Source organism: Jutongia huaianensis (assembly GCF_014384985.1).
Taxonomy (GTDB): Bacteria; Bacillota; Clostridia; order Lachnospirales; family Lachnospiraceae; genus Jutongia; species Jutongia huaianensis.
The window spans coordinates 1-115,343 of the sequence record NZ_JACRSX010000001.1 but is presented as its reverse complement, the minus strand read 5'-3'; the positions used below and the strand labels follow the sequence as shown (position 1 = coordinate 115,343).

Sequence of the window (115,343 nt, the reverse complement as noted above, 5' to 3'; positions counted from 1 at the left end):
CAATGGCATGAGAAAGGATCATCGGTTTGGATTTGAGGAGATCACATATCTTCTGTTGTTTGGTAATCTGCCGACTAAGAGTGAGTTAAAGGAGTTCAGCGGGATTCTGGCAAAGAACCGCAGACTCCCAACGAACTTTGTCCGTGACGTTATTATGAAGGCGCCAAGCCAGGATATTATGAATTCCCTGACAAAGAGTGTACTGACCCTGTCTTCCTATGATGATAAGGTGTCAGATATCAGTCTGGAGAATGTATTGTCACAGTGCCTGATGCTGATCAGTGTATTCCCGATGCTTTCTGTATACGGTTATCATGCATATAATCATTATGAGAGAGATGAGAGTTTTTATATTCATCGTCCGGATGACAATCTTTCTGCGGCAGAGAATATTTTGAGAATGCTCCGTCCGGATAAAAAATATACGGATCTGGAGGCGAAGGTGCTTGATATGGCACTTGTACTTCACATGGAGCACGGCGGCGGTAATAATTCTACCTTTACAACCCGCGTCGTTACATCGGCAGGTTCCGATACATATTCTGTTATTGCGGCAGCTCTTTCTTCCCTGAAGGGACCAAAGCATGGCGGTGCCAATATCAAGGTGGTTGAGATGATGCGGGATATTAAGGAGCATGTAAAAGATACCACAGATGAGGATGAGGTGAGAGCATATCTCAAGAAGATCCTTCATAAGGAAGCCTTTGATCATCGTGGCCTGATCTATGGTATGGGTCATGCTGTTTATTCCATTTCTGATCCGAGAGCCGTGGCGTTCCGCGGATTTGTGGAGAGACTTGCGACAGAGAAGCATGAAAATAAAGACTATGCATTATATTCTATGATCGAGCGTATTGCGCCGGAGGTGATCGGCGAGGAATGTGCGATCTACAAGGGTGTCAGTGCAAATGTGGATTTTTACAGTGGTTTTGTATATACTATGCTTGGTATTCCGACAGAGCTGTTTACTCCAATCTTTGCGATGGCGCGTATCGTAGGCTGGAGTGCGCACCGTATGGAGGAGCTGATCAATGTGGATAAGATCATTCGTCCGGCGTATCAGAGTATTATGGTGCCGAAGGCTTATGAGAGTCTTGCCGACCGTAGTACACCAAAGCTTGGCAGCAAGGAGAAGGAAACCTTAAAGATTTCCATGAAAGATGAAAGCTGTTAATGAAATTGCGTGCCTGCAGTTTAAGGTCTGCGGGTAGAGAAAGGAAAGTAGATTATTATGTATATAGGAGCTCATATTTCGGCTTCCAAGGGCTTCGAAGCAATGGGAAAGCAGGCGTTATCCCTTGGAGCGAATACCTTTGCGTTTTTTACGAGAAATCCCCGTGGAGGTAAGGCGAAGGAAATTGATCCGGCAGATGTGGATAAGCTGTTAGCGTTGATGGAGGAGCATCATTTTGGAAAGCTGGTAGCTCACGCACCTTATACTATGAATCTTTGTGCAGCGAAGGAAAATGTCCGGAGCTTTTCCATTGAGATGTTTCAGGATGACATGAAGAGAATGGAGTATGTACCGGGAAATTATTATAATTTTCATCCGGGTTCTCATGTGGGACAGGGGGCCGAAAAAGGCATTGACCTCATTGCAGAAGCATTAAATGTCTCTCTTTTTCCGGAGCAGCAGACAACGGTACTGCTGGAAACTATGGCAGGAAAGGGCAGCGAGGTAGGACGTAATTTTCAGGAGCTTCGTGAGATTATTGACCGGGTGGAACTTAGTGATAAGCTGGGAGTTTGTCTGGACACATGCCATATCTGGGATGGCGGCTATAATATTGTGGAGCAGTTGGATGAGGTGCTTCAGGAGTTTGATCAGGTGATCGGTCTGAACCGGTTAAAGGCAGTTCATCTCAATGACAGTATGAACCCTCTGGAGGCGCATAAGGACCGCCATGAGAAGATCGGGGAAGGTCATTTGGGAATTGAGGCGATCACACGGATCATCAATCATCCGGTGCTGAGAGATCTGCCGTTTATTCTGGAGACACCAAATGATGATGACGGCTATCGCAGAGAGATTGCTTTACTGCGTAAGTTGTGGGGCGAGACACCTGTAGAACAATAATCTTAATAAATTTGTAATTTATGATACCCATGGGATATGTTATTCTATATAGAGACAGATCCGATGGGTATTTTAGTAGGAGAAAGGGGATTTTGATGAGCGGGTATATGGCAACAATTCTTGTGGCAGATGATGATCCGGATATTGCAGAGCTGGTGGAGCTTCATCTGGCAGGAGAGGGCTTTCGTGTATTTAAGGCATATGATGGAGCGGAGGCGTTAAATATATTTGGCAGAGAAAAGATTGATCTGGCAATCCTTGATATTATGATGCCGGGGGTGGATGGGATTCAGGTTTGCAAAAGGATCCGGGAGTTCAGTACGATTCCGGTGATCATGCTGAGTGCCAGGGATTCCGAGGAGGATAAGGTAGCCGGGCTGGAAATTGGTGCAGACGATTATGTGACAAAGCCGTTTCAAAAGGGGGAGCTGGCGGCGAGAGTGAAGTCACAGCTGCGCCGCTATCAAAGGTTTGGAGCGCAGGATCCGGCAGAAAAAAGCGATGAGATCCGGCTGGAAAATCTTTATATCGAAAAAAACACCCATTCCGTCAAAGCATTTGGTAATCCGGTCCGTTTGACGCATTTAGAGTTTGAGATTCTTTATCTGCTGGCATCCCATCCGGGTAAGGTATTCAGTACGGATGAAATTTTTGAAACAGTCTGGAAGGAAAAAAGCTTTGATATGAGCAATACAGTGATGGTGCATATCAGGCGTCTGAGAGAGAAGCTGGAAGGAAGGCAGAGAAAGGCTCAGATCATTAAGACGGTCTGGGGAGTAGGTTATAAAATTGAAGCATAATATATGGAAAAGTCTGCGGATGAAGCTGGTGTTATATGGAACAGCCAGCCTTTTGCTTGCGGCAGCCACAGAAGGAATTCTGGCATTACTGCTATATCTGATGTCCACCGTGTTAGGAGTATCCAGGCAGAATTCGTTGTATGATTATTCTAATGTGACATCCGATTATACAGAAGCGTATTTTACAGAGGGTAACTCCGGAATGAAGACATCTTTTTTGCGGACGCTGGGAAATATCGGAGACGATACCTTATATACTATTGCAGTTGTAGGGATGGCCGCGGGACTGCTGCTTTTTATATTTTATTTTCTGCTTCTGACCAGAAAGGTCACAGGAGATCTGTCAGATATTGCGGATGGTATCAGCTCTATGACCAGAGACAGAGAAGCAGGAAGTCTGCCGGTAGACAGGCAGGATGAGATTGGGGAGATTGCCCGGTCTGTCCATCAGATGACGGAGGAATTATCAAGACTGATGGCATCAGAACGAGAGGCACTGCAATCCAATAAAGAGATGATCGCGTGTCTGGCCCATGATCTCAGAACCCCGCTGACCTCTCTCAGTGGTTATCTGAATCTTGCAATGGATACGGACAAGTATGATGTGGAACAGAGACAGCATTTTGCGGAGGTGGCAGCCCGAAAGGCGGACCGGCTGGAAGGCTTGATCCAGGATCTTTTTGATTATACGAAATTAATGAGTGGAGAGATTACGCTGCATCGTCACAGGATTGATTTTGTAAAACTGGTGGAACAGATGATAGAGGAATTTTATCCGTTGTTAGAGGAAAATGAGCTGACATGCAGCTTTCAGACGGAGTGCCGGGAACTGGAGATGGATGTTGATCCGGATCTGATGGCGCGTGCGGTACAAAATCTGTTAAGCAACGCGGTCAAATACGGAAAAGATGGCAAGCAGATCATTATCCGGCTGGAAAAAGGTCGGAATGTAACATTTTCCGTCACCAATTATGGACTGATCATACCGGAGAAAAGTCTGGATATGATCTTTGAAAGATTTTACCGTGTGGAGGGCGCAAGATCGCCGGGGACCGGAGGAACAGGGCTGGGATTAAACATCGCCAAAGAGATTATAACGCTTCATGGTGGAACAATAACGGTGGAGAGCGGTCTGCAGGGGACTGTATTTTCTGTGGAGATTCCACGGAAGGAAGCAACGGAGGATGCGTGAGTGTGAGAAGATATTGGAGATATATCATTAAAAGCATATTCTGGATCTTATTAGTCATCGTTGGACTGACGCTTTTGTACCGCCTGGAAAATGACGGCAGCAAGAAGGAGTCTGCTTCGAAGGATTCAACATATCTGAGCCGGGGGATTTCTTTTACCAGAGGTAATATTCATATGGATGTTGCGGCAGGATATCAGGGAAAAGTCCGTCTGGGGAGATATGTGCAGCTTAAAGCAGACATCCGGAATACCGGTGGTGATTTTTCGGGAGTGTTACAGGTATTACCGGGAAAATCCGGTCAGGAGAAAACATATGAGAGGTCATTTGAGATTCAGGGAGGAGAAAGCCGGACGATCCGGATGTATATTCCTGTGGGAACGGAAAGTGACATTTTGGATGTAACATTGCTGCAGGGAAGACAGCAGGTAATATATACGGGAGAGATCTGGCTGGATCGTGACCGCAATGAGGATGAGATATATACAGGAATCTGCTGTGGAAGTAAGGAAAAACTGGGATATATGGAAGGTGCAGATACGAATGTAACATATCTTTCTAAAAAAGAACTGCCGGTGGATGCCCGGGGACTGGAATGGCTTGATGTTTTTGTGGTAAGTAATGTGGATCTGCAGACTCTGGAAGAACAGCAGGTCAGAGCTTTAATAAACTGGGTGCGCAGTGGTGGAACATTAGTGTTGGCAGATTCCGGAGAGGCAAAAGAGATTTCACCGTTTCGGGGGAAATTATTTGAGTGGAGAAAGACAAAGTCATTAAATATAAATACCAATTTTGGGTTGAATCGGAAAAGCATGAAACGTATCCGTAAAATAATTCTCCGGGAAGCAACCGCTGCAAAGACAGATGAGGTAAAGAATTTTCTAAGAAATAATCTGTCGGATGAGCTTTATGAAAAATGGAAAACAGAGATCAATAAGTTGGATGGATCATCGGAATGCATTCGGCAGGATGGAGAGGTATATCGGTATTTAAGCCGTAATTTCAGCGTAACTATGCTGAGGGATTTTCTGTCTCTTCAGTTGACGGCAGCAGAACGAAAAGCGACGCTGCAGGATATTTCCATTCAGAAAATCCATCGGAGGCTTCAGAAGCTTGACGTGAAAGGGGGGACGTCGTTTTTAGAAACCCGGAAGGGAGACGTTGTTTTTCAGGAAAAAAGCATCGGTTTAGGAAAGCTTATTGTCAGTGGTGTTTCGTTACAGCTTCCGTCCAGATGCTGGGATGTTCACGGAAACTATATTAAAACCCTGCTTTTAGATCATAGTGCAGACCGGAAAACGGTAACGGAGGCGGGACAGAGGCAAAAGACAGAAAACAGTATTATCAGCAGTGGCCTTCAGATCACGGATTGGAATAAATTACCGAATTTGAAGCTGTATATGGTTTTTCTTGGAATATATATTCTGGTGACCGGTATTATGGCAGGTCATTTTTTGAGAAAATCCCGACATCGGATGATAATCTGGGGAATCCTGCCGGTCAGTGCACTGGTGTTCTCTGTGTTGATCTATCTGACAGGGACCAGTACCCGTCTGGAAGGACGGTGTATTAATTACCTGAATCAGATGGAACTGGATCAACAGGGGGTGGGAGTGTTAAAAAGCTCTTTCCGGGTGATTAATGATCAGACCGGGCAGTATGATGTGGCGATGGATGGAGGACCGGTCATGGACTATGGTGATACCATGGAAAATACAGGAAAAAGTGTTTGGCAGGAAATGATTATGCAGCAGGGGGAAGGAAAAAATACGGCGCATATTGGAAAAGTGCCATGCTTTGAAGGAATTGATCTGCAAAGTAAGACTTCCGTCCGGCTTGATGGAGGTGTTGAAGCAAGTATCTCAATCATAGATCTGCAGCTTTTAGGTAATATTAAAAATAATTTTTCATACAAGCTGGAAGATTGTATGGTTTATCACAGAGGGATGTTGTATTATCTGGGAGATATTGAAGGGAAAGATGTTCATACGATAGAGGAAATCAACCGGGTGACAGGAGAATGTATCGAGGAGGAAAGGAACTATGAAAAGTTTGCGGAGAAACTTTTTGGCAGACGTTCAAAACATAAAATGACACGGGAAAGGATAAGGAGGCGCTGGGCTCTTCTGGAGGCGTGTATTAAAAATGTCGATGATGCGGACATTATCTTTTATAGCTTTATTCCAAAGGGGCAGGAAGTGACAGGGTGGTATGAAACGCAGAAGGCGAAGCAGCAGAATATGCTTGGCGGTCTGGAACAGATTTCGGGTATAAAATCAGGGGAAACCGGGATTATGATGCGGCTTCCGGGGAGGGATCGCACGGGAGAGGGTCATCGGATACTTCGTGGAGGTGATTGAGAATGCTTAAAATGCAGAAGGTAGGAAAAATCTATATGCAAAAGATTGTTCTGCAGGATCTGAATCTGGAAGTGGAAAATGGCAGAATATTTGGCCTGATCGGGGCTGTGGGGGAAGGAAAAACGACATTATGCCGTATGATTGCCGGTTTAATTCCTATTGATGAGGGAGAAATCTATATTGATGAAAAACCACTTTCCCGGCATCCGGAGATTGTCAGGAAAAAGCTGGGGTATGTTCCGAGGCAGTTTGGAAGATACCGGGATATGACGTGTGAGGAGTATCTGGAATATTTTGGAAGACTGTATGGGCGAAATGATGATATAACAGAGAAGAAGCTCGAAGAGCTTCTGGAAATGGCAAAGCTTGCATCAAGGAGCCGGGAGCAGGTGGATCAGCAGAGGCCGGAGGTCAAGAAAAAGCTTTCGTTGATCCGGTGTCTTCTGACAGATCCGGATGTATTGGTACTGGATGATTTTCTGGTGGGACTGGATGTAAGGGAGAGAAAAGAATTGAATACACTGCTGCTGCAGATTCGTGATATGGACAAGGCAATTCTCATCAGTTCTCCGGGAACTTCATTTTTGACCGGGGAGGAGGATTGTCTGGGGATCCTGCAGAGAGGAAATATTGTGGTACAGGGAACCCTGGAGGAGATAACAGAGCAGGTGAACCGTTCCAATCCGCTGGAGCTTGTGATAGCAGAGAATTGTGCAAAAGCAGTGGAGGTGTTGAAAGCAGAAAAAACAATCACACGCATCTCGATGGACGGAAATAAAATATTTGCAGGCTTTGAAGGAACACAGGAGGATCAGGTAAGGATCTTAAGATGCCTGATGAAGGAGGGGGTTCCGGTGATTTCATTTCAGAGAGGAAAAAGTGATCTGGAATCTGTTTTTTGGAAGCTGACAGAGTGATGCAGATCAGCGGTTTTTGGAAAAGGAAAGGAATTCATATGAAAATACAATGGAATCCGTTTTTATATCGGGAAATGAAACGTTATGCAGGTTCCCGCAGCTTTTATGTATGGCTGGTGGTATATGAGATATTTCTGGCTCTGGTAACAGGAGTCGGGTATAATGTCGTGCTCCGGACCGGCTGGGCTCATATTATGGATTATTCCGGAGCTGCATATTTATATTTTATTTTGTCGGGCATATTGGGATTGACGGTGCTGGTAATGGTCCCGTCCGTTGCAGCCGGAAGCATTGCATCTGAGTGGGAAAATCAAACCATGGAGCTCTTGCTTACAACGGCTGTTACACCTTCGCAGATCGTGGCAGGAAAGCTGCTGGCATCTATTTGCATGGCAATTCTTTTGGTGATTGCGGGGGTGCCGTTTCTGGCGGTGTCTTTTATTCTGGGCGGGATTCAGCAAAAGCATGTGTTGGAATTTGTTCTTTTGATGATAATTGAGGCTGTTTTTATCGGCAGTATCGGTGTATGTATGTCCGCATTTTCAAGAAAGACGGATGGGGCGGGGGTCAGATCGTATTTGGTTACTCTGGGGGTGTCCATCGGGACCCCGTTGATCGCAGGAGTGGTATATATTATCATCAACGCCTATCGTGGAAGCAGGTATATGGCAGGACAGGGCGGTCTTGGGGAAATCATGCTGATATTGCTGTGTAACCCTGTGGTCACGACGGCATCCTTATTGACAGATCAGATGGGATATGGAAATAAATTTCAGGAGATTCTTTGCGTATTGGGACCGGTGCCGGATTTTTTCCTGGAGCATTGGTGTCTTATCAGTGCTGTGGTTCAGCTTATGATTTCCCTGGTGTTACTGTTCATTTCTGCGCGCAGAATCAAGAAATATTATTTATAGGACGGAATAAACAGAGCGGATTTTCTATTGACGGCAGACAGGGACTAGAGGTAAGATAAACGGGTGTGGAAACGGTGTATCAGGAGAATATCCGTTTTTCAATACCCAGATAGAAGAGGAGAATCATTGTGAGAAAGATAAGTGAGAGAAAAAGAGTCGTAGTAAAGGTAGGAACATCAACATTGACACACCGTACAGGACGGCTGAATATCCGACGTGTAGAAAATCTGGTCAAGACGCTGGCAGATCTGCAGAATGCAGGTCACGAGATCGTGCTGGTCTCCAGTGGTGCGATCGCACTTGGTATGGGTAAGCTGGGAATGACAAAAAGGCCGTCGGATACACCGGGTAAGCAGGCATGTGCGGCAGTAGGACAGTGTGAGCTGATGTACATGTATGATAAATTTTTTGCAGAATACAGTATTGTGGTGGCGCAGGTGCTTCTGACGAAATATGTTCTGCTGGAGGACCGCAGACAGCATGTGGTTAATTCTATGGAGCGGCTGTTGTCCCAGGGCGTGATTCCCATTGTAAATGAAAATGATACGGTGGCGATCGATGAGCTGGAGCTGGAGGTAGGTGAGAATGATTCTCTGGCTGCCAATGTTGCGACCATTGCCAATGCAGATCTGCTGGTGATCATGTCCGATATTGACGGTCTTTATGACAAGGATCCTCATGTCCACGAAAATGCCAATCTCATTCCGGAGGTGGGAGAGATCACAGACGATATCCGTAGTCTCGCAGGCGGTGCCGGTTCTGCGCTTGGTACCGGTGGAATGGCAACGAAGATCAAGGCGGTTGAGATTGCCCATGCGGTTGATATTGATGTAGTTCTTATGAACGGCAAAAATCCCCACAAGCTGTATGATCTTTTTGAAGATAAGCCGGTAGGGACTCTGTTTGCAAAAACATTATGATATTCCTTGATGAAACTTCCCATGTGTCAAATGGACCGGTGGGAAGTTTTATTATTTATTAAGCTGTTCCAGAAGCACGTCCAGCAGAGCATCGTTGTCGGAAGGATTCATGAAGCAGAAACGGATGTATTTATTATCCAGAAATGGGAAAGTAGAGCAGTCGCGGATCATCAGACCTTTCCGGATCGCTGCCTCAAAGAGATCCATGGAGGTGACATCATCCCGCAGGATCCGCACAAGAATGAAGTTTCCGTGAGGCGGATAATATTTTATGGACGGACAGGTGTCCAGAATCCGGCAGATCCGTTCCCGTTCTGACGAAATGAGATTTTTTGTATCTTCGATATATTCTTTATCCTGAAACATGATCTCTCCGGCAACGGCAGCAAGGGAGTTGATCGTCCATGGATTCTTTTTGCTGTCAATCTCCTGCAAAAGCTGATGGTTGCCACAGATGGCATAGCCGAGGCGCAGACCCGGAGCTGCAAAAAACTTTGAGATACCCCGGAGAATGATGATATTATTGTAGTAGTTGGTCAGAGGGATGGATGTGATCTGATCGGCTTTTTCTGAGAATTCTACATATGTCTCATCCACCATAACAAAAATACCCTTTTCCTTACAGGTGTCCAGAATGATGCGCATGCTCTGGCGGTCGATCTGTGAAGAGGTAGGGTTGTTTGGATTGCACAGCACAAGCAGGTCGATATCCCGGTCCAGAGCCTGCTTCAGCTCGTCGATATTTAACTGAAAGTCGTCCGATTCTTTTAAACGGAAATAATGGGAACGACCGCCCTCCAGACTGAGTTCATGTTCATACTCGGAATATGTCGGTCCAACGATCAGAGCCTTCTTTGGATGCTTTAACTGGATCACCAGAGAGATCAGCTCGGTGGAACCGTTCCCTACCAGAATATTGCGGTAATCCGTTCCGGTGTATTCGGCGATGCATTTGCGAAGACTGGTATATTCCCGGTCGGGATATGTGGTGATGGCGTCGATGTGCTCCATCAGGCCCTCCCGGAGCCTGTAGGAAATCCCCAGAGGATTTACATTGGCAGAAAAGCTGGTAATATCCTCTTTCTTAATACCGTAAATGGCTTCTATTTTTTCAAGGTCACTTCCGTGAAAATGTTCTTTATGTTCGATCATATTATGACTGCCTCGTTTCTATAAGTATATTCTGCAGATACTGCATCCACAGTATAGCATTTGTGCTGTGGGTTGTAAATGTTACATTGAGTTTTAACGCATTATCTACTATAATATGATGCAAGGGTCAAAAGCAGACGGAAATGAATGTATAAAGAAAGAGGTAAGAGGAGGTGGTCCGGATGGCAAGAAAAAAGCAATACGAGGAAAAGCAGCAGCATGGGACGGCAGAGCTGCCCGTTGGTCTGCATAAAATGAGCTATCCGGCAGGGACGGATGTTATCTTTTATCTTCATTGGCATCAGGAGTTTGAAATGCTGATGGTCACAGAGGGAGAGATTAATTTTGAGATAGAGGATCGCAGATATCTTCTCCGGGAGGGTGATGGAGTTTTTATCAATTCCAATCTGCTTCATTCTGCCAGAGCGGTGGATGGGAAACCCTGCAGCTTCTTTGCTATAGATTTTCATTATCAGTTTTTACACGAGGACATCCATAGCCGGTTTGGAAGAAAATATCTGAAACCGGTACTGGATGGCAAGATCGTTTTTCCGGAATTTATATCCGTAAGGTGCCCGGATATGCCGTATCGGCCGGAGTTTGAGGATCCGGCAAACCGTCGGCGTATGTCAGTGCAGCCGGAGATGGAAGCCTTATGGGACAACGGCGGTTGGCAGAGCCAGGTGCTTCGTCTTCTCCGGGAGCTGTATGTCTGTCCGGAGCATGACACAGAGCCTTATGAATTGATGCTTCGCAGCCACATTATCGGAATCTGGGATCGCTTAAACCGGCAGAGTATCCGGGTGTCCAGACGGGATGAACCGGGTGAGACCGGGCGGCTGGAGCCGGTTGTCAAATACATGAAAGAAAATTTTGCATATGAGATCACATTATCGGAGCTGGCGGAGATGCTGCCTATGAGTGAGGGACAGTTCTGCCGTATTTTTAAACAGACCATGAAGATGTCTCCGATGCAGTATCTGATGAGATATCGTATTCTGCAAAGCTGCCGTCTGCTTCAGGATACGGACAAAAAGATTGGAGAGATTGCGAATCTGTCAGGCTTTAATAATATCAGTTATTTTAATAAGGTGTTTTTGCAGACGATTGGATGTACGCCGAGAGAATACCGGAGTACAGGAAATTATTAGGAGGAAAGCAGTGATATGAGAGAATACCACAATTTATTGGAGGCAGCACAGAGCTTTGAAACTGCCTGGGGATTTATTTTTGACATGGATGGGCTTATTTTTGACACCGAGCGGCTTTTTATGGAGCAGCTGGCGGTTGTGATGGCACAGAGGGGTTACCGGCTCAGCAGGGAGGTGTATTGCAGAAGTCTCGGATTGACAGGGAAAGCGCTGGAGAAGCTGATGCTGACAGAATATGGGGCGGATTATCCCTTTGCAGAGCTGGGGCGTAAGGCGAGAGAGCATGTGGATGCCATTGCGGCAACGGTAGGACTGGAGTTAAAGCCGGACATCGTCACATTGCTTCAGTGGATACGCCGTCAGGGATTAAAGGCTGCAGTAGCGTCTTCCACCAGATCGGATATCGTAGAGCGTTATCTGGAGGGAGCGGGAATCCGTGACTATTTTTCCGGGATCGTAGGAGGCGAGATGGTAGAGAAGTCAAAGCCGGAACCGGACATCTTTCTGAAGGCGGCGCAGTTGTGTGGCCTGAAGCCGGAGCAGGCGGTTGTACTGGAAGATTCTGAAAATGGAATCCGTGCTGCCGTAGCAGCAGGAATCCCTGTGATCTGTGTTCCGGATTTAAAAATGCCGGAGGACGAAGTGCGTAAGATGGTAAACATAATGGTTACGCCTTCGCTTCCGGACGAACAATAGAAAACGGGAATTGTTTATTTTTGATTTCTGTTTGCTTTCTTTATAAATTCAAATTGTTTTTTCTGCTGTGGTGTCAGCTGTGCCGAAAAAATATCCGTTAAGATCTGATTTTCTTCCGGGGTAAATTGAATATTCTCCTGCTGCATGGTCCTTTTCCAACGGGTCAGCAGTGGGAGGGCTTCTGTAAGCTTTTTTCCATGCAGGGAGGTGGCAAGCTGTTCGATCATATTCTGTTTTTGGGGATCCATAGAACGAAAGGCTTCGTTTTGCTGCCAAGATTCCATAATCAATACCATTCCTTTCTGATATCTGCCGGTTGGTTGTTTCCGGAAGATCATTGTTGTTCTTCGTCGTTTCCCGTCTCGTTTGTGAAACCACGAAGCTGTTCAAAAAGCTGCTGCTGTTCCGGGGAAAGTTGGGTGATCAGAAATTCCATAAGCTGGTTGTTTCCGTTCTGATTTCCCATACCACCAAATCCTCCCAGAAGCTGTAACAGCATTTGAAGGGGATTTGCGGTGGGCATACCAAGTCCGGCTGCCTGAAGATCGCCGGAACCCGCCGGATCGCCATGAGCCGCCATAAATTCCCGGTAATTCTGGAAGAGATGACCGGCTTTTATAAAATTAAGGATCATCTGGACCAGATCGGATTCTCTGGGAGTACAGTATTCCTGCATATGTAGAAGCATCTCCTCCGGCCGGGCGGCTGTTTCACAGGCTTCCAGATCCCCGGACATACCGCCTCTGGCAGTGTTGATCAGGGTGTTTGCCTGCAGCAGCAGATCCAAAGCGTATCGTTGCTGTCCGGATGTGTAAGGCTGGGCGGCGCGGAGCATTGCCATGCGCCGTTCTCTTTCTTCTGTGGTCATACGATTGACTCCTTTCTGACTTTTTTGTGCTGTTATATGAATATGCAAAAGGGATGGAAATATGATTGACAACCATTGCAGAGATTGTATAATTATAATGTTACGCAGGGCAGCTTTCGCTGAAAACAACAGAGAAAAGAGGCATAAATGGCAAAAAAATTAATTGACTTGATTGGAATCTCTAAAAGCTATGGAGATAAAGTAATATTAGATGATTTAAATCTATATTTAAATGAAAACAGATTTTTGACGATTCTGGGTCCCAGTGGATGTGGAAAGACGACAACCCTTCGTATTCTGGGAGGCTTTGAAACGCCGGATAAGGGCAGGGTGATCTTTGAGGGGAAGGATATTACCATGCTTCCGCCCAATGAGAGACAAGTCAATACGGTGTTTCAGAAGTATGCGCTTTTTACTCATATGAATATTGAGGAAAACATTGCATTTGGATTGAAAATTAAAAATAAATCAAAAAGTTATATCAGGGATAAAGTAAAATATGCTTTAAAGCTGGTGAATCTGGATGGCTATGAAAAGAGAATGCCGGATTCTCTCAGTGGAGGGCAGCAGCAGCGTATTGCCATTGCAAGAGCGATTGTCAATGAGCCACGGGTCCTGTTGTTAGATGAGCCTCTTGGGGCATTGGATCTCAAGCTGCGTCAGGATATGCAGTATGAATTGATCCGGTTAAAGAACGAGTTGGGGATCACCTTTGTATATGTAACTCATGACCAGGAGGAGGCATTGACCATGTCGGATACTATCGTGGTAATGAATCAGGGGTATATCCAGCAGATCGGCACGCCGGAGGACATTTATAACGAGCCGCAGAATGCTTTTGTGGCAGATTTTATCGGAGAGAGCAATATTATTGGCTCTACAATGGTAGAAGACCGGCTTGTGGATATTCTTGGTACAAAATTTGTCTGTGTGGATGAGGGCTTTGGCAATAACCAGCCGGTGGATGTGGTGATCCGGCCGGAGGATATTGTACTGACGGAGCCATCCGGGGGAATTATCAAAGGACGGGTTACTTCGGCAATCTTTAAAGGTGTTCACTATGAGATGGAGGTGCAGGCAGCAGGCTTTGAATGGCTGGTTCACAGTACGGTTTTAAAGGAGCCGGGCAGCGAAGTGGGAATCTGGGTAGACCCGTTCAATATCCAGATCATGCACAAACCGGAATCGGAGGATGAGGAGCAGGAGCATTACGAGGACTAGGCAGAGGATAAAGAGATGGAGGGATAGACATGAAGAGATTAGGAAAAAGACTTCTGGCAGGACCCTATCTGATATGGATGCTGCTGTTTACAGTGGTACCGTTAGTTCTGCTGGTTTATAATGCGTTTACGGGAGCGGACGGTTCCTTCACATTGTCCAATGTGGCAGCAATTCTTGATCCGGTCAATGGCAAACCGTTTCTTCGCAGTATCGGGATGTCTTTGCTGGTAACGGGGATCTGTCTGGTGCTTTCCTTTCCGTTGGCATTGATCTTGCGGAAATATTCCAGCAATAAAAACAGTTTTATTGTAATGATCTTTATTCTGCCTATGTGGATGAATTTCATGCTGAGAACATTGGCATGGCGATTGATCTTATTAAACAACGGAATATTAAATCAAATTTTAACAACGCTTGGCTTTGGAAAGGTACATCTGATGAATACGATCTGGGCAGTCATTCTGGGAACCGTATATGATTATCTGCCGTTTATGGTGCTTCCTATCTATAACGCACTGGTCAAGATTGACAATGATGTGATCAGTGCTGCACAGGATCTGGGGGCAGGTCAGTGGACGATACTGCGCCGGATCATTATTCCTCTTAGCATTCCGGGGGTTGTCAGTGGCATTACCATGGTAATGGTGCCATCTATCAGTGAGTTTGTCATCGCCTCCATGCTGGGCGGTGGCAAGGTATATCTGATCGGAAATGTGATCGAACAGGCATTTAATTCCGGCTATGCAGATATCCATGCCGGATCCGGACTTTCTTTAAGTCTCATGGTACTGATCCTGATCAGTATGGTGATCTACCGGTTCTTTGACGGAGAGGAGGGGGAGAGCAGCTTATGGTAAAACAAAAGATGATTGATACAGCTTCCAAAATTTATCTGATTTTTGCGTTGATCCTGCTGTATCTGCCAATTCTTATATTGATTATATCATCATTTAATGCATCGCCACGGAATAAAGCCGTCTGGGGAGGATTTTCTCTGGAAGGTTATGGGAAGCTTTTGCATAATGATGTGATTATGCAGGCACTGGGGACGACGATCTTGCTGGCGGCAGGGGCAGCACTGGTATCAACGATCCTTGGCACCATGGCATGCATTGGCATGCTGGGAATGAAAAAGCGTTCCAGAACCTGGCTGATGGGATTGACCAATATTCCTATGTTAAATGCAGATATTGTAACAGGTGTGGCGTTAATGCTGCTGTTTTCCCGGTTTGTTGATCTGAGCTTCTGGACGATGCTGATTGCTCACATTACATTGATCATTCCCTATGTAGTGCTTTGTGTGCAGCCAAAGGTGATGCATCTGAATACAAGCATGTACGAGGCTGCCTTGGATCTGGGGGCTTCTCCTGTCTATGCATTCTGGAAGGTTGTGCTTCCGGAGCTGGTACCGGGGATTGTAGCAGGCTTTATGCTTTCCTTTACTATGTCTCTGGATGATTTCTCGGTAACGTATTTTACGAAAGCACCGGGGATCCATACCATGTCCACGATGATCAATGCCGAGTACCGCAAGGGCATCCAGACAGAGCTTTATGCATTATCTACTATTGTGTTTGCACTGGTTCTTTTGGTGCTTTTCCTGATGAACCGGAAAGCATGGCAGAGTGTAGGGAGTGTTCGGGGAAGGAAAGGAGGCAGACAGCGTGAAAAAGCATAATAAAATGTGGAAAAAATGCACGGCAGCAGGAATGTCTGTGCTTCTGGCAGCTTCCGGGCTGCTCACGGCGTGCGGGACTTCCGGGCAGAGGGCGGACAAAAGGATTGTGGTATTTAATTACGGGGACTATATTGACCATGATGTGCTAAAGGAGTTTGAGAAGGAAACAGGGATTTCGGTGGCATATGAGGAGTTTCTGACACCGGAAGCCATGTATACCAAGTACAAAAATGGTACGATCCATTATGATCTGATCTGCTGTTCCGACTATATGCTGGATAAGATGATCCGGGAAAAGGACGTAAGGAAAATTGATATGGATCAGCTGGAATATGCCGGCAATATCGGGGAAACCTATTGGAAATTATCGCAGAATTTTGATCCGGACAATTCCTACAGTGTTCCATATTTTTGGGGAACCGTAGGTATATTGTATAATCCGAAGCTTCTGGATTTTACACCGGACAGTTGGAAGGATCTGTGGAGAGAAGATTACAGGGACAATATCATTATGCAGGACAGCGTCCGGGACAGCTTTGTACCGGCACTGCGCCAGCTTGGTTATTCCATTAACACCACGGATAAAAAGCAGTTGAAAGAGGCGCAGAAGCTGTTGATAGAGCAGAAGGAGCTGGTACAGTCCTATTTGGTGGATGAAGTGCGGGACGATATGGCTAATGAGCAGGCAGCGATGGCAGTGATCTACTCCGGAGAGGCCGGACTTGCCAGAGACTACAATGAGGATCTGGAGTTTGTCGTACCAAAGGAAGGCTCCGATGTCTGGATGGACAGCTGGGTGATTCCAAAGGATGGAGAAAATTATGAGGGAGCGATAAAATTCCTTGATTTTTTGTGCAGGAAAGACATTGCTATGAAGAATTTTGAATATGTATATTATTCTACACCAAATACAGCAGTTCTGGACGAGATCGATCCGGAAGAGAAAGCAGATGATCCGGTGATCTTCCAGTCGGAGGATGTTGTGAAAAATTGTGAAATGTTCCGTTATCTCGGAACAGACATGGAGGAGTATTATAACTATATGTGGAAACAGTTGAAGGCGTATTGAAAATGGTATTGAAAAGCCATGTTAAGGCGTGGTAAAATAAGATGTATCACAAGGATCAGGAGGTTGAGTTGGTATGAAACGTGATAAGAAACCTAAAAAAGAAAAGATTGTCAGAAATGACAGGGTTACTTTTTTACACTCTCTCAAATTCCGGATGTCATTGCTGACAGCAGGCGCAGTTATTATTGCTGCGGTGATCATATTGGCATTAGTCATTCCGGAGGCAAAAAGCACACTTCTGGATCAGACGAAAAACTATCTGCATGATGTGACCGTCAGTAATGGTGCAACGCTGGAGATGATGAGAAAGCAGATTAAGCTTAAGGATCCGGAGGCATTAAAGGATTCTTTTCAGAATGTGGGACTGGACGGCATTGATTCCAGTTATGCATATGTTGTGACTGCAGATGGTACGATGCAGTATCATCCGACGGCGGACAAGATCGGAAAGCCCGTGGAAAATGCAGTGATCAAGGACGTTGTTGCCCAGATGGCACAGGGAAAGAGACCGGAGGCAAAGGTGGCATCCTATGATTTTAATGGGGTACAGAAGTATGCCGCATATTACGTGGATGAGGCCCGCTCCTCTGTCTTGGTAGTTTCTGCCGATCAGAGTGAGATTCTGGCACCTTTAAATAAGGTTACATATATCAGTATTGGAGCTTCGGTGGCAGTGATTATCATTATGGTGATCGTATCTTTGATACTGATCACTGCAAGTCTGCGTCCAATCAGCAAGATTTCTGCGATTGTAGGTAAGATGTCACGCATGGATTTTACCCCGACACCGGGCTCTGAAAAGTTAGTCAGCCGTAAGGACGAGACAGGAGTTATGAGCCGTTCTGTGGCAGAGCTTCGCCGGGAACTGGTTGCCATGGTGGAGGAGATCGGGCAGAAGAGCTCGGAACTTTTCGGGGCATCTGATCGTCTGGATAAGGATGCGTCCAGCACAGCCAAGACCGTTTCCCAGGTGGAAAGTGCAGTGGGAGACATTGCATCCGGAGCCACCAGTCAGGCACAGGAGACACAGAGTGCTACGGAGCATGTAATCCGCATGGGAGATATGATCGAGGAGACAAACCAGGAAGCAGAGCTTTTGGAAAACAATTCTAAGAGCATGAAGAATTCCAGTGATCATGCCATGACCATATTAAATGAACTGATGTCTGTCAATGAGCGCACTAAGACATCTATTGAGGAGATTTACGAGCAGACGAATATTACCAATGCATCGGCACAGAAGATTAAAGAAGCAACGACATTGATCGCTTCCATTGCAGAGGAGACCAACCTGTTATCATTGAATGCCTCCATTGAGGCTGCCAGAGCCGGGGAGCAGGGAAGAGGTTTTGCCGTAGTGGCATCCCAGATCCAGAAGCTGGCAGAGCAGTCCAATGAATCCGCAAGCCAGATTGCGGAGATCACATCTGCATTGATCAAGGATTCTACCAGAGCAGTGGAGACGATGCAGCAGGTTCGCGATATTATGGATGAGCAGAGCGATAAGATGACACAGACGGATGAGATGTTCCGGCAGGTGGACAAGGGTGTGTCCAATGCGATGGACAGTGTAGTCAATATCACAGGAAAAATAGAAAATCTGGATGATTCCCGTGGCAAGGTTGTTGATGTGGTACAGAATCTGTCTGCAATTGCAGAGGAAAATGCAGCAAGCAGTCAGGAGACATCTGCTTCCGTTGCGGAGGTAGGCAATATTGTGATCGACATTTCAGAAAATGCGGCACAGTTAAAGGATATTGCACAGGGTCTGGAGCAGAGTGTAAAGAAGATTCGTTTATAGCAGTAAATGTTTCCAGAAGGAAACCAATTAGTAAACAGCGCAGCAGGAATCTGCTTATGTAGAGTTTCTGCTGCGTTTATCTGTTCCGTATGGCAAAACAGATTATTATACAGGATGCAGGGCAGCCGGCGGAATATAATCATAGAAATGAAAGGTACGGTATTATAATGGCAGGATCTACATTTGGAACAATATTTAGAGTAACCACATGGGGAGAGTCCCATGGAAAAGGTGTTGGTGTGATAGTGGATGGCTGTCCGGCAGGGCTGGAGCTGGATGAGCAGAAGATACAGCAGTATCTGAACCGCAGAAAGCCGGGACAGACGAGATATTCCACTCCACGTAAGGAGGAGGATCTGGTGGAGATCCAGTCCGGTGTTTTTGAGGGAAAGACCACAGGAACACCGATTTCTCTGGTGGTATATAATAAGACGCAGCGTTCAAAGGATTATTCCGAGATTGCCGGTTATTACCGTCCGGGTCATGCGGATTATACTTTCGATCAGAAGTATGGTTTCCGGGATTACCGGGGAGGCGGACGTTCCTCCGGCCGGGAAACCATTGGCAGAGTTGCCGCGGGAGCAATTGCAGAGGAGCTGTTAAAGAGCCTTGGGATACAGGTACAGGCATATACGAAAAGTATCGGCGATGTGACGGCTGATATGGACAAGGCAACTCCGGAAAATATCATGAAAAGTCCTCTTTATATGCCGGATCCGGAGGCATCAGAAAAAGCGGAGCTTTTTCTGGAGCGGAAGATGCAGGAGCAGGATTCCGCAGGAGGAGTGATTGAATGTATCGTAAAAGGAATGCCTGCCGGTATCGGAGAGCCGGTTTTCGATAAGCTGGATGCAAATCTGGCAAAGGCAGTCATGTCAATTGGGGCTGTGAAGGGAGTGGAGATCGGTGATGGTTTTGCAGTGGCAGGAGCCTTTGGATCCGATAATAATGATTCCTTTTGCAAAGGACAGGATGGAAAAATAGCAAAGACAACAAATCATGCCGGTGGTATTTTGGGCGGCATGAGTGATGGGAGCGATATTATACTCCGGGCAGCGATCAAACCCACACCGTCCATTGCAAGACAGCAGCAGACGGTCAATCGTGACGGAGAGGACATCGAGATATCCATTAAAGGGCGTCATGATCCGATTATTGTACCGAGGGCAGTAGTGGTTGTGGAAGCTATGACAGCAATCTGTGTGCTGGATATGATTCTGTTGGGAATGACATCCCGGCTTGACCGGATTCAGGAGTTTTGGAAAAAATAATCATAAAAATACTTCCAAGACTGTGGTTTTATAGTCTTAGAAGTATTCCTGTTTCATAAACACGCTTTTTTTAGAATCCGTTTCCGCAACAGCAGCAGAGGATCAGGATCCAGAGAATGGAATTGCAGCCGCAGCCGTCTCCGGTTCCGAAACCGCCAAAGCCGTTGTTACCATTTCCACAACAGCAGCAGAGGAGAAGAAGGATAATGATCCAGCTGCATCCTCCGTTGTCTGTTGAACATCCGCCGCCACAACCGGTTGCTGTTAAATCGCTCATGAAAACCTCCATTCTGTCAGAATCAATTGACAGAGAATTATATTTACAATTTCATACTATGTATCTATGCTTGGACAGTTTCCGGTTTTTTTCAGAGATATGAGACATAACTGCTCCGCCTGCATATTATAATATAAATTTAAGGCATTGACGAAGCAGTATCTATAATCATATAGGAAGCCTTCATTACATAATGATCTGCCGGGTATCATTCCCGGGGATAGATTGGAGGCAATATGAGATACTTTTATTATGGAACAGAAAAAAGAAAAGAATCAACGCCATCAGGACATCAAACAGAATATGGAAACAAAGTTCGGAAAGAGGATGATCTGGTCATCGAGGAGGATACGATTTATGAGATTGACCGGGAGTGCGAGGCATGCCGTCAGAGAATTATGAAAGGACGATGGTGATCGTGCGATGAGAAAGGGCAAAAGGCCACCCTGCAGGGTGGCCTCACAGTTGGGATCCGGACAGGGTAAATCTGTTCGGATCAGATGGATGATGTGCTTTTAGAAGCCGTTTCCACAGCAGCACAGGATAAGTAAGATCCAGATAATGGAACTGCAGCAGCTGTCGCCACATCCATTTCCGAAACCGCAAAAACCGCTGTTGCCATTGCCGCAGCAGCACAGGAGAAGCAGGATAATGATCCAGCTGCATCCTCCTTCATTGCCGTTATTACTGCATCCACATCCACAATCGGTTGCTGCTAAGTCACTCATTGAATACCTCCGTTCTGTCATTTTGTATGACAGGATATATATACATTTTTAACCTATGCGGGTTAGCTTGGACAGTTTCCAAAAAGAATGAAAAGGTCAAAAGATATTTGATCTGACAACATAAAATTATCAAAAGAAAGGCATGGAAAGATTATGATAAGAGTGGAACACGAAAGAAAAGATACCTGGCTTCAGAAAATAAAATATGGTAAGAAATTATGTGCAGCAGGTCTTAGCATCAGCTTGATCGTGTCAACTGTTCTGACAGGCTGTGAGCTACCGGAAAAATCTCACAGAAATAATGTATATGTGCCGCCGGCGTCAACGGATGCTGCCAGTACCGAGGAACCGGATGTGATCGGGATGAGCGATGAGGATGCCACATATGCTTCACTGGAGTATCTGGATCTGATGACGGACGAGGAAAAGGTGGGGCAGTTGTTTACAGTGAATCTGGAGCAGATGGATGATACAAAGGGAGAATATTATGAACATAAAAAAATCACCAAGACTATGAAAGAAAATCTCCAGAAGTATCCTGTAGGGGGAGTTATTTTATTTTCCAGAAATATATGGAATCGCAAGCAGACTAAAAAGCTGATCCGTAAATTACAGAAAAATGCAGCGATGCCAATGTTTATCAGCGTAGATGAGGAGGGTGGCGATGTAGCACGGATCGGAAATAATAAGAAAATGAAAACAGATACTTTTCCGACCATGGAAGAGATCGGAAAGACTCAGGATGCAGATTATGTATATTATATGGCATCTACGATCGGCAGTCAGATCGGAGAGCTTGGCTTTAATGTAGATTTTGCTCCAGTGGCAGACGTAAAGACCTCGGAGATGAACAGCGAGATCGGCACCCGGTCCTTCGGAGATGATCCAAAGAGGGTGGCGGAGTTTGTGAGCGCATATGTAAAAGGTCTGGAGAGTCAGAATATCTGTTCCACGCTGAAGCATTTTCCGGGGCAGGGTTCCTCCAGTGGAGACACCCATCAGGGAAGTGTTGATATTGACAGCAGTATATCGAAGCTGCGAAAGATTGATTTTGTGCCGTTTGTGAGTGGCATTGAGGCCGGAGCCGATTTTGTGATGGTTTCCCATATTTCGGTCAGCAGAGTCACAGAAACCAGTGAACCGGCCAGTGTTTCTAAACTGATCATGACCACCATTCTCAGAGAAGAGCTGGATTATAGCGGACTGATCGTAACAGATGCCTTTGATATGGCATGTATCACGGATAAGTATTCGGCTGCGGAGGCGGCTGTGAAATCCTTTAATGCCGGTGCGGACATTATATTGATGCCACAGGATCTGCCGGAGGCTTATGATGCGATCCTGAGTAAGGTGAAATCCGGAAAGATCACAGAAAAAAGATTGAATGACACGGTACAGAGGATTCTCAAATTAAAATTTCAGAAAGGGATTATGACGCTGGAGGATACAGCACAGAAGAAAATGGGGGATTAAACTGCAAAAAGTTACAAACAAGTCTTGAGATTTTTCGTGGAATTGATATAATATATCTTGTGTTAATAGGGGTATTAGGACAATTGCATAAGAATGGAGACAAAAATGAGTGAGCATACCAAATGTAACAAACAGACATCATGTGAAAAATGCCATTGTTCCGGCTGCCTGCTTCATCAGGCGGAAGAACCAAAGCTAGGAGAAGAGTGCGGAGTATTTGGAATGTACGATATGGAAGGCAGAGATGTAGCATCTACGATCTATTATGGACTGTTTTCCCTCCAGCACCGAGGACAGGAGAGCTGCGGTATTGCAGTCAGCCGTACGGACGGTCCTCCACGCAATTCCTCTTCGGTCAAGGGAATGGGACTTGTCAATGAGGTATTCAATGCGGAAAACCTCGGCAAGATGAAGGGGGATATCGGAGTCGGTCATGTCCGTTATTCCACGGCAGGTGCCAGCATTGCGGAGAATACACAGCCTTTGGTACTCAATTACATTAAAGGCACACTTTCTCTGGCACATAACGGTAATCTGGTCAATGCACTGGAGCTTCGAAGAGAACTGGAGCTGAGTGGAGCAATCTTTCAGACCTCCATTGACTCTGAGGTGATCGCTTATCTGATCGCCAGAGAGAGGCTGAAGGTGGGAAAGGTTGAGGAAGCAGTCAAGGAAGCCATGAAAAAGATCAAGGGAGCGTATTCCCTGGTAGTGGCAAGTCCCCGGAAGCTGATCGGAGCCAGAGATCCCTTTGGATTTCGTCCGCTTTGTATCGGTAAGAGAGATGGAGCCTATATGCTTTCCAGCGAGTCCTGTGCTTTAGATACTGTTGGAGCGGAATTTATCCGCGATGTAGAGCCGGGAGAGATCGTCACCATTACACCGGAGGGAATAACATCGGACAAGTCTCTGATGACCCAAAACCACGCAAAATGTATTTTTGAGTATATTTATTTTGCAAGACCGGACAGCTACATTGATGGAATCAGTGTACATAGCTCCCGGATCATTGCCGGAAGGATCCTGGCACAGACGCATCCGGTGGATGCAGATATTGTTGTAGGTGTTCCGGAGTCCGGAAATGCAGCAGCCATGGGCTTTGCACTGGAGTCAGGCATTCCATATGGCACAGCATTTGTCAAAAACAGCTATGTGGGCAGGACGTTTATCAAGCCAAAGCAGTCAGCCAGAGAGTCCAGCGTGATGGTGAAGCTGAATGTGCTTCGGGAGATTGTCCGAGGTAAGCGGGTTGTTATGGTAGATGATTCCATTGTCCGTGGAACAACAAGTGCCCGTATTGTGAAGATGTTAAAGGATGCAGGGGCAAGCGAAGTGCATGTACGCATCAGCTCACCTCCGTTTAAATATCCATGTTACTTTGGAACAGATGTACCGTCCAGCGATCAGTTGCCGGCGTTCAGCCATACAGTAGAGCAGATTGCTGAAATGATCGGTGCAGATTCTCTGGGATATCTCGATCTGAACAGACTCAGCGAGCTGATCGATGGGGATCAGGGATACTGCAATGCATGTTTTTCCGGAAATTATCCTGTGGATCCGCCTCAGGAGGATATCCGTGGAGATTATGATAAATAAAAGACCAGTGTGAAAGGTATCAATGTCATTTGTGTCAGCACAAGAGACACTGATACTGAATTATAAAACAAGGTGTGCGAAAAAGCACGGAAATGAGGTTAGATATGAGCAACGACAGATACACAAGTCCACTGTCTGAGAGATACGCCAGCAGAGAAATGCAGTACATATTCTCTCCAGACAAGAAATTCAAAACCTGGAGACGTTTATGGATTGCGCTTGCTGAGGCAGAGAATGAACTTGGTCTTCTGGATGAAAACGGCAATCCTGCTGTCACAAAGGAGCAGATTGAGGAGCTGAAATCCCAGGCTGACAATATCAATTATGATGTTGCTAAGGAGAGAGAGAAGCAGGTACGTCATGATGTAATGTCTCATGTATATGCGTATGGTGTTCAGTGTCCAAAGGCAAAGGGCATCATCCATCTGGGAGCAACCTCCTGCTATGTTGGAGATAATACAGATGTTATCATTATGACAGAGGCGCTTCATCTGATCCGCAATAAGCTGATCAATGTCATTGATGAGCTTTCCAGATTTGCAATGAAGTATAAATCACAGCCGACACTGGCATTTACTCATTTCCAGCCGGCCCAGCCGACTACTGTAGGCAAGAGAGCAACTCTGTGGCTGCAGGAGTTTTTGATGGATCTGGAGGATCTGGATCATGTGATCGATCATATGAAACTTTTAGGATCTAAGGGGACCACCGGTACCCAGGCAAGCTTTATGGAGCTTTTCGATGGGGACGAGGAGAAGGTTAAGAAACTGGATCATATCATTGCCAAGAAAATGGGCTTTAAGGAGTGCTTCCCGGTATCCGGACAGACCTATTCCCGTAAGCTGGATACCAGAGTGGTAAATGTTTTGGCTGGTATCGCTGCAAGTGCACATAAGTTTTCCAATGATATCCGTCTTCTTCAGCATCTGAAGGAGATTGAGGAGCCGTTTGAGAAGAACCAGATCGGTTCCTCTGCAATGGCATATAAGAGAAATCCAATGAGAAGTGAGCGTATTGCCTCTTTGGCACGTTATGTGATGGCAGACGTAACTAATACGATGTTTACCTCGGCGTGTCAGTGGTTTGAGCGTACTCTGGACGATTCTGCCAATAAGCGTATCAGTGTTCCGGAGGGCTTCCTGGCTACAGATGGTATTCTGGATCTGGTGCTCAATGTCGTAGACGGTCTTGTGGTTTATGATAAGGTCATTGAGAAACGTCTGATGTCAGAACTTCCGTTTATGGCCACAGAAAATATCATGATGGATGCGGTCAAGGCAGGCGGAGACAGACAGGAGCTTCATGAAAAGATCCGTCAGCTTTCTATGGAAGCAGGTAAGAATGTTAAACAGGAAGGCAAAGAGAATAATCTTCTGGAGCTGATCGCTGCAGATGATGAATTCCCGATGACGCTGCCGGAGCTGCAGGCATTGATGGAGCCATCAAGATATACAGGACGTTCCGCTTCGCAGGTAGAGGAGTTTATTCAGGAGACTGTCCAGCCGATTCTCGATGAGAATCAGGAGATCCTGGGAATGAAATCAGAAATAAACGTGTAGGAATCAATTTACAGGATCAGTGTTTCGTATGCCGGATTAACGACAGAAAACGCTGATCCATCCCCATGTCATCATAGTACTGCCGGGCATGGGGAATGTAGTCAGGGCAGTGCAGAAATGGGGGCTATTATGGTTACAGCAATCGTTGGAGCAAACTGGGGCGATGAGGGAAAGGGAAAGATCACCGATATGTTAGGTGAGAAGTCCGATATCATCGTACGTTTTCAGGGAGGAAGCAATGCAGGTCATACCATCATCAATGACTATGGCAAATTTGCACTTCATCTTCTTCCATCCGGTGTGTTTTACAATCATACCACAAGCGTGATCGGAAACGGTGTTGCACTTAACATTCCTTACCTGTTTAAAGAGGTAAATTCTCTGGTAGAACAGGGCGTGCCAAAGCCAAAGATCCTTGTGTCTGACAGAGCACAGATCCTGATGCCGTATCATATTTTATTTGACCAGTATGAGGAGGAGCGTCTGGGCAAGAAATCCTTCGGATCTACCAAATCAGGTATTGCACCATTCTATTCTGACAAATATGCAAAGATTGGTATTCAGGTATCCGAGCTGTTCGATGATGACGTCTTAAAGGACAAGATCGCACGGATCTGCGAGCAGAAAAATGTTACTCTGAAATATCTTTATAATAAGCCGGAGTTAGATCCGGACGAGCTTTTAAATACACTTCACGAGTATCGTGATATGGTTGCACCTTATGTCTGTGATGTATCCGCTTATCTTCGTCAGGCAATCAAGGAGGGCAAGGGAATCCTTCTGGAGGGTCAGCTTGGTTCTCTCAAGGATCCGGATCATGGTATTTACCCAATGGTTACTTCTTCTTCTACTCTGGCTGCTTATGGTGCCATCGGAGCAGGAATTCCTCCGTATGAGATCAAGAGAATTGTTACTGTTGTAAAGGCTTACTCCAGTGCAGTTGGTGCCGGTGAGTTCGTCAGTGAGATCCATGACGAGGCAGAGGCTGAGGAGCTTCGGAAACGTGGTGGTGACGGCGGAGAGTACGGTGCAACAACCGGACGTCCACGCCGTATGGGATGGTTCGATGCGGTAGCATCCCGTTATGGCTGTCAGATTCAGGGAGCAACCGAGGTTGCATTGACCGTTCTTGACTGTCTCGGATATCTCAAGGAGATTCCGGTCTGCGTTGGTTACGAGATCGATGGAGAGGTTGTAAAAGACTTCCCTGTAACTGCTAAGCTGGCAAAGGCAAAGCCTGTTTATGAGACACTTCCCGGATGGAACTGTGATATCAGAGGCATTACCGAGTATGATAAGCTGCCGGAAAACTGCCGCCGTTATATCGAATTCATCGAGAAAGAGATCGGTGTGCCGATCACAATGGTATCTAACGGACCAAAGAGAAGCGAGATCATTTATCGCTAATAAAAGATCTGAATATAAAATACAATTCCCATTGACGTAGTTTGTCAATGGGAATTGTATTTTACCGCAACAATCAATAGAAAAGGAGAACGGAATTATGTATGATCGTTTGACAAAGCAGGATGTTGAAAAAATGGAAAAGGAGCTGGAACATCGCAAACTGGTGGTGCGAAAGGAAGCTCTGGAAGACGTGAAAGAGGCAAGGGCCCAAGGAGATCTCAGTGAGAACTTTGAATATAAAGCTGCCAAAAAGGTAAAAAACCGCAATGAAAGCAGGATCCGCTATCTGGAGCGCATGATCAAGACGGCACAGATCGTAGAAGACGATGCCGGAGAAGAAGAATTAGGACTCAATGACACCGTTGTAGTATATGTGCCGGAGGACGACTGTGAGGAAGTATATAAGATTGTCACCACGATCCGGGCAGATGTGATGAACAATATGATCAGCATCGAATCGCCGATGGGAAAATGTCTTCTCAAGCATCGCGTGGGAGACACCGTTACCATCGAACTGGAAAATGGAGTCAAATATGATGTTATCATCCGGGAAATCCGTAAAAGTGATGACGAATCCGAGGAAATCAGCCGTTATTAGAAAGATAACGAAACTCTGCCGCCAAGAATAAAGAATGTCTGAATGCCCATAAGGTCTGCAAACCATAACCAAAGTGATGTATCCCATAATATTTCTTATGTCTCATGACTTTGTAAATGATTTTGCTTTTAGGTATTTGAACTGTCCGGGGGATGTGTCTGAAAATTGTCTTGTCGCCCTACGGTTTTCGAAAAATCTAAATGCTTTGCTGTTTCGATGTTTGATGAACGTGTCTTCCCGTACTCGCCTCAGGGTGGAATTCGGGTGTTTCGAGGGCACTTGCGCTCGCCACTACTTGCATCCTGTTTTATAGGATGCTATGTAGTGCTGCGTAGCGCATTGTAGCGGAAGCGTGCCCACCGAAACAACTGAGTCCACCCTGGAGGCTCAGTCGTCCAGACACGTATTCATCGAAACATTGCAAAGCAAAGATTTTTCAGAAAACCTAGCGATCTGCGTCAATTTTCAGATCACAGCCTCCCGGACGTTTCAACTGTAACAAGCAAAAATCGTAATTTCACTTTCCTGACATAAGAAATATTATGGGATTTTGCGTGATCATTGGGATGGTTTGCAGACCTTATGGGCTGCTCATTCATAAATTTTGTGAGATTTTATAAATTCCTATTGACAGATAGGAATTGAAGGAATATAATACCATTATAAAATCAATTCATACAAACACGCTATGAATAGTATAAATAAAGAAAAACAACTGATTGTCAGGTCTTCAGACGGGAATGTTTCTGAGGCAGAGAGATCAGAGAAGCAGAATGTTCAGAGTATGAAGGAGGATATTATTATGGCAAAGATTAAAGAGAGTGCAGTAGAGCTGATCGGAGGAACACCAATATTAAAAGCAGGCAAATACAGTGCAGCAGCAGGCGTTACAGATGCAACGATCCTGACGAAGCTGGAATATCTGAACCTGACAGGTTCCGTTAAGGATCGTATCAGCCTTGCAATGATCGAGGATGCAGAGAAGAAGGGCATCTTAAAGCCGGGAGCTACCATTATTGAGCCGACATCCGGTAATACAGGAATCGGTCTTGCAGCAGTTGCAACGGCAAAGGGATATCATGCAGTGCTTACCCTGCCGGATACCATGAGTATTGAGCGTCGTACATTATTAAAAGCATATGGAGCAGAGCTTGTATTGACAGAAGGTGCAAAGGGTATGAAGGGTGCCATTGCCAAGGCAGAGGAGTTGCAGGCAAATACACCGGGTTCTGTAATCCTTGGACAGTTTGACAATCCTGCCAATCCGGCAGCACATAAAGCAACCACAGGTCCTGAGATCTGGGAGCAGACCGATGGAAAGGTAGACATTTTCGTAGCAGGTGTAGGTACCGGTGGAACCATTACAGGAATCGGTGAGTATCTCAAGGAGCAGAATCCAAATGTTAAGATTGTTGCCGTAGAGCCAGAGACCAGTCCTGTTCTTTCCGGTGGAGCACCGGGAGCACATAAGATTCAGGGAATCGGTGCAGGTTTCGTGCCAAAGGTATTAAATACAGATGTATATGATGAGATTCTTACAATTGCAAATGATGATGCTTTTGTGGAGGGCAGGAAGTTTGCCCAGAGCGAAGGTATTCTGGTTGGTATTTCTTCCGGAGCAGCACTGAAGGCTGCAACGATTCTGGCTGCACGTCCGGAGAACAAGGGGAAAGTGATCGTAGCACTTCTGCCGGATTCCGGTGACAGATATCTTTCCACCCAGCTTTTTGCTGACTAATAGAAATTGCAAAAATAAATCTGTTCGTAAAAATTAAATCATGGATAAATAAGACGCCGGTCGTACATGGGAATACATGTGCGGCCGGCGTTTTGTTTAGTAAAGATCTTTTATCCTTGAAAACTCTTTGTGACGATCCGCCCCTCTAACTGACTGATGCCAATATCATCAGCCCAAAGCTTGTCGTCCTGGTGGCTGATCAGATTCTGGGCAATACAGCGATGCTTGTCCTCATCGGGCAATGCTTCAAATCGTTTTCGTTCCTCTTCTGTCAGATCATCAAGAAATTCAAGTCCCTCAGCAAGCTGGCGTTTGTTCATATGATTGAAACCTGTTGTGCCATTTTTGGCGTGACTCATACCAATGCTCCTTTCAAAATGAAATAAATATTACTATCGTTTTGTAAATCACCAGGAATAGTATGAGCTGATTTTATAAAATCATACAGAAATATTTTTCAATGTCCATGGGGAATCCGTCCCAGAGCTCCTTTTTCCCGTTTCAGATCTGCATACAGAAGATCAATAAATACGATCATCAGTGGGATCAGTGCAGCGAAGATGGCTTTTCCTAAAAAGAGATTACAAAGTATTGTGGAGAGTACGCCGCCCACCACAAATACCAGCAGCATACAAAGATGCTGTGTCATACGGGGAAGATAAGCGGCATCCCGGTGGCGGATGGCTTTTGTCATGGCAATGGCCACCTGACGCCAGTGGTTAGTACAGAAGGTAGTTGCCATGGGCACACTTCTTGCCTGCCGGAAGGTGTTATACTGCATGGAACAGATGAAATTGATGGCAACTTGGGAAATCTGGACCGGTGCACTTTCCGGCAGAAGCCCCAGAAAGACTACGACGATCATTTCAATCAGAATAAACAGGGTATCCCAGCGTATAAACTGCAGCTTCTTGATGCTGTTTGGCAGAGCTTCTGACAGAACTGCACCGAGAAAATAAGCACTCATAGGAACTAAGAAGTAAAGTGCGTGTTTCCATTGGGCGTTGCCTAATGCCATGGCAAATAAAACAAAGTTTGCTGTTTGGGCGTTGCAGAAGATACCACCACGGATCGAGTAGGTAAATGCACCGAAAAATCCGGCGACTCCCATTAAGACAAAAAAGACATGACGCCGTTCGCAGGTGAGGTATTCGTCCTCTGATATTTTTTCCGTTTCCTTCATAAGATCATTCCTTTTGAAAATTCAATTATAAAATATAAAATCTATTTTAATAGTATAAACACTTTAAAGAGTTGTGTCAAAAAATATGTGAACTCATAAAAACAGCGCAACAGTTATTTGCTGTTGCGCTGAAAAGTTTTATTTGGTATTTTTAATAGATTATCTTACTTTTTACAGATTTGCAAGAGTCTGATAATCGTCCTTCAGATCGGTATACAGCTTCTTGTAAAGCTGATGGAACTTGTCATATTCCTTGGTTGCTGCTGCATCCGGATGACATTCCTTCTCAGGATCTGTATGGATCATCTTACGGCATGCGTCTTCTACACTGTCGTAGATACCGGCACCGACACCGGCAAGGATTGCAACACCGAGAGCCGGTCCCTCAGTAGCGGTTACTGTCTTTACATCACAGCCGAACATATCAGCCATCATCTGACGCTGAACACCGTTCTTTGCTCCACCGCCGCAGGCCATCATTTCGGTAACATTGATCCCCATCTCGCGGATGATATCGTTACAGTCTGTCAGGGAGTAGCTGATACCTTCCATAACGGCACGGGCCATATCTGCAGTGGTATGCATGCTGGAAAGACCGAAGAATACACCACGGCAGTTGGCGTCCAGATGAGGAGTACGTTCACCGTTGAGGTATGGAAGATAGATCAGACGATTTGCGCCGATCGGAGTTTTTAATACATCGGCATTGATCAGGTCAAAGGCACCACAGCCCTGTTCCTTTGCTTTGCGGGCATATTCGGTGCCGATGTTCTCCTGGAACCATGCCAGAGAATAGCCGGCAGCCTGGGTAACACCCATAACATGCCATGCACCCGGTACAGCACAGCAGAAGGTATGAACACGTCCCTTTGGATCGATGGAGATATCACTGGAATGAGCAAATACGACACCGCTGGTACCGATGGTGGTAAATGCTTTTCCGTCCTCTACAACACCGGTTCCTACTGCAGCCGCAGCATTATCCCCGGCACCTCCGACTACAACTGTAGAAGTAGAGAGACCGGTCTTTTCTGCAATCTCAGGAAGGATAGTACCGGTTACCTCCGGTGACTCATATACCTTTGCAAGGAGACTCTTATCAATGTCAAGCTTCTCCAGAACCTCATCAGACCACTGACGCTTCGGTACGTCCAAAAGCTGCATTCCGGAAGCATCTGATACCTCTGTTGCGAACTCACCGGTCAGTATGTAACGGACATAATCCTTTGGAAGGAGAATATGTTTACATTTTGCATAGTTCTCCGGCTCATGATTGCGGACCCAGAGAATTTTGGAGGCAGTAAAGCCTGTCAGAGCAGGGTTTGCGGTGATCTCGATGAGACGCTTTGCACCGACCTTCTCTGTGATCTCCTCACATTCCTTCTCGGTACGCTGGTCGCACCAGATAATAGACGGACGGATCACCTCGCCTGCCTCGTCCAGCATAACAAGACCGTGCATCTGACCGGAAATACCTAAGCCTTTGATATCGTCAGCTGCTACGCCGGAATCCTTTACAACCTTTGCAATGGTCTCAAGAGCAGCATCGCGCCAGTCCTCCGGCTTCTGCTCTGCCCAGCCGTTGTTTGGTGTGTAGAGTGGATAATCCTTGCCTGCAGAGGCAATCACAGTACCTTCCTCATCAAAGAGAACTGTCTTGGTAGAGGAAGTACCTAAATCAATACCAATTAAATAATTCATAGAAAATATCCTTTCTGTTTATGTGATAAAAAGAGCGGCGGCATGTTGCCGCCGCTCTGGCATATAGAAGTCACAGGAAAATTCTGTAAGCTTCTAAAGTGTCAGTTTGATACCTGTTTTATGAGAACGGATTCTCAGTCTTGTAGAGAACACCCTTTGGCTGATTGTAGCCGATTTCCTCAACATCAACACCGATATATTTGAATACCTCATAGAGCTGTTTGCCATAGTGACCGAAAGCAACAGCACCATGATGAGGGAAGTTCTTCTCGATCAGTACATGACGGTAGAAACGACCCATCTCATTGATCGCAAAGATACCGATGGAACCGAAGGAACGTGTTTTCACAGGGAGAACCTCACCGTTTGCGATGTAAGCACGAAGCTTAGCGTCAGCAGTACTCTGCAGACGGAAGAATGTGATATCTCCAGGAATGATATCTCCCTCCAGTGTACCGTTTGTAACCTCTACAGGAAGAGAACGAGCCATGATCATCTGGTTCTTCATCTCGCAGAAGGAAAGCTTGGTAGAAGCGGTATTTCCACAGTGGAAGCCCATGAAGGTATCCTTCTGTGTATAATCGAACTTGCCCTTGATGTCCTCGTTGTAGATATCAGCAGGTACGGTGTTGTTAATGTCCAGAAGAGTTACAGCATCGTTGCTGACAACAGTACCGATGAACTCACTGAGGGTACCATAGATATCAACCTCACAGGAAACAGGAATACCCATCTTGGTAAGACGGCTGTTTACATAGCAAGGAACGCATCCGAACTGTGTCTGGAATGCAGGCCAGCACTTTCCGGCAAGTGCAACGAACTTACGATATCCTCTGTGCTCCTCGATCCAGTCAAGAAGTGTGATCTCATACTGAGCCAGCTTATTTAAGATCTCAGGCTTCTTATTGCCTGCACCGAGCTCAGCCTCCATATCCTTTACTACGTCAGGGATACGTGGATCGTCTGCATGCTTGTTGAACGCTTCGAACAGATCAAGCTCTGAGTTCTCCTCGATCTCAACACCCAGATTGTAGAGCTGCTGGATCGGAGCATTACATGCAAGGAAGTTCAGTGGACGTGGTCCAAAGCTGATGATCTTGAGGTTGTTTAAAGCATATACAGCCTTAGCAATCGGAAGGAACTCATGGATCATATCTGCACATTCCTCAGCAGTACCTACCGGATAATCAGGGATGTAAGCCTTTACATTACGGAGCTTTAAGTTGTAGCTTGCATTGAGCATACCACAGTATGCATCACCTCTGCCCTGAATAAGACCGCCGTTTGCGGAAGTCTCCTCAGCAGCAGCCACGAACATCTTAGGACCGTCGAAATGCTTTGCAAGAAGTGTCTCTGCAATCTCAGGACCGAAGTTTCCAAGGTATACGCAGAGTGCGTTACATCCTGCTTTCTTGATATCCTCCAGAGCCTGTACCATATGGATCTCACTCTCTACGATACAGATCGGACACTCATAGATGTCCTCTGCATCATATTTGTCAGCGTATGCTTTGACAAGGTTTTTTCTTCTTGTTACAGAAAGTGACTCTGGGAAACAGTCTCTACTTACTGCAACAATACCGATTTTCATTTTTGGCATGTTTTCCATTGTTGTTTATCATCCTTTCTTCTCTTTATTTTTCGTGAATAACATTGTATTGGAACAATGTTCCTTGTTGAGGTTTTTTTTCACCTCACATAATTTTATTTTATTACATTTTGATAGGATTTGCAATGAAAGTTTTGGGAACATTTCGTGAATATTTTGGAATATCTGCCTGTCCCATACATATATTGAAAAAGAACGGGGGTGAAGTGATGGGACAGAAAAATGAAGTGCTGCGGGTGATTGCAAGAGAACCCCGGAAATATCTGGAAAAACTCGATATTGATTTTAAACTTCTTCAGGAGATCCGTATCCGGGCAGAGGCACCGTTGATGCTTGTGTATCAGGGACAGGAATATTGTGTGGCAAAAAACGGAACCCTGTGTCACGGAATCGATAATCCACTGATGATTTCCAGACAGGATGTGAAAGAGACTATGGAGAGGATCAGCAATTATTCCATGTATGCTTTTGAGGAAGAGTTAAAACAGGGATTTATTACGATTCAGGGAGGTCACCGTGTGGGGGTGGCAGGAAAAATTGTATTAGAGAAGGAGCAGGTAAAAAATTTGCGTTATATATCGTTTATCAATATCCGTCTGGCACATCAGGTTCTTGGCTGTGGGGATAAGGTTCTTCCCTATCTGGTGGATGGAGACAGTATTTATCATACCCTGATCATTTCACCGCCCCGGTGTGGCAAAACCACCTTGTTGCGGGATCTGATCCGTCAGTTATCCAATGGAGGGAAGGGACGCAGGGGGATTAATGTTGGGGTTGTGGATGAACGGTCTGAGCTGGGAGCCTGTTATCAGGGAAAACCCCAGAACGATCTGGGATACCGCACCGATATTCTGGACTGCTGTCCCAAAAAGGAGGGAATGATGATGCTGGTCCGCTCCATGTCCCCGAAGGTGATCGCAGTGGATGAGATCGGATTCCGGGAGGATGTGGAAGCGTTGGAATATGTAATGAACTGTGGGGTGAAGATTCTGGCAACTGTTCACGGACGCAGTATGGAGGAGATCCGAAAGAAACCGATCCTCGGTGCACTTGTCCGGGAAAGAGTTTTTCAGAGATATGTGCTGCTTTCCTCTCAGGAGATTGGAAGGGTGGAAGCGATTTTTGACGAAAGAGGGACCTATCTGGCATATCCGTCGGTGATGGAGGAAAGGGGGGAGGAAAAGTGAATAAGCTGCAGATCCTGTTAAAGATTACCGGAAGCATAATGGCACTTGCGGGAAGCTGGGGATGTGGAATGTGGCTGGCGGCAAGAAGGCGGAGACGGATCGAACTGCTGCGGGAAATGGAACAGATTCTGATCTTTTTATATGGAGAGATCGAATATGCTGCGGTGGATGTGGCGGAGCTGTTTCAGATCCTGGCAGGGAAGATGTGTTATTTTGGAAGTTTTTTTGAGGAGTTGTGCCGGCAGTTTCAAGGAATTGAGCAGGAAACATTATATGATCTGTGGAAAAAAGCGATTGCCGGGAGCAGGCTTGCCGAAGGGATGGACAAGGAGGATGTGGCTCTGTGGCAGGAGGTTGGAATGCAGCTGGGGACGCTGGAGCGTAAGACACAGCTGCAGACGCTGCAGGTTCTCCGGGAACGGCTGCACAGACAGGCTTTGGAGGCAGAAGCAGAATACAAGGCACAGGCGAGAGTATATCGGTTGACAGGGGTCACCGGAGGAATCTTTATGGTTATATTACTATTATAAGACGGGAAAGGCGGGAAGGCATGAGCATAAACTTGATTTTTCGGATCGCAGCGGTGGGAATTCTTGTTTCCGTGATGGGACAGATCTTAAAGCATGCGGGGAGGGAGGAACAGGCATTTCTCGTGAGTCTGTCCGGACTGATCCTGGTGCTTTTATGGGTGATCCCATATATATTGGAGCTGTTTCGTTCCATACAGGAATTGTTTTCCTTGTGATGTGATCCGGCAGAAAAGAACAGGAGAAGGGATATGGAAAAGGTTGTTATGATTGGCATTATGTCAGTCCTGCTGGCAATTCCCCTGAAAAAGGATAAACCGGAGTTTAGTATGCTTATCATTCTGACGGCATGTATGCTGATCAGCTCGCTGGCCGTATGGAGGATACGGGATCTGCTCCGTTATCTGAAAACACTTCAGGAATATCTGGGCAGTGGAAGTATTTATATTAAGGTCTTATTTAAAATGATCGCCGTCACTTATATGGCGGAGCTTGGAGCGAACCTCTGCAGAGATGCCGGATATGGGGCAGTGGCAGGACAGATTGAATTTTTTGGTAAATTAATGCTGCTGGCAGTCAGTCTGCCGGTATTATCTGCTTTGTTTGAAGTATTGCTGCAATTTGTTCCGGGAGGGGTCGGATAAACAGAAAAGAAGGGGGAATCGGATGAGTACATATGGAAGCACAGAGACAGGGCTGTATGACAGTCTGATGGACGAGTTATCCTATGACCAGATCCAACAGATGCTGGACCAGATCATGGGAGAGAACAGCTTTTCTTTTTCGGAAATGGTTCGAAGTCTGATGCATAGTGGGAAGGCGGATACCCTGGACAATATCTCCACAATGATGTGGGAGATTGCAGCGTCAGCCTTTTCACAGGATCGGAAGCTGTTTGTTTCAATTCTTGCCATTGCGCTGGTGGGGGCGGTATTTTCAAACTTTTCCAAAATACTGCAGGGCAGGGAGGTCGCAAAGACAGCCTTTTATATTGTATATATGTTATTTTTTGTTACATTATCCTCATCGTTTTTGCAGATTGCCTGGCTGGCAGGAAATACTCTGGAAAATCTGCTGACATTTGTAAAGGTAATGATACCGGCATTTTTTATCAGTCTTTCCTTTACACAGGGAGGTGTAGCTGCCGGGGCTTATTATGAATTTGCCCTGACAATGATCATGGTCGTTAACTGGCTGCTGGCGGGACTTGCATTGCCGGCGATCCATCTGTATTTTTTTCTGCAGGTGGTCAATCAGCTTTCAGAGCAGGATATGTTCTCCAAAATGGCGGAACTGATCCGGGACGGTGTGCGGTTTGGGGTAAAAGCCGTGTTTGGGCTGATGATGGGAATGAATGTCATACAGGGGCTTATTATACCGGTGAGTGCAGAAGTGAAAAATATGGCAGTGGTCCGGATGGGAGGAGCACTGCCGGGAGTAGGAGGTTCTGTCAGCTCGGTGCTCCAGACGGTACTTTGTGCGGGAAAGCTGGTAAAAAATGCAGTGGGAGTGGCCGGTGTGATCGCCGTGTTCTTTGTGTGTGCCGTACCCTTGCTGCAAATGGTGGTCAGTCGTATCCTATTGCAGCTTGCGGCGGCTGTGCTGCAGCCGGTTTCTGATAGAAGGCTGATCCGGGGCCTGGGAGGTGCGGTAAAGGCAGTGGATCTCTATATCTATACGGTGGGAGTGGGAGCCTTGCTATTTATCTCTTCGATCGCAGTGATCAGTGCTTTTACGACGTGACGATCGAATATTATATATAAAAATAATCAGTTAGAGGAAACTTTCCGGGAGGAGATCAATGTTTGGGCAGATGATTCAGAATATTCTTGTATATGTCATTATGATCAATGTATTGCAGGGACTTGTGACAAGCCATGGGTTTCGGGAGATATTCCGGTTTGTGGGAGGAATGATACTGATCGTTCTCTGCGTCAGCCCGATACTATCCCGGATATCGGACACGGATCAGATTGGAAAATATCTGGAGGAAAAGCTGTTTCAGGGTGAAATGGATCAGTTAGAGCAGGAAACAAAGCTGGCAGAGGGAGACTTTGAAAAAATTATGCTCAGGCGATGCAGGTCAGAGCTGGAGGAACAGGTGAATACTATGGTGGAAAAGGAGGGGAAAACACCCCGGAAGGTGGATGTGGCATTGAAAAAGAACAGGAAGGGAAGTCTGCAGCTGAAGCAGGTGACAGTAATTTTGGAAAATGATAATATTCCGGTGTCTGCACCGGGGAAAGGCAGTTCCATCCGGGTGCAGGATATTGTGATCGATGATCAGATGGATCATAAATTGAAAACAGGCTCTGTTACCACAGATGCAGATACGGTCAAATTACAGCAGCAGATCTGTAAAAAATATGAACTTTCCAAAAAGAAGGTGATTGTATGGAAAAAATGTGGAAAAAATTAATAGAAGGACTTCGCAGGCAGCAAAAAAAGCAGGAAAAGGAACCCATCAAATGGTCGGAGATTGGTTTATCAAAAATCATCATTATGATCCTGGCGGGAATATTTCTGCTGATATTATCCATGCCGTCAGCAGGACTGTTCGGAAAAGTGGATAGTACCAGAAATGGGACAGACCAGAAAAATGTACAGGAAAAAGCGCAGGATACGGCAGCAGATGCAATGGAGGCGTATGCCGGAAAGCAGGAACAGCAGTTGCAGAAATTACTTTCGAAGGTTGAGGGGATTGGTAAAGTAGAGGTGATGGTTACGATTGCTTCTTCGGAGGAAAAGAAGGCATTGCAGCAGGAGGATATTTCCAACAGCAGCACCAACGAGACGGACAGTGCCGGCGGCACCCGCAGCCAGACCTCCGGCAGCACGAAGCAGGAACCGGTGCTTGTGGGGGAGGAAGGGAAGGAACCGTATATTGTACAGATCCAGTCTCCGCAGGTAGAGGGAGTGCTGGTGGTGGCACAGGGGGCGGGAACAGGCGTGATCGATTCGGAAATAATTGCAGCTGTCGAGGCATTATTTCCTATAGAGGCACATAAAATTAAAGTGATGAAAATGGGTAGTCCCGAATAGCAAAAATCTGTGAAGGAAAGGAAAAGGTGAAGCTATGAAAAAATTTGCGAGAAAAAATCAATGGATCATAACGGCCCTGGCGGTATTGATCGCTGTGGCAGGATATCTGAATTTTACCGGGGAGGAGATTAACAAAAACGGACTAAAAAACGTGATGTCCCTGAGTGGGAAACAGACGGCGGCACCGGAGGAGCAGGCACAGGCGGAAAATGAAGCGGCAGCGGATGGCAAAGAAGAAAAAAAGCAGACGAAGGAAAGCAAGGAAACCTCTGCACAGACAACGACAGATATTTCGGCGGAGGACAATGGAGAAGATTATACGGTAGCTGACAGCGGGGAACTGAAGTCTGCCTCCGAGGAAAATCCGGGGGAGGCCGTCATGGTCTCAAATTCGCTGGGAGCAGATTATTTTTCTTCGGCAAAATTGTCCAGAGAACAGAGCCGTGCCAAAAATAAAGAGACACTGATGACAATTATTAATAATGATAAGATCGCATCAAAGGATAAAAAAAGTGCCATAGACCAGGTGGCGCAGCTGACAAAGGATGCCCAGATGGAAAGTGCAGCGGAGCTGATGCTGGAAGCAAAAGGCTTTACCGATTCTGTGGTCAGCATTGAAAAGGGAAGTGCAGATGTGATCGTCAATGCCGGGGAACTGACGCAGCAGCAGCTGGCACAGATCACAGATATTGTCACCCGAAAAACAAATATATCCGCAGATCATATTGTGATCACACCGGTGGCGGTAAAATAAAGTTATGATTAAGTCTGCTTGCAAATATGAGGAGATTTGGTATAATAAACTAGAATAATTGGCAAAATTTTATAAAAGAAACAAAGGAGGTAGAGTGTCGTGGCAAAGGAGCAGACTTCGAGAGAATATATTACGAAGAAAAAAGAACTGGGCGAGGTAAAGATTGCATCTGATGTGGTCGCTGCAATTGCTGCATTAGCAGCAACTGAGATAGATGGTGTCTATTCTATGGCCGGGAATATCACCAATGAGCTGATCGGCAAACTGGGTATGAAGAATCTTTCCAAGGGAGTAAAGATCTTGATGGAGGGAGGCATTGTCCGTGTAGATATGATGGTTGTGGTAAACTATGGATACAGTATTCCTGAGGTATCCGGGCAGGTACAGGAGAGAGTCAGCCAGCAGATCGAAAATATGACAGGACTTTCTGTTTCAGAGGTCAATGTCCGCATTGCCGGTGTAAAACTGGAAGAAAATTAATTTAAAGGTATAGGTACAAAAACATGACAAGAAAAAAGGTCAGAGAACATTTATTTAAGCTGCTGTTTTTGCTGGATTTTTATCCGAAGACGGAGCTGGACGATCAGGTTTCCACATATTTAAGTGATATTGGAAATGATGCGGATGCAGCAGAGGAGTCGCAGGAACGTCTGGAGAAGGTTCGCGAGGAGCTGAAACAGAAATTTTATGCAGTCGCAGAGCATCTGGAGGAGATTGACCGCAAGATTGAGGAGAAGTCTAACGGCTGGTCTCTCAAACGTCTTGCAAAGGCAGACATTACAGCACTTCGCCTGGCGATTTATGAGATACAGTATGATGAGGATGTACCGGCAGGTGTGGCGGTCAATGAGGCTGTGGAGCTGGCAAAGCTTTACGGAACAGATAAATCTCCAGCCTTTGTAAATGGAGTGCTGGGTTCTGTTGTCAGGGACGGCGCGGAGGAATAAATATGAGCAGAGCAGTGACTGTGTCTCAGATCAACCGGTATATTGCGAATCTTTTCAAGCAGGATTATACTCTTTCCGGGATTCAGGTTAAGGGAGAGATATCCGGGTGCAAGTATCATTACTCCGGTCATATTTATTTTACCCTGAAGGATGCCGGGGCGGCGATTTCCTGCGTGATGTTTTCCTCGCAGCGTAAAGGCCTTGACTTTACACTGGAGGACGGACAGAGTGTGATCGTAACCGGCAGGATCAGTGTTTTTGAGAGAGATGGCAGATACCAGCTTTATGCCCAGAGCATTGTTCAGGATGGTGTGGGCAGATTATATGAAGAATACGAAAAATTAAAAAAGCGCCTCTTATCAGAGGGGCTTTTTGACGAACAAAGAAAAAAACAAATTCCCAGATTTGCATCTAAGATCGGTATCGTCACGGCAAAGACCGGAGCAGTCATACAGGATATCTGTAATGTTACTTACCGGCGCAACCCTTATGTGCAGCTTTATCTGTATCCGGCGAAGGTGCAGGGGGAGGGAGCAGCCGGGACTGTGATTGACGGGATCCGTTATTTTGAAAAAACAGATGTAGATACGATTATTATAGGGCGTGGCGGAGGATCGGTAGAGGATCTGTGGTGCTTTAATGATGAGAAACTTGCCAGGGTGATCGCAGCCTGCACCAAGCCGATCATTTCGGCGGTTGGTCATGAGACAGATACGACGATCTCTGATTATGCAGCAGATCTCAGGGCACCGACGCCGTCTGCTGCAGCAGAGCTGGCGGTATATGCGTGGCGGGAGTTTGAGATTGGACTCAGTGAATACCGTTATGATCTCCGGGAGTCCATAGAGCAGATCCTGCGGGTACGCAAACTGGAGCTGCAGAAATATATGGTTTTACTGCAGCATGTAAGTCCGGAGGATATGTTGCGGCAGAAAAGGCTGTATCTGGCAGATTGCCAGGAGAGGCTGCAGCGTATGATGGAGCGGCAGCTTACGGAGACAAAGCACAGGCTGGCATTATATGCGGAGGAGATGAAGGGACTTTCTCCTTTGCAGAAGCTGCAGAGCGGCTATACTTATACGGCCGATGAAAGTGGCAGTCACATCGATTCCGTCAGCCGGCTGACAAAGGGACAGCATCTGATGCTGACCTTTGCGGACGGCAAGGCGAAGGTAACAGTGGATGAGATAACAGGACAGAAAAACGGAGGCTGATTATGGCAAAGAAAGTATCTCTGGAGGAATCCTTTGAACAGCTTGAAACGATCATAGAGCAGATGAAAACGGGCGATATGACCCTGGAAGATTCTTTTAAAAAATACGAAGAGGGAATGAAGCTGATCAAAAACTGCAGCAATTCCATTGACCGCGTCGAGAAAAAGCTGATCGTGCTGGAAAATGGAGAAGAGTAACGCTGACATATGACAAATAAAGAAAGCGGCAGCTGACCGGGAGGCAGAACCGCAGGAAGGTATGGTTAAATTATGGACAAGACATTTAAGGAGTCGTTTCAGGAAAGACAGAGAGAGGTTGAGGAGATTTTGAAGGGGTATCTGCCGGAAAAGCAGGGACTGCAAAAGACGATCTTTGAAGCCATGGAGTATAGTCTGATGGCTGGCGGAAAGAGAATCCGTCCAATCCTGATGAGGGAAGCGTATCGTCTTTTCGGAGGCGTTGATGAAAAGGTGATCGAACCTTTTATGGCGGCAATGGAAATGGTTCATACATATTCTCTGGTTCATGATGATCTGCCGGCAATGGATAATGACGATTATCGCCGGGGACGTAAGACGACACATGTAGTATATGGCGAGGATATGGGAATTCTTGCGGGAGATGCATTATTAAACTATGCATTTGAGACAGCCTCACGCTGCTTTGACAAGACAGGGAATCTTTCCGCCGCAGCAAAGGCGTTTCAGATCTTCAGCCGTAAAGCCGGAGTGTACGGCATGGTAGGAGGTCAGGTCGTTGATGTGGAAAGGACAGGACAGCCTCTGGACAAGGAGGTGCTGGAATTTATTTATACCCTGAAAACAGGTGCACTGCTGGAAGGTGCTCTGATGGTAGGAGCGGCATTGGCCGGAGCCGATGATTCCGCACTGGATAAAATGGAACAGATCGGCCGCTGCGTTGGCATGGCATTTCAGATTCAGGATGACATTCTGGACTGCACCAGCACTACGCAGGAGCTTGGCAAGCCGGTACATAGTGATGAAAAAAATGAAAAGACAACATATGTATCACTTTACGGTATTGAGAAATCCCATCAGGCAGTGGAGGAGTATTCTCATCAGGCAGTGACACTTCTGGAGGAGCTTCCGGGTAAGAACCTGTTTTTGGAGGATCTGATCGAATACCTGATCAACCGTACAAAATAAATACATTGTTTAAGAGAAATGAGGGAACACCGTGGGAGAATTATTAGATAAGATAGAAAAACCAAACGATATCAAGGAAATGGAAAAGGACGAGCTTCGTCCTCTGGCAAAGGAGATCCGGCAATTTCTGGTACACAAGATCAGTCATACGGGAGGACACCTTGCTTCAAATCTTGGAGTGGTTGAGCTGACAATGGCACTTCATCTGTGCTGTAATCTTCCGGAAGACAAAATTGTCTGGGATGTGGGGCATCAGTCCTATACCCACAAGATTCTGACCGGCAGAAAAGATGGCTTTGAACATCTGCGTCAGTTTGGAGGCATGAGTGGATTTCCAAAGCAGTCAGAGAGCGACTGCGATGCCTTTGATACCGGACACAGCTCTACCTCCATCAGTGTTGCTTTGGGATTGGCGAAGGCAAGAGATCTCAAGAAGCAGGACCACAAAATCTTTGCGGTGATCGGAGACGGTGCATTATCCGGCGGTATGGCATATGAAGCGATGAACAATGCTGCCAGATTAAAATCTAATCTTGTGATCGTATTAAATGATAATCAGATGTCGATTTCTAAAAATGTAGGTGGTATGTCCAGTTATTTAGGTAAGATCCGCACCAACGGAAATTATACCGAGTTAAAGGAAGAAGTAGAAAATGCGCTGTCAAAGCTGCCACATCTGGGGGACAAGCTTACCAGCCGTATTCGTGGGATCAAGGACCTGATCAAAAGGATTTTTATTCCGGGAATGCTTTTTGAGGATATGGGACTGACTTATATCGGCCCGATTGATGGTCATAATATCCATCAGATGGTAACGGCATTCCAAAGTGCATCCAAAATGAAGGAAGCGGTGATCGTTCATGTATGTACCCATAAAGGAAAAGGATATCGTCCGGCAGAAAAGAATCCGTCGTATTTTCACGGCGTATCCCCGTTTAATATAAAGGATGGGAGCAGCCGGCACAATGGAGAGACAGCAAAGACATACACGGACATTTTCAGTGATACCATACTGGAGGCGGCAAAGGAGAGGGAAGATATTGTGGCAGTTTCTGCTGCAATGCCTTCCGGTACGGGACTGACAGCGATGGCGTCAAAATATCCCAAAAGATTTTTTGATGTGGGGATTGCGGAGGAGCATGCGGTTACCTTTGCGGCAGGGATGGCAGCCGGTGGCCTGAAGCCTGTTGTTGCCATATATTCTACTTTCCTGCAGAGGGCGTATGATCAGATACTTCATGATGTCTGCATTGGAAAGCTGCCGGTTGTGTTTGCCGTAGACCGTGCCGGGCTTGTGGGCAGTGACGGAGAGACTCATCAGGGTATTTTTGATATTGCCTATTTACGCAGTATGCCGAATATGACAGTGATGGCACCTAAAAACGCATGGGAGCTCCGGCAGATGATGCTGTTTGCATTGGAGCAGAATACACCAACAGCGATACGTTATTCCAGAGGAGCTGCATGGGAAGGGCTGCAGGATCATCAGCAGGAAATTACCATGGGAAAAGCCGAATGGATCTGTGAAGGGCAGGAGATCGCCCTTCTGGCGGTAGGCAATATGGTGGAGACTGCCATGTGGGTCAGGGAGCATCTGAAGGCAGAAGGACAGAAGGTTTCTGTAGTCAATATGCGTTTTGTCAAGCCGATTGACGAGGAGGTACTTCAGAAGATTAAAGAGAGACATTCCAAGGTAGTTACATTGGAGGAAGGTGTTTTTAACGGCGGATTTGGAGAAGCGGTGTCAGCATGGTATGAGGGTACACCGATGCGGGTATTAAATATTGCACTGCCGGATCAGTTTATTGAGCATGGAAGTGTGACAGAATTAAAGAAAAAATACGGGCTGGACCCGGAAAGCATTACACAGAAAATATTGTCCTGGGAAGATGAGGACAGGAAGGCTTAGGTGTCATTGTGAAAGAAAGATTGGATGTGCTTCTGGTCAAAAGAAATCTGGCAGCGTCCAGAGAAAAGGCCAAGGCAATAATCATGACAGGCAATGTGTTTGTCAACGGACAGCGGGAGGATAAGGCAGGGAGTACATTTAAGGAGGATGCTTTGATCGAGGTCAAGGGAAATCCAATGAAATATGTAAGCCGCGGTGGTTATAAGCTGGAAAAGGCGATTGATCTGTGGCAAGTGCCATTGCAGGATAAGATCTGCATGGATGTAGGATCATCCACAGGAGGTTTCACGGACTGTATGCTGCAAAATGGAGCACAGAAGGTATATGCCATAGATGTGGGAACCAATCAGCTGGCATGGAAGCTTCGTCAGGACGAGAGAGTGATCTCTATGGAAAAGACCAATATCCGTTATGTGACCAGAGAGGATATTGCAGATTTCATTGACTTTTTTTCGGTAGACGTGGCATTTATTTCACTGAAAAAGGTACTGGAGCCGGTGAAAGCACTTCTGACACAGGAGGGACAGGGGGTATGTCTGGTAAAGCCCCAGTTTGAGGCCGGCAGAGAAAAGGTTGGAAAGAAGGGGGTTGTACGGGATCTTAAGGTACATCGTGAGGTACTGGAGCAGATTATGCAGTATGTTCTTTCCATTGGTTTTGAAATTTTGGAGCTGAGTTTTTCTCCGATTAAAGGACCGGAGGGGAATATAGAGTATCTCTTATACATTCAGAATACCGACCGGATACCGGAGGAGGATTCACTGGAGGAGTCATTTCACGTTTCTTATGACAGCCTGATCCGGGAGACGGTGGCGGCCGCCCATGGAAAGCTGGATAAGGATGCGGAAGGAGAGCAGCAATGAAGCGTTTTTGTGTGATCACAAACAGGGACAAAGAGGACAGCAACCGCAAGGCAGTATATATACAGGAGTATCTGGAACAAAAGGGTGGAAAATGTCTGATCCTGGAAAACCGCCGGGTGATATCGGAGGGAGTTTTGCATTACACAGAGGCAGACAAGATTCCGGAGGAGACGGAATGTGTGCTTGTGCTGGGCGGTGACGGAACCATGATCCAGGCGGCGATCGACCTTGTTCACAGTAAGCTTCCGATTCTTGGCATTAACATGGGAACCGTAGGCTTTCTGACAGAGGTGGAACCACAAAATCTGGAGAGAGCTCTTGATCTGATGCTGCAGGACAAGTACACGATCGAAAACAGGATCATGCTGCGGGAAAGCAGTGTTACACCAACGGGAACCAGCTCAGGAAAAGCCTGTTATGCGTTAAATGACGTGGTGTTGAGTAAGAGGGGAGACTGCAGACTCATCACCATTAAGGTATACATTAATGACGAATTAGCCGATATCTATCGTGCAGATGGTTTGATCATATCCACGCCAACCGGTTCTACCGGATATAATCTGTCAGCGGGAGGACCGGTGATGGTGCCGGATACGGAGGCAACGGTGATCACTCCGATCTGTGCCCATTCCCTCAACAAAAGAAGTCTGGTGGTATCTGCCATGGACCGGATCGTGCTGGAGCTGGGGCAGACCAAGGATTTTCAGGAGGATGAGGCAGTGCTTGTAGTGGATGGAAGGACCGTCCGGGGATTATCCACCGGAGATCGCCTGGAGGTTCTTGTGCCGGAGGATCAGACAAGGATCGTCAAGCTTTCCGGGGTCAGCTTCTACAAGAAAATGAGAGATAAATTAAATGGTAACTGATCCTTTTGCAAAGCAGTCCGGAACGGAATTTAAATGATTCATGGACAGGAAACGTGAAAGGTGATAAAATATATAAGTTATGGGATATAATCCCGGCAAGAAAGATTAAAGGAGAGTTTTATTATGTCAGGACATTCAAAATTTGCCAACATCAAACACAAGAAGGAAAAGAACGACGCAGCGAGGGGGAAGGTATTTACCATTCTTGGACGTGAGATCGCCGTTGCTGTAAAGGAAGGCGGACCGGATCCGGCCAACAACAGCAGACTTCGTGATGTGATTGCCAAGGCAAAAGCAAATAATATGCCAAATGATACCATTGACAGAGGTATTAAAAAAGCGGCCGGAGATGCTGCTTCTGTAAATTATGAAGAGGTTACATACGAGGGATACGGACCAAGCGGTACCGCTATCATCGTAAAGGCGCTTACCGACAATAAGAACCGTACCGCCAGCAACGTAAGAAATGCTTTCACAAAAGGAAGCGGAAGTGTAGGAACACAGGGTTGTGTATCTTATATGTTCGACGAAAAGGGCCAGATCATTCTTTCCAAGGAAGAGCTGGAGGATGCAGATATTACTCTGAGTGCAGATGATCTGATGATGATTGCACTGGATGCAGGTGCAGAGGATTTCTCCGAGGAGGAGGACAGCTTTGAGATCATCACGCTTCCGGAGGATTTCAGCGCAGTGAGAGAAGCAATCGAGGCAGAAAAAATCCCGATGGCGAGTGCAGAGGTCACAATGTTGCCACAGACGTACGTTACACTCACAGATGAGAACGATATTAAACAGTTGCAGAGAACATTGGATCTTCTGGATGAGGATGATGATGTGCAGGATGTTTATCACAACTGGGATGAGTAATATCCCGGAGATTTCATGACAGAGAACGGGGGAAGAAGATGAAAAAACGATTCCGTACGATGAAAAAATGGACATGGCTGCTTGCAGTAATCGCTTTGTTTTTCGGCGTTTTTCTTGCCACAGCAGGTTATCAGATGAAGCATTCGATCAGGGCGGCCAGCTATGATGTGATCGATGATGAGGGTAATCCGGTAGAAGGAACCTATGTTTTGCGTCGGGCAACCGCTACTTTTGGTTTGTCTGATTATGCTTCCGGAGATAAGTGTGTATGGAGCAGTGCCAATACAGAGATCATGACCGTTGATCCGGCGACTGCCAATCAACGTCAGGTCAGCGTATCGGTACAAAAAATGGGTAAGGTAGGTCTGACTTGTACGATCACACATACGGATGGCAGTATGGAGACGCGTAATGTAGCCATTGATGTAGTATTTTCTATTAATGAGTTTTTATCATCGGATGCTCCTGCAAAGATGACCAAGATACATACAGAGGATGAAAGACGTTCGATTGTAATGGATTATGGCAAGACATTGTATCTTGGTAAAAATGCAAAGACAGATACCGGAAAGCTGAATCTGATCTTTGGTGACGCCACCAGCTCCAATGCAATCTGGTACAGCAATAATGAAGATGTGGTCCGTGTCAGCGGAACTGCGGCAGAGCCTTTGGTCATGGCTGTCGGTGCCGGTAAAACACAGTTATCCGTTACATACAATGACGGAAAAAATGAATATAACGATTCCATTGATGTGTATGTACGTCCGGAGATCCGAAAGGACAGTTCGACGGGCACCAGACTGGATAACAGCAGCACGATCGTTACGATGGAAAATAACGACAAGATCTGGATTCCGGCATTATTTTCTGCCAATCCGCTGGAGGGTGTTCTGGATAAGGTGACATGGGTTATTGCGAAACGAAGCGGTACTACCAGAACACTGGTCAGGGATTCTCTGGGCAGAACCGGCACAAACGGGGATGATGCAAATCTGATCTATGACAGTTCTACCAATACATTCCGGCTGGATGCAAAGGCAGGCCAGTACATCGTAATGTTTTATGTAAAAGGAACATATACCACCTTTGAGGATGCGCAGGATTCCAGTGTCTTTCTTGGTTGCAATCCGGCTTATTTCAATGCAGATGTCCGGGGAAAATTCGAGGATAAGGATGTTACCATCAATATCGGCGGTAGTTATGATCTGTCGGAAGCCTTTAATATCTCCAAGGAGGCATTGAAACAGAATTTTAGTTTATCTGTGGTAGATAACTCCGGTAACTGGGTCTCTACCGATTATGATAACTGGGCGATGACAGGTCAGAATAAAGGTATGGCAGAATTTAAGGTCAAATGTAACACCAGACCGTCAGAAACTCTGCCGGGAATCAGTCAGGGCCAGGAGGTTACGGTAAAGATCAATGTAACAGATACCTTCTCTCTGAACGTATCGAATGCGACTATGGCAGTGGGATCGAAATTGGAACTGACAGGTATTATCGGTTCCGGAGAGTATACGGATTCCAGCTCTTTCCGATGGGAAACCACAGATACGACAGAGACATATGTTTCCATGAGTTCTAACGCACAGTATGCGACCGTTACGGCCAAAAAGGAGACGGCGGCAGACAGTCCGGTAACGGTACGTCTTTATTGGACGGATGATCAGGCGGTTACCAGAGTTGCAAGCTGTAAGATTTATGTCACGACATCGGCAACGACGATTCCTCTTGACAGAACAGAGCTGGAGATGGAGATTGACAGCGTAGAGTATCTGGATTCCGGACTGAGTGGAGAACAGAATCTTACCTGGATCTCAGCAGATCCGGATATGGTTAAGGTGGATCCACAGCAGGGCAATACAAAAGCAAAGCTGACTGCCGGCAAAAAGACAGGATCTACGACAGTAACGGTATTGAATAAGGACAATAACGTGTATGCAACCTGCCGTGTTACCGTAACGGCGGCGATCAGTGAATTAAGCATTGAGCAGGGAGAGAATATTGACACCTTCCTGTCCGCAGGTTTTATATTCCTGAAGGCAAAATATGCGCCTTCCAATGCGACCAATACAGAGCTCAAGTGGACCACAAGTGATCCGTCCGTAGCAACCGTTGATCAGAACGGTGTTGTAACACTTCTGAAGGAGGATACCGTATGGATTTCGGTAGAGCCGGTATTTAATCCGTACAATCTTGTGGCAAGATGTTGTATCAATATTAAAAAGAATCCGGTGACCGATATTATCACGGATGTGGAAGAGATCAATATGATCGCCGGTGACCAGTATACGGTACAGACGACAATCGTGCCTAGCGATGCCACAGATACTACATTGCTGTGGAATACAGACAGTGAAAAAATCGCAAGAGTACAGGGTGGAACGATTACAGCAGTTGCTCCCGGTGATGCAAATATCACAGTTGCCAATGGTACGGTATTTAAGATCATTAAGGTGCATGTCAGAAACAGACTGCTTTCCGCATCCTTTACACAGAATGAATATGAGGTAAAGGAGGGCGATACCGTTTCTTTGAAAAATGCCCTGATCTTCAATCCAGCTGACCATGTCAATACGAATGTATCATGGACATCGACCAATCCAAATGTGGTGAAGGTAGACGATGATGGTAATATCACCGGATTAAAGGCGGGAGATGTGGCGTGGATCACCTGTGTGCCGGAGGATTTAGGTATTTCCGGTGCCATTTCGTGTATGGTAAGAGTTATCAGTCAGGATGTTCCGGCCAAGAATATCACGCTGGATCCGTCAGAGGCAACGATGCATGTGGGAGATACCCTTCAGATTAAGGGTGTTTTCGATCCGGTGACGGCAACGTACCAGAATCTCAACTGGTCTTCAACCGATGAAAAGGTTGCAAAGGTAGATGAGAACGGTCTTGTTACTGCAGTAGCAGAGGGTACGGTTTCGATCGGAGCAGTTTATCGCGATCCGATCACGGGAACGGTATGGAGTCCGATCTATTGTAAGATCAAGGTGGAACCGGCAGTGGTCAGTGCGGTGGACTATGAATTGACACCGGCACATAAGGAGCTGTATGTGGGAGACAACTATACAGTGAAGCCGGTATTTAAGCCGGAGGATGCCACCAACCAGACTGTACATTTTTACAGTTCTGATGAAACGGTAGCAACGATAGATGAAGATGGTGTCGTTCAGGGTATCAGCGAGGGATCTGCAGTGATCATCGGACGATCTGAGGATGGAGATATTGTCAAAACCTGTACGGTTACGGTGGTGCCGCCGCCGGTGCCGGTGGAGGATTTCACGGTAGATCCGACGGAGCAGGAGGTAAGAGTAGGTTCCAACTTCTACATTACTCCGGTATTTACTCCGGAAAATGCAAGCAATCAAAAGGTTAATTATAAGAGTGTGGATGAAAAGATTGCGTCTGTAGATGAAAATGGTCTTGTGACAGGTGTGGCAGTTGGTGAGACAACCATTATCTGCCAGTCGGTGGAAGGAAACATTATTGCTACCTGTAAGGTGACTGTATTAAAAGCGTATGTTAATGTGATCAATTTCAATATTACGCCGACAGCACAGGAGATAGAGACGGGTTCAACATTCCAGATCACACCGGTTTTTACCCCGGCGGATGCAACCAATCAGAAAGTAACCTATCAGTCTTCGGATCCATCTATTGCGACGGTAGATGAAAAAGGACTCGTCACAGCAGTCAAGAAGGGTTCGGTAACGATCATTTGTCAGTCTGATGAGGGCAAGATTGTTGTATATTGTAATGTGACGGTTATTGAAGGCGTTACATTGACATTGAAGCCTTCTTCCAGGGAGATCGCTGTAGGCAAGAGCTTCAAGATATCCAAGGTGATCGTACCGGAGGAAGCAGATGGAACAGCTACCTGGCAGAGTTCGAATGCGGCTGTTGCCAAGGTTGACCAGAATGGTAAGGTAACAGGACTTCGAAAGGGAACCTGTACGATTTCATGTACACTGACCAAATACAATGTAACAGCGACCTGTGAGGTTACGGTAGCAACATTGAAAACGACGGTAAAGCTCGGAAAGACAGGCATCCGTATGGGGGTAGGCTCTACATACCGTATGAAGGTGACTGTATGGTCTAACAATACAAAGACACCGGCGGTACGCTGGCTCACCTCTAGAAAGAAGGTTGCAACGGTTAACCAGAAGGGTAAGATTACAGCAAAGAAGGTTGGAATGACAACCATCACAGCGGTATCCAGAGATCGTTTGAAGGTAAAAGCGAACTGTAAAGTACGCGTTATCCAAAGGGCAAAATCTATTCAGATCGTGCCAGATTACGCAGTATGTTATATTGGAGGAACCAGAAAGCTTCATGTGACAATGAAACCAAGGAATACGACATTGCATAATGTTAAATGGAGTTCGGCGGATACCAGCATCGCAATAGTAGAAAATGACGGAATGGTGCGTGGTATTGCAGAAGGTGAAACGAAGATCACGGCCGTGACCAAAGACGGAGGCAAGAAAAAAGCGGTCTGTGTTGTTAAGGTAACCGAAAAGGTTCCGGCAATGGGTATTGTGGTTGCGCAGTCTGAGCTTACCATGAAGCAGGGAGATTCCACCAAGCTGTCTTACTCTGTATTGCCAAATAATACGTCGGATAATATCACCTTTGCATCCGATAACCGAAGAGTGGCGAAGGTATCCGGTGCAGGTGTTGTAACGGCGACGGGAACCGGAAATTGTACAATTACTATTCTGGCAGACGGCGGTGTTACCTCGACTGTAGCAGTCAATGTTGTGGCATTGAACCGCAGCAGTCTGACAATGCGCCAGTATGATACAGAAACCCTGATAGTAGAGGGAACCACGGCAACGGCAACCTGGTACTCGTCAAATCCGAGAGTAGCAACCGTTGTCGACGGTAAGGTTGTGGGACGAAGCGTTGGAACAACGTACATCTACGCAACGGTGAACGGCTGCAAGATGGCATGCCGTGTAAATATTACGAGCTTAAATTAGTAAAATTGCACAAAAAGAACGTCTGTTCGAGAAAAGTCTTGAACAGGCGTTTTCTTTATGCTATACTTTCCACAGGGAAAGCGGAGAACTGCGAGAAAGGAGCAAGCCGTGTTAGTTAATTTACATGTAAAAAATTTAGCGATCATCGACGAGGTGGAGGTGGACTTTTCGGATTGTTTAAATGTATTGACCGGGGAGACAGGAGCCGGAAAGTCAATTATTATCGGATCGATCAATCTGGCTCTTGGACAGAAGAGTACTAAGGATGTGATACGCAAGGGCGCAGAGTATGCTCTGGTGGAGCTTACGTTCCGGGCAGATACGCAGCGGCAGAGGGAGCTGGTTCGTGAGATGGGGATTTCCATGGAGGAGGACGAGATTCTTATTTCACGGAAGATTATGGCTGGACGCAGTGTTAACCGCATCAACGGGGAGAGCGTGACGCTTTCCATGATCCGTCGTATTGCGGATATTATGATCGACATTCATGGACAGAATGAGCAGCAGTCACTTCTGCATAGTGCGAAGCATATGGAGATTGTGGACCGTTATGCCAGAGAGGAGCTTGGAGACAGGCTGACCCGGATGGAGGAAGGTTACCGGGTGTATCAGGAGCTGCAGCAGGAGTTGTCCGGTCAGGAGATACCGGAGGAGGAGCGTCTTCGGGAGATTTCTTTTATGAAATATGAGCTGGAGGAGATTGAGCAGGCGGCATTGGTTTCCGGAGAGGAGGAGTGTCTGGATGAGCAGTACAGAGAGCTGTCCAATGCTACTTCTATTGCTGCCGGTCTGGGAGAGATCTATTCCCTGACAGGAGAGGGAGATGCGACGGTGGCAGAGCAGTTGGGGCAGAGTGTTCGGATTCTGCACAAGCTGTCGGAGTTTAGTCCCCAGATGGAAGAGTTTTGCGGCCAGTTATCGGAGATTGATTCTCTGCTGACAGATTTTAACCGGGACATTTCCGATTACATGAGTGATTTTGAGACAGGAGGAGAGCAGCTTGCCGAGGTGGAGGGCAGGTTAGACCTTGTACGCACCATTAAGGCGAAGTATGGAGCGACTACGGCACAGGTACAGGCATATGCCGAGAAGCTTCAGGAAAAGCTGGCACGTTATGAGGAGTATGAGGAGTACCGTGAGAGTCTGAGACAGCGTCTGGATGAGCAGGAGCAGACTTTAAAGACATTGGCAGAGGAGATCACCCGGATCCGCAGAAAAGTCAGCCGGCGTCTGGAAAAGGAGATCGTCAAAGCACTGAAAGAGTTGAATTTTCTGCAGGTACAGTTTGAAATTGCAGTACGTCCACTGGGTCATATGAACCGGTATGGGCAGGATGAGGTAGAGTTTATGCTCTCGACCAATCCGGGTATGGATATGAAGCCGATTGGAGAGGCTGCCTCCGGTGGAGAGCTGTCGCGAATTATGCTTGCAGTCAAAGCGGTACTGGCACAGCACGACGAGATTCCGACACTGATCTTTGATGAGATTGATGTGGGTATCAGTGGCCGGACGGCTCAGATGGTAGCGGAGAAGATGTCTTATATTGGAAATACACATCAGGTAATCTGTATTTCCCATCTGGCACAGATTGCAGCTATGGCAGATGCCCATTATCTGATTGAAAAGAGCAGTCACAAGGATCATACCTCAACGGATATCCGTATGCTTGATACAGAGGAGTCTGTCAATGAGCTGGCAAGGATCTTAGGAGGTGTAGAGATCACGGATTCGGTTCGGGAGAGTGCGGCGGAGATGAAGCAGATGGCGGAGCAGGTCAAAAGCGGTTTAAGGGCATAAAGCACTTTTTCGGATTGCAATTTCGGATCACAATAAAATTTGTACACACAGATATAATTTTACGGGAAATGATCGTTATTTTATGATGGTATCGTATAGAAAAGGGCGTTTTGTATCATAATGATACAAGCGTTCTTTTTTTGTGCAGGAAGGTGTTCACAGTGTAGTGGAAGATAAGGGCAAAACGCTGGTTTTGCCTTTTTGGAGGAAGGAGTGGCAGGATGTATACCGGACATGAAAGACAGAGTTATCGTATGACGCAGAGACAGAGGTGGATGTATCGGTCCTGTCTGCTTGGAGTTTTGTTCGCCGTGATAGCATTTACAGCAGTGTATTGGTATTTTAATATCAAAAGCCGGATTCCCAATGAACTTGTCCTTTTTCAGGATCGGATCGAAAACATTGATTTTGGCATTCCATTTACTCAGGTAAGAGTGGATCAGGCAGAAGCAGAGGTGGCACAGGTAAGTATTGACCATTCCCGGAAGGTTGGTAAACAGATTCAGTTCAGCATGGCAGGTCCTCTGGCTGTTTCGGCACAGAAATGTGGAAGCATGCAGGGAGAGGTACGTCTGTTTGGAGTTATACCATGTAAAAAGATTACCATTGATATCCGTAAAGAGGCAAAGGTTATGCCGGTGGGAAACGCAGTGGGATTATATATTCATTCCGATGGTCTGATGGTGTTAGGAACAGGAAAGATACCGGTTTCTAAAGGAAATGAAAAAATGCCATCCTATAATAAACTCCAGACAGGGGATTATATATATGAGGTAAACGGTCAGCCGGTGGTAACGATTCAGGATGTCAGTAAGGCGATTCAGATGAATGGAGCGGGAAAAGTGATTCTGGGTGTCAAAAGGGATTCTGCAAAAATAAAGATTAAAATATCACCTGTACAGGCACAAAACGGAACATATCAGATCGGTGCCTGGCTCCGGGAGGATACGGAAGGGATCGGAACCCTTACTTTTGTGACGGAGGAAAATGAATTCGCAGCATTAGGACATGGGATTACGGATGCCGATACAGAATTGCTGATCCGTCTGCAAAATGGGGGATTATATCCGGCAGGAATTGACCATGTAGTCAAGGGGAAAAACGGAACACCAGGACAGCTGGCGGGTTTTGTTCAGCTTGGTACGGAAAATAAACTGGGGGATATCCGGAACAATACGTCTCTTGGAATTACCGGTGTCATTTCCAATGAGCAGTATCAGTTTCGGGAGGACAAGTCATGTGCCGTGGGGTGTAAGCAGGATGTAAAAAAGGGAAAAGCGTCAATTTTATGTCAATTAGGAGATAAGGTGCAGGAATATGAAGTAGAGATTGAAAAGATCAATCTATCCTCGGAGGATAACAAGGGGATGGAGATTCATGTAACGGACCCGGAATTGTTAAAAAAAGCGGGGGGAATTGTGCAGGGGATGAGTGGAGCTCCGCTGCTGCAGGACGGAAAATGTATTGGAGCGGTAACTCATGTATTCGTGCGGGATGTCACCAGAGGATACGCCACATTTTTGGAAAATATGCTTTGATGTTTTATTCATATCCGGATTTCTATATTCCGTGCATTGACAAAGGGGAGCTGGTGCTATAAGATTTGTTCATATGCTAAAAGAAAGAGGATAATAGAATGGATTATTTATTGTTAGTTGTAGGATTTGTTTTACTGCTGAAGGGAGCAGATTTTTTTGTGGAGGGCAGTTCCAGCATTGCAAAGCGCCTTCGTGTGCCGTCTCTGATCATTGGGTTGACCATTGTGGCAATGGGAACCAGCCTGCCGGAGTGCGCGGTCAGTATCAGTGCGGCAATTGCAGGAAATACCGGTGTTGCGGTAGGAAATGCCGTAGGCTCCAATATTTTTAACCTGATGGTGGTTTGTGGCGTCTGCGCTCTTTTTTGTCCATTGACCGTCAGCCACGGAACTTTGACAGGAGAGTTTCCGTTTTCTGTCATCGTGGCAGTAGTATTGATGGTTCTTGGCTGGCTCGGTATGACGCTGGGACATATTGATGGATTTATTCTGCTGGTTATGTTTGCGGGATTTTTGTTCTGGATGATCCGCTCGGCTCAGAAAGCAAGAAATGAGAGTGAAGCGGAGGATGAATATGAGATTCGTCCAATCTGGCAGTGTATTGTATACATTGTCGGTGGAGCGGCTGCTATTGCAGCAGGCGGACAGATTGTAGTAAATGCTGCTTCTGCGATTGCAACTTCCTTTGGAATGAGTCAGAATCTGATCGGTCTGACCATTGTGGCCTTTGGAACAAGTCTGCCGGAGCTTGCAACCTCTGTCGTGGCTGCCAGAAAGCATGAGGTTGATATGGCACTTGGTAATGTCATTGGCTCCAATATCTTTAATATATTATTTGTACTTGGTGTGGCAGCCGCCATTCATCCGATGGTATTCCAGATGGAAAATATCATTGATATCATTGTGCTGGTGGTAATGAGCATTATCGTGCTCTGTTTTGCATGGACGAAGCAGAAGCTGGTGCGCTGGGAGGGCTTTACCATGCTTGTCATGTATGCTGCTTATGTGGTGTATATCTGCCTGCGTTAATTGCAACGTAAGGATGAAGAAAGGCAGAGGATACTTATATGGCTTATTTTCCGTTTTTTGTTGAATTGGAAGGAAAGGAATGTCTCGTGGTCGGAGGAGGCGATGTGGCATTTCGCAAGATTCGTGAATTACTTCCCTTTGGTGTGAATATAACTGTGGTTTCCCTGGAAATATGTGAATCAATCTGTAATCTTGCCGGAGAATATCCGGGACAGATGAAACTACTGTACCGTGAATATAAAAAAGCAGATTTGGAGCAGAAGTTTTTTGTGATCGCAGCCACCGATGATGAACAGTGTAACCGGGAAATTTCCGAATACTGCCGGCAGGAGAAAATTTTGGTGAATGTAGTGGATGATAAGGAAAAATGCAGTTTTTATTTTCCGTCACTGGTAAAACAGAAGGATATTGTCGCCGGATTTTCCAGCGGAGGCAATAGTCCGGCACTGATCAAGGAGCTGCGTCGGGAGCTGCAGGGACAGATCCCGGAGTATTTTGGTCAGTTGAATGAAAGACTGGGACAGATCCGGCCGCAGGTAAAGAAAGCATTTTCTACAGAGCAGCAAAGAAAGCAGTATTACAATCAGGTGATACATAAAAGCAGAGAGGAGTCCAGAGCACTTTCCGTACAGGAAATGGAAGAATTAATTCACAAAAGTTTTACACAATCTTGACGTAAATACGATAGTAGATTTTACGTTCTCATTTTATCATTAAGTCATCGTCGAAAGACGGTGGCTTTATATTTTGTGCACTGCCGGGTATGAAGCAGAATAAAGCGGGCTTTTGGACAGGAAACGATCCGGGAGTGAAGCTTTGAGAGAAAAGAGATCAATAAATATATTATAAAAGAAAAGATGCAGTGCAGAAATGAGGACGAATATGAGAAAGAGTAAATTATTGGCAGTGGCAATGAGTGTAATGTGTGCAGCAGCATTGATGACAGGCTGTGGCAGCAATGGAAATGCAGGCTCCGATACAGGATCTTTTTCCGGCGGAAGCGCAAGCCAGCCGATCAGTGTCGTATCCCGTGAGGATGGCTCCGGTACAAGAGGTGCTTTTGTAGAGCTTACAGGTGTAGAAGAGAAGGATGCCGATGGCAATAAGGTTGATAACACCACATCCAATGCAATTATTTCTAATAGTACAGAGATTATGATGACAACCGTTTCCGGCGATGAGTATGCAATCGGATATTCTTCTACCGGTTCACTGAATGATACGGTAAAGGCACTGAATGTAGAGGGCGTAGAGCCGACAGCAGCCAATATCAAGGATGGAAAGTACAGTCTTTCCCGTCCTTTTAACATTGCCACAAAGGGAACGCCCGGAAAGCTGGCTCAGGACTTTATTGACTATATTATGAGCAAGGATGGTCAGAAGGTTGTGGAGGACAACGGATATATCGCATCTGTAGATAATGCAAAGGCATTTAAGACGGCCGGAGAGTCCGGAAAGCTTGTAGTAGCAGGTTCCTCTTCTGTAACACCTGTAATGGAGAAGCTGGCTGAGGCATACAAAAAAGTCAATACAAAGGCGGAGATCGAGATTCAGGAAAGTGATTCTACAACGGGTATGACAGCAGCCGCAGACGGAACATGTGATATCGGAATGGCATCCAGAGAGCTGGAAGACAGCGAGAAGGATAAAGGACTGACCTCTCAGGCAATCGCACTGGATGGAATCGCCGTGATCGTTAATACACAGAATGACCGTACTGATATCTCAACCGATATGGTAAAGAAGATCTTTACCGGTGAGGTGACAGATTGGAATGATGTGACAGAGTAAGGTCGGAACATTGATAAAACATAATCTGTAATACAGAGCAGCTGGTACGGCAGGAACGGAAAAAAAGCAGAAACCGTGGGTTGTACCAGTTGTTTCAATAGAAATAAGGCTGTGTGAAAGGATATGGCAAAATGAAAAAAGTAAAGGTAAGTAATATCAAAGAGAAGGCGATGGAGATTGTCTTTCTGGTCAGTGCATGCATTTCCATTCTGTCGGTTGCCCTGATCTGTGTATTCCTGTTTACAAATGGTGTACCGGGAATCGCCAAGATTGGTTTGAAGGAATTCCTTCTGGGAACCGAATGGAAACCGGGAAGCCAGTTGTTTGGAATCATGTCTACGATCATAGGAAGTATCTATGTTACAGCGGGAGCAATCATTGTGGGAGTGCCGATCGGACTGCTGATGGCAGTCTTTATGGCAAAGTTTTGTCCCAAAAGGCTGTATAAGATATTGAAACCGGGAGTGGAGCTGCTGGCAGGTATTCCGTCTGTAGTATATGGTTTCTTTGGCTTGATGGTACTGGTTCCATTTGTCCGTAACACTTTCCGGCCAATCCTGATGCAGTATGGAATGACAACCACAGGACAGAGTATTCTGACGGCGTCAGTGCTGCTGGGTATGATGATCCTGCCAACCATTATCAATGTATCGGAGTCGGCAATCCGTGCGGTACCGGATTCTTATTATCAGGGAGCACTGGCACTGGGGGCAACCCATGAGCGAAGCGTATTCATGACAGTGGTTCCGGCAGCAAAGTCCGGTATTATGGCAGCAGTGATCCTTGGTGTTGGCCGTGCCATTGGCGAGACTATGGCAGTGATCATGGTAGCAGGTAATCAGCCGAGAGTGCCGGGTTCCATCTTTGACGGAGTTCGTACCATGACTGCCAATATCGTAATTGATATGGGTTATGCCACAGATCTTCACCGGGAAGCGTTGATCGCAACCGGTGTGGTACTCTTTGTCTTTATCCTGATCATCAACCTTTTATTTTCCCTTCTCAAGAAAAGAGAAGCCCATGCATAAAGTTTGCTTTATATAAACACCTAACAACATAATAATCTTGAAACTTTCATAACGAAGATATGCGAAACGGTTATAAACTGCTTCGCATATTTTTTTTGTCTAAAATTATGATTTTGCCTTTGAGACCAATGAGGACAGGGGCTGTATTCTGCTGTCTTTTTGCGTTATCGGGGAAAAAATGATACAATAACATTTAATATTGCCAAAAGGAGAAAGTTATGCATCATTTTACCGGATATGAATTATTGTGGCTGTTTTTTATCTATTCCTTTGGGGGATGGGTACTGGAAACAGTGATCGCAACATTAAAGCAGCGGAAATTTGCCAACCGTGGTCTCGTAAACGGACCTTTTTGTGTTATTTATGGATTGACGGTGATATGTATGGCCATCGGTCTGCAGGAGTTGACCGGTTTCTGGCTGTTTGCTTTTGCTGTGATCTATGCTACGATTGCAGAGTGGATCAGCGGTCATTTGATCGAGAAGGCGTTTGGAGAACGCTGGTGGGATTATTCAGGCAGGAGATGGAATCTGGACGGTTACATTTGTCTGACGGCATCTCTGGTCTGGGGAGCTATGGGATATGTGGCAGTCCACTGGGGCAACTACCTGCTTCTGACCCTGATCTCTCTGCTTCCGGGCTTATTGATGAAGATTGTGCTGTTAGCCCTTGCGGGAGTCCTGTTTGTGGATGTTATGGGATCCTTTCTATTGTTGACCGGAAAAAGCCGTTACCCGGAGAGGTGGGAGGCGGCAGAGCAGAGTCTGGACAAGGTAGGTGCCAGACTTAGTGCTTCCATTGCCGGTTTTGTGGAACGGCGTATCCATAAGGCATATCCTAAAGCAAAAAAAGCGGCAAAGACTCCGGAGAGCGTGGGACAGGCTTCACAAGTACGTTTTGCGGCCGGCTGTGGCTTTTATAAGGTGGTCAGCCTGTTTATGATCGGTGCATTTCTGGGAGATATCACTGAGACGATCTTTTGCCGGGTGCGGGCCGGTGTCTGGATGAGCCGCAGCAGTGTGGTCTGGGGACCATTCAGTATTGTCTGGGGGCTGGCGATCGCTCTGGTGTCGTGGATGCTTTACCAGTACCGGAATCGCAGCGACCGTTTTTTGTTTCTGGTGGGAACATTTCTGGGAGGTGCTTACGAATATCTCTGCAGCGTGTTTACTGAACTGGTTTTTGGAAAGGTCTTCTGGGACTACAGCAGGATTCCGTTTAATCTGGGAGGCAGGATCAATCTGTTGTACTGCTTTTTCTGGGGTATTGCGGCAGTGGTCTGGTTTAAGGCATTTCTGCCAAAGGTAGAAAAGGCGATTGAGATGATCCCGGTGCAGGCAGGAAAGCTTTTGGTGTGGCTGATGGTGGTATTTATGAGCTGTAATATTGCCGTGTCCTGCATGGCACTGATCCGGTATGATGAGAGAAGCCGGGGAATCAAGGCAGAAGCATCATGGCAGCAATGGTCCGATACCCATTATGACGACGCAAAGCTGATGAAGATCTATCCCAATGCGGTAGAACCAAAGTAAATCAAAGAGAGGAGTTATCACATAAATGAAAAAAGTAATATCCATTCTGACGTGTCTGTGTCTGCTTATGACCACAGGCTGCAGCAGACAGGAAACGATCCGTTTTGGTGCGGCAGGTGTGGGAGGTATGTATTATCCTTTTGCAAACGCCTTTACTGAGCTTGCGTCAAAGGATGAAACGGGAATTAACTGGAAGGTCAAAAGTACCGCAGGGTCTGCAGCGAATCTGCGTCTGCTTTCCGACAATTATATTGAGCTTGGCATTGCCCAGGCGGATCTGATCGAGGATGCCTATTACGGAAAGGGGAGCTTTCATTCCGGAAAATACCGTGGTTACAAAGCGGTGGCAAGTCTTTATCCGGAGGCATGTCAGATCGTCGTCAGGAAAGATTCCGACATTACCTCGTTAGATGATCTGGAGGGAAAAAATGTCAGTGTCGGTGAGGAGGAATCCGGCACAGAGCGGAATGCCACACAGATTCTGGAAATGTGCGGTTTACCGGACAATCTGGTAAATACGAAAAATCTTGATTATACAGATGCAGCAGATCAATTGGCGGAAAAGAAGATTGATGCCTTTTTCTGTACCGCCGGTATTTGCACTACAGTGATAGAAGAATTAACAAAGGAATGTGATATCCGGCTTTTGGAAATTCCGGAAAGCTGTCGTCAGAAGCTGAAAAAGGCATATTCCTTTTATGATGACTATGTAATTCCGGCAGGCACATATTCCGGACAGACGGAGGATATTCAGACCATTAGTGTCCAGTCGGTGCTTCTTGCCAGCAGCACCCTGTCGGAAAAAACAGTGCAGAAGCTGACGGCATCATTGTTTAAGCATATTAAGGATATACAGTATTCTATATCTATTAATTTGCAGTTGACACCACAGGAGGCAGTGAAGGGGATAACAATTCCGTTTCATCCGGGAGCAGAGACATATTACAAACTGGAAGGTGTGGAGCTGCCCGAAGTGGAATCATAAAGGCCGTACACCTGCACCAAAAGCAGGATGGCTGAAAACAAAAAGGCGGAGAAAGACCGCTTTGCAGTTTTGGCGTAAAGCTCAGACTGCGCAGACGTTTGGAAAGGTTTGGTTATTTATATGAAGATTCAGTTAGACATGTATCAGACATTGGCAGCAGCTGTACTTGTTCTGATGCTGGGAGCATATTTAAAAAGTAAGATTCATTTTCTGGAGCAGTTTTGTATTCCGGCTCCTGTGGTAGGAGGTCTCTTATTTGCGATTTTTACATGTATCTGTTATGTGACAGGGATTGCGGAGTTTTCCTTTGATGATATTCTCCGAGAGGTTTGTATGGTATTCTTTTTTACCTCTGTGGGATTTCAGGCAAACCTGAAAGTTCTGAAAAGCGGTGGTAAATCTCTGGTAGTATTTCTGGGGCTTGTGATCCTTCTGATCATATCACAGAATCTGGTAGCCGTAGGAATGTCAAAGGTGCTGGGGCTTAGCCCTCTGATCGGTATGTGTACCGGATCGATCCCGATGGTGGGAGGTCATGGCACGGCAGGAGCCTTTGGTCCTGTTCTGGAGGATTTTAATATTGACGGGGCAACGACAATCTGTACAGCGGCCGCAACATTCGGTCTGATCTGTGGAAGTCTGATCGGTGGACCACTGGGAAAACGTCTGATTGAAAAGAAAAATCTTCTGGAAACAGCAATTCCGGAGGATGACAGCCTTCTGGTGGAGGAGGAGGAAAAGCATGAGCGTCATACCAATATGTATCCGGCGGCAGTGTTTCAGCTGATCCTTGCCATTGGTCTGGGAACGATCTTTTCGTATTTTCTGACGAAGACAGGAATGACCTTCCCGATTTATATCGGAGCCATGATCGCTGCAGCACTGTTCCGCAATATTGGTGAGTATACCGGCAAATTTACGATCCATATGGGAGAGATCAATGATCTGGGTGGTATTTCCCTTTCCCTGTTCCTTGGTATTGCGATGATTACCTTGAAGCTATGGCAGCTTGCAGATCTGGCACTTCCATTGTTTATTCTGCTTGCAGTTCAGGTGCTGCTGATTGCCCTGTTTACTTATTTCATCGAGTTTAATATTATGGGCAGGGATTATGATGCGGCTGTGCTGGTGGCAGGAACATGCGGTTTTGGTATGGGAGCCACACCAAATGCTATGGCAAACATGCAGGCAATCTGTGAGAAGTATACCACATCCGTGAAAGCCTATCTGCTGATTCCGTTGGTGGGAAGTTTATTTGCGGATTTTATAAACAGTCTCGTAATTACATTTTTTATTAATTTTATATAATGATATAAGGGTCATTTAATGGAGGAATGAGAAAATGTTTGGAAAAAAGAAAAATACGGATGGAAAGAAAAATTATGATCTGACTTATGAAAATCTGGCAATTCCGGAAATTCATACCCACGAGGCAGAGGAGCCGGTGGGTCAAGAACAAAAGGAAACGGATCAGAAACCGGAGGTAGTTTATGACAGCGTGGCAATTCCGGAAGTACATATCCGAAAGAAAAAGTGAAAAAAATGGAAAGAATCCGAAACCAAGAGTGTGATAGAATATGTAAATGAAAGACGCAAAATATATATTGGATAGTATTGACATATTTTAATTAGAAAAATTGTGCAATATTTCTATAAAATATATTTTTTGTAAATGGTAATATGGTGGAGTAGATGATATAGGACCGTCTAAAGGCCGATAAATACGGCACTTGGACGGTCTTTGTTATTGTAAGTGAAAGAAAATGGTGTCAGAGGAAAGGCGGAAAAAAGAGAAAAAGTGAAAAAAACGGAAAGGTTTCAAGGAAGTGCCTGTGATAATATTTTATATGTAACGAAAGTTATGGGTCTGAAATATATGGAAGATCATAATACAGTTGTTTTTTTGGACGTATTTTATGAGAGTAAGAAAGGAGGGAGCAGTACCGGAGATGAACTGGCAGAATGAGTGTGAATGGAAGCTTAATGATCTGCAGAACAGGGTGAGGGAGGAAATGGAAGAAATTTCAACAAACCTTGGTGGCAACATGGAAAAAGCATATCGGGAAGTACGAAAAAAACAATTGAAAATGATAAAAGAAATCAAAGATGATATTCGAACCGTTTATCAGTAATGAAGAGACACGAAAGGAGATAAGAATTATGGGAGCAATAGGCGAAGTAGTTATGACACTGGGAGAAGTAAATGACATTGTCAGAAGTGGACAGGAAGTTACAGATACTGTAGATGAGATTATGAAGGACGTAGAAGTTATTTTAAGAGCATTAAATGCGGCATCAGAGGGCGAAATGGCTGAAAAGCTGGATAATCTTGTGACAAAGCTGGGAGAAGTAGTGAAAGCCCTGATCGAGGTTGCATTGGGATTTTTCGAGATTTTAAAACAGACCAAAGAAGAAATTGAAAACAGAGACCGGGAAGGTGCAAATACTCTGAGTTTAGATTAATTAAGATAAAAATATTGAAGGGAGATATTGAATTATGGCAAGTACACTTAGAATTAAGGTATCTGAGGAGAAATATAGAGAGACGATTAATAAGTTAGGAGAGAAGATCAGCGAATTACAGGAGTGTCTCAGCCGACTGCAGAATTTAAAGAATAAATTATCCTCTGCATATACAGGTCCTGCAGCTGAAAAGGCATTAGAGGCTTTGCAGCAGAATGAACAAAATGTAAAGACAACATTGGAAAAGGTTCAGAAGCAGAAAGAAAAAATACAGCAGTATATTGACAGCATGGGAAGCTGGAATGAAGATGCTTCTAAGAAATATGAAGAGGCAACTGCAAAAGCAAAAAATATTTTCAACTAATTCAGGAGTAACAAATTATGGCAGAAGACATAATTATTTATCGGGATACCTGGATGCAGAAGGTTATTGAGGAGTTGGATATGGAATATTACGAGATCAAAAAGCTGCGTCAACAGGTCAAAAAAGAATACATATCTGCAGCCGGTGTGCCGAAAATGCGAATGGAAGAGCTCCTAAAACGGTTGAGGAAGCTGGAAGATAGCCTGCAAAAAACAAAAGAGGCAATGGAACAATCCAGACAGAACTGGCAGAGCACAGACCGGAAAATACAGAAAAAGTATGAAGAGGCGTTGGCGGAAGCAGCCGGTATTAATGGAATTTAATGGGTGTGGGAAGAAAATGAAGGGGAGAGAATAACAGCCGGAGATTTGATTATAAATTCTCTGTCTGTATTCTCTGCCCTTTTGTGGAAAAGAGGCAAAACACAAGGAGATAAAAAATGTCCGATTTAGAGAATCGTCAATACGATACCTATGATGGAAAATCAAGGGTAATGGATGAGGCAATAGAAATAGCAAATGTAATGAAAGAAAAAAATGTGGAGACACAGGGAATGAGAGTATCTTTGATCGAGAAGGAGGGAAGGATACATTCTTTATGGCTGCCAAATAAGCCGGAAGGCAGATTTAAATTTACGGGAATTGCGGAGAATGAAATCAGCAGTGATCTATATATAGAAGCCAGAAATGGTTTTTGGTTTTTATGCAGTGTTGGCAGTGCAGGTCTGATGGCAGCAGATGGACAGAGAAGATCCGATGTTCTTATCCAGGACAGGAGTTTTATCTATGCGGAGAATGATGTGAGTATGTGCATCGTTTTTGCAGAAGATATCACAAAAGCAAACACGGTTTTCCATAATTATATGATGATGAAGCACGAAGAGATTCATATTGGACGGGCGTTGGAAAACGATATTATCTTTTATAATAAGCTGGCATCAAAGCATCATGCTGTATTATTCTGGGAAAATGAAAAGCTTTTTATACAGGATGAAAACAGTACAAATGGAGTTTTTGTCAATGGAACCCGCATTGATAAAGCTGCGTTAAAAGCAGGAGATATTATTTATATTTTTGGATTACGGATTATTGTAGGAATAAATTATCTTAGTATCAATTCGGACATGAAGGATGTAAAGATCAATTCGGAAAAACTGATTTCTGCACAGCATATTAATTTTTCGGATGAGGGCAGAGATATGATTATGGAGTATCATCCGGAATTTTTTAACCGTTATCCCCGTCATCGAATGGCGATAGCACAACAGGATATTATGCTGGAGGCCCCGCCTCTTTCTTTGAATGGAAATAATATTCCTCTTTTACTTCGAATGGGCGGTTCGATGGTAATGAGTGGAGCTTCTATGCTGGCAGGTAATATGGTTTCCATGTTCAGTTCTGTTTTATTTCCGGTATTAACACAGAAGTACACGGATAAGCAGCGCAAGGAATATGAGGAGCGCAGAGAACAAAAATATACGGAATATCTCGTGAATAAAAAACAGGAGATTAAAAGTGAGATTTTGCAGGAGCAGGAGGCATTAGAAAACAATTATCCGAATTTGTCAGATACACTGGAGTTTGCGGAAAAGGGAAAAAGACTTTGGGAACGCCGTAGTGTTGATGATGATTTTATGACGATCCGTATGGGTTATGGGGATTATCCGATGTTAGCAAATCTGGATTACCCGAAGCATGGCTTTGAAATTGATACCGATGCCATGGTAAAGAAAATGTATGAATTGGCAGATGCACCGAGAATGCTGACCAATGTGCCGGTTATGGTATCGTTTTGTGAAAACTATGTCAGTGGTGTGTTGGGAAAACGAAAAACTGCTTTGGAGTTTGTGCGGAATTTCATTATGCAGATTGTTATGATGCATAGCTACGATGAATTGAAAATCGTATTGATCGGCAATGAGAAGGAAGTGGGTGCGTTACAGTTTGTGCGGTATCTGCCGCATTTCTGGAATGATCAGAAGGATTTTCGTTATCTGGCATGCGATATGAATGACGCATATCAGGTAGCAGAATATCTGAAAAAGGAAATCGGGGAAAAGAAGGAACGGGATGTGGACTTGAAGGACGTTCTGAAGGAAAGAGCATATTATATGATCATTGCTTTGGACAAAAAGCTGTTTGACAGTATGGAATTCCTGAAGGAAGTAATGAAAGAGGAAAAGAACCGCGGCGTTTCTGTGATGACGGTATTTGATGAGCTTCCGAAGGAGTGTTCTTTAATCTTTGATCTGAAGGAAAATGGAGAACATTCCATTATTAATCTGCGGGAAGTGGACAAAAACAATATTACATTTAAGCTGGATCAGTATCAGGATATTTTGGGCAGAAAAAGCATGGAAAAGCTGGCTAATACAAATTTGCGTATGGTGTCTCAGGCATATGCCCTGCCTAAAATGATTACCTTTCTGGAAATGTTTGATGTAGGAAGAATTGAGCATCTGGTTTCAGCAAATCGCTGGAAAGAAAATAATCCGGTGAAATCTCTGGCAACACCGGTTGGAATCAGTACAGATGGCAGCTTATTCTGTCTGGATCTTCATGAAAAATATCAGGGACCACATGGATTAGTGGCCGGTATGACAGGATCCGGAAAGAGTGAATTTATTATTACATACATTTTATCAATGGCAGTGAATTTTCACCCGGATGAAGTTGCGTTTATTCTGATTGATTACAAGGGCGGCGGTCTGACCGGTGCTTTTGAGGATGAAAAAAGAGGGATCCATCTGCCACATCTGGTAGGAACTATCACTAATCTGGATGGAGCATCTATTCAACGGTCACTTGTCTCTATTCAGAGTGAATTGAAGCGTCGTCAGAGGATTTTTAATGAAGTAAAAAGTGCCACAAATGAAGGCACAATGGATATTTATACATATCAGAAGCTTTACAGGGAGCAGAAAGTGAAAGAACCTTTGCCGCATTTGTTTATTATATCCGATGAGTTTGCAGAGCTGAAAAAACAGGAGCCCGAATTTATGGACCAGTTGATCAGTGCAGCCCGCATTGGGCGAAGCCTTGGTGTGCATTTGATCCTGGCAACGCAGAAGCCATCCGGTGTTGTGGATGATCAGATCTGGAGTAATACGAAATTCCGTGTGTGTCTCCGTGTACAGGATCGTTCCGACAGCTTTGAAATGCTGAAACGTCCGGAGGCGGCAGAATTAAAGGACACCGGACGTTTTTATCTGCAGGTGGGTTACAATGAATATTTTGCGCTGGGTCAGTCAGCATGGTGTGGGGCAGATTACGAGCCGCAGGATGAAGTCGTGGTTCAGAAAGATGAAGAACTGCTTCTTTTGGATTCGGTAGGACAGTCCATTGTGAAGAAAAAACCGGCGGTGAAAAAGAACATTTCCGGTGAAAAGCAGATTGTAACAGTGGTAAATGCTATTTCAGAGCTTGCAAGGAAGGAACAGATCGAGCCGAGACAGCTGTGGAAGGATGCGCTGGGTGCCCATATCAGTCTCAAGGATATACAGGAGCAGTATGAGATGGGAGACAGGAAAGGAAAGCTGCAGGCCGTTACGGGAGTGGTAGATGCTCCGGGCAGACAGTCACAGTTTCCGTTGCAGATTGATCTGATGAATACGGGAAATCTTATGCTGGTGGGTGAAACAGGAAGTGGAAAAACTAATTTTATCCAGACTATGCTGTTTGATCTGGTAGCAAATAATTCACCGGAGGAACTGAATTTTTATATTCTTGATTTTTCCAGCCGAAATCTGTCAATCTATCGTGAGGTTCCTCACTGTGGAGAAGTTTTGACGGACGAGAGCGAAGAAAAAATTGTACAGGTTTTTGATATTATTGAAAATATTATTCGGGATCGACGGGATAAATTTGCAAAAGTCAATGTCAGCACGATTCAGGCCTATCGTAAGATTGAAAAAATACCGGTGGTACTTCTTGTGATTGATAATATTTTAGGATTTGATGAGTTTCGGGATAAAAGTGAATATATTTCGAAGATCAGCGATTTTATGAGCAATGGAGTCAGCTATGGTGTACGTGTGATCTTTACGATCAACCAGATTAACGATTGTCCGTCAAAGCCGAGACGATTATCCAATTCAAAATACGTGCTGCGAGCGAGAGACCGTTATGTATATTCTGATATTCTGGACTGCCGTTGCCGTTATGAGCCGGCGGATATTTTAGGAAGAGGTATTTGTGTATTGGATGGGGAGTGCTATGAGTTCCAGGCAGCACTTCCGTTTGATGATGTCAATGAGGTGGATCGTATGGAGCGCATTAAGGGGGCTTTGAAGGGCATTGCACAGAGAGATGCGTCCTTCGGTGCAGCCAAGGGGCTGGAGGTCATTGATGAAGAACAGGAATACGAGGAATTCTGTACTTCCTTTGAACATGAGAGAATACCGTTAGGATATTCTCTGGACAACAAAAAAGTGGCAATTCCGTTGCAGCAGATGTATTCGTGTTCGTTGTATTTCGGAAATACCCGGAGAACGAGGCAGATCTTTAACAACTTTATTTATGCCATGAAACGGGAGAAAGCAGAAATTATACTGATCCCGCAAAAGGAAAATAGTGTCTGGAGTGGCAGGGAGGACATTCGGGAGACGGTTGATGATATTTACGACCTGAAAGAGGATGGAGTGAAACAGCTTATGGATCGGCTGCAGCAGCTTGTGATGTCCAATAAACAGTACAGAAACGAATATTGTGAAAAGGAAAAGATTACAGACTGGGCACAGCAGGAAAATGTAAACCGGTGGAGAAAATATGTGCGGCAGCAGACAAAACCGGTTGTGGTTTTCATAGAGTCTTACATGGATTTTGCGTTAAATGTTGATGTGGAAAATGCTGCTTTTCTGGCACAGTATTTTGAAATGTGCGTTGGTTTTAATGTGTATTTTATTGCAGGCTTTTACAGTGATGATGAGGAAAAGAGAAATCAAAAGATGTTTCCGAATGGTAAAGCTGATGAAGAGGAGCAGGATGAGGAGAAGGAACGTCAAAGGGCAGAAATAAGGCAGGCCTTGGCCGGATTGCAGGAAAGCTACAATAAAGATAAATTTACGCTGTTATTTGGTGGAAATTATAAGAGCCAGAATCTGGTTCCTTTATCGGCCGGTTATGACAAAGAGACGCAAAATGATCCGAAGGACGATAATAAAATGCTGATGTACTACAGAAATACATTGTATTCTATGGTGATGCCACTGGGAGAACTGGCGGCTGCTCCTTGTGACGCGGATGAGAAGCCGATTATCTAGTCTATTGTGCAATGGAGGAAAGGCAAGGGTTTAACTATGGATAAATTATTGGTAAATATTTATATTCCGGCATTGGAAAAAAATTACGATATGTTTATTCCGAATTTTTTACCTATCGGAACTGTGATAGAGCTGATCGGACAAATGATAGAAGAGGTTTCAGATCATAAATACATTTCTTCGGGACAGGAATTTTTATGTTCCGTTGATAAAAATATATTGTTGAAACAAAATATGACATTGCAGGAATATGGTGTACGAAATGGTGAACATATGCTGTTTTGTTAGATTTTTGGAAAGGATAGACGGTTATGGACAAGATACAGGAACAATGGCCGGAGTGGCAGGCAGAGGAGCTTTTGGGAAAGGGAACCTTCGGCGAAGTATATAAGGCAAAAAAAGAGGTATATGGGAACGTATCCTATGCGGCGATCAAGGTGATCGAGATTCCTAAAGATCCGTCAGAGGTACGGGATCTTCAGCAATCGGATATGGATGAGAATTCGATACAAACTTTTTATGAGGATATGATTCATAATCTGATGTCGGAGATTCAGATTATGGAATCCATGAAATCCGCTAATGTTATTGTGGGAATCGAAGATTATAAAGTAGTCCGGAAAGAGCCGATCAAATGGGAAATTTTTATTCGCATGGAGCTTTTGACCGATTTGCAAAGCTATCTGGAAAAACATCCTATGACCGGTCGGGAAGTGGTAAAACTGGGCCTGGATATCTGTGAAGCGTTAAAGAACTGTGCCATTGCCGGAGTGGTTCACAGGGATGTAAAAACGGATAATATTTTTGTCAATTCCTTTGGGTCTTTTAAGCTGGGGGACTTTGGCATTGCAAAACAGCTTGGAAGCAGCCTTTCTGCAATGTCCCAGAAAGGAACCAATATGTATATGGCGCCGGAAGTATACCGGGGAGAGCCATATGATGCCAGAGTGGATATTTATTCGTTGGGAATATTGCTGTACCGGATGTTTAACCGCTGTCGCTTTCCGTTTATGCCTTTGTGGCCGGAGCCCATCCGATATACCGACGATCAGAAAGCAACATTTCAGCGGTTGTCGGGTAAAAAGATCCCACCAATTCAGAATATACCGGAGGGGTTATCGGATATTGTGCTCAAAGCATGTGCATACGATAAAGAGATGCGTTATCAGACAGCAAGAGAGTTGCAAAAGGATCTGGAAAAATATGTGGATTCTCCGGAACTGGAAGATATTGTGACGAAGGGGAAAAAAGACAAGGCGGCGGAAATAGAAGAGCCGCCGGAGAAAAAGCCGGCAGAGGATTACAGGGATGTTGTACCCCCTGAAATACCGAAAGAAGACCGGGCAGAAAGCCGGAAGGAAATCCAGCCACGGCAGGAAACGGTAGAAGAAGAGGAACAAAATACTCCTGAGATGGCGCAGGTGAGAATTTGTCCGAGATGTGGAGGCAAAGGAGTGATTCAGGTAAGAGGCAAAACAGAGTCAGGAATGACTTATATGCCGCAGACCTGCCCGGAATGTCAGGGGACGGGAAAGGTCAATGCCTCCTCTATGTCGTTAAGTGAATTTGCAGATGAAAAAACATATGCGGCCTTTGGCTTTGCCTCACGGTTTTCTGAGAAAAAAAAGCAGATTGCAGAACCAAATAAGCAGGAAAAGAAAGAATCGGAGAAAGAGAAGAAGCTGGAAGGAAAAGAGTTGTCATCCGGAGAGGGGTCTGCCTCAAAACTCCATAAACAATCTCCGATTGACTGGAAAGACGAGCCGATTTTTGTGGATGAAGAACGAAGAAAAGTTAATATTAAAAAAATTGCCGGAGACATATCGGGAGAGGATTCCGGATCATTCTCAGGCAGGGAACAGCAAGAAAAGTCTGGGGCGTGGCAACAGTTTATGATGCATTTTCGCAAATAAAAGGAACAGGATACATTTAGGAGGAAAACATAAAGTGATGACAGAGGGGAGGCGGCATATGCGGCTATGGGAAAATATGAAAGGCTTTTTTCATAAAAATAATGTTGAGAAAATCACCTTTTATGCAGAAACGGCAGCTGTAACGAATGTGGGACTGCGGCGAAGTGAAAATGAAGACAATTATTATTTTCATGGAGCCTGTCTGCCATTGTCTCACAATGAGAAAAGCGAGGTGGTTTCGTGGAAGTTCGAAATGGACAAGACACAGGTGCTTGCTGTTTTTGATGGTATGGGAGGAGAAAGTGCCGGAGATCTGGCATCTTATACCAGTGCGAAGACGTTTGAAGTGTATGTACGGCAGTGGAGGGAATCAGACCAAATGCCCTCTGAGAATGATGTCGGGGAAATGCTGAATCACGTTAGTCAGACAGTATATGAGAAAGCCAGAGAAAACCAGTATCGATTGATTGGCTCTACCGCAACAGTTTTGTTTTTGCGAAGAGACGAGGCATTGATTGCTGATCTGGGAGACAGTCCGATGTATTTGCAGAGGGATGGGGAACTGGATCGAATCTCAGTACCCCATACTGATGAAGAACTGCTCAGGCAGCAGGGGATTCAGAGGAAACCGGGATTGACACAGTTTCTTGGTATAGACACGGAGGAAATGCGTCTGGAACCGTATGTACAACAGATGGAGCTTCGGGACGAAGATCAGTTTTTACTTTGCAGCGATGGCTTGACAGATATGGTGCCGGAGGTGGAAATTCACGAAGTCTTATCGGGAAAGAAATCTGTCCGTGAAAAAGTACAGATACTGATGGAAAGAACACTTCAATATGGAGGAAGGGATAATGTGACGATTATTCTTTGCAAAATAAATAAAAATGATAACACGAAGGGAGAAAAAAAATGAATAACAAATGGAGAAAATTAATATCGCTTGTATTGGCGTTTGCAGTGACAATGACGGGAATTGTAAATAATACGGTGGCAGTGAAAGCGGATAATATGAGTGAAATGGTAACGATCACATTCACGACCGGAAACGGGAATAATGAGTCTGGATATCTTTCGGTATCCGGAAGTGGAGAGTATACATATGAGGTACCGGACACGTCTGGAATTATCAGTACATCCAGCTTTAAAAATCTGATGTTTTTAAATACAAATACCTCGTCTCAATTAAAAATCACGGTGAAAAGTATTGTGATCAATGGAACAGCTTTCAACACAAACCAGGCACTCGATATCACCTCTGATACAGCAAATGGAATGCCAAACATATGGAGTATCGATAAGGGGGTGATCTATAGTAATGGTACAAAGGATATTTATCATACCAGCTCTATAAATAATGGAGATATTGTCTATCGTGAAGATGGAGTTGTAAAGAAGATCACATCGGTAAAATATGTTTTTACAATTGAAGCACCGGCAAAGACTCTTCCATTATCGGAGGAGGAGGGATATAAAGCATTTTTGATGTTTACAGACAGTGAATGGAAGTGGTCCAACATGTCCCTGAATACTGCAAATGGAGGAACAGGAGCAGGAACGGATGCTACGATCACGGGAAACGGTACTTATACAGTTTCGATTGATAAGACAGCTTTTCCAAACGAAAGCGCAGCGAAAGGTATTTCTGTGTTTTGTGTGGATATGGTAGGAATGGCGAAGGCAAAAAACTTTAATGCCGCCAATGTTGTTGTAAAGGATGTCATTATCAAATGTGATGGAAAGAAGATTGCTTCGGATGCATCCCATATGTTTGTTGGAGATATTGAGGCAAACGGTAATCTTCGAATTGAGCTGTGCAATATGTATGGATATAGATATGGCGCATTTCAAACCATTAATTCTCCGGGATTTGATGCAACCAATTTTACATTTTCGGAGTCGCTTTCTGTAACATTCACATTGGAAGGGATTACCGAGGGATCGACACCGGAGTATTCTTTTGTAGATGAAAATAACACAGTATTGATCCACACAGCATCCGGTATTACAGAGGCAGATGATGCGGCAACGGAAACGGTAATACCGGACTCCCAGAAGATCAGCGGATGTAAAGCAAGAATGAAATATAGAAAAAAGGGTGTTCGGTATGAAAGATATGTGGAGCTTACATGGAAACAGGGAAAAGACGTTGCAGGTTTTGAGGTATATCGTTCCGATGGAACTTCGACAAAACCGGTCAGAATTGCTACGGTAACAAATGGAGATACCGGGGTCTTTAAGGATGAAAATATTGAACCGAACACAAGATACAGATATATAGTATGGCCTATGGTGTTAACTCCGGGTTTGGAGTTGCAGAGAGCTCAAATGAATGAAAGTGAAAAAAATGGATATATCACATCTATCAAAGTAGGAAAAACATTGAAAAAACCGTCAGTATCTTTAAAAACATCCCGGAATAATCTTATCTTAACATTTAAGGGGGCAGAGGGACGGAAATATCAGACACAGTATCGTTGGGCAGGAAAGAAAAAGTGGAAAATGCAGACGAAGCTTCAGGGAGCTGTTCAGCGTAAAATTGTGAGAAGTACCAGAAGTAAAGGATATTATCTGCGGGTGAGAACATATTCTGTTGTGAATGGAAAGAAATATTACAGTCCATGGTCTTCCGCAATGCTGGTAAAATAGCACAGAAAAAGTAGGTGAATCAATGATTTTATATGCACAGGTGTCTTGTCAGGGGAACCGGGAATACAATGAGGACCGGGTGAAAATATGCCGGAAATCTGGAGGGTATACTTTTGGGCTTGCCGATGGTCTGGGAGGTCATGGCCACGGGGATATGGCAGCAGAACTGGCGGTGGGTGCAATCGCATCTGACCGGAAAGAAAAAGAGATAAGGGAAGTGCTGGAGGATTATTTTGATCAGGCACAAAAAAATGTTCTGGAGAAAAAAAATCAGGACAGGCAATACCTTAATATGATGACAACGATGGTGGCAATGGAGGTCTGCCACCATCAGATTGGCTGGGGGCACATAGGAGATTCCAGACTGTACTATTTTCAGGACAGAAAATATGTATCCCATACATTGGATCACAGTGTGCCGCAAATATTGGCATCAAGAGGAGAAATAAAGGAGTCCGATATCAGGCACCATCCGGATCGGAACCGCTTACTTCGTTCGCTTGGTTCAGAATGGGATCAAAAGCCGCAGTGTGTTGACCGGGTGATAGAACAAACCGGAAGACAGCAGTTTTTATTGTGCTCCGATGGCTTCTGGGAATATATTGAGGAACGGGAAATGGAACAGATATTGCAGAACTCTCTGACTCCCGGCCAGTGGTTAAAAAAAATGAAAAAAGTTATTTTGAAAAATGGTCATGGATATAATATGGATAATTATTCGGCAGTGGCAGTCTGGTCAAAATCGAAGTGACAGAAATTACGATAAACATGGGTTTGGAGGATCTTTCGATGAAAAGGATAAATAAATTAATATTGTTTTGCGTGTTAATTATCGGTTCACTGATCAATGTGAAATCAGCAAAAGCGTATACGTTTAACATCAGCACGATACCGTGCACGAACAATCAGGGGTGCAATGCGACAGGATGCGGATATTATGGACAAACGACATATTTCAATTTGTGGGATGCTTCGGTGAGTAACACAATGAAGTCGGTAACATTATCAATATATAAAGACGGCAATTATGATATTGGAAATTCCAGCAGTGCAAATAATTACATGAATTATACAAACATGGGATTTACATTTTATAATACCGGAAAATATACCTATCACTTTGATGGAACCTGCAAGGATGGCAGTTCTTTTTATGGCGATGGAGAATTTTATATTTATGATATCGCAGCATCCATTTCTTCCAGTCCATCAGCAAGATCTGTTAAGCTGGGGACATCGTCTACCTTTTCTGTATCCGTAAGTAAAGGAAGTCATCTGTCCTATCAATGGGGCTACAATTATGATGGTTCAACTTCAACCTGGCATTTAATTGATGGAGCAACAAGTAGCAGTTATACCATTTCCGCATCGGACATGACAGCCTCCTGCAACGGAAGATACTATTTCTGTCGCGTATCCAATTATGGTAATGATAATGTTTTTTCTACACCGGCGAAGTTAACGGTATATTCTACGATATCATACAATTCTAACGGAGGAATGGGAGCTCCTTCCTCAGTGAATAAAAATTGTGATACAAGTGTGACGATCAGTTCACAAAAGCCAACAAGAGAAGGGTATGAATTTTTGGGGTGGTCAACAAGTAGTGTAGCAACTTCCGCCAATTCGTCATATGCGCCGGGAAGTATTTACAGTGCAAATGAAAATATAACATTGTATGCCGTCTGGAAACAAAAAACATATGCAATTATTTATTATGCGAATGGAGGTAAAAATGCACCGGACAGTCAGATTAAAAATCATGGAACCTCCATTTATCTGAGTAACTCTAAACCAACAAGAGAAGGGTATGAATTTTTAGGCTGGTCAACAAGTAGTACTGCAAGTTCCACCAATTCGTCATATGCACCGGGGAGTACATATAATACAAATGCAAATTTGTCACTTTATGCAGTATGGAAGCAGGTGAATAATGCAACCCCGTCACCGGTGGTAACATCTGCTCCGCCTAAAACGGCAGCTCCAACAGCAACGGTGACTATAACACCAATTCCCACGGCACGAGTGACCATAGCACCAACTCCGACAGCCTGGGTAACAGTAGCGCCAGTACCAACAGTACCGGTGATAACAGCACCGGTTACTACCAGTATTCCTTCTAAGACGGCTTTTGCGCAACAGACTTCAAAACCGTCTCCTCAAAATACAAGTACTTCACTGCCGGTTAAATCTTCAAACACAGCAAGGCTTACGGTTAGTGGATTGAGGGCCGTCTCTTCCTATGTGAAGCAGTCGGGCTTTTGTTACCGGAAAGTGGTGAATCTTAGTTGGAATAAGTCACCAAAAGCAGATGGATTTTATGTTTATCGGAAAGAAGGTGCATCTTCCGAAAAGAAGATCGCAGATGTGCCTATGGGGGATGCAATCAATTATACTGACCGAAGTGTAAAAACAGGAGAAACATACACATATCGTATTTTACCTTATACGGAAACAGATGATGGAGAGAGGACGGCAGGCAATTTTAGCAGTAAACAAACGCTTCGGATTGGTGATTCATTGAAATTGCCCAAGGCTTCTGCTTCGACCAAAGGAAAACATATGACATTAAGCTTTCAGCAGGCTGAGGGAAAATATTATGAAACACAATATAGTTGGAACGGAAAAAAGTGGAAAAATCAAAGCAGAATGAAAGGAAAACTGCAAAAAAAGATTGTAAAAAAAATAAAAGCTAAGGGCTTTTTTCTGAGAGTCCGCAGCTATGATATTGTGAATGGCAAAAAGATATACAGTAAATGGTCAGCCGGTCTGAAAGTGAAATAAACAGAAATGCCGGATAAGAAGCGGCTTGAACGTAAACATAAGAGTAGAAAGGCAGAATAAAAATGGAGAAATTTAATCGTTGTTGGGCTTGTATGGAGCCCTTGGAGGAGGGGCAGAAAATATGTCCCAAATGCCAATATCAAAATGAATTATATTATGCCAATCCAAGATGCCTGAAACCGGGAACATTATTAAATAACCGGTTTTATGTTGGAATTGTATTAGGGGAAGGTGGATTTGGTGTTACCTATATTGGATGGGATACAATTCTTGATATGACAGTGGCAATTAAGGAGTACTTTCCGGCAAATGTGGCAAGCCGTGACTGCACTGCATCGCTGACCAATGATATCAATATTTTTGGAGGAAGATCTGAGCAGGAATACAAACTGGGGTTGGAACGTTATATTCGTGAGGCAAGGACATTGTCTAAATTTCATGATTTACATGGAATTGTAGATATTCGCGATTTCTTTCATGAAAATAATACGGCATACCTTGTGATGGAATATTTAAAGGGACCGACGCTAGAGGAACATATCAAACAATATGGACGTATGAAGCCGGAATATGTTTTTCAGATTATGAAGCCGGTTATGCGTTCATTGGAAAAGATTCATCAGGCGGGCATGGTACACCGCGATATCAGTCCGGATAATATTATGCTTTCGGATGGATGTATTAAACTGATTGATTTTGGTGCGGCCAGATTAGCCAATAATGATAATAATAAAAGTCTGACGGTTGTGTTGAAAAGAGGCTTTGCTCCGGAGGAGCAGTATCGTTCCAATGGAAAGCAGGGGCCATGGACGGATGTGTATGCGATCTGTGCAACGATTTATTATATGTTGACAGGAAAAAAGCCACCGGAATCTATTGAGAGGACTTATGAAGATACACTACAAAGCTTTGATGAATTAGAGATTCCTGTTGATAAAGAGAAAAGTGATGCTTTGATGAAGGGATTGGCACCAATTTATCAAAATCGTTATCAGAGCATTCGGGATTTGTGCAACGATCTGTACAGTGATTCGGAAATCCCACCATCACAGCAGTTTCGGAAGGATCAAGAACTGCTGGAGATCGTGGAGCAGGAGGAGTTAGAGGAAGAAAGCAAAAAGGAAGTACAGAAAGCAATAGAGGATTCGATTCGTATCCGGGAGGAGAAGAAGAACGAAAAGGAAATACCGGAGCTGATGGAATATGACCAAAGTGAATCTATTGCCATATGGAAGAATACAAAGGAACCCGACAATTTTGCATCGGCAAAGGAAGAACAGGTAAAGCCGCCTGTGGATATCAAACCGGAAGAACCGCCAAAGTCGGAAGAGGATTCTAAACCGGCGGAATTGCCAAAGCCAGAAGCAGATGTCAAACCGGAAGAACCGCCAAAGCCAGAAGCAGATGTCGAACCGGCGCAACTGCCAAAGCCAGAAGCAGACGTCAAACCGGAAAAACTGCCAAAGCCAGAAGCAGATGTCAAACCGGAAGAACCGCCAAAGCCAGAAGCAGATGTCGAACCGGCAGAATCCTCAAAGTATGTAGCAGTTTCAAAAGATATAGATCCATTGAAACCGGTGAATCCCAAAAAAGAGACAGATTCTCGGAAATCGGGATACTCTGGTGCCAAAGAAAATGACCGATCCCCGCGTAAAATTGTAATTACCATTGCCGCAATTCTTGGAGTGGTCATCATTGTAGTGGCGGGTCGTATGATTTATAAGGGCACGAGCCCGTCAAAGCCTGTACAAAATGAAACAAAAAAGGAGTCCTCTGTAGATCCATCCACCTCTGCAGATGCATTGTCAGAGACGGATAATACGGTACAGACGACAGAACCGGTTGAAGAGATAACGATGGTAGATGTAAAGAAGAAAACCCTCCAGGCAGCGAAAGCTGCAATTAACAGTCTGGAAGATCAGCAGCTTCAAGTGACTGCTTCACAGGAATATAGCGATAAGATAAAGAAAGGATGTGTCATTCGCCAAAGTATTTCTGCCGGAGAAAAATTTGAAAAAGGAACGAAAAGTGAGATTAAATTGGTTATCAGCAAGGGAAGCAAGCCGGTGGTAGTTCCTTCCGTCCTGAACATAGATAAGGAAAAAGCCATCAAGAAACTGCACAGGAAGGGACTGAAATATAAGATTTTGTCTTATCAGTATAGCAGCAGCTATAAGAAGGGCGCTGTGATGCAGCAGAAGATTGCTGCCGGAAAAACAGTGAAAAAAGGAAAAATGGTGGGACTGGTGATCAGCGATGGTGCCAAACCTGTGGCACAGACTTCGACATCTGCACAGTCCCAGACAAGGACGCAGACGAAATCCCCGACATCCTCTACAAGCAGATCAACGGGATCAAGTAAAAAGAAAAAAGATTACTCGAATCCAATTGTAAATGGAGGAAGAGCGAATCCGATTGAGTAAATGAGGATGAGTGAAAAAAACGGAAAGAGTTGCAGGAAAGGGATGTGATACAATAATAATCACATAGTAAAAAGAAAGGATGATGTATATGAAAAAGAAAACAGGACGCAGGATTCTGTCAGTATTTTTGGCAGTTTCCCTAATGATTACCAGTGTAATCTGTGGAACCTTTGCAGATTATTCTGCGACAGCACAAGCTGCAACACGGGATGAAGCCGTGGCGTGGGCAAATGCTCAGATTGGAAAGGGACTGGATTACGATGGAGCTTATGGAAATCAATGTGTAGATTTGATCAAGTATTATTATGATTATTTCGGTGTTGCAGGTTATGCTAAAGGAAATGCCAACGCATATATTACCAATGCGCTGCCGCCGGGATGGACCAGAGTATACGGAGATTATCAGCCGGGAGATATCGCCGTTTGGAAGGTGAACCACAGTTGCGGCACCTGCAATACGTCAGCATATGGTCATGTAGGAATTATTATATCAGCAGACAGTGTGGGATTTAATGCGGTTAATCAGAATTTCAACAATCAATCCTACTGTACACGAAACTGGTTTAATATTTCGGCATTAGCATGTGCTATTCGTCCGAGTTATACGAGTAATGTACCGGCACAGCCGGCAGTTCCTAATATTACCTTTGCCGACTTTAATCAAAATGGAGTCTGGGACACGAATGCGGAAATGTATGTTAAAGTAATGAATCCGGATAAACATACGGTTTCAACGGTAGGATGTTATCTTTATAATGCTAATGGAGACCTGATTAAGAATTATTCCGAAAATTGTGGTTTGTCTACGAGCTATGTGAACTATAATTGTAATCTGAATAATGATATGCAGATTACATTAACTCCGGGTACAACCTATTATTTTGAAATGTATGCCATTGTGGACGGACATGAATTTAAGGATTCCAGAAGGAGTTTCACTACTACAGGGCAGGCACCGGTGAAGGTAACACCAACTCCGATAGTAACACCAACTCCGACAGTTACGCCAACTCCGACAGTTACGCCAACTCCGACAGTAACACCGACTCCGGTGGTAACACCAACTCCGACAGTTACGCCAACTTCGACAGTTACGCCGACTCCGGTAGTAACACCAACTCCGACAGTAACACCAACTTCCCAGGGGAAGGTGACGCTGCCTCCACAGACTCAGGCTCCGGATAATCCTGGTAGTCAGCTTCCGGGTGATACACAGACAGACGGCAAATGGAATACCATTTATTTTGGAAGATATTGGCAAGATGATACTAATGGTGATGGAACTGCAGATAAAAAGGATGAAATGCAGCCAATTCAGTGGAGAATTCTGCGGCAGGATGGTAATTATGCATTGCTGTTAGCAGATAAGATTCTGGAATCGGGAAAGTATTACAAAGGTGAGGAGAGTTCCTGGGAAACTTCAGATTTAAGAAACTGGCTGAATTCTAATTTTTATGCGACGGCATTTAATGACAAGGAACAAAAAGCAATTCAGATACAGATATTGCAGAATGGAGATGGAAAAGATCCAATATTGTTGACAACGAATACAACAATGGACAAGGTATTTGTTCCATCCCATGATGATATGCTGCGTTCAGAATATGGATTTGGTAATGCTGCTTATAATGAGGCAGACAATGCCAGAATTGCTTCGAATACAAAATATACCGCAGGAAAACCGGGAATGTATTCCGGTACAGAATGCGCTGACGCATACTGGCTTCGTAATTCTTCTAATTCATTAAGCTCTGCGCAGGCTGTGATGACACAGGGAATATTAAGTCCTAGTATTTCGGTACAGACCATTTCAGGTGTAAGGCCTATGATTTATGTGGATTTATCGGATCAGTCTTTATGGAAGTCTGGTGCGCAGGTTCGGTCAGGTAAAATGGGAGAAGCCGGAAGTATTAATGGAATCACGAGTACCAGTGATGGGAATTTCACATTAAGCGACAATTATTATCCGTTTGGAAAGGTGTCAACAGGAGATAATAATGTTACTCCAAAACCGGACCAGCCGGCAACAGATACACCGGCACCGAAACAGCCGGGTGGTTCTCCAACGCCGTCCGCATCAGATGAAACGAAAACAAGTGCCACTCCATTACCGTCTGCGTCAGCCAAGGCGGCAAAAACGGAATACAGAGTCAACATAGATGATGATGACGATATAAGTGCACCGGCAAAACCGGGTAAAGTGAAAATAAAAAAAGTTTCTGCATTGAAAAATGGAAAAGTGAAACTTACATGGAAAAAGCCGGCAAGGGCTAAATGGTATATTATCCAGTATTCTACAAAGAGAAACTTTGCAGGGGCAAAGGTAGGAATGGTATATGGAAAGAAAACAACGCTTCGCCTTAAGAAGAACAGAACCTATTATATCCGTATCAGAGCATATGCCTATGGAAATAGTGCTAACAATAATCAGGCGGTCAATGGAAAATGGAGTCAGGTGAAAAAAGTAAAGACAAAAGGATAGGAAATGGGAGCAAAGTGGGCTCAATAACCACTTCACAGATATTTTACACAGATTTGACGTAAACAGGATAGCAGATTTTACTTCATAAATTTAAGATTAAGTCATCGTGAATAAAGCGATGGCTTTTTCTTATGTTATGGGAAATATTTTCGTTCCCTTGAATTGGCCATTTGCGAATTACAGAAAGGAAATGTAGGAAAATGAAGGTGAAATTAAAAACATATCTCCATCATCCAGGTTCTCTGGTGGTGCTGCTGCTGACAATCCTGTCGGCGGTGATCACGGTATTGGCACTGGGATCGCTGATTGTTTACATTCTGGTAAAGGGAGTGCCTCATCTGACACCGGAGCTGTTTGCCTGGACGTATAATTCAGACAATGTGTCTATGCTGCCGGCGTTGATCAACACATTGCTGTTGACGATCCTTGCAATTGTGGTGGCAGGACCGCTTGGAATCTTTGCAGCGATCTATATGGTGGAATATGCAAAGAAGGGAAATAAAATTGTCGGACTTGTCCGGGTGACGGCAGAGACGTTGTCAGGTATTCCGTCAATCGTATATGGATTGTTCGGAATGCTGTTCTTCTGTACAGCACTTCATATGGGATATTCACTGATATCCGGTGCGCTGACGGTGGCGATCATGGTATTGCCGACGATTATGAGAACCAGTGAGGAAGCACTTCTGGCAGTGCCGAAAAGCTACCGGGAAGGAAGTTTCGGACTGGGAGCCGGAAAGCTTCGGACGGTATTCCGGACGGTACTTCCATCGGCAGTACCGGGAATTCTTTCCGGTGTGATCCTTTCCATTGGGCGTATCGTGGGAGAGACTGCCGCATTGATCTTTACGGCAGGTACAGTGGCAGCAGTTCCTAAGGTAACTGCCGGAATCAAGGGCTTCTTCGGTTCATCGGTAAGAACCCTTTCCGTACATATGTACAACTTATCAAAGGAAGGTCTTCATACGGATCAGGCGTTTGCTACAGCAGTTGTATTGCTGGTATTTGTGATTGTCATCAATTTTATCTCTAACATTTTGGCCAACAAGCTGAAATCAAAGGTTTAATGAATGTGATCGACAGCATATTCTCTGCGTAAGCAGTTTTGATATAAAAAGAAAATCAGATTTATTTAGAAAAGAGGAAAAGTTATGGATTCAGTATATTCAAATGTTGTGGTTGAGGCATCGGAGCATCCGGTATCTGCGGCAACAAAGTTTCATGTTGAGAAGTTAAATCTTCATTATGGCAGCTTTCACGCATTGAAGGATATCAATATTGATATTCCTCAGAATCGTATTACCGCATTTATCGGACCGTCCGGCTGTGGTAAGAGTACCTTTTTGAAATCCTTAAACCGGATGAATGATCTGGTGGAAGGATGCCGGATCGAGGGAACGGTTATGCTGGGAAATGAAAATATTTATGGGGATATGGATGTGAATCATCTCCGGAAGAGAGTTGGAATGGTATTTCAGAATCCCAATCCATTTCCAATGAGCATTTATGACAATATTGCATATGGACCGAGAACCCACGGAATCCATTCAAGACAGAAGTTGGATGCTATTGTGGAGAAGTCCCTGCGTCAGGCGGCAATCTGGGATGAGTTAAAGGATCGTCTTAAAAAGTCGGCACTTGGCCTGTCCGGCGGACAGCAGCAACGTCTCTGCATTGCAAGAGCATTGGCAGTGGAACCGGAGGTTATTTTGATGGATGAGCCGACATCGGCACTGGATCCAATCTCTACCGCTCATATTGAGGAACTCGCACTGGAGCTGCAGAAGGATTACACTATTATTATGGTAACCCATAATATGCAGCAGGCAACTCGTATCTCCAGCAAGACGGCATTTTTTCTGCTGGGTGAGATGGTGGAATATAACGATACCGAGAAGCTGTTTTCTATGCCGGAGGATAAGCGGACAGAGGATTATATCACAGGACGTTTCGGATGATGGAGATTGTGGCGTATATGCCATAAAGATTTTAAAATAGCAGGTTATTGTTAATAAAGCAGTTCAAAAAAGAGGTGGCAGAGAAATGAGAACACATTTTGATAAACAGTTAAATAAATTAAATGATGAGCTGATCGAGATGGGAAGCATGATCGAAAAGGCGATTGAGCATACCATCAAGGCTCTGGTAACACAGGACATTGATCTGGCAAAATATGTCATTGATTCCGATGAGCAGATCAACCGTCAGGAAAGAGATATTGAGAGTCTTTGCCTGAAGCTTCTGTTGCAGCAGCAGCCGGTGGCAAGAGATCTCCGTCAGATTTCTTCCGCACTTAAAATGATCACGGATATGGAGCGGATCGGAGATCACGCATCCGATATTTCGGAGATCATCGTAACGCTTTTGAAGAGAGAGGAATCGTATATTAAGCATCTGGATCATATTCAGAGCATGGCAAAGGAGACTTCTGTAATGCTGGTGGGCAGTGTGGATGCATTTGTAAACCGCAATCAGCTTCAGGCAGCGGCCGTGATTGAGAAGGATGATGTGGTAGACGATCTGTTTCGCAAGGTTCAGTCGGAGCTTGTGCAGCTGATCCATGAAGATCCAAACTGTGGGGAGCAGGCGACGGATCTGTTGATGATCGCCAAATATTTTGAGAGGATCGGGGATCACGCAACCAATATTTCGGAATGGGTGATCTTTTCTCTGACAGGAGAGCACGTACATGGCAAGCTGATCCCGGAGGAGCAGACACAGTAGAAAAGGAGGTACTTATGATGAAAGCATATGAATGGATGTTAGATTATACAGATTGGCAGATAAAAACAGTGGGTGGCGTGTGGCTGCTGATGCATATTACACGCTGGCTCGCAATGGGATGTGTATTTGGTCTCCTTTTTTGCCTGACCACGGGAAGCAGTGATTATCAGAATACCGTGGGCGCTGCCGGTGCAGTCTTTGCGCTGCTGCCGGGAGCTGCTTTTGGTATGGCTGTATTGCTGGGAAATGAAAAGACAATAAAATAGTACTTTAGTGTGTAAATGAAACGCATAATTTTGTGGATATAGCAAAGTTTGCGGGCTTAGAAAGGAATACAGATTTCTATGAAAAAATTATCCAACGTCATACACAGAACATAATGTGGTGCATATCGGCTGGCCCGAAACAGATATTATGATCCTGCCGGGAGTGGAGATCACAACCTGTTTGGGACATTTTAACATTTTTGGCTGTACCGGTGCGCCGTCCCAGCTTTTGGATATTATGAAAGAAGCCAGGGAGGAGGATATCTGGAAAAAAATGAAATATAGCATCCGGGAATGTGAAAAAAATGGCTGGCTGTGGAGCATCAATCATCCGTTTTTACATATCTGGAAGTGGCTGTATTATGATCTTCCGTTAAAACATCTTCATCTGATGGAGATTGTGAATAATCCGACTTGCGGATATGCGCCTGAAGCAAATGACGAGGCAGTTTCGTTCCTGGATTATCTGTGGAAGCATGGATATGTTGTGTTTGGTCTGGGTGGAAGTGATTCCCACAATCTGGAAAGCGAGCGTTATGAGGGCGCGACAGAACCATCGATTCCCGGAGGGGCTGAAGGGTATGGCAGATATTTTAATTCCCTCTGTTGATGTGCTGGATCAGATTATGAAGTCATTGCCAGAGACGAGATCGCTGTGATCGTAAACGCAGACAATCCATTAAACGATATCACGATGGATCAGCTCGAAGCCATCTACACCGGCAAAACCACCGAATGGAAAGCCATTTACCGCTAAAGAATGAACCCGAAAACACCCATAATATTTCTTATGTCTTTAAAGTAGTGTAGTGATTTTTCTTCGAAATCCGTAAGTGACAAGACAATTTTTCGATCATTGTCCACGGATATTCAATTATTTCAAGGAAAAATCAGATCCACAGTTGTCAAATATAAGAAATATTATGGGTGTCCTCCTAAGTAAAAACGTGGTGAAAAGGAAGTAAAATTTTTTACTTACATTTTACATAACCCCCATATAAGCTTTACAAGTGCTTGTTATGATGATTAAGAAGTAAAAAAGAAGAGTTGATAAAAGCACGTAAAGAAGATGGAGGAAAATTTATGAATAGTTCGGTTCAGATCGCATTTGGACTATTGGGAGGGTTGGCATTATTCCTGTTTGGAATGAACATGATGAGCGAGTGTCTGCAGAAGGCAGCAGGCGAGAAAATGAAATCAATTCTGGCACTTTTGACAAAAAATCCGATACTTGGAGTTTTGGCAGGCGCATTGACCACAGCGGTTTTACAGAGCAGCAGTGCGACAACTGTTATGACGATTGGATTCGTCAGCGCAGGTCTGATGAATCTGCCACAGGCAATTTCTATTATATTAGGTGCTAATATCGGCACCACCATGACAGCACAGATCATTGCATTTAAGATCAGTGATTATATTTATGTGCTGATTTTTGCCGGATTTATTGTTTCTTTCTTATGTAAATCCGAGAAGGTGAAAAACATCGGACAGACCGTTTTTGCATTTGGTGTTCTTTTCTTAGGGATTGAGACTATGGGAGATGTAATGAAGCCGCTGGCCGGAAGTCCGGTCTTTACGGCAATGATCGCAAAGGTGGCTGATATCCCGATCCTGGGCGTCTGTGTGGGAACATTAATGACACTTGTTGTACAGAGCAGTTCTGCGACCATTGCGGTTTTACAGAATTTTGCAGAGCAGGCAGGACCAAACGGAGCAAGTATCCTTGGCCTGGCAGGAGCGATTCCGATCCTGTTAGGTGACAATATTGGTACAACGATCACGGCATTACTGGCAAGTCTCGGACAGAGCAGGGATGCCAAGCGTACAGCTCTGGCACATTGTATGTTTAATATCAGCGGAAGCATGATCTTTATCTGGTTTATCCATCCGTATGCAAAGCTGATACAGTATATTTCCCCGAAGGGACCGGAGGTGGAGGTGATCTCCAGGCAGATTGCCAATGCCCATACAGGGTTTAACCTGATCATGACTATTTTATGGCTGCCACTGATCTGGCTTCTGGTAAAGATCGTAATGTTTATTATACCGGGAGATCAGAAAGAGAAAGAGGCATCACAGCCAATGTATCTTGATAATAATCTGATCAACCAGCCGACAGCAGCACTTCGTCTTGTTTCCCAGGAAGTGATCCGGCTGAGTGGCATTGTGAAAGAAATTATCACGGGGATAGCGGAGGTATCTTCTCTTAAAGACAGAGAATATAAGGAGAAGCTGCAGCAGAAGATTCAGACGGTTCAGAGTCTGGATGACAGAATCACGGAGTATCTGGCCAATCTGTTTTCTGCAGGTGTGTTGACGGAGGAGCAGGCAACCCAGACTGCAGGGATTATGTATGTACTCAGTGACGTAAACCGGATCTCGCTGCTTTGCGGTGATATTTTATCGGTCTTTTCGGAAGAAGCACAGAAAACGAAAAAGTCCGTACTTTCCAAGGATGCGGCAAGGGATCTGGAAAAGAGCCTGAAGCTGATCGGAGATATGTATGACGCTTCTTTGAAGGTTATGGAGACCGGAGATAAGGATAAGGCGGCAAAGATCATTAAGAAGAGAGACAAGGTGCTGGAGCTGGATCTAAAGCTTCGCAAAGATCATATGAAGCGTGTCAGCACCGGTAAATGTAAGGCTGCATTGACGTCTTCATTCAATAAGATTCTTCACAGCATTGACCGTATAGGAAACAGCTGTGTGAATATTGCAGATGCTGTCATGGAATCGGTGGATTTCGGGTATTTTAATTGATGTGGTTGTATGGTACAATTACTCCAAAATCAGGAAGGCGGGATAATTATGGCTTTGATTTATATTGTAGAGGATGACAAAAATATCAGTGAGATTGAGAGCTTTTCATTAAAAAATGCGGGTCACGAGACCAAAGAATTTGCTGATGGAAAGTCTTTTTCCAGAGAGCTTATGGAAAAAAAGCCGGATCTGATCCTGTTAGATGTTATGCTGCCGGATGAGGATGGTCTGACGATTTTAAAAAAGCTTCGGGAGAGACGGGAGACACGGAAAATACCTGTCATTATGGTGACGGCAAAAACCACGGAGCTTGATAAGGTCAAGGGGCTGGACAATGGAGCTGATGATTATATGACAAAGCCGTTTGGTGTGATGGAGCTTGTTTCCCGTGTGAAGGCACTGCTTCGCCGTGTGGGAGATCAGGATTCGGAGAAAATTATGCGGATCGGGGATCTGGTGATTGATGATGAAAAGAGAAAGGTATTTGTGGAAGACAAGCCGGTAGAGCTGACCTATAAGGAGTATGAGCTGCTTCATTATCTTGCCCAGAATCAGGAGATCGTACTTCCGAGAGACAGCATTATGGAGCATATCTGGCATGCAAACTGTGAGATTGAGTCCCGTACACTGGATGTGCATATTAAAACACTGCGTCATAAGCTGGGAGATGCCGGAAAGTATATTAAGACAGTCCGTAATGTGGGATATTGCATGAATCTGGTTTAACAAATGGAGGAGGGCTGAGGATGAAACGGCGGATCAATTTTATGTGTATCATATTAACAGTTATCACCATATTGGAGACAGTGGCACTTTCTGCCACTGTCTTTTATGGGATTTTGACCAAGGAAGTGATCGAGGATCTGAAAAACTCTGCCGATGTGATGATCGAGTCAGATGCATGGAATATTGTCTCGGATCCGGATCATGCAGATATGAGAGAAATTCCCAAAAGGATCCGGATCACGCTGGTGGGACCGGATGGCCAGGCAATCTGTGACAATTATGCAGATGTTAAGGATATGGGAAATCATAAAAACCGTCCGGAGATCAAGGCTGCATTTGCAGATGGGGAGGGAAAGGCTGTCCGTAATTCCCAGACTATGGGGAAAAGCGCATTTTATTATGCTGTCCGTCTGGACAATGGAGATGTACTTCGTATTTCCAAGGAAGTAAGCAGTATGACAGGCATTCTGATCAGTACGGTGCCAAGACTTGTGGCTCTCAGTATCCTTTTGTTTGCAGCATGCGTTTGGTTGTCCCATGCATTGACAAAGAGTATCGTAAAGCCTATCGAGGAGCTGGCACAGAATCTGGATGGGCCGGCCATGTATCATGTATATGAGGAGCTGGAGCCATATGTCACAACCATACGAACCCAGCATGAGGACATTATCCGAAATGCCAATATGCGTCAGGAATTTACTGCCAATGTTTCCCATGAGCTGAAAACACCGTTGACGTCGATCTCCGGTTATTCGGAACTTATTGAAAACGGTATTGCCACCGGGGATGATGTACAACGCTTTGCAAAAGAGATTCACAAAAGTTCTAATCGTCTGCTGGCACTGATCAATGATATTATTCGTCTGTCTGAGCTGGATGTGACCACGGAGGATATCATGGAGGAACTGGATATCAGCGAGATGGCAGCCAATAGCGTAGAAATGCTTCAGATGGCAGCCGAGAAACATCAGGTCCGCATTTCCTTCTCCGGGGAAAAACAGATGGTTATGGCAAACCGGCAGATGATGGATGAGTTGATCTACAATCTCTGTGACAATGCGATCCGTTATAACAATCCGGGAGGCAGAGTGGATGTTTCGGTGTACCGTGAGGTTGACCGGACTGTGCTGGAGGTTAAGGATAACGGCATTGGTATTTCGGAGAAGGATCAGGAGAGGATATTTGAACGATTTTACCGGGTGGACAAGAGCCGTTCCAAGTCTACGGGAGGTACCGGTCTGGGGCTCGCGATCGTGAAGCATATCATCGCACTGCATGATAATGTGCGTCTGGAGCTTCGCAGTAAGCTGGGCGAGGGAACCACAGTGTATGTTTATTTCTGTGAGACAAATGTAGAATGATGAGATATAAGGATTTCTTTTTTGATTTTGTTGTTTTAACAACGGAAATTTCCTTCGATTTTGCGTAAGATAGTGTCAGTTCAAAAAATATTATTTCGGGATCAGACGTAGCGGGCAGCAGTTTGGCCAGTGTCAATTTCGAAATGATTTGTCTGCAAAAGAAATGGAGGATTTTAAGATGATACGTCAGGTCATAAAGATTGATGAAGAGAAATGTAACGGTTGTGGTTTATGTGTCAACGCCTGTCATGAAGGGGCGATCGGTCTGGTTCATGGAAAGGCAAAACTGATGCGGGATGATTATTGTGACGGGCTTGGGGACTGCCTGCCATCCTGCCCGACAGGAGCCATCTCCTTTGAACAGAGAGAGGCAGCGGATTATGATGAGGCGGCAGTGATGAAAGCAAAAGCGGAGAAGGCTGCCAAAGAGAGGCAGATGCAGGAAAAGGCAATGGCAGGAGGATGTCCGGGCAGCCGGATGATGCAGTTTCAGCGTCCGGCTGCTCCTGCAGCAGTGACAGAGGGCAGTGGGCAGGCAGTCAGCGAGCTTCGCCAGTGGCCGGTTCAGATCAAGCTGGCTCCGGTCAATGCACCTTATTTTCAGGGGGCAGATCTTCTGATCGCAGCCGACTGTACGGCATATGCCTATGCGTCTTTCCATCAGGATTTTATCCGGGGAAAAGTAACATTGGTGGGATGTCCGAAGTTAGATGATGTGGATTACAGCGAAAAGCTCACGGAGATCCTTCGTCAAAACGATATCCAAAATGTGCTGATCGTACGGATGGAGGTTCCATGCTGTGGCGGCTTGGAGCATGCAGTAAAGACGGCATTGCAAAACAGCGGCAAGATGATTCCATGGCAGGTAAAGGTAATCTCTACGGATGGAAGGCTTCTTTAAATAAATACCGGATCGATCTGTGAACAGGAATGGATCAAAACGGTCCGGCAAAGAGTGGGCGCAGGATTGGAGAAGAAAACGGCGGAAATTTGTATTTCCGCCGTTTTTTCGTCGAAATATGCAGTTGCGTTTAGCTTGCGGATACTCTTTGCAATGACCTAAAATAGTGGGAAAGGAGACCGAAAACAGCGGAAATGGAAACAGGTCAGATCACGGAAAATGTGTTGAAGATGCGTTGTACCGGAAATGGGACAGCACAAGGAAAAGGGGAAAGGATATGGAAGCAATCAAGGTTTTAGTTGTAGATGATAACAAGCGGATCGTGACGATACTGAAGGAGGCACTGGAGCGGGAAAGTGATATGGAGGTAGTGGGAACGGCTTCGGATGGAGAGGAGGCACTTCATAAGATATCGACACTGAGACCGGATGTGGTGCTGCTGGACCTGATCATGCCTAAGGTGGACGGTCTGGGAGTGATGGAGCGGATGAAAAAGGGAGCTCCTACTATGTCGCCGGAATTTGTAGTGGTATCAGCAGTGAGCCAGGAGCGGGTGACGGAAAATGCGTTTCGGCTGGGAGCGGCTTATTATATTCTCAAGCCTTTTGATACGCGGGTAGTGGTATCGAGAGTGCGTGCAGTGGGACAAAATGAAAAAAACATGGCGGACGGGGAACAGCGGGTCATTAATACGGTTTTTGAGAATAAACACAGACGCATGGCAGATACACTGGAGTCGGATGTTACGGACGTGATCCACGAGATCGGTGTTCCGGCACACATTAAAGGATATCAGTATCTTCGGGATGCAATTATTATGTCCGTCAATGATAACGAAATGCTGGGAGCCATCACAAAGGTGCTGTATCCTACGATCGCACGGAATTATAAAACCACCTCCAGCCGGGTGGAACGCGCGATCCGGCATGCGATCGAGGTTGCGTGGAGCCGTGGCAGAATGGAGACCATTGAGGAGTTATTTGGCTATACGGTCAATTCCGGTAAAGGAAAGCCAACCAACTCGGAGTTTATTGCACTGATCGCAGATAAGATCCGGTTAGAATATAAGCTTCGTGCCTGAGAGGGATTCTTATATGACGGACGCAAAATACGCAACTTTTCATAAAAAACACTTTTCACAAGCTGCGAAATAAGGTATAATTAATACAATAGGTGCGCGGACACAGAGAAAGATCCGTGGCATACATTGGAGTTTACAAACTGAATGGAGGGTGTATATGAAAAACATATTATTCGTGGCTTCCGAGTGTGTTCCATTTGTGAAAACCGGAGGACTGGCAGACGTTGTGGGGTCGCTGCCAAAGTACTTTAACAAGAAAGAGTATGATGTGCGTGTTATGATTCCGAAGTACGCATGTATTCCACAGGAGTGGAAGGACAAAATGCAGTACAAGACGCATTTTTATATGGATCTGGCCTGGAGAAGCCAGTATGTTGGTATTTTAGAGATGGAGTATGAGGGAGTTCATTTCTATTTTATTGACAATGAGTTCTATTTTGCAGGTTTCCACCCATATGGCAATATTTATGAGGATATTGAGAAGTTTGCATTTTTCTGTAAGGCAGCATTATCAGCAATGCCTTCTTTGGATTTCAGACCGGATATCATTCACTGTCATGACTGGCAGACAGGTCTGATCCCAGTATATATCAAGGATAGTTTTAACGATAATTCATTCTACCATGGTATCAAGACTATTATGACCATACATAATCTGAAGTTTCAGGGTATCTGGGATAAGCAGAAGGTGATCGACATCACAGGATTGAATGAGTACTATTTCACCAGTGATAAGCTGGAGGCATATGGAGATGCCAATTATCTCAAGGGTGGTATCGTATATGCTGACATGGTAACGACAGTCAGTGATTCTTACGCAGAGGAGATCAAGATGCCATTTTACGGTGAGCATCTGGACGGTCTGATGCGTGCCCGCAGCAACTGCCTGCGTGGTATTGTAAACGGTCTTGATTATGATGAGTACAATCCGGAGACAGATCCTCTGATCTACGCAAATTACAATGCAAAGACATTCCGTAAGGAGAAGATCAAAAATAAGAGAGGTCTTCAGAAGGAGCTGGGGCTTGATCAGAATGACAAGACATTTATGATCGGTATTGTTTCCAGACTGACAGATCAGAAGGGCTTTGACCTGATCGATTATGTGATTGAGGAGATTTGTGCCGAGGATACACAGCTTGTAGTTCTCGGTACCGGTGAGGAGCGTTATGAAAATCTGTTCCGTCACTTCGAGTGGAAATATCATGGAAGAGTTTCTGCGAATATTTTCTACTCCAATGAGCGTTCCCACAAGATTTATGCGGCGTGTGATGCATTTCTGATGCCATCTCTCTTTGAGCCGTGTGGATTGAGTCAGTTGATGAGTCTTCGTTATGGTACGGTGCCGATTGTCCGCGAGACCGGCGGCTTGAAGGATACGGTGGAGCCGTACAATGAATATGAGGGAAAAGGAACAGGATTCTCTTTTGCAAATTACAATGCACATGAGATGCTGGCAACTATCCGTTATGCAAAGGATGTATATTATAATCGCAAGAGAGAGTGGAATAAGATCATTGACCGTGGCATGGCAATGGATTTCTCTTGGAATCATTCTGCCAAGAAGTACGAAGATATGTACAACGAATTAATATAGTATTAAGAGAGGAAACATTGTGCGGTTAGATAAATATTTGGCACAGATGTCCATGGGAACACGGTCTGAGGTGAAGAAATTCATCAAATCAGGCCGTGTTTTTGTCAATGGAGCTCCGGCATCGGGACCGGAGCAGAAGGTGACAGAAGAGGACAATGTGGAGTTGGACGGAGAGAAGGTCTCTTATGAAAAATATGTATATTATATGTTGAATAAACCACAGGGCGTTGTATCGGCCACAAAGGACAACACCTGCCGGACGGTACTGTCCCTGATCACGGACAGCAGCAAAAAGGATATCTTTCCGGTCGGCAGACTGGACAAGGATACGGAAGGACTGCTTTTGATCACTAATGACGGAGCATTATCCCATGAGCTGCTGGCACCGGGAAAGCATGTGTGGAAGACATATTTTGTCCGTGTTATGGGTACATTAGGGGATAATGAGGTGGAATGTCTGGAAAAGGGCGTGGATATCGGAGAGGACAAGCTGACGCGGCCGGCAAAGGTGCGCTGTCTGGATAAAAAGGAGCTTGATATGGTCCCGGAGGATCCAGGCTATCCGGGAGAGGACGAGTCTTGTCTGGAGCTTTCCATCTGTGAAGGAAAATTTCACCAGGTTAAAAGAATGCTGGCAGCCGTGGGCCATCCGGTGCTTTATCTGAAACGTCTGAGCCTGGGAGGGATTGTGCTTGATCCGGGTCTGGCACCGGGCGAATACCGCAGGCTCACGCAGGAGGAGATCGCAGCGTTGAAATGCAGATCAAAGGATATTGCCGGAAAATGTGAGTGAAAGGCATGGCGATTGATACATTCATAGAGGAGTGGATGCATATGAATCAAAAAAGATGTACGAAAAAATGGACAGCAGCAAAGAGAAGACGACAGAGTATGACAGTTTCTGAAAGCCGGTATCGTGCAGATAAAACAGAGCGGCCGGGGGGGATTCGTCGCAAATATTTTGTAATCGCCTCGGCACAGGATGGGATGCCGTTAGAGGGAATGATGGTGATTCCATCCCGTCCCAGAGCTGTATTGCAGATAGCCCATGGCATGTGTGAGCATAAGGAGAGATACCTGCCGTTTATGAGATATATGGCAGAGAGAGGATATCTTTGTGTGATCCATGATCACCGGGGGCATGGTGCGAGCCGCAGGGAAGCAGTTTCGACCGATGCGGATAAAGTATTAGGAAAGAAGCAGGATATTCCGGCAGGGCTTGGATATTTTGGCAAGGACGGAGGCAGATTTCTGGTAAGAGATCTGCACCAGATCACGCGGATCATCAAGAAGCAATACCCGGGTCTGCCATATTTTATGATGGGACACAGCATGGGATCACTGGCGGTACGCTGTTATCTGAAAAAGTATGACCGGGAGTTAGATGGGCTGATCGTCTGTGGCTGTCCGGGCAAAAATCCAATGGCACCTCTTGGTTCTGCATTGATACAGATGCTTCAGAAAATGAAGGATCCCCACAGCAGGAGTATATTGGCAGACGGGATCTTTGCCAATATGTTTGATCGTCCGTTCCGGGCAGAAAAGCTGATCCACGCCTGGATCTGTTCCGATCACACGGTGGTGGAGAAGTACAATAAAGATCCCCTTTGCAACTTTACCTTTACGCTGAATGGGTACGAATCCCTGTTATGGCTGATGCGGAGCACCTATGATAGAAAGGGATGGGAGGTACGAAATCCAAATCTGCCGATCCTTTTTGTATCGGGAGAGGATGATCCATGTCTCGGAGGCCGCAAAAAACTTTTGCAGGCAGTACGGCATTTGAAGAGGCGTGGCTATGATCGTGTTTCTTTCCGTCTGTATCCGGGCATGCGTCATGAGATCTTGAATGAAAAGGGACGTTTCCGGGTGTATCACGATATTGCGTATTTTTCCCGGGTGAAAAAAGAGGATATGTGACGGTTTGTGTTATGGTTTGGCTTGTAACCTGAAGAAAATATCGTTATAATGAAAGCAAAAGTGTATGGTGGTTGCACAGTCCTAAAATGAAAGCAGGTGATTGTATGAGAAAGACAATCAGTATAGGAATACAGGGATTTTCTGCTTTGAGAGAGCAAGATTGTTTTTTGTAGATAAGACAAATTTTATAAAGGAATGGTGGGAAAACCGGGATGTTGTAACATTGATCACACGTCCGAGGCGTTTTGGTAAGACGTTAAATATGAGTATGCTGGACTGCTTCTTTTCTAATAAATATGCGAACCGGGCAGATCTGTTTGAAGGACTTTCTATCTGGCAGGACGAGGAGTATCGGAAACTGTAGGGAACATATCCGGTGATCTTTTTGAGTTTTGCTGCTGTGAAAGCCGGCAATCTGAAGGATGCCAAAACCCAGATCAAGCAGGAGATTGCAAGGCTGTATGAAGAAAACAGATATTTGTTAATTTCGTTGCTCGCAATATCATGATCTAAATTTTGAGAATGACGAGCTTTTTCTAAAATTTGCAGGTATGTCCGTTCTTGACCCAGACGATGATCGACATCTTGTTTGCGGATTTTATGTATGAAAAGTGTAATGCCTTCATATCTCGCATCAGTCGGTACCCGAAGCCGTCCGAGCATTTGTAAAAATTACTCGGAGTTATAAGATCTGATGAAGATTTGATTGACATTGGGATCTTTAATGGACACACCTACATCCAAAACTGCAGTGGCAATCAAGACGTCAGAATCGAAACGGCTTTTTTCGGATATCGTTCGAATCGTTTTTGCTTGCTCCTCAAGCTCCTTGTTATCGGCGGTTAAAAAAATGGCTCTCACTTTTTTCGCTTGAAGCTTCTGTAAGATTTTTTCCCCAGTTTCTTTTGAACTTACGAAAATCAGACTTTTTTTCTTTTTTTCTTTCTTGTTTTTCTCACATAAAGTTACAATTTCAGCATTCTTTGTGACGTATTTGACGCACAGAGAGGAATAATCAGGTTCTGCATGATAACGTATCGCTGATTTGGAACCGGATATATTAATCTGCATGCTATTAGGATGAATGACCCTGTCGACGGATAGTTCCAAGTGATCTTTCATATAATGAAAAATTGAATCAATCGTTGCACTCAATAATATTTTCGGACTTTTTTGTTGTGTGATCCAATCGTAGGAAAGTGCAACTTCATCAATTGCATATGTGGAATCCGTCAGAAAAAAATGCGCCTCATCGCAGACAATCACATCAAAATGTGGTAGGAGCTGGTGGACGCATAATTTTGCCAGACGATGATATGTCCAAACGGTTATGGAGTCTAAAGTTTCATCTGAACGGGAATAATCGCTAAGGGCGGCATCCAGAATCTCCTCTCTGAGTTGCGATTCCAGAATAGTATGTGAAACGAGGTATAAAATTTGTCCGCCCATTTTCTGGATATATGGTAAAACTGTGCGCAAGATGTAAAATCCTCCTTTTGTGCTAGGTTAACAGTTATGAATAATTATATAAAAAAAGTCGTATTCAGAATCCATGAAAGAAGCATTAGATTTTGAATGAAAAGTCTTAAAATGGTATTGCTTTTGCAAAATGATCACAAAAACAAGAAAAGAATGGTGAGCTGAAAGATGTTTGTAATTTTTTGATTTGACTTGTATCCTATATGGAATACCGCTATAATAGACGCAAGAGAAAACGTGCGTAAATTTAGGATAATGTATAGAGAGCAGGTGAGTGTATGAAAAAAACAATCAGTATAGGAATACAGGGATTTTCAGACCTGAGAGAAAGAAACTGCTATTTTGTCGATAAAACCCATTTTATTAAAGAATGGTGGGAATCCCAGGACATGGTAACATTGATCACCCGTCCCCGCCGCTTTGGTAAGACCTTAAATATGAGCATGCTGGAGTGTTTCTTCTCGAATAAATATGCCAACCGGGCAGATCTGTTTGCCGGACTGTCTATCTGGAAGGAAGAGAAGTATCGACAGCTGCAGGGAACATATCCGGTGCTCTTTCTGAGCTTTGCTTCGGTGAAAGCAGGGAATCTGGAAGAGGCCAAGGCACAGGTTAAAGGGGAAATAGCAAGAGTTTACAGAGAAAACAAATACCTGATTGATACGGATATTTTTGATAATAGGGAACGGGAGCGCTATGATAATGTTGTAGTCAGTATGGATGATGTAACGGCACAGGATTCGCTGAGAAATCTGGCAGAGTGGATGGAAAAATACTATGGTAAAAAGGTAATTATATTTTTGGATGAATATGATACTCCGATGCAGGAAGCTTACATTCAGGGATACTGGGATGAATTTACGAGTTTTGTGAGAAGTCTGTTTAATGCAACATTCAAGACGAATCCTTATCTGGAGCGTGCCATTATGACAGGCATTACCAGAGTGTCTAAGGAGTCTATTTTTTCAGATCTGAATAACCTGCGTGTTGTAACAACGACCTCGGATCTGTATGCAGACTGTTTCGGTTTTACAGAGGAGGAAGTCTTTGCGGCATTGGATGAATATGAGATGTCTGACAAAAAGGATGAGGTAAAGCAGTGGTATGATGGTTTTACTTTCGGAGAGTATCGGGATATTTATAATCCGTGGTCTATTACCAATTATCTGAAAGAGAAAAAGCTGCGTGCTTACTGGGCTGCGACCAGTTCTAACGGACTTGTGAGCCGGCTGATCCGGACGGCATCTGTGGATGTGAAGGAGAAGATGGAGGATCTGCTGAAAGGACAGGAGATCGTGGTGAATTTTGACGAGCAGATTGTTTATAATCAGCTTGATCAGGATGAAAATGCAATCTGGAGTCTTCTGCTTGCAAGTGGATATTTAAAAGCCGATCAGGTGGAGTATCGTGGAATGTTAAATAAACCGTGGTACCATCTCACGATTACCAATCTGGAAACAGAAAGCATGTTTGAAAATATGTTTGCAGGGTGGTTTAAGAATCAGGATGCCAATTATAATGATTTTGTAAAAGCTATGTTAAAGGGCAGTCTAAAGGAAATGAATATTTATATGAATGATGTGGCACTTACGACATTTAGCAGCTTTGATACCGGGAGAAGACCTTCCAGGAAAACTCAGCCGGAGCGGTTTTATCATGGATTTGTTTTAGGACTGCTTGCGGATCTGCGGGAAAGATATCAGATTCGTTCGAACCGCGAAAGCGGATACGGACGATACGATGTCATGCTTATGCCGTTAAATCAGCAGGATAAAGCAATCGTGATTGAATTTAAGGTGCATGAACCGGACGAAGAGTCATCCCTGCAGGACACCGTACAGTCTGCATTAGATCAGATCAAGGAGAAAAACTATGATGCCGAGTTGCTGGCACAGGGCATTTCTGCAGACCGGATCTGTCATTACGGCTTTGCGTTTGAAGGGAAAAAGGTGTTGATCGGGGAGGTAAATAATATTTGAATAGGAATACAGCTACCATGATCAGAATGGTTGCTGTTCGCAGAACGGCATATATATTAGTGATTCTACAGATTTTCTGCATATAAATTGATTGAAAAGTTGAAAGTTATAGTCATATATTATAAATGTGATAGGGGGCGCCCAGCAACGGTTTGTGTCCGTAACACACAAAATTTCAAGGATAGATCATCGTGGTCTGTCCTTATTTTTATGCTCACAAGAGCGGAAAGGAGAGTGGCAGTTATGTCAGCAGAAGTAGAAACCATGATGTTTACAGGGAGGGAAAGACCGTGGCATGGTCTTGGGACACAGGTAGAGGAGGCACCGGATTCCAAAGAGGCGTTGATCGCTGCGGGACTGGACTGGGACGTGGTACAGAGACCGGTCTTTACGCAGGACGGTGTCAAGGTGCCGGGATATTTTGCCAACGTCCGCCAGCAGGATGGAAGTATCCTCGGTGTGGTCACAAGCCGGTACAAGGTAGTGCAGAACCGGGATGCCTTTGCCTTTACGGATGAACTGCTGGGAGAAGGAGTACGGTATGAAACAGCAGGCAGTCTGATGGGCGGGAGAAAGACGTGGATCCTTGCCAAGCTGCCGACCCGGTACATCATTCAGGGGGAACAGATTTTGCCGTATCTAGTATTCAGTAATACTCACGATGGTTCCGGAGCGATCAAGATTGCAATGACACCGATTCGGGTGGTCTGCAATAATACATTGAATCTGGCACTGAATACGGCAGACCGGTGCTGGAGTATCCACCATACCGGTGACATTGCAGCAAAGCTGGAGGATGCCAGAGAGACCCTGTTTATGGCGGAGGATTACATGAACGAGCTGGGGAAAGGTTTTGAAGATCTGTCCCGGAAACGTCTGACGGATGCCGCGGTAGAGGAATATATTCAGGAGCTGCTCCCGATCGCGGATGATGCCTCGGAGACGACGGAGAAAAATATCCTGCGGCTTCGAAAGGATATGGCGGCAAGATATTATGACGCTCCGGATCTGCAGGGGGTAAGGAAGAACGGCTACCGTTTTATCAATGCGGTGTCGGACTTTGCAACACATGCAGCACCGATCCGCCGGACGAAGAATTATCAGGAGACACTCTTTAACAAGACAATGGAGGGAAATCCCCTGACAGACAAGGCGTATCGTCTGGTGATGGCGGCGTAGCAGTTGAGAGTTCCAAGATGTCTGTATCAGAAACGTATCACAAACAGAAGGTACAGAATGTATTGCAAACACAGAAGGCATCCGGCTTTTGTACCGGGTGCCTTGATTATTTTAACAGGAAAAATTGATCACAGAAAAGGAGATTAACATGGCAAGAACAATAACCTATGAGGAGTTTAAGGAAGAGATGTGGAAGAAATTGAGAGGACTTTTTAGAGAGGATCATGAGATCCGTATACAGAAAGTCCGGAAGGTGAATCTGGGCGAGATTGAGGCGTTCAATATCTATAAAAAGAACGGAAAAGATCAGCATTCGCCGAATTTTTACTGCCAGGAACTGTATGAGCGGTACCAGAGAGGATTAGCACTTTCCGTTCTGGTACAGGACATCAAGGAAAAATATCAAATGATGCAGGAAAAGGTGAGCATTGGTCTCATCGGGGATGTCACCCGGTTCGAGGAAGTAAAAAACAAGATCATCTTTACCGTGATAAGCGGGGAGAAGAACAAGGAGCTTCTGGAAGAGATACCGCACCGGGCGTTTCTTGACCTTGCTGTGATCTACCGTATCGTGGTGAAGGAGGAGTGGAACGCCTGCTCCAGTATGAGAGTGACGGAAGGTCTTCTGGAGCAGTGGGGCATTACCGAGGAGGAATTGTTTGAAACGGCGATGGAGAACATGAAGTACCTCATGCCGGTGCAGATGCTTTCCTATACGGAGATGATACGTTCTCTGACAGGGAAAGGAGAGATCCTGCCGGAGGAGATCATAGAAGAATGTGACGGTGCACCGGAAGAGCCAATGTATGTGGTGACAAACTACAGGCGGATCAACGGGTTTGGCAGCATTCTCTATCCGGAGGTGTTAGAGGAGCTTTGCCAGAAACTGCAGTGCGACCACTTGTATATCCTGCCAAGCTCCATCCACGAAGCAATCGTGATGGCACAGAGAGGGGAGAATCATGCAAAGGAACTGAAGGAAATGGTAAAGGCGGTCAACAGGGAGTGTGTATCTGCGGAAGAATATCTTTCGGATTCGGTATATCAGTACCACAGAGCTACCGGAAAGATCAGCATTGCCGCATGACAGGGATAAAGGGAAGAACAGCATTGCTGCGTGACAGCGGAAAGGAAAGGTGACAGGGATGTGTAAGATCTTAGCAAAGACAAAGAATATGACGAGGGGGGAATGGCTCAAACTCCGTAAACAGGGGATCGGCGGATCCGATGCAGGAGCCGTGTGCGGGTTAAATCCTTACGTCAGCCCAATGGATGTCTATATGGACAAGACAACAGAGGAGATCCCGGAGCAGGACAAAGATAACGAATCCATGCGGTTAGGGCGGGATCTGGAACAGTATGTCGCAGAGCGGTTCTGTGAGGAGACAGGATTTAAGGTACGCCGCAGCAACCAGATGTACATTTATCCGGAGTATCCGTTTATGCTGGCGGATGTGGATCGGCTGATCGTAGGGAAAGAAAACGGTCTGATCGGACTGGAGTGCAAGACGGCATCACCGTATTCTGCAGACAAGTGGAAGGACGGGAAGGTGCCGGCACACTATCTGGCGCAGTGCTATCATTACATGGCAGTCCTGAATGCGGACGCCTGGTACATTGCCGTGGTCATTTACGGCAGAGAGTTTAAGTTTGTCCGGATCGAGAGGGACGAGGAAGTGATACGGAACCTGATCCGGTTGGAAAAGAACTTCTGGGAGGAGCATGTAAAAGCAGAGATCATGCCGGAGCCGGATGGTTCTGCCACAGCCAACGAATTTATCAACAGCTATTTCAAAGACAGCCGGGAAGATATGTCGGTGCCGCTGCTTGGGTTTGATGAAAAGCTGCAGCGCAGACAGGAGATCGACCGGCTCATGGACAAGCTGAAAACGGAAAAGCTGCAGATCGAACAGGAGGTCAAACTGTATATGAAGGAGGCAGAGGTGGCAGAGAATGACCATTTCCTTGTCAGTTGGAAGAAAAGTATCAGCAACCGGCTGGACACAAAACGGCTGAAACAGGAAATGCCGGAGGTATACCGGAAGTTCTGCAGTCAGACAGCGAGCAGACGATTTCTGGTAAGGACTGCGGCATAAGGCAGAAAGGAAAAGAGGATAGTGTGAAAAATACTGCCGATACATTATTTTTCACACGGCTATTTGTGCCGCAGGCGTCACAAAGTAGCCCTGATCGCAGATTCAAATTTGATATTTGAATCGCGATTCCTTCGACGACAAGCGTCTGCGGAATGGAGATTAATATGAATTTTAAAGAAGAACTGGCAGCGAAAGCAGAAAACACTGGGGCTGCAAAGAAGAATGACGGGATCAAACTGACAACAAACATGTCCATCGTGGACATGATCAAGACACTGGAACCGGAGATCCGGAAAGCGCTGCCTTCGGTGCTGACACCGGAGCGGTTTATCCGGATGGCGCTGACGGCGGTCAACAATACTCCTGCACTGGCACAGTGTACACCCATGTCCTTTATTGCGGCACTGATGAATGCCGCACAGCTTGGGCTGGAGCCGAATACGCCGCTGGGACAGGCATATCTGATCCCGTATAAAAATAAGAAAAAGGATGTCATCGAGTGCCAGTTTCAGATCGGCTATAAAGGCATGATCGATCTGGTATACCGCAATGACAACGTGCAGACCATACAGGCACATATCGTCCGGGCAAATGACCTCTTCGAGTATGAACTGGGGCTGGAAAGCAGATTGCGCCACATCCCGGCAATGGAAGGTCGGGGCGAGATGATGTATGTCTATGCGTTATTTAAGCTCACCAACGGCGGCTACGGCTTTGAGGTGCTGAACAAAGAGTCCGTTGTCGCTCATGCGGAACGGTATTCCCCGTCCTTCGAGGGATTTTCTCCGTGGAAGACCGATTTCGAATCTATGGCAAAGAAAACAGCGATCAAAAAGGTGTTAAAGTTCGCTCCCCTGAAAACGGAATGCTTACGGGCAATCGCCAGTGACGAGACCATCAAGTCCGTGCTGGCAGAGGATATGACCGAGATTGAGGGAGAATATATCGAGGAGGATGAGCATGCGTAGAAGAGAATGCGGCGTTTTGGAAAAGAAACTTCTCCGGAAGGTACAGAGGGAGCATTCACTGTTCAAGTACCAGATGCTCTCCGGCACCAACCGGGAGATATACGAAAACTGCAACAAGATCTCTTTCTATGAGAATATGAATGAATATTTCCTTTACAAGGAGGAGATCAGCAAAGAGATCATAGAAACCGGGCTGCAGGCGGAAAATCTGCTGGATGAACTGTACCAGCTTTATCTGAAATATGAGTGGCTGCAGATCACGTCCTAGGAGAAGATCGAGGAGATCCTGCGAGTGTATGCCGGGGAGAGGAAAACGATAATTTAGCAGTGTAGATTATAAGATAAAAAAGGCGTTCAAATTACAATGGAACGGTTGTAAAATATAGTCACATTAATAAAGAAAGGGGAGGTGCAGGATGCAGGGAGCACTTTTAAAGGATGTATCTGCTCAGGAGTTAGCAGGCATTTACACGGAAGTGGCAGAGGAAATAGGAATAGATAACGCTTATACGTTGTTTAAGCATTTTCGCGGACAGCAGCTTACATTTCCTCTGAAATTTTATTCCAGTGACTATATCGCACGAAGAATCTGTACGGAACACGGGGAGGGGGAGAGTACAAGGAAGTTGGCAACGAAATATGGATATTCGGAGAGCCGGGTGCGGCAGATATTGGCGCAAGAGAAATGATTATTTGTAGGGAGGAGATGTTAATTATGAGTACTTTTGATGATGCAATAGATTATGTAAACAGAAAAACGCAAGATTCTTTGGATAGAATTGAAAAAAATTATGTTCAAAAATTAAAAAAAGCTTCTGATGCTGTTGTAATGCGAAAATTACGGCAAGCGGAAGAAGAAGGACATTATTTATATGATGTCACATATCAGGAAGCAAAAAAACGAGGTTTGGTATAAAACATTACTATTTGGTAAGAAAGGACGAGGAATAAATTATGGGATTTTGGGAATCAGCAGCTAGAGCAGGTAGTTATATTGCGAATGACATGGCAAAGACAGCTCACAGAAGTTCAAAGAATACAGAGAAATTTACTGCAGAACAGAGAGAGGCTTATAGTAGAATGGAAGCTGGATTGAGGACTGCAAGTGAGAAAGCTGATGCATATGCAAACAGGAAAAGGGATGATTATAACTGGTAAAGGGGAGTGCGTTTATGGCATTTAATAAAGACACACAAATAAAAAGGTTTGAATCAACAGCAGATACTTATGAGAGAAAAGGTAATCGGGAATGGGCATATGCTAAGAATGGAAAAGGTGATGAGCATTATGCCAAAGCACGGGATGCGTATGACAGAGCAGAGAGAAACCGAGATAAGGCGGATCGCTTAAGAAATGGATAATCAGTTTTAGCTGGTTGAGAACAGGAAGTGATAAATTACGCTGAATGTAAATGTAACTCAGACAAAAAAGTGTGCGTTATGTACACATTGGTATGATCCGACCAATGCACATATTAAGCCAGAAGCAGTGCGAATTGATATATGGTCAATTGATGGAGATGCGTCTTGCTATTGTGATATAAAAAAGCATGATATGAAAGGGCGAATGTTTTGCTCGGATTTTGAATTGAAAAAATTATAAGCTGAAAAAGATCGTTATAACAGAAAAGTTATAGCGGTCTTTTTTTGGTGGAAAGAGAAAATTCGCTGAAAAGGAAAGGTGATTACAATGACACAAGGGGAGAAAAAACAGGGACGCAGTTTTGGGTATGCAAGAGTAAGCTCCACCGGACAGAACCTTGACCGGCAGCTTGCGGAGCTTAGAAAGTATGTTCCGGAGGAGAATATCGTTACCGATAAGATGTCCGGTAAGGATCTGGAACGACCGGGATATCAGGCACTGAAAGGGTCACTGGGACTGCGTAGAGGGGACACATTATACATAAAAAGCCTTGACCGGTTATCGAGATCCAAAGCAGATATCAAGGCAGAACTGGAATGGTTCCAAAAGCAGGGGATCCGGCTGATGGTATTAGATCTACCTACAACGATGATCGAAGTCCCGGAGGGACAGGAGTGGATCATTGATATGGTGACCAATATACTGGTGGAAGTATTAGCGTCTATTGCAGAGCAGGAGAGACAAACCATACGGAGACGGCAGCGGGAAGGAATCGATGCTGCAAAGAAGAGGGGAAAGAAATTTGGACGTCCCAGAAAGGAAGTGAAGGACTGGGATAATGTGTATTATCAGTGGAGCCAAAAGAAGATTACAGCGCAGAAAGCTGCATCAATTTTGAAAATTTCCCGCACACAGTTTTATAAACTGGTGCAGGAAGAGCAAGAGGAGGGGAGTGATTCGAAGAGATGATGGAGAATAGCGAGGATATGTGTCAGGGGAAAATGATATGTGAAGAAAATTGATACGGGTATGCCAGTGGGGGCATACCTGCTATATGGTAAGCATGTGGCAGTTTATTTTTTGAAGAGATTTGGTGCAGCCTCATTTTATTTTAAATGATGCCAATAGGTATTTTATATGATACAATGGAAGAATAAGCAACTGGGGTATTATCAAGAACAGATGGGAGGGAGTACCTATGGGATTGTTAGATCAATTATCAGATCAACAGCGTGAAGCTGTTCAGACAATAGATGATGATCTGGAGATTATTGCGTGTGCTGGTGCAGGAAAAACGGGTGTCGTCACTAGAAGAATCATCAATATATTGAAATCCAAGTCCGAGATACTTCCAGAAAATATTGTTGCATTTACCTTCACTCGAAAAGCGGCAGAGGAGTTGAAAGGAAGAATATACGACTTGGGCAAGCGTGAATTAGGTGATACGATAGGATTCGCACATATGTATATCGGTACAATTCACGGGTTTTGTATCAAGATGTTACAGGAATATATACCAGAATTTCAGAAGTACGATGTATTGGATGAAATACATACCAAATTGTTTGTGGAGCGTTATTATGATGAATGCGGAATGAAAGATTTGGATTTGTGTAAATACAAAGAGACAAATTTATTTGTCAGTGTAATGAGTATTCTGAATGAAAACTGGTTTGAACAGGATAAGTGGGATGAACGCACTCGTACAGCCTACAAAAAATATAAGGAAAAACTATATGCAGAAAAGAAGTTCGATTATTCTCTGATTCTTCAGGAAATGATCTGCCAGTTAGAGAATAATATTGAATTTGCACAAATTATTGCAGACAAAGTAAAATATCTGACAGTGGACGAATATCAGGATATCAATCCAATACAGGAGCGTTTGATTCGTCGACTGAAAGAACTAGGGGCAAACCTGTGTGTAGTAGGTGATGATGATCAGACAATATATCAGTTCCGTGGAAGTGATGCTCAAAATATCCTTACATATAAGGAGAGATATGGTGTTCAGAAATATATCGTATTGGACAAAAATTACCGCAGTACAGATGGCATTGTAGATGTTGCGAAAAGAGTGATCGTTCACAATGATCATAGATTGTCAAAGACGATGAAATCGGGATGTCAAACACCTTACGATATCGGAGACGTTGCCTTTGAAGAGCGAGAGGATACGGATTTAGAGTATGAGTTTATTGCACATCGGATGGAAAAACTGCATGAAATAGGAATTCCTTATTCTGAAATGGCAGTGTTAGTTCGAAAGAAAAAGATTAGCGGTCAGATAGCAGCCAAATTGGAAGAACATCACATCCCTTATATCGTGGAGGGAATGAATGAACTGTTTGACACGAAAGAGTGTCAGGCGGCAAAGGGGATTTATGATTATCTTAATGGAGACATAACGGCAACAGAGCTGTATCATAAATGGATGGAAATTGATTATCCATTTGACAAAAAGGAGCTGGCAGATTGCTTACAGATTTTGATGGTGATTGACGTGAAGGAAAAAAAGCTGTATTCCGATTTCAATCTTCAGCAAATCTATCATGACTTTCTAGGGAAACTGTCTCTTGTTGAAGATGGACGGATTGAGACGGAAGTAATCTTATATAACTTAGGGAAGTTCAGTCAGGTGATTGCGGATTATGAGGTGATCAATTATACCTTGAAACCACAATCGAAACTAAATAATTTTTGCTCTTTTTTAAAGTATACAGCAACCGGTTATTATCCGGAAGGATACCAGAGCAATACATATACAAAACCGGATGCAGTAGGAATTATGACGGTTCACCAATCAAAAGGCTTGGAATTTGCGGCTGTATTTATTCCGGGGTTGAATAAGAACTTTTTTCCGGCACAGAAAGTGGGTGGAAAAGGCATTTGGCATGTTATTGATCGGGAATGGATTTCAGATTCGGAGCGATTTGATGGAGGAATAGAGGAAGAACGAAAGCTTTTTTATGTTGCAGTGACAAGAGCTAAGAAATACCTTTATTTAACGAGGACAACCAAGTCGCGGAACAAACATATTTCGGAATTTATGCTGGAGGCAAAAGAATCATCATATTTAGTAAAATATGATGGGAATATTCAATATAAATCAGATCATCTTCCAGTATTAAAGAAAGAGAGCATGCCGCTTACGCTGAATTTTTCTTTACTGGAAGATTATTTTGAATGTCCATACCGGTTTAAGCTGTCAATGTTTTATGGATTCGTACAGCCTTTGATTCCGGCATTGGGGTATGGTAATGTAATGCATGCGATAGTGAGACGTATTCATCTTGCTGCGATGGAAGGAAAAGCAATCACAGAGGAATATGTGGATTCAGTTATTGAACAATCCTTTTATCTGCCATATGCAACACCAAAACTGCAGCAAAATATGTATGGAAGTGTGAAACGTGGCATACATGAATATGTCCATAAGAATCAATCGGATTTTGAGAATATTCGCATGGCTGAGACAGAGATAGAAATTGATATGGGGGATGGGATTCGTGTCAATGGTCGTATTGATCTGGTAAAACAGGTGGTTCAGGATGGATTGGAAAAGACGGAAATTATTGATTTTAAGACGGCCAATAAACAGGTTAAGGAAGAAATCAATACACAGCAGTTAAAAATTTATGCACTGGGTTATCGAGAATTAACCGGTAAGACAGCAGATTACATGGAAATATATCATTTGGATTCTCAAAACAGTGCAAGTGATATCATAACGCCAGATGTAATCACTGCTGTGACAGAAGACATAAAGCATGCAGCGGATCATATAAGAAACAATCATTTACCTAGAAAATGTTCAAAGGAAAAATGCGGCAGGTGTCATTTGAACTATTTGTGCTTAGGTAAAAAGGAACAAAAGGAGTATGTGAATGAGTAAATTACTTGCGGAAGAATACAAAAGATTTGAGGATATAAGAAAGGTGCGCAATGATGGTTCGCAGTGGACATAAGATTGGTGACGATTTTCCCGAGGCCAGGAAAATCGCGAAATCCAGGGCGACGAACAAGCCGATTAAAGATAGGGAAAAATAATGTTGGATGAATAAATGGAAACAAAGGAATTAGTTGGAAAAGGAGGAGCTTATGGAGAAAAATAAGGACAAGAAACCTATATTGGCGATATGCTATGATTTTGATAAAACATTATCACCCGATGATATGCAAGCCCAGGGTTATATTCAGTCTATTGATTATGAAGTGCCAGAATTTTGGAAGGAATCCAATCAATTAGCGGCAGACAATGATATGGATCAAAATCTGGCATATATGTATATGATGTCTCAAAAGTCACAGGGCAAGGTGCTGTTTACTAGAAAAACTTTGGAAGCGGATGGGGCTAAAGTGCAGTTGTTTCCAGGCGTTGATACTTGGTTTGATAGAATTAATGAATATGGTGAAAGGAAGGGGGTAATGGTCGAGCATTATATTATTTCTTCTGGATTAAAGGAAATGATAGAAGGAACGGCTGTTGCAAATAAATTTAAGAAGATATATGCAAGTTCGTTTTACTTTAATGAATATGGGGTTGCTGTTTGGCCGGCACAGGTGGTAAATTATACGAACAAAACACAGTTTTTATTTCGTATCGAAAAGGGTGTTCTTGATGTGAATGATCAAAAAGTGAATGCATATTTTGAACCGGATGAGTATCGTGTGCCGTTCCGGAACATGGTATATATTGGGGATAGCGACACGGATATTCCATGTATGAAACTGGTGAATTTACATGGCGGTCATTCTATCGGTGTATACAATCCAAAAACAAAGGATAAAACAAAAGTGTATAAAATGCTAGAGGAGAATCGAATTAAATATTTTGTTCCAGCAGATTATACAGCAGATTCACCGTTGGAAATTTTGCTAAAAGAAATTATTGATCGAACCAAAACGAATGAGGTGCTAGAAAACTTCCATTATGAATGCAAGAAAGAGCGGAAGGTAGCAACAAAGGATCAGAGTAAAGAGGATCAGGAAAAACAGGATTTGATCAATGCATTGGAAGATAGTGAAAGTTTTAAAAATACGCATGCAGTTATTGCTGCATTGAGTGAATTTACTGGTTGGAGTGAGAAACAGAAAAGGAAACTTTTAAATATTGCATTAGATAATACACAAGTTGAGTATATCTTGAAAGATGAGGATGTATACAACTTTTATAAGAAAATCTGTGATGGGGAGAATTGCGCTGAAGCGGAAGAAGTTCTCAAGATCATGGAGAAAAAATAGTACAGGAAAATAGGAGAAATACAATGGCAAACTTATCACAGATAAAAAGAGAAAAGATGCTCCGATTTTTGGAAACATTAAAGGAGCAGCATAGCGATGATGAATCTCTTATCGCACTTAATCAGATTGAGAAGGAATTGACTTCAAAAAAATATGGTCTTGTATGGGAAGAGCATGAGGAAGAAGTGGATGTAAAAATGCAGACACACATTCCGGTATTTACAGAGGATGAAGGCAGAGAAATTGTTGGAAATCCAGAGAGCGAAGATTATAACTTCCTTTTAGAGGGAGATAATTTGCACTCTTTGAAACTGTTGGAGAAAACACATAAGGGAAAGATAGATGTGATTTATATTGATCCGCCGTACAATACTAGAAATAAAGATTTTAAATATGATGATAATTATGTTGAAAAAGAAGATGCTTTTAGACATTCAAAATGGCTTTCGTTTATCTCAAAAAAATTAGTGATAGCAAGAAAAATACTAAAAACCTCGGGAGTCATCTTTATTTCTATAGATGATTATGAGTATGCAGAATTGCAACTGCTTTGTGATGAAATTTTTGGCAATATAAATTATATCACAACTTTTGTATGGAAGGTGACAGGACATACAGATAATCAAGATGATATAACCAAGAATCATGAATATATATTATGCTACGCAAAAAATAAATTTTTCACCAAAATAAACAGTATTGTTGATCCGAATATAGGAGAGGAATCAAAAGTTAATCGTAATTTTGCGGAAAATTCAATAACCAAAAATGGATATAAAAATCCACCATCTATTATTGAATTACCGATTGGATTTCCGTGTGAAGCTGAATGCTTACATAGAGATAAAATGGAAGCATTTGATTCGTTTTATAAAGAAGCTACAGAAAATAAATATATTTCCAGAGAAATGTCGAAGAAATATAAGGCAGTATATCCAATCCCAATTGACGATATGGATGTGGAAGACTATAAGTTGACACATCCATGTAGAGTATATTCAGGTTGGATGAATAATGGAAAACTGAAGAAATTTATATCAAATAAATTTCAACCGATTGAGGATAAAGGAACGCAGGTTAAATTTTATCTGTCAAAAAATGGAGTAATCTATTATCGAAGAGATAATCGTGCATCTCACTATGTTCAAACAGTTTTAGAGAACATGGGAACTACGGAAACAAATAAATATATGTTGGAAAATATGGGATTTTCCTTTGATTATCCAAAACCGATAGAGCTAATCAAGTATCTACTGAGCTTGTATGCGCCTAAGGATGCATTGATATTAGATTTCTTTGCTGGGTCGGGGACTACGGGACATGCAGTTATGGCTCACAATTTGGATACGGGGGATTGTTGGAAATACATACTATGTACCAATAATGAGAATAGTATCTGCGAAGAAATAACTTATCCGCGAATCAAGACGGTTATCACTGGCAAGCGCATTGATGGAACGGAATACTCAGAGGGGATTCCGGCAAACTTGAAATATTACAGGACGGATTTTGTGGCTAAGGATAGTGAAGACTTATACGATGATCTTCTTAACCATATTATCGAGATGATTCAGTTGAAATATGGTGTAAAGGTGGATAATAAAAAATATGTGATCATTATGGATGATGATGAAATGGATGCTTTTGAGGAGGATTTTGAGCAGTATTCTGATTTGAAAGCTGTATTCCTAAATCAGGATGTGTTGCTGTCCACATCACAAGAGCAATTACTGGCAGAGATAAATACATTTATCATTCCAGATTGCTATTTTGATTTTGAATTAAGGGAGGCTGGTGAGTTATGGTAAATGGAATTAAGGAATATGAATTCCAAAATGAATGTGTGGAATTTTTGATTGATAAGACAGCAGCTTACAATAGCAAACAGATTATTACCGTGAAAGCACCAACAGGTGCCGGAAAAACAGTTATTTTGATTAAATATATTGATGAATACCTGAAAAATACGGATGGAAAAACGGCATTTGTGTGGTTATGCCCAGGAAAAGGAAATTTGGAAGAACAGAGCAAAGATAGTATGGAGGCTTTGACACCACAGAGAGATACTAGAAATTTAATGTATTCTATGCTGTCTGGGTTTGCGGGAGAGAGTGTAACTTTTATTAACTGGGAACTTGTAACGAAAAAGGGAAATACAGCATTAAAAGACAGCGAAAGAGCAAATCTGTTTGAGAAAATTGCGGATGCGCATAAGGATGGAATAGAGTTTATTGTTATTATTGATGAGGAACACATGAACAATACAAAGAAGGCAGACGATGTTATTAGTGCATTTGCTGCAAAGCATATTATTCGTGTGTCGGCAACGGCCAACAAAGTAAGCCATCAGGAATATTATGAGATACCGGAAGATCAAGTCATCAATGCAGGTTTGATTACTCGTGCAATCTATGTCAATGAGGGCGTCGATGAAAGAAAAGAAATCATCAATGATTATGATTACTTGTTAGATCTTGCAGATGATAAACGCAAAGAAATCATCGAAGGCTATCAGTCTCTGAAATTGCCAATCCGTCCATTAGTATTGATACAGTTCCCGGTTGGTCAGCCGGAGACGATTGCAGCAGTCGAGGAAAAGCTTGCAAGCATGGGATATACCTATGAAAATGGAATGGTTAATATTTGGATGAGCGATAATAAGGTAATCGGGGATGATTTGACACAGCTTGATGGCTCACCAGCATTTTTACTTATGAAACAGGCAATTTCAACTGGTTGGGACTGCCCACGCGCTAAAATTCTTGTGAAATTGCGTGAAGGTGGCAGTGAAGATTTTCAGATACAAACGATTGGACGTATTAGGCGTATGCCAGAGCGAAAGCATTACGGTTTGGCAACGCTGGATTACTGCTATATATACACCTTGGATACACAATATAAGGCAGGATTGTTGTCCTCTATGGATAAGGCATATCAAGTGAGAAGATTATTTTTGAAGGATGAGGCGAAGGGTTTTTCTTTGGTGAAGGAATTGCGTAACTTAGACTTTGATGGTCTGGGAGAACGTGAGACCTTGGTTAAGGTACATGACTTCTTCAAAGAAAAATATCATTTGGGCACAGATAAGCAGGTGAATAGAGAAAATCTGGAGACCGGAGGATATAATTTTAGCCATGAAATAGACAGCAAAATACTACAGGGATTATTCCGAACAACAGATGAAATGTCGGAGGATGCCGCAAAAAAACGTATTAGTATCCGAACCACCGTTAATACCCATACACATGGTATCTATTTGCTGCACTCTGTGGATGAGATCAAGAAAGTAACAGGTATGCAGTCTCAAAAAGTCAAGAACATCCTGCGTCGCATGTTTAGCAAGGGAAAGAAAACCCGGTACAAGTTTATTGCACTCGATAATAATGACTTTTATGCATTTATTATCAACAATGTAAAGCAATTAAAGATGGATTTTAAGAGCGTTACAGCGCAGATGGGTGGAAAGCAGCTTTCTTTTAATCTGGAACCGAAAACAGCGGAGTTTACAATACCAGAGATGGAAGTGTATAAGTATAGTGAAGTAAAAAAACAGCAGTTGTTCCGATTAAATGCTTACAAGCAATATACCAATGAATTTTGTACGGATGAGACACGCAGTTTGCCAGAACGATTGTTTGAACGATATTGCGAAAATAACGATAAAGTCGAATGGTTTTATAAAAATGGAGATACCGGACAACAGTATTTTTCTGTTGTATATACGGATTCTCTCTTGAAACAATGGCTTTTTTATCCGGATTACATCGTACATATGAAGGACGGAAGTAACTGGATCATTGAGACAAAAGGCGGAGAGCAAAGCGGACACAGCAAGAACATTGATATTCAGGTAGGCAATAAATTCAATGCGTTTAAGAACTATGCAGAGAAATATCATCTTAATTGGGGCTTTGTTCGCGATAGCAGTGAAGATCTGTATATCAATAATACAGAGTATGTGGATGATATGAGTGACGATAGCTGGAGAAGTATTGAGGAGGCGTTTTGACGCATTAAAGTGTCGAATATCGTCGAGAAAAATATGTTGTTATATGTAAGAATGTGTAAGATAATGAATAATACAAATTAGAATGGGAGGGGAAAGTATGATGTATCAAAATCCTATTTGTAACATTATTGATCAAAATGCGGTTAGAATGCAGTTACAAACGCAAAATCAACGGGAGCAAGCAGAGCAATATCACAATTTACAACTCAAAAAGACAGGTGATTGTGCAAGAAAACTTGGGGAATTTCTGCGAAGCATGGATGAAGTTGACCCGCAGTACCAGCAATTAGCATTTGAACAATGCTGTATGGTAGCGGGAAAATATATTCATGACAAAGGTGGTATGTAGAGAATGGCGTGCAGAGATTATGTTTTAATTGAAATGTAGTAGATTAGATGTTATAAGGTGGGGTGGTGTAAGTTCGAAGACGAATGATGGATCACATATAATAAAGTATATGACAACATAAGGAGGAGAAAAATGGCTGTAACAAAATACGAATCTTACTATGCAAAAATATGTGAAAATATTAAGGGGATTAGAGAATACAATGAATACAACACGGATTCCTTAGCCTTTGCACATTGGTATTTGAAGAATTACCATAAATTACAGGAACAAGATATAGCGGAAGCATTAATTGATGGGGCTGGGGATTTGGGGATCGACTCTGTTATTATTGATGAAGAGAACCAGGTACTAACTGTAATGCAATATAAATTTCCTGCTAAAAAAGAAAATATAAAAAATGAAATTGACCAAGGGGAAGTTTTAAAAACGTGGAATGGATTTATGACGTTAATATCTAATGAGAGATGTTATGAGGGAAGTAATGTAAAATTTGCGGAATTTAAGTCTCGATTAGAAAATAGTATTATAACACATTTTAGAATTTGTTTTGTCAGTTATAATAGGGGGATAGTCGCAAATAGAAGTATTGTTGAAAGCAATGCAGAAGCTTTTAGACAAGATACAGGTAGCGAATTGGAAATTGTATATCATGACAGAGATGCTATTGTTAATATTTATGAAAAATTAAATAGAAAAAATAGCATTTCAGTATCTTTAAAATATAAGCAGATGCAGCCAGCATATAATGTTCAGACTCGAAAAATAGATTCATATGTTGGATTTGTAAATGGAAAAGAGCTTGTTCAAGGTATTTCAAATAATATTGCAACTATTTTTGACGAGAATATTCGTTTATATGAATATGGATCTTCGGTGAATAATGGTATTAATAGAACAGCGACATCAACGGATCAAGCAGATATGTTTTATTTTTACAATAACGGAATTGTTTTTATTTGTGATCAAGCACAGAATAGCCCTGCTTCAAATGAAATATTTTTAACTGGAGCATC

At 44.3% G+C, this 115,343-nt stretch carries 105 protein-coding genes and 1 pseudogene (1 of these 106 running past the window's edge); 96 read left to right on the top strand and 10 right to left on the bottom strand.

The window, feature by feature from the left end; genetic code table 11:
* From H8704_RS00530 to proB, 8 genes are all read left to right on the top strand, one after another.
* On the top strand, positions 1-1,174 hold the 3' portion of the coding sequence (locus tag H8704_RS00530) for a citrate/2-methylcitrate synthase (RefSeq protein ID WP_022464884.1). The gene continues 236 nt to the left of window position 1, outside the view; the window shows 1,174 of its 1,410 coding nt (coding positions 237-1,410); its start codon lies off the left edge, out of view; its stop codon occupies positions 1,172-1,174.
* A gap of 57 nt (positions 1,175-1,231) precedes the next feature.
* Positions 1,232-2,077, top strand: a complete 846-nt coding sequence (locus H8704_RS00525) for a deoxyribonuclease IV (protein ID WP_022464883.1) — start codon at positions 1,232-1,234, stop codon at positions 2,075-2,077.
* Positions 2,078-2,184: 107 nt separating this feature from the next.
* Positions 2,185-2,877 carry a response regulator transcription factor gene (locus tag H8704_RS00520; protein WP_118678046.1) on the top strand — a complete coding sequence of 231 codons (693 nt, stop codon included), beginning with the start codon at positions 2,185-2,187 and terminating at the stop codon, positions 2,875-2,877.
* Entirely contained in the window at positions 2,867-4,069 is a 1,203-nt protein-coding gene (locus H8704_RS00515; protein ID WP_118678036.1) for a sensor histidine kinase, read from the top strand. The genes H8704_RS00520 and H8704_RS00515 overlap by 11 nt, the downstream gene beginning before the upstream one ends.
* Before the next feature lie 2 nt (positions 4,070-4,071).
* The gene (locus tag H8704_RS00510) at positions 4,072-6,426 is read left to right on the top strand and encodes a hypothetical protein (RefSeq protein ID WP_249296884.1); all 2,355 of its coding nucleotides are present in this window, start codon (positions 4,072-4,074) and stop codon (positions 6,424-6,426) included.
* A 2-nt stretch (positions 6,427-6,428) separates the two neighbouring features.
* Positions 6,429-7,343, top strand: coding sequence for an ABC transporter ATP-binding protein (locus tag H8704_RS00505; RefSeq protein WP_022464879.1), 915 nt, complete (start codon positions 6,429-6,431; stop codon positions 7,341-7,343).
* 38 nt (positions 7,344-7,381) lie between these two features.
* Positions 7,382-8,257, top strand: coding sequence for an ABC transporter permease (locus tag H8704_RS00500; protein WP_249296883.1), 876 nt, complete (start codon positions 7,382-7,384; stop codon positions 8,255-8,257).
* A gap of 128 nt (positions 8,258-8,385) precedes the next feature.
* Entirely contained in the window at positions 8,386-9,177 is a 792-nt protein-coding gene (gene proB / locus H8704_RS00495) for a glutamate 5-kinase (RefSeq protein ID WP_249296882.1), read from the top strand.
* 51 nt (positions 9,178-9,228) lie between these two features.
* Here the strand turns inward: proB and H8704_RS00490 are convergent, their stop codons facing one another.
* Positions 9,229-10,329: a pyridoxal phosphate-dependent aminotransferase gene (locus H8704_RS00490; protein WP_022464876.1), complete on the bottom strand. Its 1,101-nt coding sequence runs from the start codon at positions 10,327-10,329 to the stop codon at positions 9,229-9,231.
* Positions 10,330-10,511: 182 nt separating this feature from the next.
* Here H8704_RS00490 and H8704_RS00485 point away from each other — a divergent pair, with 182 nt between their 5' ends.
* Both H8704_RS00485 and H8704_RS00480 read left to right on the top strand, forming a co-directional pair.
* Entirely contained in the window at positions 10,512-11,480 is a 969-nt protein-coding gene (locus H8704_RS00485; RefSeq protein WP_118678030.1) for an AraC family transcriptional regulator, read from the top strand.
* Between the two features lie 15 nt (positions 11,481-11,495).
* Positions 11,496-12,176 carry an HAD family hydrolase gene (locus H8704_RS00480; protein ID WP_118678028.1) on the top strand — a complete coding sequence of 227 codons (681 nt, stop codon included), beginning with the start codon at positions 11,496-11,498 and terminating at the stop codon, positions 12,174-12,176.
* 14 nt (positions 12,177-12,190) lie between these two features.
* Here H8704_RS00480 and H8704_RS00475 read toward each other — a convergent pair whose 3' ends face one another.
* Complete coding sequence (locus H8704_RS00475) at positions 12,191-12,460, bottom strand: hypothetical protein (protein ID WP_249296881.1); 270 nt, start codon at positions 12,458-12,460, stop codon at positions 12,191-12,193.
* Positions 12,461-12,510: 50 nt separating this feature from the next.
* Positions 12,511-13,044: a hypothetical protein gene (locus H8704_RS00470; protein WP_022464873.1), complete on the bottom strand. Its 534-nt coding sequence runs from the start codon at positions 13,042-13,044 to the stop codon at positions 12,511-12,513.
* 147 nt (positions 13,045-13,191) lie between these two features.
* On the opposite strand from H8704_RS00470, the gene H8704_RS00465 reads away from it, so the two are divergent.
* The 6 genes from H8704_RS00465 (at position 13,192) to aroC (ending at position 20,084) form a co-directional block, all read left to right on the top strand.
* Positions 13,192-14,265: an ABC transporter ATP-binding protein gene (locus tag H8704_RS00465; RefSeq protein ID WP_118689530.1), complete on the top strand. Its 1,074-nt coding sequence runs from the start codon at positions 13,192-13,194 to the stop codon at positions 14,263-14,265.
* A 29-nt stretch (positions 14,266-14,294) separates the two neighbouring features.
* Positions 14,295-15,122: an ABC transporter permease gene (locus H8704_RS00460; RefSeq protein WP_249296880.1), complete on the top strand. Its 828-nt coding sequence runs from the start codon at positions 14,295-14,297 to the stop codon at positions 15,120-15,122.
* Complete coding sequence (locus H8704_RS00455; protein WP_249296879.1) at positions 15,116-15,943, top strand: ABC transporter permease; 828 nt, start codon at positions 15,116-15,118, stop codon at positions 15,941-15,943. Before H8704_RS00460 ends, H8704_RS00455 begins: the two co-directional genes overlap by 7 nt.
* Entirely contained in the window at positions 15,930-17,012 is a 1,083-nt protein-coding gene (locus tag H8704_RS00450) for an ABC transporter substrate-binding protein (RefSeq protein ID WP_243101884.1), read from the top strand. The genes H8704_RS00455 and H8704_RS00450 overlap by 14 nt, the downstream gene beginning before the upstream one ends.
* A gap of 73 nt (positions 17,013-17,085) precedes the next feature.
* Positions 17,086-18,813: a methyl-accepting chemotaxis protein gene (locus H8704_RS00445; RefSeq protein ID WP_249296878.1), complete on the top strand. Its 1,728-nt coding sequence runs from the start codon at positions 17,086-17,088 to the stop codon at positions 18,811-18,813.
* 167 nt (positions 18,814-18,980) lie between these two features.
* The gene (gene aroC, locus H8704_RS00440) at positions 18,981-20,084 is read left to right on the top strand and encodes a chorismate synthase (protein ID WP_249296877.1); all 1,104 of its coding nucleotides are present in this window, start codon (positions 18,981-18,983) and stop codon (positions 20,082-20,084) included.
* 70 nt (positions 20,085-20,154) lie between these two features.
* Here aroC and H8704_RS00435 read toward each other — a convergent pair whose 3' ends face one another.
* Entirely contained in the window at positions 20,155-20,361 is a 207-nt protein-coding gene (locus H8704_RS00435) for a chorion class high-cysteine HCB protein 13 (RefSeq protein ID WP_118678018.1), read from the bottom strand.
* A 236-nt stretch (positions 20,362-20,597) separates the two neighbouring features.
* Between H8704_RS00435 and H8704_RS00430 the strand changes: the two genes are divergently transcribed.
* Positions 20,598-20,777: a hypothetical protein gene (locus H8704_RS00430; RefSeq protein ID WP_249296876.1), complete on the top strand. Its 180-nt coding sequence runs from the start codon at positions 20,598-20,600 to the stop codon at positions 20,775-20,777.
* 99 nt (positions 20,778-20,876) lie between these two features.
* On the opposite strand, the gene H8704_RS00425 is transcribed toward H8704_RS00430, so the two are convergent.
* On the bottom strand, positions 20,877-21,089 hold the full coding sequence (locus H8704_RS00425; protein WP_118678014.1) for a chorion class high-cysteine HCB protein 13: 213 nt from the start codon (positions 21,087-21,089) through the stop codon (positions 20,877-20,879).
* Positions 21,090-21,242: 153 nt separating this feature from the next.
* Here H8704_RS00425 and H8704_RS00420 point away from each other — a divergent pair, with 153 nt between their 5' ends.
* The 6 genes from H8704_RS00420 to cysK all read left to right on the top strand — a co-directional run bounded on the left by H8704_RS00420 (position 21,243) and on the right by cysK (position 29,460).
* Entirely contained in the window at positions 21,243-22,562 is a 1,320-nt protein-coding gene (locus tag H8704_RS00420) for a glycoside hydrolase family 3 protein (protein WP_249296875.1), read from the top strand.
* Between the two features lie 105 nt (positions 22,563-22,667).
* Positions 22,668-24,158, top strand: a complete 1,491-nt coding sequence (gene purF / locus H8704_RS00415; protein WP_022464864.1) for an amidophosphoribosyltransferase — start codon at positions 22,668-22,670, stop codon at positions 24,156-24,158.
* A gap of 104 nt (positions 24,159-24,262) precedes the next feature.
* Positions 24,263-25,717 (top strand): adenylosuccinate lyase, encoded by a 1,455-nt coding sequence (purB, locus tag H8704_RS00410; protein WP_022464863.1) that lies wholly within the window; start codon positions 24,263-24,265, stop codon positions 25,715-25,717.
* Between the two features lie 129 nt (positions 25,718-25,846).
* Positions 25,847-27,124 carry an adenylosuccinate synthase gene (locus tag H8704_RS00405; RefSeq protein WP_118678042.1) on the top strand — a complete coding sequence of 426 codons (1,278 nt, stop codon included), beginning with the start codon at positions 25,847-25,849 and terminating at the stop codon, positions 27,122-27,124.
* A 97-nt stretch (positions 27,125-27,221) separates the two neighbouring features.
* The gene (locus H8704_RS00400; RefSeq protein WP_249296874.1) at positions 27,222-27,722 is read left to right on the top strand and encodes a GreA/GreB family elongation factor; all 501 of its coding nucleotides are present in this window, start codon (positions 27,222-27,224) and stop codon (positions 27,720-27,722) included.
* 802 nt (positions 27,723-28,524) lie between these two features.
* The gene (gene cysK, locus H8704_RS00395; RefSeq protein WP_022464860.1) at positions 28,525-29,460 is read left to right on the top strand and encodes a cysteine synthase A; all 936 of its coding nucleotides are present in this window, start codon (positions 28,525-28,527) and stop codon (positions 29,458-29,460) included.
* Between the two features lie 110 nt (positions 29,461-29,570).
* Here cysK and H8704_RS00390 read toward each other — a convergent pair whose 3' ends face one another.
* The 4 genes from H8704_RS00390 to H8704_RS00375 form a co-directional block, all read right to left on the bottom strand.
* The gene (locus H8704_RS00390; RefSeq protein WP_118678006.1) at positions 29,571-29,819 is read right to left on the bottom strand and encodes a hypothetical protein; all 249 of its coding nucleotides are present in this window, start codon (positions 29,817-29,819) and stop codon (positions 29,571-29,573) included.
* 98 nt (positions 29,820-29,917) lie between these two features.
* Positions 29,918-30,643 (bottom strand): YoaK family protein, encoded by a 726-nt coding sequence (locus tag H8704_RS00385; protein WP_249296873.1) that lies wholly within the window; start codon positions 30,641-30,643, stop codon positions 29,918-29,920.
* Positions 30,644-30,814: 171 nt separating this feature from the next.
* Positions 30,815-32,344, bottom strand: coding sequence for a xylulokinase (gene xylB / locus H8704_RS00380; protein WP_249296872.1), 1,530 nt, complete (start codon positions 32,342-32,344; stop codon positions 30,815-30,817).
* Between the two features lie 118 nt (positions 32,345-32,462).
* Positions 32,463-33,953, bottom strand: a complete 1,491-nt coding sequence (locus tag H8704_RS00375; protein WP_249296871.1) for an L-fucose/L-arabinose isomerase family protein — start codon at positions 33,951-33,953, stop codon at positions 32,463-32,465.
* A 209-nt stretch (positions 33,954-34,162) separates the two neighbouring features.
* On the opposite strand from H8704_RS00375, the gene spoIIIAA reads away from it, so the two are divergent.
* From spoIIIAA to H8704_RS14475, 56 genes and pseudogenes are all read left to right on the top strand, one after another.
* Positions 34,163-35,140, top strand: a complete 978-nt coding sequence (gene spoIIIAA, locus H8704_RS00370) for a stage III sporulation protein AA (protein WP_249296870.1) — start codon at positions 34,163-34,165, stop codon at positions 35,138-35,140.
* Complete coding sequence (locus tag H8704_RS00365; protein WP_022464854.1) at positions 35,137-35,670, top strand: stage III sporulation protein AB; 534 nt, start codon at positions 35,137-35,139, stop codon at positions 35,668-35,670. The genes spoIIIAA and H8704_RS00365 overlap by 4 nt, the downstream gene beginning before the upstream one ends.
* A gap of 20 nt (positions 35,671-35,690) precedes the next feature.
* Positions 35,691-35,885: a stage III sporulation protein AC gene (gene spoIIIAC / locus H8704_RS00360; RefSeq protein WP_022464853.1), complete on the top strand. Its 195-nt coding sequence runs from the start codon at positions 35,691-35,693 to the stop codon at positions 35,883-35,885.
* A 33-nt stretch (positions 35,886-35,918) separates the two neighbouring features.
* Complete coding sequence (locus H8704_RS00355; RefSeq protein WP_249296869.1) at positions 35,919-36,311, top strand: SpoIIIAC/SpoIIIAD family protein; 393 nt, start codon at positions 35,919-35,921, stop codon at positions 36,309-36,311.
* 22 nt (positions 36,312-36,333) lie between these two features.
* Positions 36,334-37,410 carry a stage III sporulation protein AE gene (locus tag H8704_RS00350; RefSeq protein ID WP_249296868.1) on the top strand — a complete coding sequence of 359 codons (1,077 nt, stop codon included), beginning with the start codon at positions 36,334-36,336 and terminating at the stop codon, positions 37,408-37,410.
* A 58-nt stretch (positions 37,411-37,468) separates the two neighbouring features.
* Positions 37,469-38,086: a stage III sporulation protein AF gene (locus H8704_RS00345; RefSeq protein ID WP_249296867.1), complete on the top strand. Its 618-nt coding sequence runs from the start codon at positions 37,469-37,471 to the stop codon at positions 38,084-38,086.
* The gene (locus H8704_RS00340) at positions 38,062-38,709 is read left to right on the top strand and encodes a hypothetical protein (protein WP_249296866.1); all 648 of its coding nucleotides are present in this window, start codon (positions 38,062-38,064) and stop codon (positions 38,707-38,709) included. The genes H8704_RS00345 and H8704_RS00340 overlap by 25 nt, the downstream gene beginning before the upstream one ends.
* A gap of 34 nt (positions 38,710-38,743) precedes the next feature.
* Positions 38,744-39,463, top strand: coding sequence for a SpoIIIAH-like family protein (locus H8704_RS00335; protein ID WP_022464848.1), 720 nt, complete (start codon positions 38,744-38,746; stop codon positions 39,461-39,463).
* Positions 39,464-39,562: 99 nt separating this feature from the next.
* Positions 39,563-39,943, top strand: a complete 381-nt coding sequence (locus H8704_RS00330) for an Asp23/Gls24 family envelope stress response protein (protein WP_022464847.1) — start codon at positions 39,563-39,565, stop codon at positions 39,941-39,943.
* A 23-nt stretch (positions 39,944-39,966) separates the two neighbouring features.
* Positions 39,967-40,410 (top strand): transcription antitermination factor NusB, encoded by a 444-nt coding sequence (nusB, locus tag H8704_RS00325; protein ID WP_022464846.1) that lies wholly within the window; start codon positions 39,967-39,969, stop codon positions 40,408-40,410.
* A 2-nt stretch (positions 40,411-40,412) separates the two neighbouring features.
* Complete coding sequence (gene xseA / locus H8704_RS00320) at positions 40,413-41,624, top strand: exodeoxyribonuclease VII large subunit (RefSeq protein ID WP_249296865.1); 1,212 nt, start codon at positions 40,413-40,415, stop codon at positions 41,622-41,624.
* Between the two features lie 2 nt (positions 41,625-41,626).
* Positions 41,627-41,821 (top strand): exodeoxyribonuclease VII small subunit, encoded by a 195-nt coding sequence (gene xseB, locus H8704_RS00315; protein WP_022464844.1) that lies wholly within the window; start codon positions 41,627-41,629, stop codon positions 41,819-41,821.
* Between the two features lie 72 nt (positions 41,822-41,893).
* The gene (locus H8704_RS00310) at positions 41,894-42,790 is read left to right on the top strand and encodes a polyprenyl synthetase family protein (protein WP_118677984.1); all 897 of its coding nucleotides are present in this window, start codon (positions 41,894-41,896) and stop codon (positions 42,788-42,790) included.
* 31 nt (positions 42,791-42,821) lie between these two features.
* Positions 42,822-44,699 carry a 1-deoxy-D-xylulose-5-phosphate synthase gene (gene dxs, locus H8704_RS00305; protein ID WP_022464842.1) on the top strand — a complete coding sequence of 626 codons (1,878 nt, stop codon included), beginning with the start codon at positions 42,822-42,824 and terminating at the stop codon, positions 44,697-44,699.
* 5 nt (positions 44,700-44,704) lie between these two features.
* Positions 44,705-45,562, top strand: a complete 858-nt coding sequence (locus H8704_RS00300; protein ID WP_249297093.1) for a TlyA family RNA methyltransferase — start codon at positions 44,705-44,707, stop codon at positions 45,560-45,562.
* A complete protein-coding gene (locus H8704_RS00295) occupies positions 45,559-46,428 on the top strand; it encodes an NAD(+)/NADH kinase (RefSeq protein ID WP_022464840.1) in 870 nt (289 codons plus the stop codon). Before H8704_RS00300 ends, H8704_RS00295 begins: the two co-directional genes overlap by 4 nt.
* Before the next feature lie 123 nt (positions 46,429-46,551).
* Positions 46,552-47,295 (top strand): YebC/PmpR family DNA-binding transcriptional regulator, encoded by a 744-nt coding sequence (locus H8704_RS00290; RefSeq protein WP_022464839.1) that lies wholly within the window; start codon positions 46,552-46,554, stop codon positions 47,293-47,295.
* Positions 47,296-47,333: 38 nt separating this feature from the next.
* A complete protein-coding gene (locus H8704_RS00285) occupies positions 47,334-52,289 on the top strand; it encodes an Ig-like domain-containing protein (protein WP_249296864.1) in 4,956 nt (1,651 codons plus the stop codon).
* A 108-nt stretch (positions 52,290-52,397) separates the two neighbouring features.
* A complete protein-coding gene (recN, locus tag H8704_RS00280) occupies positions 52,398-54,086 on the top strand; it encodes a DNA repair protein RecN (RefSeq protein ID WP_249296863.1) in 1,689 nt (562 codons plus the stop codon).
* 221 nt (positions 54,087-54,307) lie between these two features.
* Positions 54,308-55,624 (top strand): SpoIVB peptidase, encoded by a 1,317-nt coding sequence (spoIVB, locus tag H8704_RS00275; protein WP_249296862.1) that lies wholly within the window; start codon positions 54,308-54,310, stop codon positions 55,622-55,624.
* Between the two features lie 98 nt (positions 55,625-55,722).
* A complete protein-coding gene (locus H8704_RS00270) occupies positions 55,723-56,652 on the top strand; it encodes a calcium/sodium antiporter (protein WP_249296861.1) in 930 nt (309 codons plus the stop codon).
* 38 nt (positions 56,653-56,690) lie between these two features.
* Positions 56,691-57,326, top strand: coding sequence for a precorrin-2 dehydrogenase/sirohydrochlorin ferrochelatase family protein (locus tag H8704_RS00265; protein WP_249296860.1), 636 nt, complete (start codon positions 56,691-56,693; stop codon positions 57,324-57,326).
* 208 nt (positions 57,327-57,534) lie between these two features.
* The gene (locus H8704_RS00260) at positions 57,535-58,443 is read left to right on the top strand and encodes a substrate-binding domain-containing protein (RefSeq protein WP_249296859.1); all 909 of its coding nucleotides are present in this window, start codon (positions 57,535-57,537) and stop codon (positions 58,441-58,443) included.
* A 131-nt stretch (positions 58,444-58,574) separates the two neighbouring features.
* On the top strand, positions 58,575-59,471 hold the full coding sequence (pstC, locus tag H8704_RS00255) for a phosphate ABC transporter permease subunit PstC (RefSeq protein ID WP_249296858.1): 897 nt from the start codon (positions 58,575-58,577) through the stop codon (positions 59,469-59,471).
* 218 nt (positions 59,472-59,689) lie between these two features.
* Positions 59,690-61,003 carry a putative ABC transporter permease gene (locus H8704_RS00250; RefSeq protein ID WP_249296857.1) on the top strand — a complete coding sequence of 438 codons (1,314 nt, stop codon included), beginning with the start codon at positions 59,690-59,692 and terminating at the stop codon, positions 61,001-61,003.
* Between the two features lie 25 nt (positions 61,004-61,028).
* Positions 61,029-61,988 carry a TAXI family TRAP transporter solute-binding subunit gene (locus H8704_RS00245; protein ID WP_249296856.1) on the top strand — a complete coding sequence of 320 codons (960 nt, stop codon included), beginning with the start codon at positions 61,029-61,031 and terminating at the stop codon, positions 61,986-61,988.
* A 120-nt stretch (positions 61,989-62,108) separates the two neighbouring features.
* Positions 62,109-63,296, top strand: coding sequence for a sodium/glutamate symporter (gene gltS / locus H8704_RS00240; protein WP_022464829.1), 1,188 nt, complete (start codon positions 62,109-62,111; stop codon positions 63,294-63,296).
* Positions 63,297-63,330: 34 nt separating this feature from the next.
* Positions 63,331-63,525, top strand: a complete 195-nt coding sequence (locus H8704_RS00235; protein WP_249296855.1) for a hypothetical protein — start codon at positions 63,331-63,333, stop codon at positions 63,523-63,525.
* Between the two features lie 379 nt (positions 63,526-63,904).
* Positions 63,905-64,120 (top strand): hypothetical protein, encoded by a 216-nt coding sequence (locus tag H8704_RS00230; RefSeq protein ID WP_249296854.1) that lies wholly within the window; start codon positions 63,905-63,907, stop codon positions 64,118-64,120.
* Between the two features lie 28 nt (positions 64,121-64,148).
* Positions 64,149-64,451, top strand: a complete 303-nt coding sequence (locus tag H8704_RS00225; RefSeq protein WP_249296853.1) for a hypothetical protein — start codon at positions 64,149-64,151, stop codon at positions 64,449-64,451.
* 34 nt (positions 64,452-64,485) lie between these two features.
* Positions 64,486-64,815 (top strand): WXG100 family type VII secretion target, encoded by a 330-nt coding sequence (locus H8704_RS00220; protein WP_249296852.1) that lies wholly within the window; start codon positions 64,486-64,488, stop codon positions 64,813-64,815.
* A 17-nt stretch (positions 64,816-64,832) separates the two neighbouring features.
* Positions 64,833-65,138, top strand: coding sequence for a hypothetical protein (locus H8704_RS00215; protein ID WP_249296851.1), 306 nt, complete (start codon positions 64,833-64,835; stop codon positions 65,136-65,138).
* Between the two features lie 116 nt (positions 65,139-65,254).
* Entirely contained in the window at positions 65,255-70,075 is a 4,821-nt protein-coding gene (gene essC / locus H8704_RS00210) for a type VII secretion protein EssC (protein WP_249296850.1), read from the top strand.
* 36 nt (positions 70,076-70,111) lie between these two features.
* Positions 70,112-70,363 (top strand): EsaB/YukD family protein, encoded by a 252-nt coding sequence (locus H8704_RS00205; protein ID WP_249296849.1) that lies wholly within the window; start codon positions 70,112-70,114, stop codon positions 70,361-70,363.
* A 23-nt stretch (positions 70,364-70,386) separates the two neighbouring features.
* Complete coding sequence (locus tag H8704_RS00200; protein WP_249296848.1) at positions 70,387-71,988, top strand: protein kinase domain-containing protein; 1,602 nt, start codon at positions 70,387-70,389, stop codon at positions 71,986-71,988.
* 58 nt (positions 71,989-72,046) lie between these two features.
* Positions 72,047-72,904 (top strand): PP2C family protein-serine/threonine phosphatase, encoded by an 858-nt coding sequence (locus H8704_RS00195; RefSeq protein ID WP_249296846.1) that lies wholly within the window; start codon positions 72,047-72,049, stop codon positions 72,902-72,904.
* Positions 72,901-74,637: a hypothetical protein gene (locus H8704_RS00190; RefSeq protein ID WP_249296845.1), complete on the top strand. Its 1,737-nt coding sequence runs from the start codon at positions 72,901-72,903 to the stop codon at positions 74,635-74,637. Before H8704_RS00195 ends, H8704_RS00190 begins: the two co-directional genes overlap by 4 nt.
* 22 nt (positions 74,638-74,659) lie before the next feature.
* Positions 74,660-75,388, top strand: coding sequence for a PP2C family protein-serine/threonine phosphatase (locus H8704_RS00185; RefSeq protein WP_249296843.1), 729 nt, complete (start codon positions 74,660-74,662; stop codon positions 75,386-75,388).
* A 38-nt stretch (positions 75,389-75,426) separates the two neighbouring features.
* A complete protein-coding gene (locus H8704_RS00180) occupies positions 75,427-77,421 on the top strand; it encodes an InlB B-repeat-containing protein (protein WP_249296842.1) in 1,995 nt (664 codons plus the stop codon).
* A gap of 62 nt (positions 77,422-77,483) precedes the next feature.
* Positions 77,484-79,844, top strand: coding sequence for a protein kinase domain-containing protein (locus H8704_RS00175; RefSeq protein ID WP_249296841.1), 2,361 nt, complete (start codon positions 77,484-77,486; stop codon positions 79,842-79,844).
* Positions 79,845-79,932: 88 nt separating this feature from the next.
* A complete protein-coding gene (locus H8704_RS00170; protein WP_249296839.1) occupies positions 79,933-82,326 on the top strand; it encodes a DUF6273 domain-containing protein in 2,394 nt (797 codons plus the stop codon).
* Between the two features lie 200 nt (positions 82,327-82,526).
* Positions 82,527-83,393, top strand: a complete 867-nt coding sequence (gene pstA / locus H8704_RS00165; RefSeq protein WP_249296837.1) for a phosphate ABC transporter permease PstA — start codon at positions 82,527-82,529, stop codon at positions 83,391-83,393.
* 84 nt (positions 83,394-83,477) lie between these two features.
* Positions 83,478-84,284, top strand: coding sequence for a phosphate ABC transporter ATP-binding protein PstB (gene pstB / locus H8704_RS00160; RefSeq protein WP_022463366.1), 807 nt, complete (start codon positions 83,478-83,480; stop codon positions 84,282-84,284).
* 85 nt (positions 84,285-84,369) lie between these two features.
* Complete coding sequence (phoU, locus tag H8704_RS00155) at positions 84,370-85,050, top strand: phosphate signaling complex protein PhoU (protein ID WP_249296835.1); 681 nt, start codon at positions 84,370-84,372, stop codon at positions 85,048-85,050.
* 14 nt (positions 85,051-85,064) lie between these two features.
* Entirely contained in the window at positions 85,065-85,316 is a 252-nt protein-coding gene (locus H8704_RS00150; RefSeq protein WP_249296833.1) for a hypothetical protein, read from the top strand.
* A 118-nt stretch (positions 85,317-85,434) separates the two neighbouring features.
* The gene (locus H8704_RS00145; protein ID WP_249296831.1) at positions 85,435-85,926 is read left to right on the top strand and encodes a CehA/McbA family metallohydrolase domain-containing protein; all 492 of its coding nucleotides are present in this window, start codon (positions 85,435-85,437) and stop codon (positions 85,924-85,926) included.
* 24 nt (positions 85,927-85,950) lie between these two features.
* Entirely contained in the window at positions 85,951-86,073 is a 123-nt protein-coding gene (locus H8704_RS14340; RefSeq protein WP_334299385.1) for a substrate-binding domain-containing protein, read from the top strand.
* A gap of 326 nt (positions 86,074-86,399) precedes the next feature.
* Positions 86,400-88,076: a Na/Pi cotransporter family protein gene (locus tag H8704_RS00135; protein ID WP_022463422.1), complete on the top strand. Its 1,677-nt coding sequence runs from the start codon at positions 86,400-86,402 to the stop codon at positions 88,074-88,076.
* 48 nt (positions 88,077-88,124) lie between these two features.
* Positions 88,125-88,802 (top strand): response regulator, encoded by a 678-nt coding sequence (locus H8704_RS00130; RefSeq protein WP_249296827.1) that lies wholly within the window; start codon positions 88,125-88,127, stop codon positions 88,800-88,802.
* A gap of 20 nt (positions 88,803-88,822) precedes the next feature.
* Positions 88,823-90,163, top strand: coding sequence for a sensor histidine kinase (locus H8704_RS00125; protein ID WP_249296824.1), 1,341 nt, complete (start codon positions 88,823-88,825; stop codon positions 90,161-90,163).
* Between the two features lie 178 nt (positions 90,164-90,341).
* The gene (locus H8704_RS00120) at positions 90,342-91,064 is read left to right on the top strand and encodes a 4Fe-4S binding protein (RefSeq protein ID WP_118676571.1); all 723 of its coding nucleotides are present in this window, start codon (positions 90,342-90,344) and stop codon (positions 91,062-91,064) included.
* Positions 91,065-91,341: 277 nt separating this feature from the next.
* Positions 91,342-92,145 (top strand): sporulation transcription factor Spo0A, encoded by an 804-nt coding sequence (spo0A, locus tag H8704_RS00115; protein WP_118676621.1) that lies wholly within the window; start codon positions 91,342-91,344, stop codon positions 92,143-92,145.
* Between the two features lie 157 nt (positions 92,146-92,302).
* Positions 92,303-93,742, top strand: coding sequence for a glycogen synthase GlgA (gene glgA / locus H8704_RS00110; RefSeq protein ID WP_022463427.1), 1,440 nt, complete (start codon positions 92,303-92,305; stop codon positions 93,740-93,742).
* A gap of 16 nt (positions 93,743-93,758) precedes the next feature.
* Positions 93,759-94,535 (top strand): pseudouridine synthase, encoded by a 777-nt coding sequence (locus H8704_RS00105; protein ID WP_249297091.1) that lies wholly within the window; start codon positions 93,759-93,761, stop codon positions 94,533-94,535.
* A 41-nt stretch (positions 94,536-94,576) separates the two neighbouring features.
* Entirely contained in the window at positions 94,577-95,662 is a 1,086-nt protein-coding gene (locus tag H8704_RS00100) for an alpha/beta fold hydrolase (RefSeq protein ID WP_249296822.1), read from the top strand.
* Positions 95,663-95,766: 104 nt separating this feature from the next.
* A pseudogene (locus H8704_RS14475) lies at positions 95,767-96,146 on the top strand (AAA family ATPase); the annotation flags it as partial.
* Positions 96,147-96,334: 188 nt separating this feature from the next.
* Here H8704_RS14475 and H8704_RS00090 read toward each other — a convergent pair.
* On the bottom strand, positions 96,335-97,141 hold the full coding sequence (locus H8704_RS00090) for a helicase-related protein (protein WP_249296820.1): 807 nt from the start codon (positions 97,139-97,141) through the stop codon (positions 96,335-96,337).
* Between the two features lie 278 nt (positions 97,142-97,419).
* On the opposite strand from H8704_RS00090, the gene H8704_RS00085 reads away from it, so the two are divergent.
* The 17 genes from H8704_RS00085 to H8704_RS00005 all read left to right on the top strand — a co-directional run.
* Entirely contained in the window at positions 97,420-99,120 is a 1,701-nt protein-coding gene (locus tag H8704_RS00085; protein WP_249296818.1) for an AAA family ATPase, read from the top strand.
* A 243-nt stretch (positions 99,121-99,363) separates the two neighbouring features.
* Positions 99,364-100,299: a DUF932 domain-containing protein gene (locus H8704_RS00080; RefSeq protein ID WP_249296816.1), complete on the top strand. Its 936-nt coding sequence runs from the start codon at positions 99,364-99,366 to the stop codon at positions 100,297-100,299.
* Between the two features lie 148 nt (positions 100,300-100,447).
* Positions 100,448-101,386, top strand: coding sequence for a DUF5688 family protein (locus H8704_RS00075; RefSeq protein WP_249296814.1), 939 nt, complete (start codon positions 100,448-100,450; stop codon positions 101,384-101,386).
* Between the two features lie 58 nt (positions 101,387-101,444).
* Positions 101,445-102,395 carry a YqaJ viral recombinase family nuclease gene (locus tag H8704_RS00070; protein ID WP_249296812.1) on the top strand — a complete coding sequence of 317 codons (951 nt, stop codon included), beginning with the start codon at positions 101,445-101,447 and terminating at the stop codon, positions 102,393-102,395.
* A gap of 164 nt (positions 102,396-102,559) precedes the next feature.
* Positions 102,560-103,363, top strand: a complete 804-nt coding sequence (locus H8704_RS00065; RefSeq protein ID WP_249296809.1) for a recombinase RecT — start codon at positions 102,560-102,562, stop codon at positions 103,361-103,363.
* Positions 103,356-103,631 (top strand): DUF3848 domain-containing protein, encoded by a 276-nt coding sequence (locus tag H8704_RS00060; RefSeq protein ID WP_249296807.1) that lies wholly within the window; start codon positions 103,356-103,358, stop codon positions 103,629-103,631. Before H8704_RS00065 ends, H8704_RS00060 begins: the two co-directional genes overlap by 8 nt.
* Before the next feature lie 148 nt (positions 103,632-103,779).
* Positions 103,780-104,052 (top strand): Mor transcription activator family protein, encoded by a 273-nt coding sequence (locus tag H8704_RS00055; RefSeq protein ID WP_249296805.1) that lies wholly within the window; start codon positions 103,780-103,782, stop codon positions 104,050-104,052.
* A gap of 26 nt (positions 104,053-104,078) precedes the next feature.
* Entirely contained in the window at positions 104,079-104,279 is a 201-nt protein-coding gene (locus tag H8704_RS00050; RefSeq protein WP_249296803.1) for a hypothetical protein, read from the top strand.
* A 38-nt stretch (positions 104,280-104,317) separates the two neighbouring features.
* Positions 104,318-104,521, top strand: coding sequence for a hypothetical protein (locus H8704_RS00045; RefSeq protein ID WP_249296801.1), 204 nt, complete (start codon positions 104,318-104,320; stop codon positions 104,519-104,521).
* Between the two features lie 14 nt (positions 104,522-104,535).
* Positions 104,536-104,724, top strand: a complete 189-nt coding sequence (locus H8704_RS00040; RefSeq protein ID WP_249296799.1) for a hypothetical protein — start codon at positions 104,536-104,538, stop codon at positions 104,722-104,724.
* A gap of 328 nt (positions 104,725-105,052) precedes the next feature.
* On the top strand, positions 105,053-105,694 hold the full coding sequence (locus H8704_RS00035; protein WP_249296797.1) for a recombinase family protein: 642 nt from the start codon (positions 105,053-105,055) through the stop codon (positions 105,692-105,694).
* Positions 105,695-105,923: 229 nt separating this feature from the next.
* Positions 105,924-108,620 (top strand): ATP-dependent helicase, encoded by a 2,697-nt coding sequence (locus tag H8704_RS00030; RefSeq protein WP_249296795.1) that lies wholly within the window; start codon positions 105,924-105,926, stop codon positions 108,618-108,620.
* Between the two features lie 206 nt (positions 108,621-108,826).
* Positions 108,827-109,969 carry an HAD family hydrolase gene (locus tag H8704_RS00025; RefSeq protein ID WP_249296792.1) on the top strand — a complete coding sequence of 381 codons (1,143 nt, stop codon included), beginning with the start codon at positions 108,827-108,829 and terminating at the stop codon, positions 109,967-109,969.
* A 23-nt stretch (positions 109,970-109,992) separates the two neighbouring features.
* Positions 109,993-111,777, top strand: coding sequence for a site-specific DNA-methyltransferase (locus H8704_RS00020; protein WP_249296790.1), 1,785 nt, complete (start codon positions 109,993-109,995; stop codon positions 111,775-111,777).
* Positions 111,771-113,978, top strand: coding sequence for a DEAD/DEAH box helicase (locus tag H8704_RS00015; protein ID WP_249296788.1), 2,208 nt, complete (start codon positions 111,771-111,773; stop codon positions 113,976-113,978). Before H8704_RS00020 ends, H8704_RS00015 begins: the two co-directional genes overlap by 7 nt.
* Before the next feature lie 97 nt (positions 113,979-114,075).
* Positions 114,076-114,327: a hypothetical protein gene (locus tag H8704_RS00010; protein ID WP_249296787.1), complete on the top strand. Its 252-nt coding sequence runs from the start codon at positions 114,076-114,078 to the stop codon at positions 114,325-114,327.
* Between the two features lie 132 nt (positions 114,328-114,459).
* Positions 114,460-115,343, top strand: an 884-nt coding sequence (locus H8704_RS00005) for an AIPR family protein (RefSeq protein WP_249296785.1), incomplete at its 3' end; no start/stop codon positions are given.

Excerpts from the sequence above, each read along its gene's own strand:
- H8704_RS00525 (WP_022464883.1), top strand. The coding sequence starts at position 1,232 with ATGTATATAGGAGCTCATATTTCGGCTTCCAAGGGCTTCGAAGCAATG.
- H8704_RS00520 (WP_118678046.1), top strand. The coding sequence starts at position 2,185 with ATGGCAACAATTCTTGTGGCAGATGATGATCCGGATATTGCAGAGCTG.
- H8704_RS00505 (WP_022464879.1), top strand. The coding sequence starts at position 6,429 with ATGCTTAAAATGCAGAAGGTAGGAAAAATCTATATGCAAAAGATTGTT.
- H8704_RS00500 (WP_249296883.1), top strand. The coding sequence starts at position 7,382 with ATGAAAATACAATGGAATCCGTTTTTATATCGGGAAATGAAACGTTAT.
- H8704_RS00490 (WP_022464876.1), bottom strand. The coding sequence starts at position 10,329 with ATGATCGAACATAAAGAACATTTTCACGGAAGTGACCTTGAAAAAATA.
- H8704_RS00485 (WP_118678030.1), top strand. The coding sequence starts at position 10,512 with ATGGCAAGAAAAAAGCAATACGAGGAAAAGCAGCAGCATGGGACGGCA.
- H8704_RS00480 (WP_118678028.1), top strand. The coding sequence starts at position 11,496 with ATGAGAGAATACCACAATTTATTGGAGGCAGCACAGAGCTTTGAAACT.
- H8704_RS00475 (WP_249296881.1), bottom strand. The coding sequence starts at position 12,460 with ATGGAATCTTGGCAGCAAAACGAAGCCTTTCGTTCTATGGATCCCCAA.
- H8704_RS00470 (WP_022464873.1), bottom strand. The coding sequence starts at position 13,044 with ATGACCACAGAAGAAAGAGAACGGCGCATGGCAATGCTCCGCGCCGCC.
- H8704_RS00465 (WP_118689530.1), top strand. The coding sequence starts at position 13,192 with ATGGCAAAAAAATTAATTGACTTGATTGGAATCTCTAAAAGCTATGGA.
- H8704_RS00460 (WP_249296880.1), top strand. The coding sequence starts at position 14,295 with ATGAAGAGATTAGGAAAAAGACTTCTGGCAGGACCCTATCTGATATGG.
- H8704_RS00455 (WP_249296879.1), top strand. The coding sequence starts at position 15,116 with ATGGTAAAACAAAAGATGATTGATACAGCTTCCAAAATTTATCTGATT.
- H8704_RS00445 (WP_249296878.1), top strand. The coding sequence starts at position 17,086 with ATGAAACGTGATAAGAAACCTAAAAAAGAAAAGATTGTCAGAAATGAC.
- aroC (WP_249296877.1), top strand. The coding sequence starts at position 18,981 with ATGGCAGGATCTACATTTGGAACAATATTTAGAGTAACCACATGGGGA.
- H8704_RS00435 (WP_118678018.1), bottom strand. The coding sequence starts at position 20,361 with ATGAGCGATTTAACAGCAACCGGTTGTGGCGGCGGATGTTCAACAGAC.
- H8704_RS00430 (WP_249296876.1), top strand. The coding sequence starts at position 20,598 with ATGAGATACTTTTATTATGGAACAGAAAAAAGAAAAGAATCAACGCCA.
- H8704_RS00425 (WP_118678014.1), bottom strand. The coding sequence starts at position 21,089 with ATGAGTGACTTAGCAGCAACCGATTGTGGATGTGGATGCAGTAATAAC.
- H8704_RS00420 (WP_249296875.1), top strand. The coding sequence starts at position 21,243 with ATGATAAGAGTGGAACACGAAAGAAAAGATACCTGGCTTCAGAAAATA.
- purF (WP_022464864.1), top strand. The coding sequence starts at position 22,668 with ATGAGTGAGCATACCAAATGTAACAAACAGACATCATGTGAAAAATGC.
- purB (WP_022464863.1), top strand. The coding sequence starts at position 24,263 with ATGAGCAACGACAGATACACAAGTCCACTGTCTGAGAGATACGCCAGC.
- H8704_RS00405 (WP_118678042.1), top strand. The coding sequence starts at position 25,847 with ATGGTTACAGCAATCGTTGGAGCAAACTGGGGCGATGAGGGAAAGGGA.
- H8704_RS00400 (WP_249296874.1), top strand. The coding sequence starts at position 27,222 with ATGTATGATCGTTTGACAAAGCAGGATGTTGAAAAAATGGAAAAGGAG.
- cysK (WP_022464860.1), top strand. The coding sequence starts at position 28,525 with ATGGCAAAGATTAAAGAGAGTGCAGTAGAGCTGATCGGAGGAACACCA.
- H8704_RS00390 (WP_118678006.1), bottom strand. The coding sequence starts at position 29,819 with ATGAGTCACGCCAAAAATGGCACAACAGGTTTCAATCATATGAACAAA.
- H8704_RS00385 (WP_249296873.1), bottom strand. The coding sequence starts at position 30,643 with ATGAAGGAAACGGAAAAAATATCAGAGGACGAATACCTCACCTGCGAA.
- xylB (WP_249296872.1), bottom strand. The coding sequence starts at position 32,344 with ATGAATTATTTAATTGGTATTGATTTAGGTACTTCCTCTACCAAGACA.
- H8704_RS00375 (WP_249296871.1), bottom strand. The coding sequence starts at position 33,953 with ATGGAAAACATGCCAAAAATGAAAATCGGTATTGTTGCAGTAAGTAGA.
- spoIIIAA (WP_249296870.1), top strand. The coding sequence starts at position 34,163 with ATGGGACAGAAAAATGAAGTGCTGCGGGTGATTGCAAGAGAACCCCGG.
- spoIIIAC (WP_022464853.1), top strand. The coding sequence starts at position 35,691 with ATGAGCATAAACTTGATTTTTCGGATCGCAGCGGTGGGAATTCTTGTT.
- H8704_RS00355 (WP_249296869.1), top strand. The coding sequence starts at position 35,919 with ATGGAAAAGGTTGTTATGATTGGCATTATGTCAGTCCTGCTGGCAATT.
- H8704_RS00350 (WP_249296868.1), top strand. The coding sequence starts at position 36,334 with ATGAGTACATATGGAAGCACAGAGACAGGGCTGTATGACAGTCTGATG.
- H8704_RS00345 (WP_249296867.1), top strand. The coding sequence starts at position 37,469 with ATGTTTGGGCAGATGATTCAGAATATTCTTGTATATGTCATTATGATC.
- H8704_RS00340 (WP_249296866.1), top strand. The coding sequence starts at position 38,062 with ATGGAAAAAATGTGGAAAAAATTAATAGAAGGACTTCGCAGGCAGCAA.
- H8704_RS00335 (WP_022464848.1), top strand. The coding sequence starts at position 38,744 with ATGAAAAAATTTGCGAGAAAAAATCAATGGATCATAACGGCCCTGGCG.
- nusB (WP_022464846.1), top strand. The coding sequence starts at position 39,967 with ATGACAAGAAAAAAGGTCAGAGAACATTTATTTAAGCTGCTGTTTTTG.
- xseA (WP_249296865.1), top strand. The coding sequence starts at position 40,413 with ATGAGCAGAGCAGTGACTGTGTCTCAGATCAACCGGTATATTGCGAAT.
- xseB (WP_022464844.1), top strand. The coding sequence starts at position 41,627 with ATGGCAAAGAAAGTATCTCTGGAGGAATCCTTTGAACAGCTTGAAACG.
- H8704_RS00310 (WP_118677984.1), top strand. The coding sequence starts at position 41,894 with ATGGACAAGACATTTAAGGAGTCGTTTCAGGAAAGACAGAGAGAGGTT.
- H8704_RS00295 (WP_022464840.1), top strand. The coding sequence starts at position 45,559 with ATGAAGCGTTTTTGTGTGATCACAAACAGGGACAAAGAGGACAGCAAC.
- H8704_RS00290 (WP_022464839.1), top strand. The coding sequence starts at position 46,552 with ATGTCAGGACATTCAAAATTTGCCAACATCAAACACAAGAAGGAAAAG.
- H8704_RS00285 (WP_249296864.1), top strand. The coding sequence starts at position 47,334 with ATGAAAAAACGATTCCGTACGATGAAAAAATGGACATGGCTGCTTGCA.
- spoIVB (WP_249296862.1), top strand. The coding sequence starts at position 54,308 with ATGTATACCGGACATGAAAGACAGAGTTATCGTATGACGCAGAGACAG.
- H8704_RS00270 (WP_249296861.1), top strand. The coding sequence starts at position 55,723 with ATGGATTATTTATTGTTAGTTGTAGGATTTGTTTTACTGCTGAAGGGA.
- H8704_RS00265 (WP_249296860.1), top strand. The coding sequence starts at position 56,691 with ATGGCTTATTTTCCGTTTTTTGTTGAATTGGAAGGAAAGGAATGTCTC.
- H8704_RS00260 (WP_249296859.1), top strand. The coding sequence starts at position 57,535 with ATGAGAAAGAGTAAATTATTGGCAGTGGCAATGAGTGTAATGTGTGCA.
- pstC (WP_249296858.1), top strand. The coding sequence starts at position 58,575 with ATGAAAAAAGTAAAGGTAAGTAATATCAAAGAGAAGGCGATGGAGATT.
- H8704_RS00250 (WP_249296857.1), top strand. The coding sequence starts at position 59,690 with ATGCATCATTTTACCGGATATGAATTATTGTGGCTGTTTTTTATCTAT.
- H8704_RS00245 (WP_249296856.1), top strand. The coding sequence starts at position 61,029 with ATGAAAAAAGTAATATCCATTCTGACGTGTCTGTGTCTGCTTATGACC.
- gltS (WP_022464829.1), top strand. The coding sequence starts at position 62,109 with ATGAAGATTCAGTTAGACATGTATCAGACATTGGCAGCAGCTGTACTT.
- H8704_RS00235 (WP_249296855.1), top strand. The coding sequence starts at position 63,331 with ATGTTTGGAAAAAAGAAAAATACGGATGGAAAGAAAAATTATGATCTG.
- H8704_RS00230 (WP_249296854.1), top strand. The coding sequence starts at position 63,905 with ATGAGAGTAAGAAAGGAGGGAGCAGTACCGGAGATGAACTGGCAGAAT.
- H8704_RS00225 (WP_249296853.1), top strand. The coding sequence starts at position 64,149 with ATGGGAGCAATAGGCGAAGTAGTTATGACACTGGGAGAAGTAAATGAC.
- H8704_RS00220 (WP_249296852.1), top strand. The coding sequence starts at position 64,486 with ATGGCAAGTACACTTAGAATTAAGGTATCTGAGGAGAAATATAGAGAG.
- H8704_RS00215 (WP_249296851.1), top strand. The coding sequence starts at position 64,833 with ATGGCAGAAGACATAATTATTTATCGGGATACCTGGATGCAGAAGGTT.
- essC (WP_249296850.1), top strand. The coding sequence starts at position 65,255 with ATGTCCGATTTAGAGAATCGTCAATACGATACCTATGATGGAAAATCA.
- H8704_RS00205 (WP_249296849.1), top strand. The coding sequence starts at position 70,112 with ATGGATAAATTATTGGTAAATATTTATATTCCGGCATTGGAAAAAAAT.
- H8704_RS00200 (WP_249296848.1), top strand. The coding sequence starts at position 70,387 with ATGGACAAGATACAGGAACAATGGCCGGAGTGGCAGGCAGAGGAGCTT.
- H8704_RS00195 (WP_249296846.1), top strand. The coding sequence starts at position 72,047 with ATGCGGCTATGGGAAAATATGAAAGGCTTTTTTCATAAAAATAATGTT.
- H8704_RS00190 (WP_249296845.1), top strand. The coding sequence starts at position 72,901 with ATGAATAACAAATGGAGAAAATTAATATCGCTTGTATTGGCGTTTGCA.
- H8704_RS00185 (WP_249296843.1), top strand. The coding sequence starts at position 74,660 with ATGATTTTATATGCACAGGTGTCTTGTCAGGGGAACCGGGAATACAAT.
- H8704_RS00180 (WP_249296842.1), top strand. The coding sequence starts at position 75,427 with ATGAAAAGGATAAATAAATTAATATTGTTTTGCGTGTTAATTATCGGT.
- H8704_RS00175 (WP_249296841.1), top strand. The coding sequence starts at position 77,484 with ATGGAGAAATTTAATCGTTGTTGGGCTTGTATGGAGCCCTTGGAGGAG.
- H8704_RS00170 (WP_249296839.1), top strand. The coding sequence starts at position 79,933 with ATGAAAAAGAAAACAGGACGCAGGATTCTGTCAGTATTTTTGGCAGTT.
- pstA (WP_249296837.1), top strand. The coding sequence starts at position 82,527 with ATGAAGGTGAAATTAAAAACATATCTCCATCATCCAGGTTCTCTGGTG.
- pstB (WP_022463366.1), top strand. The coding sequence starts at position 83,478 with ATGGATTCAGTATATTCAAATGTTGTGGTTGAGGCATCGGAGCATCCG.
- phoU (WP_249296835.1), top strand. The coding sequence starts at position 84,370 with ATGAGAACACATTTTGATAAACAGTTAAATAAATTAAATGATGAGCTG.
- H8704_RS00150 (WP_249296833.1), top strand. The coding sequence starts at position 85,065 with ATGATGAAAGCATATGAATGGATGTTAGATTATACAGATTGGCAGATA.
- H8704_RS00135 (WP_022463422.1), top strand. The coding sequence starts at position 86,400 with ATGAATAGTTCGGTTCAGATCGCATTTGGACTATTGGGAGGGTTGGCA.
- H8704_RS00130 (WP_249296827.1), top strand. The coding sequence starts at position 88,125 with ATGGCTTTGATTTATATTGTAGAGGATGACAAAAATATCAGTGAGATT.
- H8704_RS00125 (WP_249296824.1), top strand. The coding sequence starts at position 88,823 with ATGAAACGGCGGATCAATTTTATGTGTATCATATTAACAGTTATCACC.
- H8704_RS00120 (WP_118676571.1), top strand. The coding sequence starts at position 90,342 with ATGATACGTCAGGTCATAAAGATTGATGAAGAGAAATGTAACGGTTGT.
- spo0A (WP_118676621.1), top strand. The coding sequence starts at position 91,342 with ATGGAAGCAATCAAGGTTTTAGTTGTAGATGATAACAAGCGGATCGTG.
- glgA (WP_022463427.1), top strand. The coding sequence starts at position 92,303 with ATGAAAAACATATTATTCGTGGCTTCCGAGTGTGTTCCATTTGTGAAA.
- H8704_RS00100 (WP_249296822.1), top strand. The coding sequence starts at position 94,577 with ATGAATCAAAAAAGATGTACGAAAAAATGGACAGCAGCAAAGAGAAGA.
- H8704_RS00085 (WP_249296818.1), top strand. The coding sequence starts at position 97,420 with ATGAAAAAAACAATCAGTATAGGAATACAGGGATTTTCAGACCTGAGA.
- H8704_RS00080 (WP_249296816.1), top strand. The coding sequence starts at position 99,364 with ATGTCAGCAGAAGTAGAAACCATGATGTTTACAGGGAGGGAAAGACCG.
- H8704_RS00075 (WP_249296814.1), top strand. The coding sequence starts at position 100,448 with ATGGCAAGAACAATAACCTATGAGGAGTTTAAGGAAGAGATGTGGAAG.
- H8704_RS00070 (WP_249296812.1), top strand. The coding sequence starts at position 101,445 with ATGTGTAAGATCTTAGCAAAGACAAAGAATATGACGAGGGGGGAATGG.
- H8704_RS00065 (WP_249296809.1), top strand. The coding sequence starts at position 102,560 with ATGAATTTTAAAGAAGAACTGGCAGCGAAAGCAGAAAACACTGGGGCT.
- H8704_RS00060 (WP_249296807.1), top strand. The coding sequence starts at position 103,356 with ATGCGTAGAAGAGAATGCGGCGTTTTGGAAAAGAAACTTCTCCGGAAG.
- H8704_RS00055 (WP_249296805.1), top strand. The coding sequence starts at position 103,780 with ATGCAGGGAGCACTTTTAAAGGATGTATCTGCTCAGGAGTTAGCAGGC.
- H8704_RS00050 (WP_249296803.1), top strand. The coding sequence starts at position 104,079 with ATGAGTACTTTTGATGATGCAATAGATTATGTAAACAGAAAAACGCAA.
- H8704_RS00045 (WP_249296801.1), top strand. The coding sequence starts at position 104,318 with ATGGGATTTTGGGAATCAGCAGCTAGAGCAGGTAGTTATATTGCGAAT.
- H8704_RS00040 (WP_249296799.1), top strand. The coding sequence starts at position 104,536 with ATGGCATTTAATAAAGACACACAAATAAAAAGGTTTGAATCAACAGCA.
- H8704_RS00035 (WP_249296797.1), top strand. The coding sequence starts at position 105,053 with ATGACACAAGGGGAGAAAAAACAGGGACGCAGTTTTGGGTATGCAAGA.
- H8704_RS00030 (WP_249296795.1), top strand. The coding sequence starts at position 105,924 with ATGGGATTGTTAGATCAATTATCAGATCAACAGCGTGAAGCTGTTCAG.
- H8704_RS00025 (WP_249296792.1), top strand. The coding sequence starts at position 108,827 with ATGGAGAAAAATAAGGACAAGAAACCTATATTGGCGATATGCTATGAT.
- H8704_RS00020 (WP_249296790.1), top strand. The coding sequence starts at position 109,993 with ATGGCAAACTTATCACAGATAAAAAGAGAAAAGATGCTCCGATTTTTG.
- H8704_RS00015 (WP_249296788.1), top strand. The coding sequence starts at position 111,771 with ATGGTAAATGGAATTAAGGAATATGAATTCCAAAATGAATGTGTGGAA.
- H8704_RS00010 (WP_249296787.1), top strand. The coding sequence starts at position 114,076 with ATGATGTATCAAAATCCTATTTGTAACATTATTGATCAAAATGCGGTT.